Annotated in this window: 101 protein-coding genes, 3 tRNA genes and 2 pseudogenes (1 of these 106 cut by a window edge); 43 read left to right on the forward strand and 63 right to left on the reverse strand. The window is 64.2% G+C overall.

The window, feature by feature from the left end:
* Positions 1 to 66 precede the first annotated feature (66 nt).
* The 4 genes from ACFI9K_RS11815 to ACFI9K_RS11830 all read right to left on the reverse strand — a co-directional run bounded on the left by ACFI9K_RS11815 (position 67) and on the right by ACFI9K_RS11830 (position 9,675).
* Positions 67 to 3,384, reverse strand: coding sequence for an arabinosyltransferase domain-containing protein (locus ACFI9K_RS11815; protein WP_462663672.1), 3,318 nt, complete (start codon positions 3,382 to 3,384; stop codon positions 67 to 69).
* 75 nt (positions 3,385 to 3,459) lie between these two features.
* Positions 3,460 to 6,663, reverse strand: a complete 3,204-nt coding sequence (locus tag ACFI9K_RS11820; protein WP_462663673.1) for an arabinosyltransferase domain-containing protein — start codon at positions 6,661 to 6,663, stop codon at positions 3,460 to 3,462.
* Complete coding sequence (locus ACFI9K_RS11825; protein ID WP_462663674.1) at positions 6,641 to 8,410, reverse strand: glycosyl transferase; 1,770 nt, start codon at positions 8,408 to 8,410, stop codon at positions 6,641 to 6,643. Before ACFI9K_RS11825 ends, ACFI9K_RS11820 begins: the two co-directional genes overlap by 23 nt.
* A 290-nt stretch (positions 8,411 to 8,700) precedes the next feature.
* Positions 8,701 to 9,675, reverse strand: coding sequence for a helix-turn-helix transcriptional regulator (locus tag ACFI9K_RS11830; RefSeq protein WP_462663675.1), 975 nt, complete (start codon positions 9,673 to 9,675; stop codon positions 8,701 to 8,703).
* 163 nt (positions 9,676 to 9,838) lie between these two features.
* Between ACFI9K_RS11830 and ACFI9K_RS11835 the strand changes: the two genes are divergently transcribed.
* Both ACFI9K_RS11835 and ACFI9K_RS11840 read left to right on the forward strand, forming a co-directional pair.
* On the forward strand, positions 9,839 to 10,234 hold the full coding sequence (locus ACFI9K_RS11835) for a YybH family protein (protein WP_462663676.1): 396 nt from the start codon (positions 9,839 to 9,841) through the stop codon (positions 10,232 to 10,234).
* Between the two features lie 7 nt (positions 10,235 to 10,241).
* Positions 10,242 to 11,669 carry an amidase gene (locus ACFI9K_RS11840; RefSeq protein ID WP_462663677.1) on the forward strand — a complete coding sequence of 476 codons (1,428 nt, stop codon included), beginning with the start codon at positions 10,242 to 10,244 and terminating at the stop codon, positions 11,667 to 11,669.
* Positions 11,670 to 12,060: 391 nt separating this feature from the next.
* Here the strand turns inward: ACFI9K_RS11840 and ACFI9K_RS11845 are convergent, their stop codons facing one another.
* The 3 genes from ACFI9K_RS11845 to ACFI9K_RS11855 are packed head-to-tail and all read right to left on the reverse strand — an operon-like array spanning position 12,061 to position 16,234.
* The gene (locus ACFI9K_RS11845; RefSeq protein ID WP_462663678.1) at positions 12,061 to 14,016 is read right to left on the reverse strand and encodes a galactan 5-O-arabinofuranosyltransferase; all 1,956 of its coding nucleotides are present in this window, start codon (positions 14,014 to 14,016) and stop codon (positions 12,061 to 12,063) included.
* A gap of 5 nt (positions 14,017 to 14,021) precedes the next feature.
* Entirely contained in the window at positions 14,022 to 14,786 is a 765-nt protein-coding gene (locus ACFI9K_RS11850; RefSeq protein ID WP_462663679.1) for a decaprenylphospho-beta-D-erythro-pentofuranosid-2-ulose 2-reductase, read from the reverse strand.
* Positions 14,783 to 16,234 (reverse strand): FAD-binding oxidoreductase, encoded by a 1,452-nt coding sequence (locus tag ACFI9K_RS11855; protein WP_032405385.1) that lies wholly within the window; start codon positions 16,232 to 16,234, stop codon positions 14,783 to 14,785. Before ACFI9K_RS11855 ends, ACFI9K_RS11850 begins: the two co-directional genes overlap by 4 nt.
* A gap of 47 nt (positions 16,235 to 16,281) precedes the next feature.
* Here ACFI9K_RS11855 and ACFI9K_RS11860 point away from each other — a divergent pair, with 47 nt between their 5' ends.
* Positions 16,282 to 16,800, forward strand: coding sequence for a GtrA family protein (locus tag ACFI9K_RS11860; protein WP_462663680.1), 519 nt, complete (start codon positions 16,282 to 16,284; stop codon positions 16,798 to 16,800).
* A gap of 81 nt (positions 16,801 to 16,881) precedes the next feature.
* On the opposite strand, the gene ACFI9K_RS11865 is transcribed toward ACFI9K_RS11860, so the two are convergent.
* Positions 16,882 to 17,469 carry a dTDP-4-dehydrorhamnose 3,5-epimerase family protein gene (locus ACFI9K_RS11865; RefSeq protein ID WP_462663681.1) on the reverse strand — a complete coding sequence of 196 codons (588 nt, stop codon included), beginning with the start codon at positions 17,467 to 17,469 and terminating at the stop codon, positions 16,882 to 16,884.
* Entirely contained in the window at positions 17,466 to 18,338 is an 873-nt protein-coding gene (rfbA, locus tag ACFI9K_RS11870) for a glucose-1-phosphate thymidylyltransferase RfbA (RefSeq protein WP_462663682.1), read from the reverse strand. The genes ACFI9K_RS11865 and rfbA overlap by 4 nt, the downstream gene beginning before the upstream one ends.
* 187 nt (positions 18,339 to 18,525) lie before the next feature.
* On the opposite strand from rfbA, the pseudogene ACFI9K_RS11875 reads away from it, so the two are divergent.
* A pseudogene (locus ACFI9K_RS11875) lies at positions 18,526 to 18,987 on the forward strand (maleylpyruvate isomerase N-terminal domain-containing protein); the annotation flags it as partial.
* Positions 18,988 to 19,006: 19 nt separating this feature from the next.
* Here the strand turns inward: ACFI9K_RS11875 and ACFI9K_RS11880 are convergent.
* From ACFI9K_RS11880 to ACFI9K_RS11890, 3 genes are read right to left on the reverse strand one after another with little or no spacing between them, the layout of a single operon-like run.
* Positions 19,007 to 19,378 carry a hypothetical protein gene (locus ACFI9K_RS11880; protein WP_462663683.1) on the reverse strand — a complete coding sequence of 124 codons (372 nt, stop codon included), beginning with the start codon at positions 19,376 to 19,378 and terminating at the stop codon, positions 19,007 to 19,009.
* Complete coding sequence (locus ACFI9K_RS11885; protein WP_462663684.1) at positions 19,375 to 20,586, reverse strand: hypothetical protein; 1,212 nt, start codon at positions 20,584 to 20,586, stop codon at positions 19,375 to 19,377. The genes ACFI9K_RS11880 and ACFI9K_RS11885 overlap by 4 nt, the downstream gene beginning before the upstream one ends.
* Positions 20,583 to 21,368, reverse strand: a complete 786-nt coding sequence (locus tag ACFI9K_RS11890) for a hypothetical protein (RefSeq protein ID WP_462663685.1) — start codon at positions 21,366 to 21,368, stop codon at positions 20,583 to 20,585. Before ACFI9K_RS11890 ends, ACFI9K_RS11885 begins: the two co-directional genes overlap by 4 nt.
* Positions 21,369 to 21,458: 90 nt before the next feature.
* Here ACFI9K_RS11890 and rfbB point away from each other — a divergent pair, with 90 nt between their 5' ends.
* Positions 21,459 to 22,466: a dTDP-glucose 4,6-dehydratase gene (gene rfbB / locus ACFI9K_RS11895; RefSeq protein WP_462663686.1), complete on the forward strand. Its 1,008-nt coding sequence runs from the start codon at positions 21,459 to 21,461 to the stop codon at positions 22,464 to 22,466.
* On the opposite strand, the gene ACFI9K_RS11900 is transcribed toward rfbB, so the two are convergent.
* Together ACFI9K_RS11900 and ACFI9K_RS11905 are read right to left on the reverse strand one after the other, a co-directional pair.
* Positions 22,463 to 23,455, reverse strand: a complete 993-nt coding sequence (locus tag ACFI9K_RS11900; protein WP_462663687.1) for a lysylphosphatidylglycerol synthase transmembrane domain-containing protein — start codon at positions 23,453 to 23,455, stop codon at positions 22,463 to 22,465. The genes rfbB and ACFI9K_RS11900 overlap by 4 nt on opposite strands.
* Positions 23,452 to 24,177 carry a DapH/DapD/GlmU-related protein gene (locus ACFI9K_RS11905; RefSeq protein WP_462663688.1) on the reverse strand — a complete coding sequence of 242 codons (726 nt, stop codon included), beginning with the start codon at positions 24,175 to 24,177 and terminating at the stop codon, positions 23,452 to 23,454. Before ACFI9K_RS11905 ends, ACFI9K_RS11900 begins: the two co-directional genes overlap by 4 nt.
* A 167-nt stretch (positions 24,178 to 24,344) precedes the next feature.
* Here ACFI9K_RS11905 and ACFI9K_RS11910 point away from each other — a divergent pair, with 167 nt between their 5' ends.
* Positions 24,345 to 25,451, forward strand: coding sequence for a DegT/DnrJ/EryC1/StrS family aminotransferase (locus ACFI9K_RS11910; RefSeq protein ID WP_462663689.1), 1,107 nt, complete (start codon positions 24,345 to 24,347; stop codon positions 25,449 to 25,451).
* Positions 25,451 to 26,407 (forward strand): Gfo/Idh/MocA family oxidoreductase, encoded by a 957-nt coding sequence (locus ACFI9K_RS11915; RefSeq protein ID WP_462663690.1) that lies wholly within the window; start codon positions 25,451 to 25,453, stop codon positions 26,405 to 26,407. The genes ACFI9K_RS11910 and ACFI9K_RS11915 overlap by 1 nt, the downstream gene beginning before the upstream one ends.
* Here ACFI9K_RS11915 and ACFI9K_RS11920 read toward each other — a convergent pair.
* Positions 26,401 to 28,569 carry a hypothetical protein gene (locus tag ACFI9K_RS11920; RefSeq protein WP_462663691.1) on the reverse strand — a complete coding sequence of 723 codons (2,169 nt, stop codon included), beginning with the start codon at positions 28,567 to 28,569 and terminating at the stop codon, positions 26,401 to 26,403. The genes ACFI9K_RS11915 and ACFI9K_RS11920 overlap by 7 nt on opposite strands.
* Before the next feature lie 94 nt (positions 28,570 to 28,663).
* On the opposite strand from ACFI9K_RS11920, the gene ACFI9K_RS11925 reads away from it, so the two are divergent.
* The 5 genes from ACFI9K_RS11925 (at position 28,664) to ACFI9K_RS11945 (ending at position 34,785) form a co-directional block, all read left to right on the forward strand.
* Positions 28,664 to 29,464, forward strand: coding sequence for a glycosyltransferase (locus ACFI9K_RS11925; RefSeq protein WP_462663692.1), 801 nt, complete (start codon positions 28,664 to 28,666; stop codon positions 29,462 to 29,464).
* 73 nt (positions 29,465 to 29,537) lie between these two features.
* Positions 29,538 to 31,325, forward strand: coding sequence for an N-acyl-D-amino-acid deacylase family protein (locus ACFI9K_RS11930; protein WP_462663693.1), 1,788 nt, complete (start codon positions 29,538 to 29,540; stop codon positions 31,323 to 31,325).
* Complete coding sequence (locus ACFI9K_RS11935; RefSeq protein ID WP_462663694.1) at positions 31,326 to 31,928, forward strand: TetR/AcrR family transcriptional regulator; 603 nt, start codon at positions 31,326 to 31,328, stop codon at positions 31,926 to 31,928.
* Positions 31,925 to 32,758: an alpha/beta fold hydrolase gene (locus ACFI9K_RS11940; RefSeq protein ID WP_462663695.1), complete on the forward strand. Its 834-nt coding sequence runs from the start codon at positions 31,925 to 31,927 to the stop codon at positions 32,756 to 32,758. Before ACFI9K_RS11935 ends, ACFI9K_RS11940 begins: the two co-directional genes overlap by 4 nt.
* Before the next feature lie 137 nt (positions 32,759 to 32,895).
* Positions 32,896 to 34,785, forward strand: coding sequence for a glycosyltransferase (locus tag ACFI9K_RS11945; protein ID WP_462663696.1), 1,890 nt, complete (start codon positions 32,896 to 32,898; stop codon positions 34,783 to 34,785).
* On the opposite strand, the gene ACFI9K_RS11950 is transcribed toward ACFI9K_RS11945, so the two are convergent.
* The 5 genes from ACFI9K_RS11950 to ACFI9K_RS11970 form a co-directional block, all read right to left on the reverse strand.
* Positions 34,786 to 35,649, reverse strand: coding sequence for a TylF/MycF/NovP-related O-methyltransferase (locus tag ACFI9K_RS11950; protein ID WP_462663697.1), 864 nt, complete (start codon positions 35,647 to 35,649; stop codon positions 34,786 to 34,788).
* Between the two features lie 52 nt (positions 35,650 to 35,701).
* The gene (glfT1, locus tag ACFI9K_RS11955) at positions 35,702 to 36,616 is read right to left on the reverse strand and encodes a galactofuranosyltransferase GlfT1 (protein ID WP_462663698.1); all 915 of its coding nucleotides are present in this window, start codon (positions 36,614 to 36,616) and stop codon (positions 35,702 to 35,704) included.
* The gene (gene wzt, locus ACFI9K_RS11960; protein ID WP_462663874.1) at positions 36,597 to 37,409 is read right to left on the reverse strand and encodes a galactan export ABC transporter ATP-binding subunit Wzt/RfbE; all 813 of its coding nucleotides are present in this window, start codon (positions 37,407 to 37,409) and stop codon (positions 36,597 to 36,599) included. Before wzt ends, glfT1 begins: the two co-directional genes overlap by 20 nt.
* Before the next feature lie 18 nt (positions 37,410 to 37,427).
* A complete protein-coding gene (gene wzm / locus ACFI9K_RS11965; RefSeq protein WP_462663699.1) occupies positions 37,428 to 38,309 on the reverse strand; it encodes a galactan export ABC transporter permease subunit Wzm/RfbD in 882 nt (293 codons plus the stop codon).
* Positions 38,310 to 38,390: 81 nt separating this feature from the next.
* Complete coding sequence (locus ACFI9K_RS11970; protein ID WP_462663700.1) at positions 38,391 to 38,972, reverse strand: bacterial proteasome activator family protein; 582 nt, start codon at positions 38,970 to 38,972, stop codon at positions 38,391 to 38,393.
* Between the two features lie 194 nt (positions 38,973 to 39,166).
* Here ACFI9K_RS11970 and ACFI9K_RS11975 point away from each other — a divergent pair, with 194 nt between their 5' ends.
* Entirely contained in the window at positions 39,167 to 40,372 is a 1,206-nt protein-coding gene (locus ACFI9K_RS11975) for a cysteine desulfurase-like protein (protein WP_462663701.1), read from the forward strand.
* A gap of 104 nt (positions 40,373 to 40,476) precedes the next feature.
* On the opposite strand, the gene ACFI9K_RS11980 is transcribed toward ACFI9K_RS11975, so the two are convergent.
* Positions 40,477 to 41,466 (reverse strand): NAD(P)H-quinone oxidoreductase, encoded by a 990-nt coding sequence (locus ACFI9K_RS11980; RefSeq protein ID WP_462663702.1) that lies wholly within the window; start codon positions 41,464 to 41,466, stop codon positions 40,477 to 40,479.
* Positions 41,467 to 41,641: 175 nt separating this feature from the next.
* On the reverse strand, positions 41,642 to 42,676 hold the full coding sequence (gene mgrA, locus ACFI9K_RS11985) for an L-glyceraldehyde 3-phosphate reductase (protein ID WP_462663703.1): 1,035 nt from the start codon (positions 42,674 to 42,676) through the stop codon (positions 41,642 to 41,644).
* A 146-nt stretch (positions 42,677 to 42,822) separates the two neighbouring features.
* Here mgrA and ACFI9K_RS11990 point away from each other — a divergent pair, with 146 nt between their 5' ends.
* The 3 genes from ACFI9K_RS11990 to ACFI9K_RS12000 all read left to right on the forward strand — a co-directional run bounded on the left by ACFI9K_RS11990 (position 42,823) and on the right by ACFI9K_RS12000 (position 44,338).
* Positions 42,823 to 43,266 carry a MarR family winged helix-turn-helix transcriptional regulator gene (locus ACFI9K_RS11990; protein ID WP_462663704.1) on the forward strand — a complete coding sequence of 148 codons (444 nt, stop codon included), beginning with the start codon at positions 42,823 to 42,825 and terminating at the stop codon, positions 43,264 to 43,266.
* Between the two features lie 45 nt (positions 43,267 to 43,311).
* Positions 43,312 to 43,401 (forward strand) — tRNA-Ser (locus ACFI9K_RS11995).
* Positions 43,402 to 43,525: 124 nt separating this feature from the next.
* Positions 43,526 to 44,338 carry a formate/nitrite transporter family protein gene (locus tag ACFI9K_RS12000; RefSeq protein WP_462663875.1) on the forward strand — a complete coding sequence of 271 codons (813 nt, stop codon included), beginning with the start codon at positions 43,526 to 43,528 and terminating at the stop codon, positions 44,336 to 44,338.
* Between the two features lie 17 nt (positions 44,339 to 44,355).
* Here the strand turns inward: ACFI9K_RS12000 and ACFI9K_RS12005 are convergent, their stop codons facing one another.
* Both ACFI9K_RS12005 and ACFI9K_RS12010 read right to left on the reverse strand, forming a co-directional pair.
* The gene (locus ACFI9K_RS12005) at positions 44,356 to 45,279 is read right to left on the reverse strand and encodes an RluA family pseudouridine synthase (RefSeq protein ID WP_462663705.1); all 924 of its coding nucleotides are present in this window, start codon (positions 45,277 to 45,279) and stop codon (positions 44,356 to 44,358) included.
* Between the two features lie 78 nt (positions 45,280 to 45,357).
* On the reverse strand, positions 45,358 to 45,714 hold the full coding sequence (locus ACFI9K_RS12010) for an excalibur calcium-binding domain-containing protein (protein WP_462663706.1): 357 nt from the start codon (positions 45,712 to 45,714) through the stop codon (positions 45,358 to 45,360).
* Between the two features lie 160 nt (positions 45,715 to 45,874).
* Between ACFI9K_RS12010 and ACFI9K_RS12015 the strand changes: the two genes are divergently transcribed.
* Both ACFI9K_RS12015 and ACFI9K_RS12020 read left to right on the forward strand, forming a co-directional pair.
* Entirely contained in the window at positions 45,875 to 46,078 is a 204-nt protein-coding gene (locus tag ACFI9K_RS12015) for a DUF3072 domain-containing protein (protein ID WP_032381115.1), read from the forward strand.
* Between the two features lie 291 nt (positions 46,079 to 46,369).
* Positions 46,370 to 47,416 (forward strand): alpha/beta hydrolase, encoded by a 1,047-nt coding sequence (locus tag ACFI9K_RS12020; protein ID WP_462663876.1) that lies wholly within the window; start codon positions 46,370 to 46,372, stop codon positions 47,414 to 47,416.
* On the opposite strand, the gene hisC is transcribed toward ACFI9K_RS12020, so the two are convergent.
* Complete coding sequence (hisC, locus tag ACFI9K_RS12025; protein ID WP_462663707.1) at positions 47,405 to 48,469, reverse strand: histidinol-phosphate transaminase; 1,065 nt, start codon at positions 48,467 to 48,469, stop codon at positions 47,405 to 47,407. The genes ACFI9K_RS12020 and hisC overlap by 12 nt on opposite strands.
* Positions 48,470 to 48,553: 84 nt before the next feature.
* Here hisC and ACFI9K_RS12030 point away from each other — a divergent pair, with 84 nt between their 5' ends.
* The 3 genes from ACFI9K_RS12030 (at position 48,554) to ACFI9K_RS12040 (ending at position 49,654) form a co-directional block, all read left to right on the forward strand.
* Complete coding sequence (locus ACFI9K_RS12030) at positions 48,554 to 49,318, forward strand: dienelactone hydrolase family protein (RefSeq protein WP_462663708.1); 765 nt, start codon at positions 48,554 to 48,556, stop codon at positions 49,316 to 49,318.
* Positions 49,319 to 49,441: 123 nt separating this feature from the next.
* Positions 49,442 to 49,531: transfer RNA gene (locus ACFI9K_RS12035), tRNA-Ser, on the forward strand.
* A 50-nt stretch (positions 49,532 to 49,581) separates the two neighbouring features.
* Positions 49,582 to 49,654 (forward strand) — tRNA-Arg (locus tag ACFI9K_RS12040).
* Positions 49,655 to 49,775: 121 nt separating this feature from the next.
* Here the strand turns inward: ACFI9K_RS12040 and ACFI9K_RS12045 are convergent.
* From ACFI9K_RS12045 to ACFI9K_RS12055, 3 genes and pseudogenes are all read right to left on the reverse strand, one after another.
* Positions 49,776 to 50,216 (reverse strand): lipocalin-like domain-containing protein, encoded by a 441-nt coding sequence (locus tag ACFI9K_RS12045; RefSeq protein WP_462663710.1) that lies wholly within the window; start codon positions 50,214 to 50,216, stop codon positions 49,776 to 49,778.
* A gap of 36 nt (positions 50,217 to 50,252) precedes the next feature.
* On the reverse strand, positions 50,253 to 52,601 hold the full coding sequence (locus ACFI9K_RS12050; RefSeq protein WP_462663711.1) for an FdhF/YdeP family oxidoreductase: 2,349 nt from the start codon (positions 52,599 to 52,601) through the stop codon (positions 50,253 to 50,255).
* A gap of 537 nt (positions 52,602 to 53,138) precedes the next feature.
* Positions 53,139 to 53,912: pseudogene (locus ACFI9K_RS12055) on the reverse strand (aldehyde dehydrogenase family protein); the annotation flags it as partial.
* 3 nt (positions 53,913 to 53,915) lie between these two features.
* On the opposite strand from ACFI9K_RS12055, the gene ACFI9K_RS12060 reads away from it, so the two are divergent.
* Positions 53,916 to 55,241, forward strand: a complete 1,326-nt coding sequence (locus ACFI9K_RS12060) for a class I adenylate-forming enzyme family protein (protein ID WP_462663712.1) — start codon at positions 53,916 to 53,918, stop codon at positions 55,239 to 55,241.
* Positions 55,242 to 55,285: 44 nt separating this feature from the next.
* Here ACFI9K_RS12060 and ACFI9K_RS12065 read toward each other — a convergent pair whose 3' ends face one another.
* Positions 55,286 to 55,561, reverse strand: a complete 276-nt coding sequence (locus ACFI9K_RS12065; RefSeq protein WP_462663713.1) for a hypothetical protein — start codon at positions 55,559 to 55,561, stop codon at positions 55,286 to 55,288.
* 180 nt (positions 55,562 to 55,741) lie between these two features.
* Between ACFI9K_RS12065 and ACFI9K_RS12070 the strand changes: the two genes are divergently transcribed.
* Positions 55,742 to 57,118, forward strand: coding sequence for a cytochrome P450 (locus ACFI9K_RS12070; protein WP_462663714.1), 1,377 nt, complete (start codon positions 55,742 to 55,744; stop codon positions 57,116 to 57,118).
* Here ACFI9K_RS12070 and ACFI9K_RS12075 read toward each other — a convergent pair.
* Together ACFI9K_RS12075 and ACFI9K_RS12080 are read right to left on the reverse strand one after the other, a co-directional pair.
* On the reverse strand, positions 57,097 to 58,440 hold the full coding sequence (locus ACFI9K_RS12075; RefSeq protein ID WP_462663715.1) for an MFS transporter: 1,344 nt from the start codon (positions 58,438 to 58,440) through the stop codon (positions 57,097 to 57,099). The two genes, ACFI9K_RS12070 and ACFI9K_RS12075, sit on opposite strands and share 22 nt — an antisense overlap.
* Positions 58,437 to 59,663 carry a M20 metallopeptidase family protein gene (locus tag ACFI9K_RS12080; RefSeq protein WP_462663716.1) on the reverse strand — a complete coding sequence of 409 codons (1,227 nt, stop codon included), beginning with the start codon at positions 59,661 to 59,663 and terminating at the stop codon, positions 58,437 to 58,439. Before ACFI9K_RS12080 ends, ACFI9K_RS12075 begins: the two co-directional genes overlap by 4 nt.
* 130 nt (positions 59,664 to 59,793) lie before the next feature.
* On the opposite strand from ACFI9K_RS12080, the gene ACFI9K_RS12085 reads away from it, so the two are divergent.
* Entirely contained in the window at positions 59,794 to 60,834 is a 1,041-nt protein-coding gene (locus tag ACFI9K_RS12085) for an Lrp/AsnC family transcriptional regulator (protein ID WP_462663717.1), read from the forward strand.
* On the opposite strand, the gene ACFI9K_RS12090 is transcribed toward ACFI9K_RS12085, so the two are convergent.
* On the reverse strand, positions 60,831 to 61,289 hold the full coding sequence (locus ACFI9K_RS12090) for a hypothetical protein (protein WP_462663718.1): 459 nt from the start codon (positions 61,287 to 61,289) through the stop codon (positions 60,831 to 60,833). The genes ACFI9K_RS12085 and ACFI9K_RS12090 overlap by 4 nt on opposite strands.
* A 111-nt stretch (positions 61,290 to 61,400) precedes the next feature.
* On the opposite strand from ACFI9K_RS12090, the gene ACFI9K_RS12095 reads away from it, so the two are divergent.
* The gene (locus tag ACFI9K_RS12095) at positions 61,401 to 62,276 is read left to right on the forward strand and encodes a bifunctional methylenetetrahydrofolate dehydrogenase/methenyltetrahydrofolate cyclohydrolase (protein ID WP_462663719.1); all 876 of its coding nucleotides are present in this window, start codon (positions 61,401 to 61,403) and stop codon (positions 62,274 to 62,276) included.
* Here the strand turns inward: ACFI9K_RS12095 and ACFI9K_RS12100 are convergent.
* The 7 genes from ACFI9K_RS12100 to ACFI9K_RS12130 all read right to left on the reverse strand — a co-directional run bounded on the left by ACFI9K_RS12100 (position 62,246) and on the right by ACFI9K_RS12130 (position 68,326).
* Entirely contained in the window at positions 62,246 to 63,049 is an 804-nt protein-coding gene (locus ACFI9K_RS12100; RefSeq protein ID WP_462663720.1) for an IclR family transcriptional regulator, read from the reverse strand. The genes ACFI9K_RS12095 and ACFI9K_RS12100 overlap by 31 nt on opposite strands.
* Before the next feature lie 79 nt (positions 63,050 to 63,128).
* Entirely contained in the window at positions 63,129 to 63,821 is a 693-nt protein-coding gene (locus tag ACFI9K_RS12105; RefSeq protein WP_462663721.1) for a GntR family transcriptional regulator, read from the reverse strand.
* Positions 63,822 to 63,863: 42 nt separating this feature from the next.
* Complete coding sequence (locus ACFI9K_RS12110; protein WP_462663722.1) at positions 63,864 to 65,015, reverse strand: aromatic ring-hydroxylating oxygenase subunit alpha; 1,152 nt, start codon at positions 65,013 to 65,015, stop codon at positions 63,864 to 63,866.
* 95 nt (positions 65,016 to 65,110) lie between these two features.
* Positions 65,111 to 66,274 (reverse strand): NAD(P)/FAD-dependent oxidoreductase, encoded by a 1,164-nt coding sequence (locus tag ACFI9K_RS12115; protein ID WP_462663723.1) that lies wholly within the window; start codon positions 66,272 to 66,274, stop codon positions 65,111 to 65,113.
* Positions 66,271 to 66,633: a bifunctional 3-phenylpropionate/cinnamic acid dioxygenase ferredoxin subunit gene (locus tag ACFI9K_RS12120; protein WP_222095708.1), complete on the reverse strand. Its 363-nt coding sequence runs from the start codon at positions 66,631 to 66,633 to the stop codon at positions 66,271 to 66,273. Before ACFI9K_RS12120 ends, ACFI9K_RS12115 begins: the two co-directional genes overlap by 4 nt.
* Before the next feature lie 305 nt (positions 66,634 to 66,938).
* Positions 66,939 to 67,244: an MBL fold metallo-hydrolase gene (locus tag ACFI9K_RS12125; protein ID WP_462663724.1), complete on the reverse strand. Its 306-nt coding sequence runs from the start codon at positions 67,242 to 67,244 to the stop codon at positions 66,939 to 66,941.
* Entirely contained in the window at positions 67,241 to 68,326 is a 1,086-nt protein-coding gene (locus tag ACFI9K_RS12130) for an S-(hydroxymethyl)mycothiol dehydrogenase (protein ID WP_462663725.1), read from the reverse strand. Before ACFI9K_RS12130 ends, ACFI9K_RS12125 begins: the two co-directional genes overlap by 4 nt.
* Before the next feature lie 493 nt (positions 68,327 to 68,819).
* On the opposite strand from ACFI9K_RS12130, the gene ACFI9K_RS12135 reads away from it, so the two are divergent.
* The 3 genes from ACFI9K_RS12135 (at position 68,820) to purU (ending at position 73,861) form a co-directional block, all read left to right on the forward strand.
* Positions 68,820 to 70,331, forward strand: coding sequence for a BCCT family transporter (locus ACFI9K_RS12135; protein WP_462663877.1), 1,512 nt, complete (start codon positions 68,820 to 68,822; stop codon positions 70,329 to 70,331).
* 190 nt (positions 70,332 to 70,521) lie between these two features.
* A complete protein-coding gene (locus ACFI9K_RS12140) occupies positions 70,522 to 72,987 on the forward strand; it encodes a GcvT family protein (RefSeq protein WP_462663726.1) in 2,466 nt (821 codons plus the stop codon).
* A 25-nt stretch (positions 72,988 to 73,012) separates the two neighbouring features.
* The gene (gene purU, locus ACFI9K_RS12145) at positions 73,013 to 73,861 is read left to right on the forward strand and encodes a formyltetrahydrofolate deformylase (RefSeq protein ID WP_462663727.1); all 849 of its coding nucleotides are present in this window, start codon (positions 73,013 to 73,015) and stop codon (positions 73,859 to 73,861) included.
* Between the two features lie 178 nt (positions 73,862 to 74,039).
* Here purU and ACFI9K_RS12150 read toward each other — a convergent pair whose 3' ends face one another.
* Genes ACFI9K_RS12150 through glyA form a run of 8 tightly spaced genes read right to left on the reverse strand, consistent with a single transcriptional unit; the run spans position 74,040 to position 83,036 of the window.
* Positions 74,040 to 75,422 (reverse strand): L-serine ammonia-lyase, encoded by a 1,383-nt coding sequence (locus tag ACFI9K_RS12150; protein WP_462663728.1) that lies wholly within the window; start codon positions 75,420 to 75,422, stop codon positions 74,040 to 74,042.
* Complete coding sequence (locus tag ACFI9K_RS12155; protein WP_462663729.1) at positions 75,419 to 75,829, reverse strand: glycine cleavage system protein H; 411 nt, start codon at positions 75,827 to 75,829, stop codon at positions 75,419 to 75,421. The genes ACFI9K_RS12150 and ACFI9K_RS12155 overlap by 4 nt, the downstream gene beginning before the upstream one ends.
* Positions 75,826 to 76,743: a dihydropteroate synthase gene (gene folP / locus ACFI9K_RS12160; RefSeq protein WP_462663730.1), complete on the reverse strand. Its 918-nt coding sequence runs from the start codon at positions 76,741 to 76,743 to the stop codon at positions 75,826 to 75,828. The genes ACFI9K_RS12155 and folP overlap by 4 nt, the downstream gene beginning before the upstream one ends.
* 39 nt (positions 76,744 to 76,782) lie before the next feature.
* Positions 76,783 to 77,358 carry a sarcosine oxidase subunit gamma gene (locus tag ACFI9K_RS12165; RefSeq protein WP_462663731.1) on the reverse strand — a complete coding sequence of 192 codons (576 nt, stop codon included), beginning with the start codon at positions 77,356 to 77,358 and terminating at the stop codon, positions 76,783 to 76,785.
* A complete protein-coding gene (locus tag ACFI9K_RS12170; protein ID WP_462663732.1) occupies positions 77,351 to 80,194 on the reverse strand; it encodes a 2Fe-2S iron-sulfur cluster-binding protein in 2,844 nt (947 codons plus the stop codon). Before ACFI9K_RS12170 ends, ACFI9K_RS12165 begins: the two co-directional genes overlap by 8 nt.
* Complete coding sequence (locus ACFI9K_RS12175; protein ID WP_027494732.1) at positions 80,191 to 80,469, reverse strand: sarcosine oxidase subunit delta; 279 nt, start codon at positions 80,467 to 80,469, stop codon at positions 80,191 to 80,193. Before ACFI9K_RS12175 ends, ACFI9K_RS12170 begins: the two co-directional genes overlap by 4 nt.
* A gap of 51 nt (positions 80,470 to 80,520) precedes the next feature.
* A complete protein-coding gene (locus tag ACFI9K_RS12180; RefSeq protein ID WP_462663733.1) occupies positions 80,521 to 81,759 on the reverse strand; it encodes a sarcosine oxidase subunit beta family protein in 1,239 nt (412 codons plus the stop codon).
* Entirely contained in the window at positions 81,756 to 83,036 is a 1,281-nt protein-coding gene (gene glyA, locus ACFI9K_RS12185; RefSeq protein WP_462663878.1) for a serine hydroxymethyltransferase, read from the reverse strand. The genes ACFI9K_RS12180 and glyA overlap by 4 nt, the downstream gene beginning before the upstream one ends.
* A gap of 166 nt (positions 83,037 to 83,202) precedes the next feature.
* Here glyA and ACFI9K_RS12190 point away from each other — a divergent pair, with 166 nt between their 5' ends.
* Together ACFI9K_RS12190 and ACFI9K_RS12195 are read left to right on the forward strand one after the other, a co-directional pair.
* Positions 83,203 to 83,874, forward strand: a complete 672-nt coding sequence (locus tag ACFI9K_RS12190; protein WP_462663734.1) for a GntR family transcriptional regulator — start codon at positions 83,203 to 83,205, stop codon at positions 83,872 to 83,874.
* Between the two features lie 51 nt (positions 83,875 to 83,925).
* Positions 83,926 to 84,519, forward strand: coding sequence for a hypothetical protein (locus tag ACFI9K_RS12195; RefSeq protein ID WP_462663735.1), 594 nt, complete (start codon positions 83,926 to 83,928; stop codon positions 84,517 to 84,519).
* A gap of 10 nt (positions 84,520 to 84,529) precedes the next feature.
* Here the strand turns inward: ACFI9K_RS12195 and ACFI9K_RS12200 are convergent, their stop codons facing one another.
* Complete coding sequence (locus tag ACFI9K_RS12200) at positions 84,530 to 85,135, reverse strand: TetR/AcrR family transcriptional regulator (protein WP_462663736.1); 606 nt, start codon at positions 85,133 to 85,135, stop codon at positions 84,530 to 84,532.
* Between the two features lie 62 nt (positions 85,136 to 85,197).
* Between ACFI9K_RS12200 and ACFI9K_RS12205 the strand changes: the two genes are divergently transcribed.
* The 3 genes from ACFI9K_RS12205 to ACFI9K_RS12215 all read left to right on the forward strand — a co-directional run bounded on the left by ACFI9K_RS12205 (position 85,198) and on the right by ACFI9K_RS12215 (position 88,330).
* Complete coding sequence (locus ACFI9K_RS12205) at positions 85,198 to 86,733, forward strand: acetyl-CoA acetyltransferase (RefSeq protein WP_462663737.1); 1,536 nt, start codon at positions 85,198 to 85,200, stop codon at positions 86,731 to 86,733.
* Positions 86,717 to 87,526: an enoyl-CoA hydratase/isomerase family protein gene (locus tag ACFI9K_RS12210; protein WP_462663738.1), complete on the forward strand. Its 810-nt coding sequence runs from the start codon at positions 86,717 to 86,719 to the stop codon at positions 87,524 to 87,526. The genes ACFI9K_RS12205 and ACFI9K_RS12210 overlap by 17 nt, the downstream gene beginning before the upstream one ends.
* Before the next feature lie 114 nt (positions 87,527 to 87,640).
* On the forward strand, positions 87,641 to 88,330 hold the full coding sequence (locus ACFI9K_RS12215; protein WP_462663739.1) for a hypothetical protein: 690 nt from the start codon (positions 87,641 to 87,643) through the stop codon (positions 88,328 to 88,330).
* Here ACFI9K_RS12215 and ACFI9K_RS12220 read toward each other — a convergent pair.
* Both ACFI9K_RS12220 and ACFI9K_RS12225 read right to left on the reverse strand, forming a co-directional pair.
* Positions 88,303 to 89,208 carry a serine hydrolase gene (locus ACFI9K_RS12220; protein ID WP_462663740.1) on the reverse strand — a complete coding sequence of 302 codons (906 nt, stop codon included), beginning with the start codon at positions 89,206 to 89,208 and terminating at the stop codon, positions 88,303 to 88,305. The two genes, ACFI9K_RS12215 and ACFI9K_RS12220, sit on opposite strands and share 28 nt — an antisense overlap.
* The gene (locus ACFI9K_RS12225) at positions 89,205 to 90,059 is read right to left on the reverse strand and encodes a LysR family transcriptional regulator (protein WP_462663741.1); all 855 of its coding nucleotides are present in this window, start codon (positions 90,057 to 90,059) and stop codon (positions 89,205 to 89,207) included. The genes ACFI9K_RS12220 and ACFI9K_RS12225 overlap by 4 nt, the downstream gene beginning before the upstream one ends.
* Positions 90,060 to 90,162: 103 nt before the next feature.
* Between ACFI9K_RS12225 and bla the strand changes: the two genes are divergently transcribed.
* Together bla and ACFI9K_RS12235 are read left to right on the forward strand one after the other, a co-directional pair.
* Positions 90,163 to 91,104: a class A beta-lactamase gene (gene bla / locus ACFI9K_RS12230; protein WP_462663742.1), complete on the forward strand. Its 942-nt coding sequence runs from the start codon at positions 90,163 to 90,165 to the stop codon at positions 91,102 to 91,104.
* A 101-nt stretch (positions 91,105 to 91,205) separates the two neighbouring features.
* Positions 91,206 to 92,138 carry an alpha/beta hydrolase gene (locus tag ACFI9K_RS12235; protein ID WP_462663743.1) on the forward strand — a complete coding sequence of 311 codons (933 nt, stop codon included), beginning with the start codon at positions 91,206 to 91,208 and terminating at the stop codon, positions 92,136 to 92,138.
* On the opposite strand, the gene ACFI9K_RS12240 is transcribed toward ACFI9K_RS12235, so the two are convergent.
* The 4 genes from ACFI9K_RS12240 to ACFI9K_RS12255 all read right to left on the reverse strand — a co-directional run bounded on the left by ACFI9K_RS12240 (position 92,135) and on the right by ACFI9K_RS12255 (position 96,160).
* Complete coding sequence (locus ACFI9K_RS12240; RefSeq protein WP_462663744.1) at positions 92,135 to 92,794, reverse strand: GntR family transcriptional regulator; 660 nt, start codon at positions 92,792 to 92,794, stop codon at positions 92,135 to 92,137. The two genes, ACFI9K_RS12235 and ACFI9K_RS12240, sit on opposite strands and share 4 nt — an antisense overlap.
* Before the next feature lie 119 nt (positions 92,795 to 92,913).
* Positions 92,914 to 93,903: a transketolase family protein gene (locus ACFI9K_RS12245; RefSeq protein WP_462663745.1), complete on the reverse strand. Its 990-nt coding sequence runs from the start codon at positions 93,901 to 93,903 to the stop codon at positions 92,914 to 92,916.
* Complete coding sequence (locus tag ACFI9K_RS12250; protein WP_462663879.1) at positions 93,900 to 94,730, reverse strand: transketolase; 831 nt, start codon at positions 94,728 to 94,730, stop codon at positions 93,900 to 93,902. The genes ACFI9K_RS12245 and ACFI9K_RS12250 overlap by 4 nt, the downstream gene beginning before the upstream one ends.
* A gap of 71 nt (positions 94,731 to 94,801) precedes the next feature.
* Positions 94,802 to 96,160: an MFS transporter gene (locus ACFI9K_RS12255; RefSeq protein ID WP_462663746.1), complete on the reverse strand. Its 1,359-nt coding sequence runs from the start codon at positions 96,158 to 96,160 to the stop codon at positions 94,802 to 94,804.
* Positions 96,161 to 96,337: 177 nt separating this feature from the next.
* Between ACFI9K_RS12255 and ACFI9K_RS12260 the strand changes: the two genes are divergently transcribed.
* Genes ACFI9K_RS12260 through ACFI9K_RS12270 form a run of 3 tightly spaced genes read left to right on the forward strand, consistent with a single transcriptional unit; the run spans position 96,338 to position 98,288 of the window.
* On the forward strand, positions 96,338 to 97,216 hold the full coding sequence (locus tag ACFI9K_RS12260) for a sugar phosphate isomerase/epimerase family protein (protein WP_462663747.1): 879 nt from the start codon (positions 96,338 to 96,340) through the stop codon (positions 97,214 to 97,216).
* The gene (locus ACFI9K_RS12265) at positions 97,213 to 97,986 is read left to right on the forward strand and encodes an SDR family NAD(P)-dependent oxidoreductase (protein ID WP_462663748.1); all 774 of its coding nucleotides are present in this window, start codon (positions 97,213 to 97,215) and stop codon (positions 97,984 to 97,986) included. The genes ACFI9K_RS12260 and ACFI9K_RS12265 overlap by 4 nt, the downstream gene beginning before the upstream one ends.
* Positions 97,987 to 98,045: 59 nt before the next feature.
* On the forward strand, positions 98,046 to 98,288 hold the full coding sequence (locus ACFI9K_RS12270) for a WhiB family transcriptional regulator (protein ID WP_462663880.1): 243 nt from the start codon (positions 98,046 to 98,048) through the stop codon (positions 98,286 to 98,288).
* On the opposite strand, the gene ACFI9K_RS12275 is transcribed toward ACFI9K_RS12270, so the two are convergent.
* From ACFI9K_RS12275 to ACFI9K_RS12295, 5 genes are read right to left on the reverse strand one after another with little or no spacing between them, the layout of a single operon-like run.
* On the reverse strand, positions 98,269 to 99,078 hold the full coding sequence (locus ACFI9K_RS12275) for an HpcH/HpaI aldolase/citrate lyase family protein (protein WP_462663749.1): 810 nt from the start codon (positions 99,076 to 99,078) through the stop codon (positions 98,269 to 98,271). The genes ACFI9K_RS12270 and ACFI9K_RS12275 overlap by 20 nt on opposite strands.
* A complete protein-coding gene (locus ACFI9K_RS12280) occupies positions 99,075 to 99,560 on the reverse strand; it encodes a MaoC family dehydratase (RefSeq protein WP_462663750.1) in 486 nt (161 codons plus the stop codon). Before ACFI9K_RS12280 ends, ACFI9K_RS12275 begins: the two co-directional genes overlap by 4 nt.
* Positions 99,557 to 100,723, reverse strand: coding sequence for an acyl-CoA dehydrogenase family protein (locus ACFI9K_RS12285; RefSeq protein WP_462663751.1), 1,167 nt, complete (start codon positions 100,721 to 100,723; stop codon positions 99,557 to 99,559). Before ACFI9K_RS12285 ends, ACFI9K_RS12280 begins: the two co-directional genes overlap by 4 nt.
* Positions 100,720 to 102,717: an acetyl/propionyl/methylcrotonyl-CoA carboxylase subunit alpha gene (locus tag ACFI9K_RS12290; RefSeq protein ID WP_462663752.1), complete on the reverse strand. Its 1,998-nt coding sequence runs from the start codon at positions 102,715 to 102,717 to the stop codon at positions 100,720 to 100,722. The genes ACFI9K_RS12285 and ACFI9K_RS12290 overlap by 4 nt, the downstream gene beginning before the upstream one ends.
* Before the next feature lie 5 nt (positions 102,718 to 102,722).
* Complete coding sequence (locus ACFI9K_RS12295; RefSeq protein ID WP_462663753.1) at positions 102,723 to 104,300, reverse strand: carboxyl transferase domain-containing protein; 1,578 nt, start codon at positions 104,298 to 104,300, stop codon at positions 102,723 to 102,725.
* A 91-nt stretch (positions 104,301 to 104,391) separates the two neighbouring features.
* On the opposite strand from ACFI9K_RS12295, the gene ACFI9K_RS12300 reads away from it, so the two are divergent.
* From ACFI9K_RS12300 to ACFI9K_RS12310, 3 genes are all read left to right on the forward strand, one after another.
* Positions 104,392 to 105,009: an SACE_7040 family transcriptional regulator gene (locus ACFI9K_RS12300; RefSeq protein WP_462663754.1), complete on the forward strand. Its 618-nt coding sequence runs from the start codon at positions 104,392 to 104,394 to the stop codon at positions 105,007 to 105,009.
* A gap of 119 nt (positions 105,010 to 105,128) precedes the next feature.
* Complete coding sequence (gene nicT, locus ACFI9K_RS12305; protein WP_462663755.1) at positions 105,129 to 106,253, forward strand: Nickel transporter NicT; 1,125 nt, start codon at positions 105,129 to 105,131, stop codon at positions 106,251 to 106,253.
* Positions 106,254 to 106,267: 14 nt separating this feature from the next.
* Positions 106,268 to 107,410: an alpha/beta hydrolase family protein gene (locus ACFI9K_RS12310; RefSeq protein WP_462663881.1), complete on the forward strand. Its 1,143-nt coding sequence runs from the start codon at positions 106,268 to 106,270 to the stop codon at positions 107,408 to 107,410.
* Here the strand turns inward: ACFI9K_RS12310 and ACFI9K_RS12315 are convergent.
* From ACFI9K_RS12315 to ACFI9K_RS12330, 4 genes are read right to left on the reverse strand one after another with little or no spacing between them, the layout of a single operon-like run.
* Complete coding sequence (locus ACFI9K_RS12315) at positions 107,407 to 108,222, reverse strand: SDR family oxidoreductase (RefSeq protein WP_222095426.1); 816 nt, start codon at positions 108,220 to 108,222, stop codon at positions 107,407 to 107,409. The two genes, ACFI9K_RS12310 and ACFI9K_RS12315, sit on opposite strands and share 4 nt — an antisense overlap.
* Complete coding sequence (gene mhpA / locus ACFI9K_RS12320; protein ID WP_462663756.1) at positions 108,219 to 109,826, reverse strand: bifunctional 3-(3-hydroxy-phenyl)propionate/3-hydroxycinnamic acid hydroxylase MhpA; 1,608 nt, start codon at positions 109,824 to 109,826, stop codon at positions 108,219 to 108,221. The genes ACFI9K_RS12315 and mhpA overlap by 4 nt, the downstream gene beginning before the upstream one ends.
* The gene (locus ACFI9K_RS12325; protein WP_462663758.1) at positions 109,823 to 110,758 is read right to left on the reverse strand and encodes a fumarylacetoacetate hydrolase family protein; all 936 of its coding nucleotides are present in this window, start codon (positions 110,756 to 110,758) and stop codon (positions 109,823 to 109,825) included. Before ACFI9K_RS12325 ends, mhpA begins: the two co-directional genes overlap by 4 nt.
* The gene (locus ACFI9K_RS12330; protein ID WP_462663759.1) at positions 110,755 to 111,888 is read right to left on the reverse strand and encodes a VOC family protein; all 1,134 of its coding nucleotides are present in this window, start codon (positions 111,886 to 111,888) and stop codon (positions 110,755 to 110,757) included. The genes ACFI9K_RS12325 and ACFI9K_RS12330 overlap by 4 nt, the downstream gene beginning before the upstream one ends.
* Before the next feature lie 123 nt (positions 111,889 to 112,011).
* Here ACFI9K_RS12330 and ACFI9K_RS12335 point away from each other — a divergent pair, with 123 nt between their 5' ends.
* A complete protein-coding gene (locus tag ACFI9K_RS12335; RefSeq protein ID WP_462663760.1) occupies positions 112,012 to 112,665 on the forward strand; it encodes a TetR/AcrR family transcriptional regulator in 654 nt (217 codons plus the stop codon).
* A 32-nt stretch (positions 112,666 to 112,697) separates the two neighbouring features.
* Positions 112,698 to 113,464, forward strand: the 5' portion of a protein-coding gene (locus ACFI9K_RS12340) for an ABC transporter substrate-binding protein (RefSeq protein WP_462663761.1). It continues 295 nt past the right edge of the window; the window shows 767 of its 1,062 coding nt (coding positions 1-767); its start codon is at positions 112,698 to 112,700; its stop codon lies off the right edge, out of view.

The following is a 113,464-nucleotide window of genomic DNA, read 5'->3' on the forward strand; positions in this document are numbered from 1 at the left end:
AGTCAGTCAGAGTGCAACAAAGGGACATTGATCCCAAAGGGGGGCGGGCGAAGCGGGCGGGACCGATCAGTCCTCGAATACTCGCAGTTGACCGTTCTTGTACCAACCCGATCGGGTGGTGTCGGCGGTGTCCACGTCAGCGGGCACAGCGTTCGGGTAGTACTGCTCGTAGCGCTCGAGTGATCCCCAGTCCCTCGCCCAGTCGTTTTTCAGGTAGGTGGGGACGGTGATGGGCTTGGCGAGCAGTTCGGACCATCCCAGGGGGCCGCCGTTCTCGCCCGATTGCCAGGTGTCGGTGGAGCTGACGGCCAGTGGGCGGTCGGGGAGGATGCGGTATCCGGGCACCTCGGCGACGCCGTATCGGTGGTCGAAGGGTCGTTGGCACGGGAACTGCAGTCCGACGGCCCAGTCGAGCAGTACGGGCTGCTCGCTGCCGATCATGGTGTTGAGGTTGTCCATCACCGGGACTCGCGGCGGGGTGAACGCGAGCCACTGGTCGCCGGTGAGGTTGGGGTCGTTGGCGACGATACGGACGGCGTCGGCGTCGGGTGCGATGTCCGACAACGGGATTCGTAGGTTACGCCAGGAGGGCGCGGGTCCGATGTCTCGTGGGAGGAAGGTTCCCTGAGCTTGGACGGTTCCGTCGGGCTGACGCTTGCCGTATTCGAGCAGGAGCGACTGTCCGTAGGTGAGGGCTCCGGTGTCGTCGTACGACCAGATGCGTCCGGCTGCGGAGAAGACGACCAGGGGTGCGTCGTCGCTACGAGCGGGCAGTTGGTACCAGCTCGACGTCGCCTCCGCGGGCTCTTGGATGCCTTCCTGGTACGAGCCGAGTACCGGGGTGGTGGCGGGGTCGAGGCCGAAGGGCAGGGCTGCATTGGAGCCGTTGACGCCCACTGCTCCGGTGCCGCCTGCGGTTCCGGAACTCTGGCCTTCCTCGAAGGCCGGTCCGACGGCCTGTTGGTCGGTGTTACCTTGTCCTGGTTTGACTTCCACGGCGTCGGCACTGAGGTCGCTGGGAATGCCGTTTGCGGTGAAGTTACGCAGGGTGGAGCTCGATCCGCCGAGCGGGCCTGCGGTGGCATCGAATTCGCCCGGCAATGGGCTGAGTATGCCTGCGTTGGGATCGGATTCGACGAGTACGTCGTTGGCAAGCCCGCACGAATTGCCCAGAATCGATTGCACATTCGAGCGTGCGAGCGAGTAGGCGGGGTACTGCGAGACGGCACCCTTGACGAGCGAGAGCACCTCGAACAGCACCATGATTCCGGCGATGACGGTCAGCGGTGCCGCGGCGAACTTTCGGATGCGCTTTCCGCGCTCGGATGTCGGCTTCGGCTGCGGGGGAGCGTATCCCTCGCGCAGGTACTGGAAGGCGGCCACGGCGAGTACCAGTCCGAACAGGATCAGGAACAGGGTGCCCGATTCGTTGCCACCCAACGACACCGTCTTGTCGAACCACGGCACGCCGTAGCTCGAGACGTACCAGTAGCCGTTGATGCCCGAGAACGACAGTGCGAGAACGAACATCAGCCCGGCCGCGAACAGCGATCGGTTGCGCCGCGAACGCAGGGCGCTGGCAGAGACGGCGACGGCGGTCAGGGCCGCGAGTCCACCGGCGATTCCGGCGTAGGAACCGAAGTGGTGAGTCCACTTGGTGGGGTTGAACATCATGAAGAAGATGGTGCCGAGCACGACGCCGAGCAGACGCCAGGCCGGCCCGTTCGCAATACCGGGGATGCGTCGACGACGCAGCAGTACGAACAGTGTGGTGAACAAGCACAGGATCATCGCCAGGAACGCGAAGCGGCGCGCGACGGAGCCGTCCACGGTCTGGACGAACAGGTAGTAGTACCGCAGGAAGTCTTGGTACCAGGCCTCGTTGGGGCCGATGATGGTGCGCACTCGGGTGGATTCGATGACCGTCGCGTACGTCTGGTCGGCGAACACCACGACGAGGACGAGCACACCGGCCGCGGCCAACGGTGCCAGCAGTGCGAGGGTGCCGACCTGGCGGTGGCGTCGGACGACGATCCGCGCAATCGGTCGGGCTCCGGCGAGAAGGGCTGCCACACACATCAATCCGGTGGGAGCCGCGGCGAGGGTGAAGGCTCCGATGAGGCACGCTGCGGCGGCGGGCAGGAGGCGTCCGGTGGCGATGGAGCGTTCTATCGAGCACCAGGTGAGCAGTGCGCCGAGAGCGACGATCGGCTCGGGACGGAGGCCGTTGTTGTAGGGGAGCCAGAAGGCCAGGAACACCAGTCCGCCGGTCCACAGGGCGACGTTGGATTTACGCACGGCACGGCCGAGGCGCGGAACGACCTCACGGCTGATCACCATCCAGCACAGGACTGCGGCGATGAGGGCAGGCAGGCGCATCCACGGGCTCGCGGTCGAGACCTTGGCGAAGACGGCGAGCACGTCGTAGTACCAGCCGAACGGCGCTTCGGGTACGCCGAACCAGCGGAAGTAATTGGCCATGTAGCCGGAGTGGTCCGCGGCGCGGGCCATCGTGAGCAGGTAGCCGTCGTCGGAGGTATTCGCGCCGACGAAGTGCCATCCCAGCAGGACGCCGACGACGGTGACGTCGACTCCGGTGAATTTCCACCAATGGGACGGGAAGAAGCGGCGGTGCGCGCGGCCGTCGGTGCCGTCGAGCCGGCCGAGTGCGCCGATCGCCAAGACGGTGCAGGCGATCGCGAGGATCATGATCAGACCCTTGAGCAACGTCGGCGACGAGGAGAAGCGGGAGTCGACGTCGACGGTGACGGACATGTCGGCCGGGGCCGCGCCGCTCAGATCGCTGAAGATGCCGACGACCTGGGGACGTAGATCGCCGTCGAGCCGGCCTTGCAGCGGCCTGCCGTCGTCGTCGGTCAGTCCGGTGAAGGCGGCGGAGGTGTACTCGTCGTTCGAGGTGATCTCGATGGCTGCGCAGCGAGTGCTCTGGACGTCGGCGCGAGGTGCCGTCGCGACGACGACGTTGCGGTCGAGCACATCGACGTTCGATTCGCCGACGCGCACGAACAAACTGTTCAGTGCAGCGCCTTCACCCTGTGGGGGTGCGGTCGCCAACAACAACCCGCCCGACGCGGGAAGTGCGGCGACAGCAGAGCACGGCAGTGTCGCTGTGAGGCTCACCGGTGCCTGGGACACCAGCGGGGCGTCCACGTCCTCCAGGAGCCCGTTCTGCGGCCACGAGATGGTCGCGTCGGTCTCGGTGACAGGCGCGAACGGGGTGATCAGTGCGAACAGCACACCGAGCACGCCGGCGACCATGGCGATCAGCCGAGGGATTCGTACCTGAGCACGAAGTTCGTCCGAGGCTCCGAGTGGAGCGGGGACGAGAGGACCAGCTGATGAATCTGTCACGACGTCGGGCACGATTGTCGATGTTATGCGAGCGTGACGTAGAGGTCACACAGGCACCGGCCCCGTAACCGTTCCAGAAACGGGGAATCAGTCGGTTTTCATCGGTCCGTCGCTGGACAGTCCGGACCGCGACTGCTGCTCGACGGTGATCCGAGCGGTCGCGGCAGAAGGATCGAGTGGCGTGTATCTCTCGATCGAACCCCAGTCCCGGGCGTAGTCGTCGGCGAGATACGACGGCAGTGTCTGGGCTCCGAGCAGTAGTTCGGTCCAGCCGAGTGGGCCACCGCCGATCGAGTCCTGCCAGGCGTTGGTGGATTCGGCCCCGGTGCGGTCGGGCAGAATTCGGTACTTCGGTACCTCGGCTACGCCGTCGCGATGATCGAAGGGTCGCTGGCACGGGAACGCCAGTCCGACGGCCCAGTCCAGCAACACCGGATCGGTCGATCCGACCAGCGAGTTCAGTGTCTGTGTCCTCGGGACGCGCGGCGGGGTGACGGCAAGCCATTGATCGCCGGTCAGATCGTTGTCCTCGGCGACTATGCGAACGGCGTTCGCCTCGGCCGGTAGGTCGCTCATGGGGACCCGCAGGTTGCGCCACGACGGTGCCGGGCCGATGTCGAGGGGTGTGACGCGGCCCAGTGCCCGGACGTCGCTGCCGTCGCGGCGTCCGTATTCGAGTTCGACGGTTTGGCCCGGGGTGACGATGCCGTCCTTGTCCACCGATCGGATTCGACCGGCGGCAGCGATGGCAATGAGGTCGCCGTCTTCGGGCAGCGAGTACCAACCCGAGGTCAGGGACGCAGGCTCGGTGGCACCGAAGCTACCCAGCACCGGTGTGGTCGCGGAATCGAGGCCGAAGGGCAGAGCGACTGTGCTGCCGTTGATTCCGACGTTCTCGTTGGTGCCGCCGGACGTTCCGGCCGAGTTCGACGACGTCGCCGCTGCGCTCTCCTCGGAGTCCTGCGGCCGGATGGAATTGGCACTGCCCTGTGCGGTGTCCTCGGAGTCTGCGGTCAGATCCTGCGCGACGCCGTCCGGTGTGAATCCGGTGCTGCCACCTGCTCCGAGCGCATCCGCGGCGGGTTCGATCGGTTGCAGCACTGATCCGTTGACGTCGGTCTCCACCTGCACATCACCGGCGAGTCCGCACGAGTTGCCGGCCAGGGCCGAGAAGTTCGAGCGCGCGATGGAGTACGCGGGGTATTGCGCCACAGTACCTTTGACGAACGAGAGCACCTCGAAGGCAACGACACCGCCGGCCACGATGGTCAGCGCGGACGGTGCGAAGCGGCGACGCGTAGTAGTTTCTGCTGTGCGATAAGGCAATCGGAGGTGTTGGTAGCCCGCGTACAGCAGTGTCAGCACCGTCAGGCCGAGCAGGATCGTCGAGAAGCCCTTGCCGGCAATGGACGGCGGCTTGTCGAACCACGGAATGCCGTAACTCGACACGTACCACCAACCGTTGGAGCTGGTGAACGCGACCGCCGTCATGAACAGCACGGCGGCGGTGAACAGCGTTCTGTTACGCGGAGATCGCGCGGTCGCCGCAGTCACGGCCACTGCCGCCAGTGCGGCCAGCGACGCCGCGAGACCGGCGTACACACCGAAGTGGTGGGTCCACTTGGTGGGCGTGAACATCATCAAAGCCAACGCGCCCAAGATGATTCCGAGTATCCGACGCGATGGCCCGGTGGCCGTGCCCGGGATGCGTCCGTTCTTGCGGAGCATCACCGCGATGCACACGACGATGCACAGCAGCATCGCGAACATGCCGAATCTTCGGGCGAGCGAACCGTCGGGTGCGATGGTCATCAGTGCGTCCCAGCGCACGCGTTCCTCGAACCACGGCACGTTCGGTCCGATGGCCGAGCGCACCCGTGTCGCCTCGAGTACCGTGCTCAGCGTCTGATCGGCGAAGATCGCGATCAACACCGCCAGTCCCGACGCGATCAGCGGCGCGAGAACGGCGAGCAGACCCACGTCACGGGCTCGCTTGACCACGATCATCACCAGTGGCCGCAGCCCGGCGAGCAGAGCGGCCACGGCGATCAGGCCGGTGGGTCCGGCGGCGAGCGAGAATGCGGCGATCAGGGTGCCGATCGCGGCGGGGAGCAGCCGTCCGGTAGCGATGGCGCGTTCGATCGAGCACCACGTCAACAATGCGCCGAGGGCGATGATCGGTTCCGGGCGCAGTCCGTTGTCGTAGGGGAGCCAGAACGCGAGAAACACGAATCCGGCGGTCCACAGTGCGACACGGTTGGTGAGAACCGCGCGGCCGAGGCGCGGGATGACCTCGCGGCTGATGACCAGCCAGCACAGCAACGCCGCGATGGTGGCGGGCAGGCGCATCCAGATGCTGGCCGTGCTGACCTTGGCGAGGGCAGCCAGCATGTCGTAGTAGGGCATGCCGAACGGTGCTTCCGGAACGCCGAACCAGCGGAAGTAGTTGGCCATGTAACCGGCGTTCTCGGAGACGCGGGCCATGTTGAGCAGGTAACCGTCGTCGGAGGTGTTCGCGCCGATGAAGTGCCACAGAACGAGCACACCCACCACGACGGCGTCGACGCCGGTCACGGACTTCCAGCGCGAGGGAAGGAATCGGCGGTGGCGTCGCCCATCCATGCCGTCGAGCCGGTGCAGCGCGAACAGGGCGGCGATGACAGCGAGTGCGCCGACGATCATCGCCAGCAATTTGAACGTCGTCGGTGCGGAGGAGTAGCGCGAGTCGATGTCCACGCGCACGTTCAGTCCGTCGACCGGTGCGTCGAGATCCGTGAACACGCCCACGACCTGGGGCCGAACGTCTCCGTCCACGGTGTTCGCCTCGCCGTCGAGGTCGACGACCGTGCGGGTGGCGTTCGAGGACACTGTCAGCGCGCAGTTACCGCTCAGCTCGTCGACGGGTGCCTCGGCGAGAACGCGATCGCGCAGCAGCACCTGCAGTCGGCCGTCGTCGACCCGCACGATCAGTGCTTTCTGCTCGGTCTTCGCAGCTGCGATGGGTGCGGTGGACACCAGCGTGCCGCCGTCGGCGAGCGCAGTGGCTGCGCTGCAGGGAACGGTTGCCTCGAGGTCGACGGGCGAGTAGCTGACCAGCGGGGCGTTCACGCTGCCGAACGAGCTCTGCGGCCACGAGAGCGCAGCGACGTCCTGCTGAACCGGCAACAGGGGAGTCGCGATGGCCAGAACCGCACCGATGATGCCGGTGATGATCGCTACCAGCCGGGCGGTCTCGAGTTTCGGAGCGGTCTCAGGCACACCGGCGATGTTATTGGACGAGCGTGCGCACATCCCACACCCATACGCCACCGGTGTATTCCGGCTGCAGGCCGAGCAGTTCGGTGACGGTGGCGCGCAGTGCAACGGTCCGCTTGCTCGGCGGCAGTACGACGACGTCGGCCTCCCAGAACGTCAGATCTTCGACGGCCTGCGCGCGTTGATCGTCGGTAATCTCCGGGACAGTGCCCTGGTCGTATACCGAACCCAGCAACAGTGCCGTCGGCCGGTCGACGGCTCCGTACTTGGCAACCTTCTCTTCTTGATCGCTCGGTCCGACGAAGTACCCTGCTGCCAGCTTGAAGCCCATGTCGGCGTCCATCTGCCAGCGCAGCGGACGGGCGTCCTCGGGCCGGGGCAGGGGCACGGTGACAACGGAACCGTCGTCGACGAAGTTCTCCCACTCGCCGTCGGCGAAGAATTCCGGCGTCGGAGATTTGTCGACGGCGACCAGCGGCGTCGGGATCAACGGAACGAGTGCGAGCGCGAGTCCGGCGATCCAGAACGCAGGCAGTGGACGCAGCCCGTTCCGGAACGTCCGATCGGTGGCCAGCACGAGCAGCAGGGCCAGCGCCGGTACCGCGCCCAACGCGAAGCGGGTCTCGAGGACGGATTCGACCAGGGGGTACTCGGCGAGCTTCGTCCACGGCAGGGTGATGCCGGTGTCGTTCTTGCCGATCATCAGTGTGGCACCCAGTGACAGCACGCTCATGACGACGGCCGTTGCTACCGCCGCTCTGGCGCAGGCGACGCGCCACATCCACACGGCCGCCACCAGGCACAGCACCAGCAACGGCCACCCGAAGTACGCATTCTCCTCGGTGGCGTTGATGCGGACGTTCTGCCCCGGAGTCGCGACTCCGCCGATCGATTGCGTCGGAAACTGGAACAGGGCCTTCGCGTCGTTGCCCATCGGGCCGTGTTCGAGGAAGGAATACGACTGCGGCCCGAAGAACTGCCACCACAGCGGCAACGCGACGATCGCCAGCGCGATACTCGCGGAGACAGCGAGCCGGGGCACCGCATTGCGGACGGCGGGCCAGAGAGAACGTGGCCGCGACACGTAGTAGACGACGGCGAAGATGGCGAACGACATCGCGAAGATCAGCAGCGGCTCTTCGCCGAGCAGGATCTGCAGCGCGACGATCAGGCCGAGCCCGACGGTGTTCTTGGTGGTTCCGCCGCCGTGGGCGATGCGGGTGACCAGCATCGCGATGACCGGGAGCAGGAACAGCACCACGAAGTTGGGGTGGCCGTTGGCGTGGGAAATCGCGCCGGGAGCGAATCCGCACAGCGCACCGCCGATCGCGGCGGCACCCTTGGAGGCGTTGAGCTGACGCGAGAACAGCCAGTACCAGGCGAACGAGGTTCCGGCGAGGCCGGCGGTGAGGGCGATCGCCCAGGTGACCGTCGGTCCGAAGAGCAACGTGATCGGAGCCAGTGGAATCGAGATGCCGAACATCGCGGTGTTCGCCATCAGATTCACCCCGAGTGGGTAATTCTGCAGGTCACTCGACAGTGGGTTGTCCAGATGCGCGACGGCATGGGCCGCGACGGAGAAGAACCACTCCCACATCGTCTGATCCTGGCCACTGTTGTAGAGGTAGCCGCCGTTCAGATTGCGCCACTGACCCTGCAGGACGTAGACGGCGGCGATCAGAAATCCGACTGCCGCCACGACGTCGCCCCGCCCGACGCCAGAGTGTCGAGCCGGTGCCGTGATCGGCTGCCGCTCGAGAACGCTCTGGTCGTGGGTGGTCATCGCGTCGAGATTACAGAAAGATCACGGTGGGCGAAAACTCGAACGACCTGGGTCACATAGGTGGGTAGTGACGCGCTCGCTGATTGTGGGTCGCCATTTCGTCCGGCTGTAGCGCTGTGCACAAGATCGATACTCCGGCCGACTGGTCTCCGCGTAGATGTAACCCGGTTGGCAGCCGGACGACACCTGATCTGTGCCGACCGGCCACTGGTGGCGGGGATGGCGGCAATGCCCGCCGGCGTCATATCCCGAAGAGCGCGTCCTACCCTCACAGAACGTGTTGCAGTGCTTCACTGTAGGACGGTCAGTCCTTGTGACGCTGCGATTACTGCCGCGTGAGACCTTGTGCCACAACCGATCTTGATGAAGATATGTTCGAGATGCTTGCCGACCGTGCGAGCCGAGCAACCGATCGACGATGCGATGGCACTGTTGGTAGACCCGCGGGTGAGGCCGTCCAGAACCTGCAATTCCGCCGACGTGAGCATGTAGGGAAGCGGTTCGGTCGACTCGCGGACCAGTAGACCGCCGGGTACGGCCTGGGTATGGACGGTGTGCCACCGGCCGCGGTGATCTCTCCACCTGCTGATCTTGCTGACCCCGGACTGGGAGAAGCGCAGTAGCGCGGATACCAGGTCGGAGTCGGCCGTCAGCATTGGGCCCTGGTCTGTACCTGCGACCTCTGCGATGGAACCGTCGAGACGGACCAGCGCTGTTCCGTCGGCGGCCGTGGGCATCGTTGCCAACAGACCTGCGATGGCACGATTTTTGTCGACCAGCGCGCCGAGAACGCCTTGGAGACGGAGAAGGTGGGTGACGGTGGGCCCCGCCAGGGCCACCTCACTGTCAGCGTTCAGGTGCAGACATCCGGTGTATCGGCCGTCGCGTGTGTACAGACGCATCGTCGTACCGTCCGTGTACCCGTTCGGACCGAAGACCTCCTGTATCGAAAATGATCTCCCGTAGTCGAAAGGAAAATCGCGCCAGCGGCGAGGAGTGGGATCTACGTTCTCCATGAATGAGAATGCTTCGTCTCGTGTGACGAACCCTGTGTCGAGATACTCGACGACGCTCGGCGGGTATCCGTCGCTTGCAACCGTCAGGTGGCGACGCTCGACCGGGTCATATGCCGCCACCGAGCAACCCGCCAGCGGGATCCACTCGTTGATCAGTGCCAAAATTTGATGGGCGTCCCGCTCCACATGAGCCGGAATGCTCTCCGCCGCGACCCACGAGACCTCGCTCAAAGTGTGCTCGAAATCCATGGATGGCCTCACCTCGGATCGGTAGCCGGTCCTCGATCAGGTTACGCGTCGCCGGTTGAAACGGAGTTTCAAGACCGAAAGATACGCAACTTGACGTATGTCGGGCGATGCCCATCCGCTCATATGTTTACAGCCTCCACCAGTACGAACGAGAGGCACACAGATGTCGTCAGATCATTTGAGTCAGATCGAAGACCTCAACCGCGGCTTCGGTGAAGCCTTTTCGCGGGGGGATGGCGCCGGGGTCGCCAGCGTGTATGTCGACAACGCGATCCTGCTGCCTCCTGGCGGTCCCACCGTGCACGGCCGAGACGAGATCGCGTCGTTCTGGCAAGGGGTCATCGATGCCGGGGGTGTCGCTATCGAACTCGAAACCGTCGCACTCGACTTCTTCGGAGACGTAGCTCGCGAAATCGGTCGAGGCGATCTGACGATGGCGAGTGCAGACGGGTCCACATCGAAGAGCGGACTGAAATACGTCGTGTTCTGGATGCTGACGTCCAATGGATGGCGTTACGAAACGGACATTTGGAATGCAGAATCCGACGAGCAGGCGTGAGGCGAACATGACAAAGTTGGACGACTATCGACACCTGTCCGCCTCGGATCTCGCGGCTGCTGTGAAAAGTGGAGATCTGCGTGTGGTCGACGTCGCTGAGGCGGCACTCGATCGGTTGGATGCCACCAACCCGACGTTGAATGCTCTCATCTACGTCGATCGAGACCAGGTCATGGCCGACGCGCGCACACTCGATGACGAAGCGCGAACCGGGGACTTTCGAGGCGCGCTACACGGTGTGCCGTACACCATCAAGGACCTGACGGAAATGCGAGGGTTGCCCTTCACGATGGGCTTCCAGCCGTTCGCGGACAGGCTCGGTACCACCGATGCGGCGATAGTGACCCGCATGCGTGAGTCCGGGGGCCTGTTCATCGGCAAGACGAACACCCCGGAAATGGGCTACTACGGCGGATGCGACAACCATCTGTTCGGACCGACCCACAATCCGTTTGCCCACGGACACACTGCCGGTGGTTCCAGCGGTGGGGCCGCGGCTTCGGTGGCCGCCGGTGTAACTCCACTCGCAGAAGGAAGCGATGGAGCTGGATCGGTGCGCATCCCCTCATCGCTCTGCGGCACAGTGGGGCTCAAGCCCACAACGGGCGTTATTCCGCAGACTCTATTCCCTGGCCGCTACAACACCTGGTTGTTCCACGGACCGATCACACGAACGATCGATGACAACGCTTTGATGTTGGACGTTCTCGCCGGTCCCGATGTGTCGGATCCGCTGTCTCTCCCGGAGGCCCGAAGCCCGTTCCTGCAGAGGCACGACAGCGACATCACCGGGATGAAAATTGCCTGGTCGCCGGACCTCGGTACAGGGCAGCATGTGGACCCGGAGGTCTTGCGCCAGTGTGAGCAGGTGCTCGATGTGCTGTCCGACGCCGGTGCGGACATCACACATGCAGGTCCGGATTGGCGGCCGCCCTCACAGGCGATGTGGAATTCGACCTGGGTACCAGGCTTCTCGACCGCGTACGACCTATTCGATTGGCAGTCCATGCGCGGAAAAGTCGACGACAATCTGATCGAGATCATGGCCGACGCCGAACGCACAACCGCTGTCGATGTGGGCCGCGCCGACGCCGAACGAGGCGCGATGTGGAACACCTGGACAGAGTTTCTCACCCGCTTCGACGTCGTTGTGTCACCGACGCTGACCAGCGCAGCGTTTCCGCTCGACCAGTTCGCCCCGAAGTGGCTGGATGGACGCAGCGTCCGGGAGCAAGTGCTCGACTGGCTGCTCACGTACCCGTACAACATGCTCGGCGCACCAGCACTCACTGTGCCAGCCGGGATGACCTCTGACGGAAAGCCCGTCGGATTCCAGATCGCCGGGCGGCACCGAGCCGAGACGACGTTGCTCAGAGTCGGCCGGGTGATCGAAGCGAAACGACCGTGGATCGGGAGCTACGACGCCATACCCTGAACCGGTATCGAGGCAGCTCGCGGATGGTGTCGACCGAGTGTGGTGGTTCCATCACTCACTGCTCCTTTCAAGGTCAAGCCGACGCCGGCAACACGGCCGCGCCTGATGGTGCTCCTGTATCCGGTGGGGTCGGTGAGAATTCTTGTGGAATCGGCCGATGCACCCAGTGGACCGGTCATCGGAAATCTCGGGTGGCACACATCAGCGGTACCAACCGCTGATGTGTGCCACGGCTCGTGCGCATGGTTGGCCTCTTCGTCGACTTCTTCATGCGGTGCGCGGATCACCCGACGTCGATACCGGCTCGCTCGTGGATCGCGGGCACCTGCCTCTACGGCAACGCGCTACTCCACGGCGAAGCTCGATTGCACGCGCAAGGTGAAACACCCTGTCAGGTAGTTCGAACCACCAATGCGAAGGGGCCGATGTCGGTGACGGTGAACCGCGGATCCTCGAACAGTGATTCGGGGAAGGTAACGGTGTAGCGGCGCACATTCGGGTCGTTGGGGTAGACGTCCTCGGCCAGGCGCAGGGTGTAGCCGTCGGCTCCGCGTCGGAACAGGAACGCATCGGGCGCGCGCCACTGGCTGTTGTCGAGCGCGTCGATCAACTGATCGGGTGTCTCGAGCTCGGTCCACTGCTCGATGGCCTGGGCTCGCTGATCGAACTGCGCCAGTGGGTTCGCGTAGTGCGACGTCAATCCCTGGAAGCCGAAGTACGGGTAGTAGCTGAGGAACGACGTGTCGGCGGTCAGGAGGACGGTCTCGTCGCGCGGGCGCTGGGTCTGCTCGGTCAAGGTCTCGTCGACCTCGCGGTAGTACGAGACCGCGCTCGGTGGACGCATGTCGGCGCGGTTACCGTCACCGTCGGTGTCGGAGTACGCGACGGTGATCTCGGTTTGCAGCACCTGTGGGATGTTCTGCGCGAAGGCCATCGCACCGATGATCGCCACGGCGACGGCGGCGATACGGAACTTCGGTGGCTCGTTGATCGCCTGATAGAGCGCGTGGCTACCTTCGAGGAAGCCGAAAACCCCTGCGCTGCCGAGCAATACGATCAAGACCGCTTCGAGTCTGAACGAGAGCAAGGTGGTGCCCGCGGCCGATGCCGCCATGGATAGCAGTGTCCACAGGTAGATCGAGACGACGCCGACGCCCAGTGCTTGTGCTCGACGCGACGACGAGAATCGCACCGCGATCCACACCGTTCCGATGAGGCACAGCGCACCCATCATCGAGAATTCGAACATCGGGAAAGGAAGCGTTGCACCGGCTTCGGGCAGATAGTGCAGTGCGGTACCCGACGTGGACGGTGCGCCGCGCAGGAAGTCGACGAGGTACGGCAGCCACACCGTCGCGGCGATGAGACCCGATATGACGGCGATCGCGGCGACCTTGATCACGATGGGAACCAGTGCGCGCCAGGCTTTGCGCTCGCGGTAGGCCAGAACGCCCGCGAACAGGGCCATCAGTACTACGGTGAACGCGGCCAGACCGAGGTACAGGGTGTAGAACGTCGCGGCCAGTCCGAGGAAGAGGCCGGTACCGAGCACTGCGCCCCACCCGCCTGCGCGCCCCCCACTCGGGATGAATGTCCCATTCTTTCCGTCTGACTGACTGAATGCCACATTCATCCCGGCGGGCCGGTGCAACGCACCCCAAGCCAGCAGCAATGCCGGGGCGAACAGCAGCACGATGACAGCACTGTAGGCCTCGGGGGAGGCGTAGGCGACGACGAGTGCAGTGGTGACGGCGCTGACGGCGACGGCCCAGTCGGCACGGATCAGCGCCTTCCACAGCACGAACGATACGACCGATGTGACAGCAAGCAGCCCGATTGCGTAGGGCTTGAACACTTCCCAGCCGTCCATGCCCAGTACGTTGCCGACGCGTCCACCGAGCCAGAACCAGCCGGCAGGATAAAACGGCGGGATGTCGGCGTACGTCATGTCGCGCAACGACGCCGAATCGGTCAGGCGCGTCAGGTATTCGGTACGAAACTCTTGGTCGACGGAGATGCCGAACAGGTACAGCTTGGTTGCGGCCAAGGGCATACCGAGGGTGACGGTGACGAAGCCGGACAGGCCGACCCACGTCGCAAGCCGAGCGACCCACGGCCACTTCTGGATTCGGTACAGGTAGATCGACGCGGCGAAGAGGGCCGCAGCTACTACCTGGCCCAGGGTTGTTTGAGCGCGAGTGACGTTGGACGAGTTGAACGCCGGCCACTGAACCAGTGAGAAGGCGTACAACCCGACCGTCGCCACCACGACTGCGACGAGCGCACCGAGAGCGATCTCCCCAGCGGCAGAAGCGGTTCTGCGGGCCGGTGCAACCCCGTCAGTCATCGAGATCAGATGGGCAGCTTGCGGAAAATCGGCCGCGGTACGTGTCGCAGCACCATCATCACCAGACGCCACGGTGCGGGAGTCCAGATGAGCGGGGTGCCCTTGCGTGACGCGTTCACCGCGAGTTTCGCGATGACCTCCTTGTCGACGGTCATCGGCGCTTCCTTGACGTGCGCGCTGAACTTGGTGCGCACCATGCCCGGGCGAACGACGGTGACCCGAGGGCCGAACTCGCGCAACGCTTCTCCGAGTCCGAGGTAGAACCCGTCGAGGCCGGCCTTGGTGGAGCCGTAGACGAAGTTGGAGCGACGAACCCGCTCGCCTGCCACCGAGGACATGACGATGATGCGGCCGTACGCCTGCGCCTTCATCTTCTCGCCCAGCAGCACACCGACCGACACCGAAGCGGTGTAGTTGATGTTCGCGGCGAGGACGGCCTTGCGCTGGTCCTGCCAGAGCTGCTCGGCATCGAAGTCGACGGCGAAGGCGACGATGGCGACATCGACGTCACCCTTGGCCCAGGCGGCGTCGATCACCTTCGGGTGCGACGCGGTGTCGAGAGCATCGAAGTCGATGACCTCGACCGACTTTGCGCCCTTCGCGGTCAGTTGCGCGACGGCACTCTCGCGCAGCGGATCGTTGGGCAGCGCAGCGAGGATGACGCGTGCCGGAGAATTCGACAGGTACTCCTCGGTGATTGCGAGTCCGATCTCGCTGGTGCCACCCAGAACGAGAATCGTCTGCGGGTTACCTACGGCGTCTATCGTCACAGCAGTTCCAGCCTTCTGGCCATATCGGAGGCGAAAACGCCTGTGGGGTCGACGGATCGGCGGACCTTGATCCATTCGTCGATCCGGGGATACATCGAGTGGAAGGTTTCGGCGTCGGTGCGAGAATCCTTCGCGGTGTAGAGGCGACCACCGAATTCGAGCACGCGCTTGTCGAGCTCGCGCACCATCTCGTTCAGGCCCGCCTTGATCGGGAAGTCCATCGCCACGTTCCAGCCGGCCATCGGAAAGCTCAGCGGCGCTTTGTTTCCCGGTCCGAACAGCTTGAAGACGTTGAGCGCCGAGTACTGACCGGAACGCTGGATGAACCGAATGATGTCCTTGAACTCCTCGAGCGCCTCGGTGGGAACGAGGAACTGGTACTGCAGGAATCCCTTGGGGCCGTAGCCCCGGTTCCACTCACCGACGAGGTCGAGTGGGTGGTAGAACTGCGTCAGGTTCTGCACCTTGCCGGTGTAGTTTCCGCCCATGCGGTAGTAGGCCTCGCCGATCATGCTCATCGACAGCTTGTTCAGCCCACTGATCGGGAAGATGTCCGGCACCGTCAACAGCTGGGGTGCGTCGAACTTCAACGGATCCTTCTGCAGTTTCGCGGGAAGTTCGTCGAACTTCGCGAGCGAGCCGCGAGTGATCGTCGCGCGCCCGAGCTTGGGCGGCGCACTCATGACGTCGAACCAGGCGCTCGAGTACGTGTAGTTGTCCTCGGTGCCGTCCTGATGAGCGGCGACTGTCTCGTCGAGGCTCTCGGTGCGGATGCCGTCGTTGATGAAGTACGCCGTTTCGGTCGGCGTCATCTCGATGGTTGCGCGCAGGATGATGCCGGTCAGACCGTTGCCGCCGACCGTCGCCCAGAAGAGTTTGGCGTTCTTGCCCGACGGCGTCAGATGCCGGATCTGACCGTCCGCGGTGAGCAGTTCCATCGAGCGGACGTGGTTGCCGAAGCTACCCGCGCTGTGATGGTTCTTGCCGTGGATGTCGCACCCGATGGCACCACCGATGGTGACCTGACGCGTACCCGGCAGCACCGGAACCCACAGACCGAACGGCAGCGCAGCGCGCATCAGCTGGTCGAGACTCACGCCGCCGTCCAGATCGACGATCCGTGTCGCGGTGTCGATGCTGTAGATGCGATTGAGCGCCGTCATGTCGATGACGAGCCCGCCGGAGTTCTGCGCGTTGTCCCCGTACGAACGGCCTAGGCCGCGAGGAATGACGCCACGTCGCAGATAGGACGGCTTGGAGTCGTTCTGCTCGGCGACCTGCTTGACCGCGTTGGCGATGAGCTCGGGGTCGGAGGTGGCGAGCACCTCTCCGGTCGAGCGCGCTGTGCGACCGAATCCGGAGATCGTGCGGGTCTGCGTGGGTAGCGGCGCAGTGTTCCCGGCCTGTGGTTCCAGGGGGAAGAGTGCGTCGTCGGCTGTCGTGGACATCGCTCAAGAGGGTACCCGCATCGCAGCAGCAGCTAATGTCAGTCCTCGTGTCCACCCCTGATCGCTCCATCGAAGACGGCTCCGGGAACGACGACTGGTCGCCCGAGGACGAAGAGCTGCAGCATCACGTTCCGTTACCCGTCGAGCTGCCACTGACCGAGAACATCGCCGACGCGGCCCTCGATCTCAAGACGCAGGTGCTGCGGTTCTTGGCGACGGGGGTGCTGTCGGCAATCGTGGATCAGGGCGTCAACCTGATCCTGCACTTCGTGTTCGGCGTCGGGGTCACCCTCGCCAAGGCCATCGGCTTCGTGCTCGGAACCACCACCGCGTATCTGATCAATCGACGTTGGACGTTCAATGCGGCACCGTCGCGTGCCCGCTTTCTGGCCGTCGTGGCGCTGTACGGAGTCACCTTCGCCGTCCAGGTCGGCATCTACACCTGGCTCTACCAGGCTCTACCCGACGGTTTCTGGTACGCCAACGTGGCCTTCGTCGTCGCGCAGGGCACGGCGACGGTCATCAACTTCCTCGTGCAGCGGTTCGTGATCTTCAAGATCCGGTAGAGCGGATTGGTCAGCTATTCCACTCGCACATGACGAATGCGCGCGCGTTTGCGCCGGATCCCCAGCAGACCTACGGGAGAGTTACACCTGGAAGGTGGGTAGGTTTCCTGCTTCGAGGGCTTCGGCGAGGGTGGGGGCGGCTTTGTCTTTGTCGGAAAGCTCGTAGGTCAGAGGCGATCCGTCGCGTGCGGTGGTGGGCCAGTCGATGCCCAGGGCGGAGTCGAGGGGGTTGATGTCTCGGTCCAGTGCGGGGGTGTATTCGAGGCTGCACAGGTACATGACGGTGGAGTTGTCTTCGAGGGAGAGGATGGCGTGGCCGAGTCCTTCGGAGAGGAACACCGCTTTGCGGTCGATGTCGTCGATGAGCACGCTGTCCCATTGCCCGAACGTCGGGGAGCCGACGCGGAGGTCGACGATGACGTCGAGGAATGCGCCGCGGGCGCAGGTGACGTATTTCGCTTGGCCGGGTGGGTTGGTGGTGAAGTGGATTCCGCGGAGGACTCCGGCGGCGGAGACCGAGCAGTTCGCTTGCTGCAGGTCCAGCGTGCGGCCGGTGGTGTCGGCGAAGAGGCCGGCTTTGAACCATTCGAAGAACACGCCGCGGTCGTCCCCGAATTGGCGTGGGGTGTATTCGTAGGCTCCGGAGATGGTCAGTTCACGGAAGGTCATCGGTGTCCTCGGTCGAGAAGGTCCAGCAGGTAGCGGCCGTAGCCGGATTTGACGAGCGTCTCGGCGCGTGCGCGGAGTTCGTCGTCGGTGATGAATCCTCGTCGCCAGGCGACTTCTTCGGGTGCCCCGATCTTGAGTCCTTGGCGTTGTTCGATGGTGCGTACGTAGTTCGAGGCGTCGAGGAGGGAGTCGAAGGTGCCGGTGTCGAGCCAGGCGGTGCCGCGGGGCAGCACTTCGACCTGGAGTCGGCCGGCGTCGAGGTAGTGGCGGTTGACGTCGGTGATCTCGTATTCGCCGCGGGCGGAGGGGTGCAGGTCGCGGGCGATGGCGATGACGTCGTTGTCGTAGAAGTACAGGCCGGGGACGGCGTAATTCGATTTCGGTGCGGCCGGTTTTTCTTCGAGCGAGATCGCTGTGCGGTTGTCGTCGAATTCGATGACGCCGTAGGCGGTGGGGTCGGAGACCTCGTAGGCGAACACTGCTCCGCCGTCGATGCGCTCGAAGCGGGAGAGTTGGGTGCCCAGGCCGGGGCCGTAGAAGATGTTGTCGCCGAGGACCAGTGCGGCGGAGTCGGTGCCGATGTGCTCGGCACCCAGGACGAAGGCTTGGGCGAGTCCGTTGGGTTCGTGCTGGACTTTGTAGGTCAAGGAGATGCCGAATTGGGAGCCGTCGCCGAGGAGGCGAGTGAATTGGTCGGCGTCCTGGGGTGTGGTGATGACGAGGATCTCGCGGATCCCGGCCAGGATCAGGGTCGAGAGTGGGTAGTAGATCATCGGTTTGTCGTAGACCGGGACCAGCTGTTTGCTCACGCCCATGGTGATCGGATGAAGACGCGAGCCGGTGCCGCCCGCCAGAATGATTCCCCGCATGACCGCGCAGTCTTCCAGACGCTCCGATGACCCGCTCGGTTGTGTGTCACCCATTTTCGCTGCGTGGGCTGCGAGGTGCACCTAGGCTCGCCGCATACCGAGCCCGCCGAGAGAACCGAGGACCACGATCGTGACGAGCCGCACCCAGATCGATACCGGCATCAACTAGGTCACCACGCTTCTCGCTGCAGCTACGGGCGACGCGAGGGCGTCGTCGACGCCGTGTACCGAGTGGACCGTCGCCGACTTGACGGACCACCTGGTGCACACCGCGAGTCAGTTGGTCACGATGGCCCGCGGCGAAGAGATCGATTGGACGGCCTCGCCACAATCGGTCTCCGACCCGATCCCGTTGTGGACCGAGCGCACCGGTGAACTGCTGGCGGTGATCGACGCCGGATCACCGCTACCGCTCGGCATGGTCGCTGCCGAGCTGTCGGTTCATGCGTGGGATCTCGCCACAGCACTCGGGCACGAAACCGATGATTTCGACCAGGCCTTGGCGGAGGAGGGGATGGCGTTCATGTCGGAGAATGTGACCGACGAACGCCGAGCAGGTGCTTTCGACCCGGAGCAACCCGCACCGGACGGAGCCAACGCCTACGAGCGTCTCGCTGCCTTCGCCGGACGCACAGTCGCGCGTTCCTGAGGCCTCCGTCGGCGTCGGCTCATTCCCACGGAATTCGGTACGGCTGAGCCCCGACGTCGACCTCTGTGGTCGATGTGGGCCACGCGGTCGGCCAGTCGATCTGTGGATCGCGCTTCAGCTCGTCGACCTCCGGAGGCAGCGGAGAGGCGTCCACAGCGATGCGTTCCCAGCTGCACTCTCCAGTCTCGACGCGCCTCGCGTAGTGAATCAGTTCGGACGACGCTCGCGGGGACGATGCCAAGCGGGCCAGCAGTTCCTTTGTGACAGTTCGGGTATTCGCTGCGGGTAATTCGGTGTTCACCGCTCGTGTGCGTGCAGCCCGAAGCTCGCCGCAGGATGCCATCAGTCGGTCGTAAGCAGCGCGGGCGTGCGGAGGAAGGGACTCGATCATGCGTCCCGCCATGGTTCGTCGCTGGTGCCGACGGAGAAGTCCTCGTCCGGAGTGTCGAGTACCGGCCGGATATCTGCTGTTCTGCCCGCTTCGACGAACTGCTTGCCGTCGTCGATGACGTCGTTCAGCGGGCCTAACGTGTCGTCGATCTTCTTACCCGCTTGTCCTTCGGGATCACCGAGCGCGTCGAGGAACGCGCCGAAGTCGTCGACCACCTTTTCGATCTTCACAATGAGATCCTTGGTCAGTTCCATTGCTGTCCAGCACATTTCAACGATGCTCTCGACCTGCCATGCGGTGCCGACCACCGGGACCTTCTTGATCATGACCTTCAATGCACCGTGGGCGTTGTCGACCGCGACCTCGGACTCGAGAAGTTCGACGACTTTCCGAACCACTGTCAACGCAGCATCGCGAAGTTGCTCGGCGATGGCTGTACAGACTGCGGAGACCGTTCGTCCGGCAGGCCCTTCCCATCGCATCGCGTTCGTCTGTCGGTCGGCGTAATCGGTGAATGCCTGTGCGGCAGCACCGTTCCAGTAGCTGTCGACGCGGCGTACCCCAGTCGCGAACGACTCCGCGGCAGCTTCCATTGCGTCACCTGCGATCTGGTAAGCCTGGCCGATTCTCCCGATCTCGTTCCAATTGCCGGTGATCGGAACGGTTGCCTCGTTCAGAGGACTCCATCCGGAGAGTTCGAAGATCGTCCTGTCGATCTCTCCGAGCCAACCGGCGGCTTCGGTCAGTGCATCGCGAACATCGTCGACGGCCGGATTCGGTGCGGGATAGTCGATACCGTGAGGTCGGCCGTAGTCGGCGGCCCCGTCGAATTCGTCCACTGACCCTACGGCGGCGCGATCCGAGCTCCCGCGGTCCAAGCCGGGTAGCGGTGGCAGCGACGTGTGGGCGTTGAGCAGGTCGTGGTTTCGCCGATCCTGATCGGCATACAGCCACGCCGCCTTGTTGAGTTCGGCCCCCATCTCGCTGCAGTTGGCAGAGAGGTGAACGTGTCGGGTGCGGGTCATGCCTGCGAAGCCGTCGATATAGGGCTGCAGTCTCTTCAGGATCTGCCCGGTTATGTTCTCGCCGAGCCTCGCGTGGTCGAGCAAATAGTGGTGACTGGCCAGAGTGTCGACGCTGATGCGATCGAGAAGATTTCCGAGGCCGGCAATTTCGGATGGCTCGCCCTCGAAGGTCTCCTCGGTCACCGCGGCTGCCCCGTCTGCGAATCAGGCTTTCGTAGCGTCGAGATCAGGGCGTCCACAGTCGAGTAATCCAGCGAGCCCTCGTTGTTCCGGTCGAGCTGGACCATGAATACTGCGACCGTTGCCGTTGCGAATCCGGGCATCGCAACTACGTCGAACGTGGCCGTGGTTGGGCTGCATGTGGCGCTGGCGTGGATCCCCGAGCCACGAACGGTGTATCGCACGGCAGGCTCTCCGTCGACCTCGATGTCCTGAGGCTCGGAGTATTCGATGTGTGGCGGGGCAGCGGAGTCATCGCCGAAGACCACTTCCGCACCGCGAGCAGCGTCCAGTGCTGCGGCGTGCAAGTCCATTCCGTTGCGGCCGGTCATACCGGCCTCTGCCAGCGACGACCCGTCCACTTCTGGGCAGTAGCCGTAGCCGTAATCGGCGCTGGCACCGTAGACGACCGATTTACCATCATTCGACCAGCCAGCGATACCAGTCGAGAAGTTCCGCCAATCCGCCGGAATCTCGTAGGTCCAGCCGAATTTGGTTGCGATGGGCTGCGGCCGGCCGTCGGGCACCTCGATTTTCGGTGGTGGACGGTTCATCGACGGAAACCCTGGCGGCAGCGGCGGCGGGACCGTCGTCGAACCCGTTGTTTCCGCCGACACCGGCGGCAGTGCCTGCACACCCGCGTACGGTTCCGGCACCTGCGGTGCCAGTTTCGGAATTGCCCACATGATGCCGACCAGCAGCGCTACCGATGCCGCGAGACGAATCAGAATTTTGCCGAGACCCATTGACGTACTCCCCCCGAAGTCGAACAGAAGCTAGCACGTGCGGCAGACAAGAACGGCCCGCAGCAGCCTCCACCGGTAAAGTGCCTGTTCATGAGAATTCTCGTCACGGGTGGGGCCGGGTTCATCGGCGCGAATTTTGTCCATCAGACCCTCGCGCAGCGTCCCGACTCCCAGGTCACCGTTCTCGACAAGCTCACCTACGCAGGCAACAAGGCCTCCCTCGAGTCGGTGGCCGATCGCATCGACTTCGTGCACGGCGATATCGCCGACGCCGATCTCGTGGACCGCCTCGTCCGCGAGACCGACCTGGTCGTCCACTTCGCCGCCGAATCCCACAACGACAACTCCCTGACCGACCCGTGGCCATTCGTCCACACCAACGTCATCGGCACCACCACGTTGCTCAACGCGGTCCGCGAACACGACGTCCGCTACCACCACATCTCCACCGACGAGGTCTACGGCGACCTCGAACTCGACGACCCGGCCAGATTCACCGAATCGACCCCATACAACCCGTCGAGCCCGTACTCGTCCACCAAAGCGTCGAGCGATCTGCTGGTCCGCGCCTGGACCCGTTCGTTCGGCGTCCGCTCCACCATCTCCAACTGCTCCAACAACTACGGCCCGTATCAGCACGTAGAGAAGTTCATCCCCCGTCAGATCACCAACATTCTCAGCGGCTCCCGCCCCAAGCTCTACGGGGCCGGGCAGAACGTACGCGACTGGATCCACGTCGACGACCACAACAATGCCGTCTGGGCCATCATCGACGGCGGCCGCATCGGCGAGACCTACCTCATCGGAGCCGACGGCGAAGCGAACAACCGCACCGTCCTCGAAGCGATCCTCGAAGAGACCGGCCACGAGCCCGACGCATTCGATTTCGTCACCGACCGACCCGGCCACGACCTGCGCTACGCCATCGACTCGACCAAACTGCGTACCGAATTGGGTTGGACACCAAACTATGTCGACTTCCGCGCCGGGTTGAAGGCCACCGTCGACTGGTACCGCGACAACGAGCAGTGGTGGCGACCGCAGAAGGATGCCACCGAGGCCGTCTACGCGACCAAGGAATCCGTTGTGAATCGTTAGTTGGCAGTCGGCTGTTTCTGTGGTGCCGGGACGCGAGAGTGGCTGTGCACCAGCATGTTGCGGAGTGCTCGCGAACCTGATGCCGCGGCGATCACACCCGCCAGCACTTCGCACAAGGTGAAGACGAGTCGGGATGCGAGGGCCAAGCCCAGGGCGACGCCGGCGTCCATGTACGGCGACAGCGCGGCCACCACCACGGCCTCGCGTACACCGATGCCGGATGGCACGACGACAACGAGCACTCCTGCGCACATACCGAGGGCGAGTGCGCCGATGCACTCGACCAACCCGCCGATCCGGAAGCCTGCGGAACTCGAAGCAAGAATCCACAAATGGGTGCCGTAGAGGACCCAGCTCGCGGCACACCAACCGAGCGACAGGGCGATTTTTCGCATGCTCAGCGGGGACTGCAGCGGAGCGCGACGAAGAAGCTTCAGTGCAAGGTTGACCAGCCGGGTCAGAACGGGTGGGTACGCACAGATCAGCGCGATGGGAACCAACACGATGACTGCCACTGCGGCGACAGTGCTCACGTCGAACAACGCGGGAAGGCCTAGCAGTCCGACTACGAGAGCCGATGTCGTACTCAATCCTACGGTGACGAGAACGGCGACGAACCCCGCTGCTCGGGTGACCCCGGCGCGTCTTACCAACTCCGTCTGCAGGACGAACGCCCAGACGCTACCCGGCAGATATTTGCCCAGTTGGCCCACCAAGTAACAGCGGGCGGCGTCGAACGCCGGGATGGGATACTCCAGCGCCCCGAGGGCGTGCTGCCAGGCCCGTACCGCTGCTCCCATGCCGAGAAACACCAGCAGCGAGGAACCGAGAAGAGACCAGACTTTCAGCGAAACGATGGTGTCTCGAACGTCCGACCACTGCGAACGCACGGCCAAGACGATGGCGACGACAATCGCCACGGTCACGACGACCCGAAGCACGTTGCCCGCGATCTTCTTTCCGCGCGAAGCGGCTACCTCGTCTGTCATTTGATCAGCGGCTTCTTGGCCAATCCCCGCCACCATTCCACAGCTGCGGCGCTGACCCCGCCCAGTGCGGCAAGCTCTGGTAGCCGGGCTGCTGCATAGGCGGACGAGACAACGTCGATTTCAGCGTCATCGTGTCCCTTCCTCGCCATACCGACGGAATTCGAGCCTTTCAGTATCGCTGGGTTGCCGAAAACAGTGGCGAACGGCGGGACATCCTTGGTGACGGTCGACCCCATTCCGACCATCACGCCGGCACCGATGACGAGACGCTGGTGGACAGTGCTGTTCATCCCGAGGTTGCACCCGGGGCCCAGCGTGACGTGACCCGCCAAGGCAGTTCCGGCGGCAGCAACGGTGCCGGCCCCGAGTTGGCAGTCGTGTTCGATCGAAATGCGGTTCATGATGAACGATTCTGCGCCGACGATGGTCGGCCGTTCGCTGCCCTTGTGCACAGTCGTCAGTTCTCTGATGACCGTGCCATGTTCGATCAACACTCCGAATCCTGCGCTTCGCTCGGCGTAGGAGGTGAAGTGCTCGAACCCGAGAATCTCCGGAGGTGTGCCGATGACGGTGTGCGCACCGATCCAGCAGTCATCTTCGATCTCTACCGGGCCCACGAGCACTGCGAATGGACCCACAGTGACACGATTCCCCAGACGCACTCCGTCGCCGATCACCGCCGAGTCGTGGATTCGGCAATCTTGCCCGTGTTCGTTCGACACCGGTTGATCGGCCTCCCACGTCTCGGATGGTTTTACTGCTCCGCTGTAGAAAATAACGTTACTCGCGGCAAGGCTTGTGACCGGGACCTTGTGCCAGGCGATAGTGTCAACGGGCAAAGATGCGAATCGGTACGGTTTTCCGTCGCACCCAGATCGGCCCGAGGGGTATGTCAGTGATTGCAATTTCGAGTGTCGTTTTCGGCGAGGATGTCGAGCGTGAAGTGCTCGATACCCTTCGTTCGGGCATTGTGGCGCAGGGTCCCAAGGTCAAGCGCTTCGAGGAGCAGTTCGCAGAGCTCGTCGGTGCCGGCCACGCGGTGGCAGTGAACAATGGCACGACCGCTCTCGGTGCGGCGTTGGAAATTCAGGATCTGCGGCCCGGCGACGAGGTCTTGACCAGTCCATTCACTTTTGTCGCGACGCTGAATGCAATTCTCGATGCGGGTGCGACTGTCCGTTTTGCCGATATCTCTGCTGACGATTTCAATATCGATCCCGCCGATGCGGCGTCACGCATCACCGACCGCACTGCCGTGCTGATGCCGGTGCATCTCTACGGTCAGGCAGCGAACATGGGTGCGCTCGGTGACCTGGCGAAGCAACACGGTCTGGCGATCGTGGAGGACGCGGCTCAAGCGCACGGTGCCACGTTCGACGGCCGTGGCGTCGGCACTTTCGGTCTCGGCTGTTTCTCGTTCTACGCAACGAAGAACTTGACCACCGCCGAGGGCGGCATGATCACCACCGACGACGATGCCGTCGCCGATCGTCTGCGAGTGCTGCGGAACCAGGGAATGCGGGCGCGCTATCAGTACGAGGTTGTCGGCCACAACTACCGGATGACCGATCTACAGGCGAGCCTCGGCTTGCCGCAGTTGGCCGCCTACCGGACACAGGTCGAGCAGCGTCGTCGCAACGCGGACATGCTCACGACCGGGCTGAAGGACGTAACCGGCCTCACGCTGCCCGCCGAGCTCGAACGCCGCGGCCACGTATGGCATCAGTACACCGTTCTGGTCGACGAGGATGCATCTATCGACCGCGACGAGTTGAGCTCGCGCCTCGCCGATGCGGGCGTAGGGAGCGGGATCTACTACCCGAAGACCGCCTACGACTACGACTGCTACCGCGAACACCCGAACGTCCTCATCGAGGACACGCCGGTCGCTACGTCGGTCTCGCGGCGGTGCCTGAGCATTCCGGTGCATGCGAACTTGACCGTCGATGAAGTCGACACCGTCGTGTCGGCTGTTCGTTCGGCGATGGGACAGTGATGAATCCTCGAGTTGCACTGGTCGGGTCGGGTCGCATGGGGTCCTTGCATGCGAGGGTCATCGCCCAGTCGGATCGATGCGATCTGGCGGTGCTCGTCGAGCCACGGGAAGAGCAAGGTCGGGGTGTCGCCGAGCGCTTCGGCTGCGATTGGGCCGCGGAATTCGACGACCTCTCCGGTATCGATGCGGTGGTCATCGCTGCCGCTACCCCTGCTCATTACGACATCGCGTCGAGAATTCTCGAACTGGGCAAGCCCGTGTTGGTCGAGAAGCCCTTGGCCGCCACGTACGAGCAGAGTGCAGAGCTGGTGGGAAAGGCTGCGGCCGCCGATATTCCGTTGATGTGCGGTTTGCTGGAGCGGTTCAACCCGGCGGTGCGTACAGCACGAGAGTTCGCGGGCGATGTATGGCAGGTCAACGGTATTCGACATTCTCCTTTCGTGTCGCGCATCTCGACGGGAGTAGCGACCGATCTCCTCATTCACGACGTCGATCTGGCCATCTCTTTCGTCGGGTCCGAGCCGAAGTCCGTGGCCGGGGAGTTCGGTTACTTCCATCCCGCATCGAAAGAGAACCATGCCGAGGATTGCGCAGATGCGATCTTGCGGTTCGAATCAGGTGCTGTCGCAACCATTTCGGCGAGTCGCATCAGTCAGCGTAAGATTCGGCAGCTGGCGCTGCTCGAATCGGATCGGCTGATCGAAATCGACCTGCTCCGCCGCGACATCACCGTCTATCGCCACATCGACGACGACATGCCGTCCGATCGAGACGGATATCAGCAGCAGACGATCATCGAAATCCCCACCATCAGGTACAGCGAGGAGCCGCTCTCGGCCCAGCTGAATCACTTCTTGGATCTTGTTGCCGGATCAGGAGATGTTGCTGCGGAGCGTGACTCGATTCTGCCGGCGCACCGCGCTGTGGACGAAGCGACGCGGTCGGCAGCTCACTGATCGACCGGTCGGCGTCGTCTTACGCCGACCACGACCGATTGCGCAAGCGCCACCAGGAGACCGCCTGCGGCGAGTGCCACACCGCCGGTGGTGCCCGGCGGCGTGTACTCGATCGTCGCAGTGTTGCCGCCTTCGGGCAGGACCACCTGAAGTAATCCTCCCTCGGTCGCGCGTACCTCGGCGGGGGCACCGTCCACGGTCGCCGTCCAACCGGGCCACGCGAGCAATGCGAACGTCGCAACTCCGGAGCCGTTGTACTGCAGAGTCTCTCGGGTGTCTGTCTCTGCATCGTCGTCAAGGACGGTGACTCCGTCGCCGACGGCGGACAGTCGCCCATCCGGCCACAGTAGTGGCGTGTTGCGCCGCGCGATGGTGACAACGTCGGAGTTGGTGGTCATCCATCGATCGCGTGGAAGCGCGTCGAATGCGTGTAGATCACCGTACGGTCCACTGTTCTGAACGATGATGGTGTCGAGTCTGAGCGCATCCGCCCACGACACATCTGTTCCGGGTGCCGTTGCCATCAACCGGTCCACTGCGTCGGGGCAAGTCACTCCGCCGTAGTAGTTCAGACACAACGCGTCGACGAAGTCCTCGTAACTGATTCCCGCATAGCTGTTCACCGCGTCCACGCCCGAGGCCTGCCACGTATTGCCGAACACCAAGTCGCCCCATTGCGACGTGGGATCGTCGGTGGGGATGGATTTCGTGTCGGCGATCGCGAAGGTGTTGCCGGTGTACCTACTGTCGAGTCGGTCTTCCAAGAATGCGACTTGGCGAGGGAAGCGCCACGGTGTGACGTTGTCGTTGCTGAGGAACCACGCGTTCGTCTGCAGCGCAAGTGTGGCCACGATTCCCGCGACGAGGACGCCGCCGAAGACGCGTGGTGCTCGAAAAGCTGCGGTGACAGCAGCAATCGTCAGCAGACCGCAAACCAACAGTGCCAAGGCATGGATACCGAGGTCGTCCGGAACACTCGACCACGCCAGATAGAACTGCAGTACCAGTAGGACCGCTGTGAGCGAGACTCGTAGTCTGATCCTCTCGCGGTGCAATCCTGCGCTGGCCGCAACGGCGGTGACGACCAACAGGGGCAGTTGACCGTACTCGATCAGCCTGATGGGCCATCGGAACAGCCACAGGTTCGACGGCCCGAGTAGCAGCACCGCGTAGACGCCGGCGAAGACGGCCAGGGATATTGCACTCTTCTTCAAGTTGCCGAGAGTGCGCCACTTGATCCACGGGCTCAACGGAACGAGAAACCACACCAGGTAGCCGATGGGGACGGTCATGAAGCTGGCACCGAACGACTCGACCATCGGCAGATGAGTCGGGCTGCTGACGTTGATCAGATCGCCCAGTCCGGGCCGGAGGGTTCCGTCGTTGGACACTCCGGACTGGTTTCGCACCGACACATCGGTGGTGAAGGCGAGCGGAAGGTAGACGATCAGTGACATCGCCAGGATCGACAGTCCGCTGATGATCAACGAGGCAATTCTGCGAGCCTTGCCGAGAGCGATGACTTCGGCAATGACGGCAATATAGACGACCCCCACCGCGACGGCACCGTACGGATTGCCGGTCGTCATGGCCATGAAGCCAAAGAAGATGGGAACGATGGGATTGACTCGGCCGAGGGCAGCGGACCGCGTGGACCACCAGACATGCGGGATCCACGCGAAGGCGAACAGGCCTGACGCCCAACTGGAGGCATCGAAGTACAGCGTGTAGCCGGCGAACGGCATCGCGAAACCGGCCACGAACGCCATCGACGTTCTTGCTCCGTACTGCTTTGCCAGGAGATAGACGCCGACAGCGAGAATCGCCATGAACTGCATCTTGACCACGGTGATGCCGATGGCCAGATTCGGAACTGCCGCGATCAACGCGGAATCGGCCAACAGCAGCGGATTGTAGGTGCCGTAGAGGGCTTCGGCGGTGACGTTTCCGCCGGCCCAGAGTTCGGGCAGGAGCGTCGGCCACGATCCCGACAGCAGTCGCTCGCCGATGACCCGCCAGCCTGGTGTGAACGCCGCTGCGCTGTCGTCCCAGTAGTAGAACCACCGGTTCGTGAGCATGGGTACCGCCGCAGCCAGTGCGACGGCGAGGGCCAGAACCGCGGGCGGGAGTATCCGCTCCGCCCAGGGGCGATCTAAATTCACGAAACGCCTTCGTCGGTGATGGTCGGTGAGCATCGGACAGTCCGTTGCAGCGTAGTGTTCGGTCCGTTCGCAGTATCCGACAGGCGCTGAAAGGGTGACGGTGTTCTCTGGTCCCGCTCCGAGTTCGCGGCCGGACGCGGTCGAATTGTCGGTGGTCATACCGGCCCACAATTCCGCCCGAGTCATCGAATCCACTGTCGACGCTTTCGTCGAGTATTTGTCCGGACGGCCGGCAGAGATCATCGTGATCGAGAACGGTTCGACCGACTCCACCGCCGAGATCTGCGCTCGCCTTGCGGCCGACTGGACGCATCCCACCGTCGCGCTGTCGGTGTTGACCAGTGCCAAGGGGATGGGTAACGCGCTTCGGCTCGGCGTCGAGCAGTCTCGCGGTGACAGCGTCCTGTTGACCGCCGACGATCTTCCGTTCGGGTTCGACGATCTGAACGCGGCTGCGCAATGGGCCTCCGAAACCGGGACGACACCGTTGGTGGCGATCGGCTCCAAGGCGCACCCCGAGTCTGCGGTGCAACGCGGACTACTTCGCGCAGTGATGACCTTCGGCTTCACGTCGCTCCGCAGAATCGTGCTCGGTACCCGAACGAAGGATCCGCAAGGAACGTTCATCGTCGACGGCACCCTCTTGCGGGCGGTGGCTCCGCAGCTGATCGAACCGGGCTTCCTGTTCACCACCGAGCTGGATTACGCGGTGGAATTGGCCGGTGTCCGTCCCGTGGAGCTGCCGGTCCGCCTGTCCGAGTCGCACCGGAGCGAGCCCAGCCGGGTTTCTTTCGGGGACGTCGTGAAGATGGCCAGGGGCCTGCTGTCGTTGCGAGGGCGGCGTCACGAACTACTCGCGGCGGCCAGAGCCGGCCGTCAGGCCGTCGACGCCTGAGGCGTGCCGATCAGGGCTATTGCGAGTGACCACTCTCTAAGTTAGAGTTTCGTCATTCTATGACGGAGGTCACATGAGCCCCAGCATTCCTTTCGATGTCGTCATCACCGGTGGCACGGTCTACGACGGATCCGGCGGTCCCGGAGTGCGGGCCGATGTGGGCATCGTCGACGGTGTCGTGCGGGCTGTGTCATCCACGCCGCTCGAGGTGGGCGCGACGACCGAGGTGGTCGACGCCACCGGTAAGTGGGTCACGCCGGGCTTCGTGGACGTGCATACGCATTACGACGCGGAGGTGCTCGTCGGTCCGGGGCTGGAAGAGTCCGTCCGGCACGGGGTCACGACGGTTCTCCTGGGCAACTGTTCGTTGTCGACGCTCTACTCGACGCCGGTCGATATTGCGGATCTGTTCAGTCGGGTCGAGGCCCTCCCACGAGATCATGTGCTCAAAGCGGTCGACACGCACAAAACGTGGACAAGTCCCGACGAGTACATCGCGGCGCTCGAGCGCCTACCCCTCGGCCCCAATATCGCTGCTCTGGTAGGGCATTCGGATCTGCGCGCACACGTGATGGGGTTGGATCGCTCGACCGACCGTAGTCAGAAGCCCACTCGTGAGGAGTGGCGTGCCATGTCCGATGCGCTCGAGCAGGCACTCGATGCTGGGATGCTCGGAATGTCGACCATGACGAACCCGTGGGACAAGCTGGACGGAGACAGGTATCGATCCCGTTCGCTGCCGTCCTCGTATGCGAGGTGGAGCGAATTCCGTTCTCTGCACAAGATTCTGCGCCGACGCGGGCGGTTGTTGCAGAGCATTCCGAACCTGAACACCAAGTACGACATGTTGTTCTTCCTCGCCTCGGGCACCGGTATCGGTCGCACTCCGCTGAAGATCTCGCTGCTGGCGGCGGCCGATGCCAAGGCGTCGCCCTGGATTCACCGCGTCTTCGGTCCGCTGGCCCGGATCGTCAACGGGCCGGGCAAGGGGCAGTTCCGTTGGCAGCATCTGCCCACGACGTTCGACGTGTACTCCGACGGCATCGATCTCGTGGTGTTCGAGGAGTTCGGTTCGGGCCGAGCGGCGCTTCATCTACGAGAAGAGTTGGGACGCAACGAGTTGCTCTCCGACGAGGCCTACCGCCGTTGGTTCCGTGCCGATTTCGAGAAGAAGTTCAGCTCACGCGTCTGGCATCGAGATTTTGCCGACGCCGAGATCACCGAATGCCCCGACGCGTCGGTCGTCGGAAAGAACGTCGCGGAGGTCGCGGCCGAGCGCGGTGTGCACGTAGTGGACGCGTTCCTCGATCTGGTGGTCGAGCACGGCCGAAAGCTGCGTTGGCACACCACGGTTGCGAACCATCGCAAGCGTCAGATGGACAAGCTGATCAACCAGCCCGGGGTGACCGTCGGCTTCTCCGATGCCGGTGCTCATCTGCGCAACATGGCGTTCTACAACTTCGGTATCCGGTTGCTGCACCGGGTGCACGACGCGCAGCGCGATCGCACGCCGTTCATGACCGTCGAGAAGGCCGTGCACAAGCTCAGCGGCGAGCTGGCCGACTTCTACGGTGTGGATGCCGGGCATATCCGGGTGGGTGATCGCGCGGACATCGTGGTCATCGATCCAGCGGGCTTGGACGAGGAGGTGCTGGCCTACCGGGAGCAGATCATGCCGGAGTTCGGTGGCCTGAGCCGAATGGTGAACCGCAACGATCGCGCAGTCACCGCGACTCTGGTCGCCGGCCGAGTGGTGTTCTCCGAGGGCACGTTTGCGCCCTGGTTCGGGGTATCGGAGCGGGCCGGTAGTTTCCTGCGGGCGGGCACTCCCACGGCTCCGCGACGCCGAGAGCGGGTGTGAGTGGCGAGTCAGCAGGAGCGTCGTACCGAGACCATCGGGAAGCTGCTCGATTCAACCATCGCATCGCTCTGTGAGAAGGGCTACGCCGCAACCAGTGTCAGTGAGATCGTCAGCCGCGCAGGAGTGTCGTCCGGCGCCATGTTTCGGCACTTCGACACCAGACTCGACCTGATCGTCGCCGCGGCCGACGAGGTTCGCCGCCGTCAGTTCGTGGAGTTTCGCCACGGCCTGTCCGGTTTCGGAAATGCATCGATCGAGCACTGTCTCGAACTGCTCAGGGCGGCGTGTCGCGCCCCGATCAACGGTGCCTGGTACGAGCTGCTCACCGCTGCCCGCAGCGACCTGGAGCTACGAGAGAGGCTGCAGCCGTTCACCGTTCGCTATCACGAGCAGATTTCGGAACTTGCTCGCACGTTACCGATCGCTGGAGTGATAGAGCCACGGCAGCTGGAGACGGTGATCTTCACCGTGGTGCATCTGCTGGACGGTGAGGCGTTGGCAGCGGTAGTGCATCCGCAACCCGAGCAGGAGGCCATGCGGCTGAAGATGATTGCGCACCTGCTGCGCGGCGGCAGCCTCGATGCCCTGATCGAAGCGGGATGACCGGCTGGACGGTGCGGATATCCGGTGCCGAGCTTCCCGTCGTCGAGTACGGGAACCCGGCGGCGAAGTCCACAGTGCTGCTGGTGCACGGCTATCCCGACAATCGTCATGTGTTCGATCCACTGATCGCCGAGCTCGGCGACGCAGTTCGGGTGATCGCGTACGACACTCGAGGCAGCGGAGCGTCCCGGCTGGGGCCTGCGGCAGACGTGGCCATCGAACAACTGGCGCGGGACGCCTTCGCGGTGGTGGAGTCCATCCCCGGTCTGTCGGGGAGGGTGCACGTCTTCGCCCACGACTGGGGATCGGTCCAGATGTGGGAGGCGATGGCCTCACCACGCGCCGCCGCCGTCTTCGCGTCGTACACCTCGGTATCGGGACCGAGTCTCGATCATCTACGGCAGGTGGCGCGGTCGCGACTGGTGCGTCCGCATCGATGGCCGTCGTTGCTGGGGCAGTTGGCCCGGTCCTGGTACGTCTTCGGGTTCCACATTCCCGTTCTGAGTGGTCGCGTACCGGGGTGGTTGGCACGATTACAGGCAGAGGGCGAGCCGACTCCCACAGTGGCCGACCAACAGCGCGGCATCGCGCTGTACCGGGCCAACGTGCTGCGGCGTGTGCTCAGCGGACCCGATCCGCGATGCGTCGTCCCGACCACCGTGGTGGTCCCGACACACGACCCGATGCTGTCGACGAACCTCACCGAGGGTCTCGATCGATGGGTCCCCGACCTGCGCGTCGAGTACGTCGATGCGGGCCACTGGTGGCCGTACACGCACCCGGCCGAGGCCGCTCGCGTGCTGATGGAGAGGGTGGCAAAAGGGGAGTAGGTGGCGGGCAGTGCGGCGAGCGTCGGACGGATCCAGCGTGGGCTGTGCGACCATGGTCAGTGGTCTTCTTCTCGCTACGGCCACACCTGTGATCGCTCGAACTGTCACTACTCGAACTGGATGGGGTATTTCTCGGTATGGACGGCACTGCTCTCGATCGTCTCGGCTCCTCGGACGTGCCGGCTGCCGCCGGCGGTGACGACGCGGCCGAACTGACAGTCCAGAGGCTCCTGTTCGACGGCCCCTCGCCCCTGGTCAGCGCAGACATGTACAGCGAGGTCCGCAAGGGCAATGCCGAGCGCACCCGCACCGGCATTCGGATCGCCAAGCGCAGCGTCGTACACACCAACAGTTACTTCGGACGGTTCCCTGCCAGTTACTGGCAGCGGTGGACCACAGTGACCGAGGTGGTGTTCCAGGCCACCGTCGCGGGCGCGGGACGAGTGGATCTGGTGGCCACCGACTACAAGGGCCACGAGCGAACGATGGCCAGCACCACCGTCGATTCTGCGAACGCGTCGACGCGACTGTCCGTTCCTGTAGCGACCACGCAGTTCCTCGACGGTGGCGCACTGTTCGTTCGCTTCACCACGACGTCCAGCGAGCTGTCGGTGCAGGACGCGGAGTGGACCGTCGCCGCTCCCGAGAAGCTACGACCCACCTCGGTGGTGATCTGCACGTTCAACCGCGCCGACGACTGCGCCAACACCGTCGCGGCCATGGCCGACGATCCGATCGCTCTGCTGGGCGTCGACAACGTCTACGTGGTCGATCAAGGCACCGATCAGGTGCAGACGCGCGAGAAGTTCCAGCGCGTCGCGGCCGAGCTCGGCGACAAGCTGGTCTACATCACCCAGCCCAATCTCGGTGGAGCCGGCGGGTTCACCCGTGGCCTCTACGAGGTGCAGGGCAAGGGCGGCGATCCGGCCAACGTGATCTTCATGGACGACGACGTGCTGTGCGAGCCCGAGGCGATCGTGCGGATGAACTCGTTCGCCAACATGACCGTCGAGCCCGCGATCATCGGTGCCCAGATGCTGTACCTCCTGCACCCCGACCGCGTGCACGTCGGTGCCGAGGTGGCCAACCTGCAGAAGCTCGAGGCCGGAATCCACGTCAAGAACGCGGTATCGGACAAGAGCGCATTCAAGCGCAAGCGACAGCAGGACATCCGCGTCGACGCCGGATACAACGGCTGGTGGTCGTGCCTCATCCCGTCCGAGATCGTCGGACAGGTCGGGTACCCGTTGCCGCTGTTCTTCCAATGGGACGATATCGAGTATGGATACCGTTCGCGTGCAAACGGATTCGCCACCATCACGTTGCCCGGCGCAGCGGTGTGGCACGCCGACTTCGCGTGGAAGGATTGGGACGAGTGGCACCGCTACTTCAACCTGCGCAACGGCATGATCACCGCCGCCCTGCACATCGAACTCGACGGTAAGGCGCTCGCCAAGCAGTTGTTCACCGACCTGCTTCGTTACCTGGTGTCGATGCAGTACGGCATGGCGTACACGCTGATCAAAGCCGTCGAAGACTTCCTGGCCGGCCCGGAGTATCTGCTCGACGGCGGCATGGACGCGGCCGGTGCCATTCGGCGCGAGCGCGCGGCATACGGGGAAACCAAGCGGCACAACGCCAATGACGTTCCAGGTGTGCGTCCGGCCGATATGTTCATCACCCCGGCCGGCCCGACGCCCAACACCAAACTCGAATTCGCCGTGCTCGCCAAGCGCGTCCTCAACCAGTGGCGCGGCACGGTCGATCCAGGCCCCGTTGCCATCTCGGCCGACGACGCGCACTGGTGGCACGTCTCGCTGTTCTCCCACGCGATCGTCACCGACCGCTCGCAAGAAGGCGTCCGAGTTCGTCAGCGCAACAAGGAACATGCGGTGCAGCTGCTCAAGCGCGGAGTGGCGGCACTCAAGCGTCTGCGCACCGAGACACCCACCGTCGCTGCCTCGTACCGCTCCGCCGTCCCGCAGCTCACCAGTCGCGAGAACTGGGCTCGTCTGTACGGGCAGTAGCTATTTCGAGCGAACCTTGGGTGCCGTGCGAATGCGCACGACGACCTGCTCGTTGTCGGCGGTGTAGCCCAGGTAGTCGAATTCGGTGCCGGTGCGTGCGACGAATTCCGTCCACGCTCGGTACTCGTGGTTGCGCCACCCGGGGAAGTTGAAGTACTCGTCGAACACGATGACGGTGCCCACCGCGAGTCGATCGGCCACCAGATCCAGCACTGTGACCGTCGACGAGTACAGGTCGGCGTCGAGGTGCAGGAACGCCAACTTCTCGTGGTGGCCCTTCAGGAATCCCGGCAGCGAATCCTCGAACAGTCCGGGAACGATCTGCGCGCCCGGTACCTCGGGGATGGTGTCCTGCTCGAACAGGCCCTTCGGGAAGCCCGTACGCCAGGTCTCGGGTAGACCGGAGAACACGTCGAATCCGGCTACGACGGTGATGTCCTTACGCGTCGCCAATTCCTCGGCGATGATCTCGAGCGTCGTGCCGCTGGCAACACCGAATTCGAGCGCCATACCGCGGATGGACACCTCGCCGAGCGCGAAACGCAGCGTGGCGTGTGGCCGGAGGAAGGTCGGTGCCTGCGGCATCATCTCTTCGGCGAACTCGGCGCTCTGCGCGGCCGCCTCTACATCGGAGGCGTACGGGATGTCGCGACGCATCCGCATCTCGAGACCTCGAATGAAAGCGTGCAGGTCGTCGATCTCACGACGTTGACGTTCGAGCAGCTCCATCAACTGCGCCTGCTGATCGCCGGTCTGCTCGGCGAGCTGCGCCGTCTGTTGCGCCAGAACCTCGCCGATTGCCCGTTGCAGTTTCTCCCGTGCCGACGACTTGATGCGATCCGCGAGCGAGCGAGGTTCCGTCATGCGCACACGGTAGCGGTTTCACGCCGGTCCGCGCACCCCTTGCCGGACGGCGTCAGGGCCTACGGAAATGTTCCCGCCGTCCGAGTCCACGAAGCCGGAACCACTCCGCCAGACCGCGCGGGTTCCTCGTGGTGATCAGGAAGAACCAAGTGAAGCGAATCCACTCCTGCGGCAACAGCTTTCGCATACCGGGCTGCGACATCAGGTAACCGCGGTTGCGGTACGTGAAGTAGCGCTTGGTTGCATCCTCCGGGTACTGCGTATGCATCCGGCCACCCAGGATCGGCTTGAACTCCTCGGCCCCGTTCGGGTGCACGTAGGCGGCAGTGAGGCACGTTCCGAACTTCAGGCCCGAGCGCTGCAATCGGCGGTGTACTTCCACCTCGTCGCCGCGCACGAACAGCCGCAGATCGGGTACGCCCACCGCATCGATCGTCGACGCCTTGAACAGGGCACCGTTGAACAGCGATGCGATGCCTTCGAGCAGATCGTCCTCGGGATGCGCCGGGTCGATCAACTCCGAGCGAAGGCGACGCCACTCGACGCCCCGGCGCAGCGGGAACGCCAAACGATCCGGATCGTCGATGTCGCAGACGACGGGGGAGACCTCGTCGAGTCCGTGAGTGAGCGCGCAGTCGTAGAGGGTTTCGAGCACCTTCGGGCCCTCGGGTCGGCCGTCGTCGTCGGCGAGAAACACCCAGTCCGCGCCGAGGGACAGGGCATAGAGAATGCCGAGAGCGAATCCGCCTGCGCCGCCCAGGTTGTGCTGCGAGCCGAGGTAGGTCGTCGGCAGGGCCGTCGACTCCACCAGCTCGCGTACAGCAGGCTCGTCGGCGTTGTCGACGACGACCAGATGATCGAGCGGACGCGTCTGAGCACCGATCACGTCCAACGACAGAGCCAACAACTCACGACGCTTGTGCGTCACGATGACCCCGACAATCCGATCAGGCACCGGCTTGCCCATCAGGTCCGTCTTCCCGCTCGATCTCTTTCAAGATCTGTGCGACGTGGTCTCCCGCGTCATCGCCGTCGTATGCCCGTACGACGTCCTCGATGCCGCCCTGCTGCCGGATCTGACCGTGATCGATCCACATCGCGGAGTCGCACAACTGAGCCAAGAATTCGTTGGAGTGGCTGGCGAACACCAGGATTCCCGAGCGCTTCACCAACTGCTGCAGTCGGTGCCGGGCCTTCTTCATGAACTCCGCGTCGACGGCCCCGATGCCCTCGTCGAGCAGCAGAATCTCGGGGTCGATGCTGGTGACGACGCCCATTGCGACGCGCACCCGCATACCCGTCGAGTAGGTGCGCAGCGGCATGTCGAGGTAGTCACCGAGTTCGGTGAAGTCGGCGATCTCGTCCATTTTGGCGAGCATCTGCTTGCGTGTCTGGCCGAGGAACAGGCCGCGGATGATGATGTTCTCGTAGCCGGAGATCTCCGGGTCCATACCGACGCCCAGATCGAACACCGGCGCGACGCGGCCGCGAATGGTGGCACTGCCTCGCGTCGGCTCGTAGATGCCCGAGAGCAGCCGCAGCAGTGTCGATTTGCCCGCGCCGTTGTGACCCACCAGGCCGACGCGATCGCCGTCCTTCAGATTCATCGTGATGTTCTTGAGGGCTTCGACGACGACGACGTCGGAGGAGTTCCGGTCGATGGCACCGCCGGCCTTGCCGAGGAACGCCTTCTTCAGGGAACGCGTCTTCGCGTCGAAGATGGGGAAGTCGACGCAGGCGTCGTGGGTGCTGATGCTGATGGACAACTCGAAAGACCCCTATACCCAGTAGGGCACGCGGGCCCGGTACTTCTTGAGAGCGAGAATGGCCAGCGCCCAGCCGACGACGGTGAATCCGAGCACGATGTACCAGTGGTACGCCTGCTGATCCTCGCCGATCAGGGGGGCGCGGATGATGTCGAGGTAGTGGAACAGCGGGTTGATCTCGACGAGTTTCGCGCGGTTCGCGGCCTCGCCGCCCATCTGCTGCAGACCTGTGGTGGTCCACACGATCGGAGTCATGAAGAACATCAAGGTGACGAAGCTGCCGAGGATCGGGGCGATGTCGCGGTAGCGGGTGGCGATGATGCCGAACAGGATCGACACCCACACGGCGTTGAGCAGAATCAACGCCAACGCTGGGATCGCGAAAATTGCCGTCCAGTGCAGCCCGCCTTCAGGCCAGAAGATCGCGATGATGATCACGTAGATCAGCAGGTTGTGGCCGAGCAGCAAGAGCTGACGCCACACCAACCGGTACACGTGCACGCTCAGGGCGCTCGGCAGCTGCTTGATCAGGCCCTCGTTGGCAACGAAGACGTCTCCACCTTCGAGGATCGCGGCACTGATGAGGTTCCAGACGATCAAGCCGACGGTGACGTGCGGCAGGAACTCGCGCAGATCGATGTTGAGCAGAACCGAATACAGCAAACCCATGGCGATGGCTTGCACGCCGGTGGCGATGGTGATCCAGAACGGACCGATCACCGACCGTCGGTAGCGCTGCTTGATGTCCTGCCAGCCCAGATGCAGCCACAATTCACGCTGAGCGAAACCGGTACGCAGATCACCGAACGCGCGCCGATAAGTCTGTGAGTCCGAAACGGGAGCAGGCATCTGTTCTCCTGCCTCGCTCTCGGGATCCTTCGCTGGTGCCGACACGACGGTCGACACTACCCGCCGAATCTCCCTGGCTCATTCCGCAGGCTGCACTCGCGACGCCGAGGCTCATTCCGCAGGCTTCTACAGGTACTGGCCGGTACCGCTCCCGCCGTGGCCACCGCCGGGCGCGGGCATCACACCGGGAGGCAATGCGCCCTGACGCATCTGCTCCAGCTGTGCTCGCGCAGCCATCTGCTGCGCGAACAGTGCCGTCTGGATGCCGTGGAACAGGCCTTCCAGCCAGCCGACGAGCTGAGCCTGCGCGATGCGCAGTTCGGCGTCGGTGGGGACGACGTCGTCGCCGAAGGGGAGCACCAGACGCTCGAGCTCGTCGCGCAGTTCCGGTGCCAAGCCCTGTTCGAGTTCCTGGATGGACGATTTGTGGATTTCTTTCAGACGCGTCCGGCTGGCGTCGTCGAGCGGTGCGGCACGTACTTCTTCGAGCAATTGCTTGATCATCGTGCCGATGCGCATCACCTTGGCGGGCTGCTCGACCATCTCCGACAGGCCCGACCCGTCGTCCGAATCCTTCTCGGCAGACGATCCGGCGGCGCGGGCGGCGGCGGCGGTGGCTTCCTCGCGGCTCAGCGCGAGCGGTTCTCCGTTGGGGCCGATCACGACGACGTGGTCGTCGGGGGCACTGTTCGACTCGGATTGGGTCATGTATCCATCTTTACCCGTTGCTCGTCGTTGCGCGATCGTCCGGGCCGATTATCCTGGTTCGGTCGTCAGGAACAGTAGTTCGTCGGGAATCAGCAGAAGCAGGGAAGGATCGAGCGTGCGCAGTGGGCAATCTTTCCCTGGCGAATCGGGACGTGGAACACATGCTTCACCGGTCGGCGCTTAGAGTGTCCGGCATGGGTTACGACGTCGCGCGGGTACGAGGGTCCATTCCCTCCCTCGGTGACGGGTGGATTCATCTGGACCCTCAGCTGGGAATGTTGATTCCTGATCGGGTGTCGACGGCGGTGTCCACGGCGTTCCGGCACAGTGCGTCGAACCACTCGGCCGGCAACACCGCCGCGAAGCGAAGTGCTTCTCTGCTCGAATCCGCGCGCGTGGCGATCGCCGATCTGACGGGTGCGTACCCGTCCGGGGTCGTCATCGGACCGGATCGCGCGACGCTGTTGTCGTGGCTCGCCGAGTCGATGAGTTCGCGGCTCGGTCTGGGAACAGGTCTGGTGCTCTCCCGTCTGGACGAGGAAGCGAATGTTGCGCCGTGGCTGCGGGTGGCCAGCCGCACCGGCGCGCACGTGAAATGGGCCGAAGTCGAAATCGATACCTGCGAGCTGCCCACCTGGCAGTTCGACGAACTCATCACCTCCACCACCAGGCTCGTCGCGGTCACTGCGGCGTCGCCGATCGTGGGGAGCGCACCCGATGTCAGGGTTGCCGCCGATTTGGTGCACGAGGTCGGCGGTTTGATCGTGGTCGATGCGGCCGGAGCCGCTCCGTACGCGCATGTCGACATCAAGGAACTCGGAGCCGACGTCGTCGCGATCGACGCTGCCGCGTGGGGTGGCCCGTCCGTCGGCGCGCTGATCTTCCGTGATCCGACGCTGCTGGAACAACTGCCGTCGATGTCGCTCAACCCGTCGGCGAAGGGGCCCGAGCGGCTCGAGGTCAGCAGTCACCAGTACGCGTTGTTGGCCGGCGTGGTGGCCTCGATCGACTACCTGGCCAATCTCGACGACGCCGCAACGGGTACCCGTCGTGAGCGCCTCGAACTCTCGATCGGATCGCTGCAGCACTACCACGACGGGCTTTTCGACTACCTGATGAAGGCGCTGGAATCGCTCGATCACGTCATGGTGCTGGGCAATGCACCCACGCGGGTCCCCACCGTGAGTTTCACGGTCGAGGGTGTGCCCGCGGTGAAGGTGTCCGAGCAACTGGCGCAGGCGGGAATCGGCAGTGTCAGCGGAGTGCACGGCGGCAGCCGTCTGCTCGACGCGCTCGGTGTCAACGACGAGGGTGGTGCCGTCTCCATCGGCCTGGCCCCGTACACCACCCGCTACGAGATCGATCAGCTCGTCAAAGCGCTCACCGCACTCGCCCTCTAGAGCGGCTGCGCCGCTTGTGAGTGAGGTGCTTCCGGGTCGTTCCGCAGGCTCCACTCCGGCCTCGTAGCCCACTACGAAGTTCCACGCACGACCTCAGGCGTACATCACTGCACGCGCAGGATGACCTTTCCGATGGTCTCGGCCTCGTCGAGCATCCGATGACCTTGTGCCGCTTCGGTTATCGGGATCTCGGCGTGTACGACGGCGGTGACTCGTCCCTCGGAGATCATCGGCCACAGGTGCTCGGTCATGTCCGCAACGATGTTCGCCTTGCTCGACGGCCCGGTCTCCGGTCGCCCGCGCAACCCGGCCGCGTGCACCGATCCGCGCTTGGCGAGGAGTTTGCCGAAGTTCAGCTCGCCCTTCACTCCGCCCTGCATCCCGATGGTGACGACGGTGCCGTCCATGGCCAGGGCGTCGAGATTGCGATCGAGGTACTTCGCGCCCATGTTGTCCAGGATCAGGTCTGCTCCGTGATCGTCTGTCCGCGAACGAATTTCGTCGACGAAGTCCTGATTCTTGTAGTCGACTAGAATGTCTGCTCCGAGGTCTGCGCACATGTCCAGCTTGTACTTCGAGCCGGCGGTGACGGCAACAGTGACGCCCATCTGCTTGGCCACTTGGATTGCGTGCGTACCGATTCCGCTACCCCCACCGTGGATGAGCAGTACCTGGCCCGAGCGCATGTGTGCATCCATCACCAGGTTGGACCACACCGTGGATGCGACCTCCGGGAGTGCCGCTGCCACATGGAGATCGAGGCCATCCGGAATCGGAAACAGCTGAGTGGCGGGCACAGCGACCTGCTCCGCATAACCGCCGCCGGCCAGCAATGCGCAGACCTTGTCGCCCACTTTCCAGCCGCTGACACCCTCGCCGAGTTCGGAGATGATTCCCGAGCACTCGAGACCGAGAATGTCGCTGGCACCCGGCGGCGGCGGATAGTTGCCCTGACGCTGCATCAGATCGGCACGGTTGACGGCGGTGGCCGAGACGTCGACGATCACCTGCCCGCGACCCGGACGAGGGTCCGGAACCTCGGTCCATTCCATGACGTCGGGATCGCCGAACTCTTTCAGTGTGATGGCATGCATGTCTCCATAATGCGCCTCCGGCGGCAGGAGTGGAGCCTGTCGGAACGACCCGGACGAGGAGTGGAGCGTGTCGGAACGACCCAGACGAGCAGTGGTGCGCTCCGCCAGGGGACACCCCGGAGTGGAGCCTGCGGAACGACCCGCAGACAGAGTCGCACCACTGCCGTGAGTATCCCTACAGGTCCCAGAGATTGATCCCGAAGTCCTCAGCGTGTCGGTCGATCTGCCCGAGCTCGTCGTCGGTGAAGTCGAGGTTGTCCAGCGCGGCCACGTTGTTCTCCAGCTGTGCGACGCTCGATGCGCCGATCAGCACCGACGTCACCCGCGGGTCGCGCAGCGCCCAACTCAGCGCGAGTTGTGCGAGGGACTGGCCGCGAGTGGCCGCGATGTCGTTCAAGGCCCGGAGGTGCCCGGTGTGCTCGTCGGTGAGCCAATCCGGGTTCAACGACTTGCCCTGTGCTGCTCGCGAATCCGCCGGAATACCGTCGAGGTACCTGTCGGTGAGCATTCCCTGGGCCAAGGGGGAGAACGCAATGACGCCTGCGCCGATCGCGTCGAGGGTGCCGAGTAGCTCGGGCTCGATCCAGCGGTTGACCATCGAGTAGCTGGGCTGGTGGATCAACAGGGGAACACCCGCATCGGCGAGTAGGTCCGCCATCTTCTGCGTGCCCTCGGGCTTGTACGAGCTGATGCCCGCGTACAGGGCCTTGCCCTGCTGTACTGCGCTGATCAACGCTCCAGCGGTTTCTTCGATGGGGGTGTCGTGGTCGGGACGGTGGCTGTAGAAGATGTCGACGTGGTCCAGGCGCATGCGCGTCAACGACTGGTCCAACGAGGACAGCAGGTACTTGCGCGAGCCGCCGAAGCCGTAGGGGCCGGGCCACATGTCCCAGCCCGCCTTGCTGGAAATGATCAACTCGTCGCGATAACCCGCGAAATCCTCCGAGAAGATGCGGCCGAAATTCTTTTCCGCGCTGCCGTACGGCGGGCCGTAGTTGTTGGCCAGATCGAAGTGCGTGATTCCGAGATCGAAGGCACGACGGAGGATCGCGCGCTGGTTCATCAGCGGCACGTCGTCGCCGAAGTTGTGCCACAACCCCAACGAGATTGCCGGGAGCGTCGGTCCACGCGACCCCAGTCGACGGAACTGCATGGACTCGTATCTGTCGGCTGCGGCAACGTACGGGGGGTCGATGTTGGGATCTGTCATAACTCGACCATAAGTCTCCGACGCGAATCGAACATTCAACCAGTGCAAGCTACTGGTGGGTAGATTTCTTGCCTAAGATGTCTCGGGTGACGGCCGAACTAGCCATTGGTTCCGGGGGGGACCCGCAGTGGCTCGACACTGCGGAAATGAGAGCATGGCGCGCCTATGTCGACGGCGGGCAACGATTGATGGGGGTACTGAACAAGGATCTGCAGGACGGCCACGATCTGTCGATGGCGGAGTACCGCATTCTGGTGATGTTGTCGGAGTCGGTCGACGGCTCGATCCGGATGAGCGAGCTGGCCGATGGTGTCCTGTCTTCGAGAAGTCGTCTGACGCATCAGATCAGGCGAATGGAAGTTCAGGACATGGTCACTCGCAGCACCTGTGTCGACGACGGCAGAGGGGTGCTCGCGGTGATCACCGAGGAAGGCCGTCGGCGATTGGCGGAGGCGGCACCCACTCACGTCCGCAGTGTGCGTCGGCACCTCGTCGATCTGCTCACTCCGCGGGAGCTCGATGTGCTCGGCGACATCTTCGAGAAGGTCGACGCCGCGACGCGCACCTCCGCAGTGGCACCACGACGATGAGGGGCGATTGGGAGTCGGGCCGCCCAGCCGTTTAAGATCGCACACGGAAGCGTGGCAGAGCGGCCCAATGCACTCGCCTTGAAAGCGAGAGACGTGTAAAAGCGTCCGGGGGTTCAAATCCCTCCGCTTCCGCCAGATGTTCTTCACACCCGGTCCACCCGCGAGGGTGGGGCGGGTGTTTTCACATCTGAACGATCTGAGCGACGTCGAATGCCGACGCGCTGGTATTCGATTCCGGCTCAATGGGTACTACCTGCTGATGAGCGAAGAAGCGCGGCGCAACGACGGCGACAACGATGGGCCTCTGGAAGAGGAACTGGAGGAGAGTTTCGATGCTGTCGTAACGGAGGGTGCCGAGCGCTTGCACCGCACCGTGCGCACAGTTCTGATCACCGGGTTCTTCGGCGGGCTCGAAGTTGCTCTGGGTGTGATGGCGTATCTCGCGGTATTGGACGAGACCGACAGTCACCTGCTGGCGGGCCTGGCGTTCGGCATCGGCCTGGTGGCAATTTATCTCGCACACGGTGAGCTGTTCACCGAGGACTTCTTGATGCCGATCGCGGCGGTGGTGGCCCGCGACGGAACGCCCTTGCAGTTGGCCAAACTCTGGGTTGGGACACTGCTGGCCAATCTCTTCGGCGGTTGGTTCGTGATGTGGTTGATAGCGCACGCGTTTCCGCAGTGGCTCGAGGTGTTGTCCGAGTCAGCGCATCATTTCGTCGACGCACCGCTGAACCTGCAGTCCATCTGCCTGGCTGTTCTCGGTGGCAGCACGATGACGTTGCTGACCCGTATGCAGCAGGGTACGAACTCCGACGTGGCGCGGATCGTTGCCGCCATGGCAGCAGGTTTCCTACTGGCCGGACTGCAGTTGTTCCACTCGATTCTCGATTCCCTGCTGATCTTCGGGGCCATCCACGCAGGTGCCGACGTGAGTTACCTCGCGTGGATCGAATGGTTCGGATATACGGTGCTGTTCAACATCATCGGAGGCGTCGTATTGGTCACCGCGTTGCGTCTGGTGCGCACTAAAGAGCTCGTGAAGTCCGAACGACAGACCGATCCCGAGTAGCGAAGCGGCGTCGGAAGTCACGGCCCGACAGTCGACACCCAACGCTGCAAGCTCAACCCGGTCTCGAAGCGTCGCGTCGATTTCGAGATCGGATCGGTGAATTCGATTGCACTGGCGAGTAATTGAAGCGGTTCGGTGAAATCGTCGACGGGCCGGTTGGTGGCCGTCGGGTAGAGGTCGTCGCCGACGATCGGCACACCGAGGGAATTCATGTGCAATCGCAGCTGATGGGTGCGCCCGGTCAACGGTGTCAGTCGATAGCGGCCGAGTCCGTCACGATGGTCCAGAAGCTCGACGGTGGTGTGCGCGTTGGGTTCTCCGGGGACCTCGTGAGCCGTGAATTGACCTCTCTCCGAGACGATTCGACTGCGGACGACGGTGGGTAGGGTCAGCGTGGGGTCGTACGATGCGACGGCTTCGTACTCCTTGTGAACCTTTCGATCCTGGAACAGCGTCTGATACGCGCCACGAAGTGCCGGATCGACGACGAACAAGACCAAGCCTGCGGTGACACGGTCCAATCGGTGGGCGGGGACCAGTTGCGGCAGATCGAGTTGCATACGCAATCGGACCAGCGCGGTCTGCAGGATGTGTCCGCCGCGGGGGATGGTCGGTAAGAAGTGCGGCTTGTCGATCACCAGGAGCGCGTCGTCGCGGTGCACAATCGAGATGTCGAACGGCACAACGGTTTCCGTCGGAAGGTCGCGGTGGAACCAGACTGCCTCACCGGCGGTGTACGGCGCGTCCGAGGAGAGGGGGCCGGCCATGTCGACTATCTCGCCGGCGTCGAACATCTCGTCGATCCGGTTCGGGGGAATTCGTAGCTCGGTCGCAGTCAGGAACTCGCGGACGGTGGGCCAGGTGCCGTCCTCGGGCATTCGGATGCGGGCGGGGTCCAGGCCGTGTCGCTTCGCCAGGGGAGGTTGCTGGCGTCGTCTCACCGGGTGAGCGTATCGGCTTGTCGAGATCGCACTTGTGCAGGCATTTCGCGATGATGTGCCCGCACAAGTGCGAATTCGCTACTCGCAGCCGATGCCGTCGTTGTCGCGGTCGAGGTGGGGGCCGTAGCCGTACTCGTCGCGGTAGACGGGAGCGGCACCGGCGTCGCGTGCAGCGTCACAGTTCTTGTACTGGAATCCGCTGGGCCGAGGTGCGGGGGCGGGCGCACCCTGTGGCTGCGGCGCGGGTGCGGCCTGCGGAGCGGGCGGGGGCGCAAAGGCCGGCGGTGGCGGCAGGATGCAGAACTGAGCCGAGCCCGCACCGCACAGGAAGTCGGTGATCGGGTCGGCAGCGGCGAGGGCCGGAGCGGTGACCATGGCCGCTGCTGCGATCGAGCTGCCGATGGCGATTCTGGCCAGTAGGTTCTTCGTCTTCATGTGACTCCAATTCGAGGGGGTGAGTTGGAGCTTCCTTGGCAAATCCTTGAACTGTCAATCAAATTCATTCGCTCGACCGACTGCCTCTCGAGCAGGCCGTCGAGCGGATGTGCAGTGCCGATGCGTTTGGGATTCGGTAGAAGTGCGTACTTACGAACGTATGAGCGAAAACGAGCAGGTCAACCAGAACCCCGAGAAGGATCCCGACGATTGGGTCACCGGCGACGAGCCGATGACCGGGCCGCAGAAGAGCTACCTGAGCACCCTCGCGCAGGAAGCCGGTCAGGAAGTTCCCGACGATCTGAACAAGGCTCAGGCGTCGGAAATGATCGACAAGTTGCAGGGCGAGACCGGCCGCGGCTGAACCGAGCTCGAGGAAGTCCACTCGATGTGACATCGACCCCCGAAAAGGCCACCGAATGTCACATCGAGTGCCTTTCCGGTCCCGGTGCCACCGAGTGCATCGGACCAGGTAGACCGTTATTTTTTCGGTAGATGTAACAAAGGATTACGCAGACTTTTGTACCCGCTCTCCCGCGGCTATTGTGAGCGGACCCACAGCTTCGGCGTGCACGCGTTTCGGTGGGTACGTTGTGTAACGGATGTTGTTTGTGTTGCGCCCGATGAGGTGCGCAGGGGGAGGATGGGCAATCAGATGCACCGTCGTGTGTTGGCAGTAGCGGGAACTGCTCTGGCAGTTTCCCTGCTGGGGTCGGGTCTCGCCGGGGCGCAGCCGCTGCCCGGTACCGGCAGTTCCGATGGTGGCGGCGCAATTCCTGGTCTCGAAGCCCAAACTCTTCCGCTCGCGTCGGCGCGTATCGATCGTGTCGACATGTTGACCGACCGCCGCGCCGCGGTGTGGGTCGACTCGCCTGCCATGGGCCGCGCGATTCAGGTTCAGGTCCTCCTTCCTGCTGCGCAGGCCGTCTCCCGTCCGACGCTGTACATGCTCGACGGTGTGAGTGCGGGCAAGGAATCCGATTACAAGGAAAGCACCTGGACGCAGAAGACGGACATCGTCAATTTCTTCGCGGACAAGCAGGTCAACGTCGTACTTCCCGTCGGCGGGTCGAGCAGCTACTACACGGACTGGAATGTGCCGGATCCGGTGCTCGGCGTGAACAAGTGGGAGACGTTCCTGACGTCGGAACTGCCGCCGCTGATCGATGCGCGTTTTTCCGGTAACGGCACAAACGCAATCGCGGGTGTCTCGATGGGCGCGCAGGCGGCGATGGATCTGATCACGCGTCACCCCAAGCTCTACACCGGCGTCGCCGGCCTGAGCGGTTGCTACGACAATTCGCAGACCAATTTCAAGGACGCGGTGCGCGCCACCGTGGCGACCAACGGCGGAAACGCGTCCAACATGTGGGGCGAGAACTCCAACCCGCTGTGGATGCAGCACGATCCCTCCGCCAACGCCGAGGCACTCCGCGGCAAGGATGTCTACATCTCCGTCGGCACCGGGTTGCCCGGCCCGTACGAACTGGGCCCCGGCGGCAGCGGAGTCGAGAGCGCCCTGATGGGTGGTCCGCTCGAGGCCGCGGCGCTGTACTGCATGACGGTGTTCGATACGCGACTGCGCTCACTCGACATCCCGGCGACCACCGTCTACCGCCCCTACGGAATTCACGGATGGCCGTACTGGCAGGACGACCTGCGTGAATCCTGGCCGACGCTCGAACGCGCGCTAGGCCTGTAGGGCGAACTTCAAGAACGCGTCGTTCTCGTGCGGGTCGCCGATGGTGACCCGCACTCCGTCGTTTCCGTAGGCGCGCAACAGCACGCCCTGCTCGGCGGCAGCAGCGGCGAATGCGCCGGATCGCTCGGCCAACGGTAGCCACACGAAATTCGACTGTGAAGCGTTGACGTCGAAGCCGCCTGCGACCAGCGCGTCGCGCACTCGGTCACGCTCGACGATGAGGGCATCGGTGCGCGCCAACAGCTCCGCCGACGCCTCCAGCGACGCCAGCGCGGCCTGCTGCGCGATGGTGCTGACGGCGAAGGCGATGCGCACCTTGGACAGCGCCGTGATCACCTCCGGATCAGCTACCGCATAGCCCACCCGCAAGCCGGCGAGACCGTACGCCTTGGAGAAGGTGCGCAGCACGATCACGTTGCGTCGTCCACGCGCGAGTTCCACACCGTCGACGTGGTCGCCGTCGGCGGCGGGACGGGTGTACTCGAAGTAGGCCTCGTCCAGCACGACGAGAATGTTCGACGGCACCGCGTCGAGGAACGCCTCGAGCGCGGCACGCTGGACGACCGTTCCGGTCGGGTTGTTGGGGTTGCACACGAAGATCAGACGAGTGCGCTCGGTGATGGCCGCGAGCATCGCGTCGAGGTCGTGCACGTGGTCCGCGGTCAGTGGAACCTGGACCGGCGTCGCACCGGCAACGCGCGTGATGATCGGGTAGGCCTCGAATGAGCGCCATGCGAACAGCACCTCGTCCCCGGGGCCACACGTGATCTGAACGACCTCTTGGCACAGTGCAACCGAACCGTTACCCGCGGCGACGTTCTCGGTCGCAACACCGAGCTTCTTCGCCAACGATTCGACGAGAGCCGTCGCCCGAATGTCCGGGTAGCGGTTGACGCCGCTCACGGCTTCGGCGATGGCGGCATGCACGCTGGGCAGCGGGCCCTGTGTCGTCTCGTTGCTTGCCAGCTTTATGGCCCCCGGAAAGCTACGGCCGGGAATGTAAGCGGGGATGGCGTCGAGGTCGGGGCGGATGTGCGCGGTCACGGCTGCCATTATGCGCCCAGGTTCGGGGTTGACTTCTACGTGTCCGTGTTATTGCTGTGCACGACCGGACCGTTCGTCCTATCTTCGATAAGTATGTCGGGAATCTTCAGCGACACCGCAGTCCTTCGGTCCGCCACCGCGCCCACAGTCGGCGCGGACGACGAGGTGGATACCTCCGCGCACGAATCCCCTCCTCGAGAGAAAGTGCCTCTGACGGCTGTGGAACCCGATGGCACGCCGCGCGGCGGAATCGTCGTGCTTCACGAGGCGCGTGAAGTTCCCCAATCCCTGCTCGACCTCTTGCGCGCGCTGGCGATGGAAGGCTGGCTGGCCGTCGCCCCGAACCTCTTTCACCGGGGTCACGGCGACGACAGGGAGGTCTTCGGCGACGACCTCTTCGCAGACTTCGACGCCACCTCCGACTGGCTGGTTCAGCGCGGCGTCTACCCCGATTGCGTCGGAGTCATCGGATTCGACGACGCGGGTACCGCAGCCCTGATCGTGGCGACCAGCCGTCCCGTCGGAGCGGCCGTGAGTGTCGCCGCAGCGGGCATCGTCGAACCGCTCAATCCCGATGCGGTCGCGTTGGTCGAGGCCGTGCCCAAGCTGCAAGCGCCCTGGCTCGGTCTCTACGGCGAGGACGACCCGCACACCCCACCCGATCACATCGAAGCCCTTCGCGACGCGGCCACGCGTGCCTCAGTGGCCACGAACATCGTCAGCTACTCGGGCACGAAGCATCGGGCCGACCATCCCAGGGAACAGCCGGGCAGCAGCGACCACACCGATCCGGCCGAGGCCGCTCTGGTCGACGCGCAGACGCGAATTTTCGATTGGTTCGACAGCTTCCTGCGTTGACGAGCAACAAGCATCTTTTACGCGAACGCCGTGCGAACCTGAGGCGTCGACCAGCCGTTTTGCCTTCTGGCCTTTGCCGTGTGTAATCTCTTTCCTCGGCGGTCCGAGAGGGCCGGCAGCCTAGGAGGCGTGCCAGAGCGGCCGAATGGGAGTCACTGCTAATGACTTGTCCTTTCACCGGGACCGGAGGTTCAAATCCTCTCGCCTCCGCCACGAACGGTAGATTTTTACCGTTCAGCTAGACCAGTTGGATAACTGAACATGCGCCCGTAGCTCAACGGATAGAGCACTTGACTACGGATCAAGAGGTTAGGGGTTCGAATCCCTTCGGGCGCACAGAAGAGAAAGCCCCGAGCTGCAGCGATGCGGTTCGGGGCTTTTTCGTGTCCTCGAAGTTGGGTGGGTAGTCAGGCGAAGGCCTGTGGGCATGTGCTCCGGTCCCGGGTTTCCCGGGAATCTACGCTCGTGTCCAGGTCAGTTCGCTGTGGAAGCGTCGCCCGTCCGGTGCGGTTCGTGGTGAGGCGACGATGCGCAGGGTGTCCCCGTTTATGTGTACGGTTCGCGGTTGTTCTTCACCTTGCCATCCCGTGAACAAGGAGACCTCGAGGTGGTGGATGACTGTGTCGGTGTTGTCGACGATCGTGAACGGTCCTGCGTAGGCGATGAATTGCCGTGCCATCCCGGCCAACTCTGTGTCTGTCGCGCTTTGAGGTTCGGTCGCGTCGTTGCCCGGCCGCGTCGTGCTGCCCAGGACGGCGGTGACGATTCCGTTGGGGCTGTACGACAGGAAGCCTGCGGCGTCCGGTCCGAATTCGGGCCGGCGTTCCCCATCGGCATACACCTCGATGGCACTGACCAGTGTCCAAGCACCGATCAACCTGGTTCTGTCGATCGTCATGACGTCCTTTCGATGCGGATTACGGGCAAGCGTGCTTCATCTATGCGCTGCAACGATTTTGACCGTGAGATGTTTCATGAGCGGTTGATTGCTCTGTTCGCTGAAGTCGCCGATCGGGCACAGTACGTTGAGCTCGGGCATATATCCGGCGGCGTTGCCTTCGGGGATGTCGTACGCGATTGCGCTGTAGCCGTAAACCTGTCGGGTCGTGCCGTCCTTGGCGAAGCTGGTGACGTCGACGGCACCGAATTCGGCGATGCCCATCCGTTTCATGTCCCGTCGGTTCATGAACACCAGAGTTCTGAGATTCTTCACGCCGCGATAGCGGTCGTTGTCCGAGTACACAGTCGTGTTCCACTGGTCGTGGGAACGCATGGTGCCCAACATCATGTAGCCGGCGGGCGGAAGCACATCACCCAGTGCGGCAGTGGAGAATTCGGCGCGCTCGGACGGGGTGAGGAAGCGTAGCTCCCGGGCGGGCTGAGCAATCCGAAACCCGTTCTTTTCGCGCACTCTGGAGTTGAAGTCTTCGAATCCCGAGATGACCCGTGCCATGACGTCGCGTATCCGGTCGTAGTCGTCGACGTAGTCTTCCCACGCCGTGTTGCTGCTCGGCAGTGTTGCGCGGGCGAGCCCGGCGATGATCGCCGGTTCGGATTTCAGGTGAGGAGACGGTGGCCGTTTCGATCCCTTCGACAGGTGCACGCGGCTCATGGCGTCCTCGACGCTCACGCTCTGTAGGCCGCTGCGTTGTTCGTCGCGTTCGGTGCGTCCGATGCAGGGCAGGATCAACGCGGCTCGCCCGTGCACCAGATGACTGCGGTTGAGCTTGGTACTGACTTGCACGGTCAGTGCGCACTTCTGCAGTGCCTCGAAGGTGTAGGCCGGGTCCGGTGTCGCGAGCGCGAAATTTCCTCCCATGCCGACGAAGACCGACACCGCCTCCTTGTGCATGCCCTCGATGGTGCCGACGGTGTCGAGCCCGTGTGCCCGTGGTGGATCGATGTCGCATGCCTCGGCGAGGGCGTCGAGAAACTGCGGCGTCGGTCGATGGTCGATGCCGCACGTGCGATTTCCCTGGACGTTGCTGTGCCCTCGTACCGGAGACGCACCTGTCCCTGGGCGGCCGATATTGCCTTTGAGCAGTAGGAGGTTGACGATCTCACGGACGGTGTCGACGGCATGCTCTTGCTGGGTGAGTCCGAGACACCAGCTGATGATGGTTTTGCTCGACCGGCGGTAGATGTCGGCGACTTTTCGGATCGTCGCCTCGTCGACACCGGACTGATGGACGATGTCGGCCCATGTCTCACGGCTGCAGCAGTCGCGGTAGGCCTCGAATCCGTCGGTGTTGTTCTCGACGAAGTCCATGTCGATGACACTGGGATCGGTGGAGTGAATCTCGAACAGCACCTTGGCAATTCCGCGTAGCAGCGCGAGATCGCCGCCGATGCGGGGTTGCACGTCGAACGTGCCCGTCTTGGTGGCGTGGAATGTCGCCATCGCGGCGAACTCGTGCGGCACGATGGTGCGCCGTGACGCTGCTTCCACGAGCGGGTTCACGTGGACGATCTGTGCGCCGCGTCGATGCGCCTCGGCGAGAGCAGTCAGCATGCGCGGAGCGTTCGATGCTGCATTGACGCCCATGACGAACAGGGCGTCCGCCTCGTTCCAGTCGTCGATGTCGGCGGTGCCCTTGCCTGTTCCCAGAGCTGCTTGAAGCGCGCGGCCGCTGGCCTCGTGGCACATGTTCGAGCAGTCGGGCAGGTTGTTGGTTCCGAACTCGCGCGCCCAGAGTTGATAGAGAAAGGTCGCTTCGTTGCTGAGTCGGCCGGACGTGTAGAAGGCAGCCCCGTTGGGGTCGGGTAGCTTCCGCATGGCTGTCCCGACCATCTCGAACGCGTCGTGCCAGTCGATGGGGACGTATTTGTCGATTGCGGGGTCGTAGACCATCGGCTCGGTCAACCGCCCCTGGTCTTCGAGCGCGAAGTCGCTCCATCCGGCGAGCTCGGTGACGGTGTGCTGGGCAAAGAAGTGGCGGTCGACGCGCTTGTTCGTCATCTCCCAGGTGACGTGCTTGATGCCGTTTTCGCACAGGTCCAGATGCAGCCCGTTTCTATCGTCCGGCCAGGCGCATCCCGGGCAGTCGAAGCCACCTTGCTCATGGTTCATCGTGAGCATCGCCCGGGTGCCGGCGACGACTTCTTTGCTCGAGAACAGCACCTTCCCGACGCTGCGTGCGGCTCCCCAGCCGGCGGAAGGGTGGTGATCGTCTTTCTGCTTCGGCTTCTTGTCCGATCCGGGTCCGCAACTGAGCGCCGGCACCCCCGGAGCGCCTTGACTGCGAATTGCGGCAACCGGTATAGCGGGGTTCGGGGTGTCCATGGCGCTCCTGCCAGTTGGCACGGTCCGTATCGGCTCGTGCGTGCCTGCTCAGTATCTGCAGCCGAACTCGTCGAGGTCAACAGTCGAATGACTGACCGAGGAAATCGGCTTCGTCCATGACGCACCCGTCTGCGGGCTGCATTCATGGCTTCGGGCCTGTGGCGAGGGCTCGACCGGAGCCCAGAAGTTTCCAGGAGGCCGATCACAATGCAGGACAGAGAAATTACGTTACCCACGTTTTACATGTGTGCAGGTCGAAAGTCTCCTATCGACCTGTTTGCATGCTCGAATCCGACGGATCGCCTACTGCCCAACCGATCGCAGAGATGCCGGTGCATGGCCGTTGTGTCAGACGACGAAAGTTCGACATCGCCGGCGATGTCGACGCATCGACGCGTCGGACGAACATCGTTTCTGCGCGCGCTGTACACCGGGCAACTTCCCATCTGCAGCGAAATAGCTCTCGCGCGCAATTGTTTTCACGAATCGGTCGTTCTCGGGGCTCTGTCGTTTTCAGGGCTCAGTCGTTCTCGGGGCTCAGTCGTTTTCAGGGAAGCCGAGGTTGATGCCGCCGTGGCTGGGGTCGAGCCACCGGCTGGTGACGGCTTTCCCACGGGTGAAGAAGTGCACGCCTTCCATGCCGTGGGCGTGGGTGTCGCCGAAGAGGCTGTTCTTCCAGCCACCGAAGCTGTAGTACGCCATGGGAACCGGGATCGGCACGTTGATGCCGATCATGCCGACCTCGACTTCGTTCTGGAAGCGTCGTGCTGCTCCGCCGTCGTTGGTGAAGATGGCGGTGCCGTTGCCGTAGGGGTTCGCGTTGATTAGTTCGAGTGCCTCGTCGTAGGTGTCGACACGCACCACCGAGAGGACCGGTCCGAAGATTTCGTCGGTGTAGATGGACATGTCGGTGGTGACGTTGTCGATCAGCGTCGGACCCAACCAGAACCCGTCAGCCGGTCGCAATCCCGTCGCTTCGTTCGCCCCGCCATCGGCCTGCACCGTGCGGCCGTCGACGACGATGGTCGCACCGGCGGCTTCTCCGGCGTCGACGTACGAGGCGACCTTGTCGCGGTGCGCCTTGGTCACCAACGGTCCCATGTCGGCGCCGCGGGTTCCGTCGCCGGTGACCAACGGGGTGGTGCGTTCGACGATCTTCGCGACGAGGTCATCGGCGATGTTGCCGACGGCAACCAGTGCGGAGATGGCCATGCATCGCTCACCGGCAGAGCCGAAGCCGGCGTTGACCATGGCGTCGGCAGCGAGGTCGAGATCGAAGTCGCGGCGACCGCCGCCGAGCTCGCCGACGCGGGGGTGAGCGCGGGCGATGTGGTCGCGGTGCTGCTCCCGAATCGGATCGACATCATCACCACCATGTTCGCGACGTGGGTGCTGGGAGCAACGTTGACTCCCGTCAATCCCGCGCTCACCGACGACGAGGTGCGCTATCAACTCGAAGATTCGACTGCCCGGGCGCTCGTCGGTGGCGAACGGGCGCGCTCTGTTGCTCGCCCACAGGGTGTTTCGTTCGTCGACGTGGATGCTCGCGACCGCCGCGACCGGACCCCGCGGACGGAGGTGACGAACCGTGGACCGGGGCCTGTCGACAGTTCGGCACCTGCGTTGATCGTCTACACCTCGGGCACGACGGGTCGCCCGAAAGGCTGTGTGCTGACCCATCGCAACGTCGACCGGATGAGTGCTGCGATCGTGACGGCGTGCGAACTGACCGATGTCGATACGAGCCTGCTGGTGCTCCCGCTCTTCCATTGCAACGGCCTCGTGGTCGGCACGGTTGCTCCTCTACGAGCAGGCGGACGAGTTCACATCGCGCCGCGCTTCTCACCGGACACGTTCTGGGACAACGTGGAGAGCGTTCGACCCACTTACTTCTCCGCTGTGCCCACGATGTACTCACTGCTCGCCGATCGCGGAACGACCGAACGCGATCTCTCGTCCCTCCGATTCGTCATCTGCGGAGCAGCGCCCATGCCTGCCGGCCTGATCGCATCGTTCGAATCGATCTTCCGCGTGCCCGTCGTCGAGGGGTACGGCCTGTCCGAATGCATTGTGGCAGCAACGATCGACCCACCGAACGGGATTCGGAAGCCGGGCACGGTCGGAGTCGCGCTCCCCGGCGTCGAGATCGCGATCGACACACCAGACGGTCCCAGCGCCCTGCCCGGCCGCACCGGCGAAGTGTTGGTGCGCGGGGAGACGGTCATGCAGGGATACCTGGGTTTGCCGGACGTCACCGCCCAGACCATTCGTGAGGGGTTGTTGCACACCGGCGATATCGGAGTACTCGACGAGGACGGATATCTCGTACTGGTGGATCGACTCAAGGACATGATCATTCGCGGCGGCGAGAACATCGCACCGAGCGAAATCGAACACGTCCTGCAATCACATCCCGACGTGCTGGAAGTGGCCGTGATCGGCGAAGCGCATCCGGTCTACGGGGAGGTGCCGGTCGCACACGTCGTTGCGCGAGCCGGTCGCACCATCTCGGTCGACGAGCTCGATGCACACTGCGCGCATAGCTTGGCCAGGTTCAAGCGACCGACGCGGACAGTCGTCCACGACGGCCTGCCGAAGAACTCCGTCGGAAAAATCGTGAAGCAGCAGCTTCGCTCCTAGTCGATGGGTCGGGTCCGTCGCCAGGGCTCCGGGCAGCCCGGGGATCACATGGACGATGCCGCGAAGGTCAGGAACACGACGAACAAACCGACGGCCCCGAGCGCCGCACCGATCACAGCGTCGCGACCGTTGGATGCGTCGCCCTCGACGGAGCGACCGAGACCGATCCAGCCGCTGACCACCGCGACGACTCCGGTCGGGATGGTCACGAAGTCTCCGATGAACGGCACGAACGCACAGACGACGGCGACGATGCCCGCAATCAACGCCAGGTTGCCGGCACCGTCGCGGAACATCGACTGGGAAGGGGACTTTCGCATCACCGAGTCTCCTTCTCGAGGGCGTCGCTACGCAGAACTGTCCGGACCGGTTTCCATCGGTACCCGGTAACGACGCCTCCATAGTAGGGAGTCAAAGCCCTGCGCAGCGGTTCCATCCGGGATTACGCTGGATAGGGCAGCCGCGGGGCGGCCGGAGTGGTCTCGAGGAGTCGTGATGACGTGAGCTCGGTGTTCGCGCAGCGCTCCAGTTATATCCGGCAGGGAATTCGGTTCGAAGGCGGGTTGCTGCCGCTGTCGGCCGAGTTCGGAGTGTCGGGGGCCATCGAACACCAGTTGACCCGTGATCACCTTTTCATCGGCGACGGCACCTCGGATTTCGTCGGCACGTGGAGGGGCAGCCGTGTCCAGTTGTATGCGCTGTCCCGTCGTGCAATCGACGCGATTGTCAATCCCAAGGTCGCGGGCGTCCACATCGATCGAGATACCGCCGCACGCCATTCCTTCGGTCGGTTGAGTCCGGAGGCCATCACGTTCGCGTCGTCGACGCGCGCCGACTTCAAGGAACGCAAGAGAAATCTTGTCGTGGCCACCGGTTCGAGCAATGCACTGGACGTCACCGTGCGTGCGTTGGATCGTCATCTGCCGGTCGACGTCGGAGATATCGGTCTCGATCTGCGTCCGGTCGTCACACTCTGTGTTCGGGAGGCAGTGGCCGAGGCTGTGTGGGGTGAGGCAGTGTTCGCGCCGGTCCGGTACGTCGACCGGCAGGGACGCGAGTGCAGTCTTCCGTTCGCAGAGGCGCTGTACGAGAACTTTCTGCGGTTGCGGAAGTTCGCGAACACCTACGCGATGAGGGTCGAGCCCAGGCTGCAGCACCTGCCGTTGACGCGGGAGCAACGCCTGATGCGCGCGAACACTCGCGCTCTGCAGCAACACATGCTGCAGATGTCGGCCGACCGATCGAACTCCACCATCGCGGGTCACCTCGCGCGGCTGCACAGTGGCTCGGGGTTCTCCACCGGCGTCATCCGCGACGACACCGCGACGTCGTTCGTGGCGGCCGTGGACACCACCCGCACTGCGGTGCTGGCGACGTTGAAACACCTCTTGGCTCCGGCGAACTCGACTTGGAAAGCGCACACCAGCGCGGTTGCTCCGGAATCGGCGACCGCATCCGCTGTGGTGCTGGCGTGTGTGATGGAGGCTCTGCGGGTCGACACGCCGGGATCTGTGTTCAACAGCCGGGTCACCGAGGACTTCGATCTCGAGCTCGGCGGACGTACGCTGCGTCTGCATCGAAACACGCTGATAATGCCGAACATTCATGCCGTTCATGCGTCGAGCGGGCCGACGTTCGATCCTGCACGACTACTGAACGCGCATGGGACCGTGGTCGATTCGGGGAAGGCAATCCCGTTCGGCAAGGGGCCGAGGTCATGCCCTGGTAAGTCGTTCGCGTTGTCGATGATCGCCGTCTTCGTCACCGCATTTCTGCGTGCGTACCCGAACGCGCTCCTCGACCCGACGCAGTACGACAACCGCTACCCGATCCATACGTCCTCCGAACACGGCCTCTACGTCTCACTTCGCAGCTGACCGGTCACCGGTTCGGTCGCCGTGAGGTCTCGCTTTCCTGTTTCGGGGATGGTGATCAGGGCAGTGATGGACACGGCCAGCAGTGCGAGTGTGTACCACTGGAACAGCTCCGGTGATCCGCGATCGGCGAAGAAAGTCTGCACGTACGCGGCGGTCCCACCGAAGGCTGCGACGGCGATCGAGTACGGCACGCCCACGCCGGCTGCTCGCATACCCGTGGGAAACAGCTCGGCCATCATCGCGGGCATCACGGCGAGGATCGCACCGATGGCGCACAGGGCGACCGACATAGCGAGGAACAACGACAGAGCGCTCGAGCCGACGAGTGCTTCCAACGGGAACAGCAACGCTGCGATACCGATGGTTCCTATGTACAGCACCGGCTTTCGGCCGATCCGATCCGAAAGCGCACCCCACATCGGTAGAGAGGCGACCAACACTATGTTGGCACCGACGCCCGCCCACAGAGCGCCCGACGGATCGATTCCGCGGACCGCAATCGCGTAGGCCGGTGCCGATACGGCCCAGACGTAATAGAAGACAGTGCCGCCGACGCTGAAGAACAGCACCTGCAGAATCTGTCGGCGATGGGTCGAGAACTGCTGACGCATCGAAACTTCGGCGTGCGGATCACCGGACTTCTCGAATACCTCGGTTTCGGCCATCCGGGAGCGCATCCACAGGACGAACAAGCCGAGTATTCCGCCCAGCAGGAACGGCAGTCGCCAGCCCCAGTCCGTCATCTGCGCGCTGCTCAAAGTGGTCGTCAACAGAGCACCCATCAGCGTTCCCGCCACGACCCCGGACGTGTTGGACACGTAGATGACACTCGACCACAGACCTCGCCTGGACGGGGGAGCGTACTCGATGATGTACGTCTGCGCCGACGGCAATTCGCCACCGTGCGCCACTCCCTGCGCCAGCCTGGCCACCACCAGAACGACGGCAGCGGCCGCGCCGATCGTCTGATGCGTCGGAGTGAGACCGATGACGAGGCTACCCACCGACGCCAACGCCACCGCCAGCGTCATGGACAGTTTGCGGCCGCGTCGATCGGACAACCAGCCGAACAGCAGCCCGCCGAACGGCCTCGCGACGAAGCCGACGGCGAAGACGCCGAACGAGGCCAGAAGATCCGACACCGCGGAGCCGGTGTGAAAGAACTGCGGCGCGAAGAAGGCTGCAAAGATCGCGTAGACGGTCCAGTCGAAGTACTCGATGCCGTTGCCTGCACCCACTCCCACAATGGCTTTCAACTTCTCCCGACGTTCGCGTCGTCGGGTTGGATCGGACGTGAACGAGGTGGTTGCACTGTCGGTCATCGGGCGTCGCTTTCGGGTGAAGGGGTGTGATCGAGTCGAGCGAGGGCCAGGCCGGCATAGACGGTCGCGGCGTCGGCGAGCACGGAGTCGTCGAACTCGGCTCGTGGCGAATGGTTCATGGGTGCGGCTGCAGGATCGTTGTCGGGCATACACGCGCCGAGCCCGATGAAGGCCCCGGGCACTTCCTGCAATACGTAAGAGAAGTCCTCCGAGCCCGACAGGGGATGTGCCGCAGTCTCGTAGCGCTCCTCGCCGAGTAACTCCGCGATGGTCGACGCTCCGAAACTCGTCTCGTCGATATCGTTGACGGTCATCGGAAATTCAGCGGACACATCGACGTCGACGTCGACGCGATGAGCGGCTGCGACACCCTCCAGAACGCGCCGCAGCGCGGTCGGCACTGCGTCGTACGTGCGCGGCGAGTAGCAGCGCACCGTGGCTTCGAAGGTTGCATCGTCGGGAATGATGTTGTGCCGCATTCCGGCTCGTACATGTGCGACCGTGACGACCACGGGGTCGAAGACATCGAACGTTCGGGTGACCATCGTTTGCATCGAGGTGATCATCTCGGCCATCGCGGTGACCGGGTCTCGGGCGGTGGAGGGCGAGGACCCGTGGCCGCCTGCGCCGCGGACGGTGACAGAGAGCTTGTACGACGCGGCGAGCAGTGTGCCGGGTCGAGAGAAGAATGCGCCGTTGCGTTGCTGCGAGGAGAAGACGTGCAATCCGTAGGCGGCGTCGGCCCGCCGGCCCGATGCGTCGAGCACGCCCTCGTCGATCATCGTGGCGGCACCGTCCCAACCTTCCTCTCCGGGTTGGAACATCAACACGACGTCGCCTGCGAGGTGGTCGCGATGCCGCGACAGCAACTGCGCCGCGCCGACCAGTGCGGCGGTGTGCAGGTCGTGACCGCATCCGTGCATAGCGCCGTTCTGCGCGGCGAAGTCGAGTCCGGTCTGCTCGACGACCGGCAATGCATCCATGTCCGCGCGAAGGAGCACGGTGGGCGCGGCAGTTCCGGTGATGGCGGTGCCGCGCAGGACTGCGGTCACGGAGGTGGTGGCGGTGCCGGCGTGAATCTCGAGTGGAAGCCCGGCCAGGGCGTCGAGCACCATGTTCTGCGTGCGGGGCAGGTCCAGGCCGACCTCGGGTATGCGGTGAAGTGAGCGTCTGAGCTGCACCAGATCGCCTGCCATGGCGTTGGCGTCGTCGAGAAGGTTCATTGCGCACCTTTGCGTGTCGGCGATCGTGTTGTGGTCACACTGTGTCGGTGGTCATAGTGTGGAGTCGACCGATCGAAGGAAGGCGATCTTCGTTGGATTCGATCATCGGACACGCGGAAGGAGGTGTTGTGTGCAAGAAATGCTGACCGAATACGAGCTTTCGCTCATTCACGCACTCCAGGTGACACCGCGAGCGACGTGGTCGGACCTCGCGCCCATTCTCGGAACCACAGCGGCGACGCTGGCTCGCAGGTGGCAGTCGATCACCGAGCGAGGACTGGCCTGGATCACCGCGTATCCCGCGCCGCTGACCGGTGGTGGTTCGATCACCGCGATCATCGAGGTGACCTGCGGTCGAGCTGATTCGGCCGATCTCGTCGACGCGTTGGTTCGAGACCCGCGGGTCGTGTCGATCGAGCATGCCGCGCGGGGTAGGGATCTGGTGTTGACGGTGCAGACGTCGACGCTCGACGAGTTGTCGGGCCTGGTGTTGGACGAGTTACCCGGTTTCGCCGGCGTGCAGTCGACCCAGACGCACACCTGTACCGCGCTGCATGTGGAGGGCAGTCGCTGGCGGCTCGATTCCTTGGACGGCACGCAGTTGGCAGCAATTGCAGCGCTCGGTGATGTGCCGGACAGGCCGGGTTCCGCCAGGCCGGAGAGCCTGACCGACGACGTAGCGCGTTCACTCGTCGGTGAGTTGACCGGAAACGGTCGGGCGTCGGCACCGGAGATCGCGTCGGCGTTGGGTCGGCCCGCGTCGTCCGTCCGTCGTCAGTTGGCGGCGCTGCTGCGATCGCGAGCGGTGGTGCTGCGCTGCGAGGTTGCCCAGGAGGCGACGCGGTGGCCGATCACCGTCACGTGGTGGTGTCGACTGCCGGTGCAGGCGCATCACGAGGTTGTGGAGATCCTTCGTGCGCGCCCGGAATTGCGACTGTGCATGTCGCTCACCGGTCCGGCGAACTTTCTCGTCAGCATGTGGGTGTCGTCTCTGCCGGACATTCTGCGAGTACAGGAGTGGCTCGAACAGCGAGCTCCGAATCTGAACATCGTCGAATCGTCGGTGACGTTGCGCTCCCGGAAGCGGATGGGCTGGGAACTACGAGCGGACGGACGCGCGACGGGGTTCGTCACCTCGCTGGGAGGCTCGTCCTGGACGCTACCGGGCTAAGAGCGAATCGAAGTTCGGCGCACGCGATGGTTGTGCCACGCCTGCGCTGCCAGGGGCACCCCGATGAAGACGAAGCAGATGATCGTCAACGAGATCGGCCACGGAATCGGCAGGTTGTTGGCGAACAACAATGCTCCGGCCAACGCCGCGGACAGGCCACCGCTCTCCAGTAGGTCGACCTTGCGCGGCCGGACCTGCGGGAGTCCCATCCACGGGATGCGTCGACCCGCGTTCTCTCGTGACACTCGTCGCGCCGCCGCGATGGACAGCGCGGTTCCGGCTGCGAAAATGCACACCCCGGCAGCGACGGCCCACCCCTGACCCCCGTCGATCCACATCGACGCCAGGTACAGAGCCGCGCCGCCTGCGTAGACGCACCACACTTTCCATGCAGGCGCGGACTCGCGTTCGTCGTGCTGCACGCTGATCGGCCGCATCGGTTGCAGGGACTCCATGTTTCGACCCTCCCACACCGTCGCTCTTGACCGACCGACTCGCTGCGCCGTAGCCTGACCGACAGTTGATATATCAGACTGGATGGACCGGCCGAACCGAGGAATCGAAGTATGACCACAGCGCTCAGAATCGACGGAACGGCGGTCAGCGCGATCGTCAAGGACGATCTGCGACACCGCGTCGAACTGCTCGCGCAGCGCGGGCTTCAACCCGGTCTCGGCACCATTCTGGTGGGCGACGATCCGGGTAGCCGTTCCTACGTCGCGGCGAAGCACCGAGACTGTGCGGAGGTGGGACTGCATTCGATTCAGGTGCGGCTACCCGCATCCGCGAGCCAGCACGAGATCGAAGATGCCGTGCACGCACTCAACGACGACCCCCGGTGCACCGGCTTCATCGTCCAATTACCGCTTCCCCCGCACATCGATACTCACCGGGTGATCGAACTGATCGATCCACGCAAGGACGCCGACGGGTTGCATCCGACCAATCTGGGCCGACTGGTTCTCGGTATGGACGGGCCGTTGCCGTGCACGCCCCGCGGGATACTGGAACTGCTTCGACACCACGATGTTCCGATCACCGGCGCACGCTTCTGCATCATCGGATGCGGGATCACGGTGGGGCGTCCACTGGGCTTGATGCTGACGCGTCGCAGCGAGCACGCGACGGTGACGATGTGTCACGAAGCAACCGTGGACACTGCCGCGCACACTCGGGCCGCCGACGTGGTCATCGCGGCTGCGGGCGTTGCGCATCTGGTGCAACCGGATTGGATCAGCGTCGGGGCGACGGTGCTGTCGGTAGGAATCACCCGCACCGTCGAGGGCATTCTCGGTGACGTGCATCCCGGCGTCGAGCAGATCGCGGGGCGGCTCAGCGGAGCGACGGGCGGAGTCGGTCCGATGACGCGAGCGATGCTGCTGACGAACGTGGTGGAGTGTGCGGAAGCCGCTCAGGCGGAGGGAATGAACGACTCGCGGTAGCCCATCTTCTCGCTGATCTCGGCGGTAGCGGCAAGCACGTCGGGGACGATGGCCCGCATTCTCGTTTCGTCGAAGCGGTACACCGGACCGGAGACGGACAGTGCCGCCGTCGTCTTGCCGGTGTAGTCGAGAACCGGGGCTGCGATGGCATTGAGTCCGGTCTCGTACTCCTCGACGACCACTGCGTACCCGAGGGACACCGCGGCGTCGAGTTCGGCCGTCAGTCCGGCTCTGGTGGTGAGTGTGTGCTCGGTGTATCGGTGGAGGTCGAGAGAATCGACGACTGCCTTACGGGTGTCGGCGTCCAGCGCGGCGAGCAACACCTTGCCGCTGGCGGTGGCGTGCAGGGGAGTTTGTTCCCCGATCCAGTTGTGGGTGCCGACCGAACTGGGACCGCGAGCCTGATCCAGGTGTACCGCCGTATTCGCCCGCAGCACAGCGATATTGACTGTCTCGCCGAGTTTTCCTGCCAGGCGCTCACACACCGCGTGGCCGTATTCGGTGATTTCCAGTCGCTCGGGGACGGCAGCGGCGAGTCGCAGGACTCCGAGGCTGAGCCGGTACTTGCCGCGATTGTGCGTCTGCATCACCATGTCGTGCTCTTCGAGCGACGCCAGCAGTCTCGACACCGTGGACTTGTGCACACCGATCTCGGTGGCGATGGCGCTGACACCGGCCTCTCCGAGGCGTGCCACCACCTCGAGCACCCGAAATGCGCGGTCGACGGATTGGACGCCACCCTCGGGGGCACGGGTCGAATCGTCGCTGGCCACCCCCGCGACTATACGTAACAGGCAGTTGCCCGTGGTCATGCCCCTCGGGGCGCAGCCCGGGGATCGAGCAGCGGGGAATCTAGATGACGGCGCGAACCGCGTCGTCGAACTCCGTCACATGGGCTCGGGCGATCGCAGCCGCGTCCTCGGCGTCCCCGGCCGCGATGGCCCGGAGCAGTGCGGTGTGGGTGCCCACGTGATCGGCCAGCGGGGGCAGTCGATCCATGAACAACCAGAAGATGCGCGTCGCCAGATTGTTGTAGCGAATCAATGCATCCTCGAGAACCGGGTTCGCCGCCAGCCGGTACACGGTGCGGTGTACCTCCGCGTCCCAGGTGATCAGGTCGTGTTGGCTCGGCGGTGCCGCCTCGAACTTCTCGGTGCGATCGGCCATACCCAACAGAACTTGACGTTGGGTCGCTGTTGCTGCGGTGGCGGCCTTGGCTGCTGCCAGCGGTTCGAGCCGCTGGCGGATCTCGGAGATGTCGCCCAGGTCGGCGACGTCGATTGCCGTGGCGAACGTTCCGCGGCGAGCGTGCGAGATGACCAGCCGCTCGTACTCGAGTCGCTTGAGAGCTTCCCGGACCGGCGTGCGGCCGACGCCCAGTTCGGCGGACAACGCCGACTCGACGACGGCCTCGCCCGGCTTGATGGTCAGCATGATCAACTTGTCGCGAATAGCCGAGTAGGCGACGTCCGCCATGGTCGCCCCCGGTTCGCCCGGCAACCCCGACGCTCCGGGGGTGCCCGGCGATGCGACCTCGACACTCATGGTTACCGATCCTATCGGCACCCGGTGCGGGGCTGGATCGGGTCAGGCCTCGATACGGTTCTTCAACCAATCGTGGAAGATGCCGATGTGGTGTTCGCTGCCCACCAGTACTCCGCCGTCGCGATACTTTCGCGAACTCATGGCCGGCTGGCAGCGTTCACACGCCTCGAAGTCCTGCACGTTCACGCGGTGGAACAGTTCCACCGATTTCTGCAGGTCCCGACCCGATGCGACTACGCCGGGCAGATACAGCCAATCGCATTCCACCAGAGTGTGATCGGCGGCAATGGGATACATGCGGTGAATGATGACGTGATCCGGAACGAGGTTGACGAACACCTGCGGCCGGACGGTGATGGCGTAATACCGACGATCCTGCTCGGGTGCGATACCGGGAATGGCGTCGTGCCCCGCGGTGCCGTCGAGGGTGAATCCTTGCACCGATTCGCCGAATTCGGCACCGTGGCCGACGTAGTACTGCGCGGCGTAACCGTCGGCGAACTCGGGTAGAACCTCGGTGAGCTCGGGGTGGATGGTGGCGCAGTGGTAGCACTCCATGAAGTTCTCGATGATGAGCTTCCAGTTGGCCTTGACGTCGTAGCTCACGCGCCTGCCGAGGCCCAGGTCTTCGATCTTGTAGCGGTCGATCGACTCGACGTCGCCGAGTCGATCGCGGATGTCCTGCACCACAGTGGTGTCGAAGGAGGCCGGGTTGTCGCTGAGATTGACCCAGACGTAGCCGAGCCATTCCTCGACCGATACCGACGACAGGCCGTAGCGAACCCGGTCGATGTCGGGCATCTTGGTGAGATTCGGTGCTGCGATGAGTTTTCCGTCGAGGTCGTAGGTCCAGGCGTGGTACGGGCACTGGAACGATCGCTTGACTTCGCCCTTGTCCTCCATGCAGATTCGAGCACCGCGGTGCGCGCACACATTGAGGTAGGCCTTGATGGCCCCTGTTCGGGTACGCGTCACGATGACGCTCTCGCGGCCGATCTGCACGGTGCGGAAGGAACCGGGCTTGTCCAGATCCGCGGCACGGACCGCGCAGATCCACAGCTCCTCGAAGATCTTCTCCTGCTCGAGCTCGAAGATGGCCGGATCGGTGTAGTAGCGACCGGGGAGGGTGGAGATCAAACTCTCGGGCAGCGGAAGAGAGGTGGTGGGCGGCGTGGTGTCGGGAATGGTGGTCACTTCGGTCCTCCGTACGTGGCCGATCTTGTGGATCGGTGACGAGACGTCAACTGGGATAATGGGATACGACGAGTGGAACAGCTGCCTGAGTGTGTTCAGACCGCGCGGGCGGGAGCCGAGAGCTGACGACGCCAGCGGGTGAACAGGCGAACTTGGTTGACTCCGAGTACGCCGATCGGGAGCCCACCGGATCGGTAGACGGCGAGGAAACTCCCGAGATCGGGAGAACCTTCTTCGATGGTGCATTCGCTGTCCGGACCGGCGGTACCGGCGAACTGAATACGTGATCCGTACTGGTCGGACCAGAAATACGGAGGCTTGACGTGTTGGCCGCCGTAACTACCCGAGAGCAGGGTGGCCACTGCGACCGTGGGGCGTTCGGATGCCCCGGCCCAGTGCTCGACGCGCCGGTGGGTTCCGGTCGAATCGAGCCATGCGGCGCAGTCGCCCACGGCAACCACTCCGGGTACGGCGGTTGCGCCGCCGCCGTCGCACAGGATGCCGTTGCCGACAGCGAGTCCGCTCCCGCTCAGCCAGTCGATGTTCGGGATTCCGCCGATGCCGACGACCACCACGTCGGCGTCGAGAACGCGGCCGTCCGCGAGCCGAACGCCTGTCACTCGGTCGGTGCCGGTCAGTCCGTCGACGGCGGTTCCGCAGATCAACGTGGTGCCGTTGTCGCGGTGCAGATTGCCCACCGCGCTACCGAGTCGTGCACCGAGTGGTCCGGCGAGTGGTGTCGGGGCGGCTTCGACGACGGTGACGTCGAGCCCCAGTTTCCTTGCGGTGGAGGCTACTTCGGCCCCGATGAAGCCTGCGCCGATGACGACGAGACGCGCGCCGGGCGCGAGGTCTGCGCGCAGCCGGTCGGCGTCGTCGATGGTGCGCAATACGTGCACACCGGCGAGGTGATCGGTTCCGGGTAGCGATCGAGCACGCGAGCCGGTGGCGAGGACGACGCCGTCGGAGGTCAGTTCCGTACCGTCGTCGAGGGTGACGGTACGACGCGATGGATCGAGCGCTGTGGCGGCACGGCCCAGAATCCAGGTGGCGTCGAGGTTTTCGTCGTCGGGCTCGAGCGCGAGGGTGCTCACGTCCACGTCGCCGGCGAGGTACTCCTTCGACAGAGGAGGGCGGTCGTACGGTCGATGACTCTCGGCACCGACGATGGTGACCGCGCCGTCGAACCCGGCCGCCCGCAGCGCACGTGCAGAGCACAATCCAGCCAACGACGCCCCGACGATGGTGACGCTCTTCATGAATGTCCCTCGGCGGCCAGCTTGCTGCGAACATCGGGCGGAAGATTGGGGGCCGCGGTGCTCAGCTCGACGTAGATGACGCCGTCCTCGACGACGACGGTGTGCGTGCGAACCGGCAACTTCGCGGGCGGAGCGTCGACGGCACCGGTGCGGAGATCGAAGGTGGACGCGTGGAGCGGACATTCGACCGCACACCCTTCCAACCATCCGTCCGCGAGCGACGCGTCCTGATGCGTACAGGTGTCATCGATCGCGAACAGCTCACCGTCCTCGGTGTGGAACACCGCCACGGGAGGGGTTGTGTCGACGCGTAGAGCTTCGCCGCCCGGGAGGTCGGCCAAGGGACACACCTTGAGCATTCGGATCCTTTCTGTATCGCTATACGGAACAAGTTCTAAATCCCGCAACAACAGTGTGAACATCGACACAAGGGGGTGTCAATAGGAAACGGCACTTTTCACTCCTGCGAAACACGATGTAACTCGAACCGGACAAAGTGCGCGTATTGCCGCGTGATCAGGTGTTTAGCGCGTGAAAAGACTTACTCTTCGGTACCGAGCGGGCACCGCACCGACGCTGCGTCGAATGCTCGTAGGCGCGTGCGCAGCGTCGATGCGTCACTACCGATCGATAGTGAACGGCCTTCTTGGTATATCAGCGCCCGTCAGTTGCCGCGGGCGATCCATTCTTCGAGGTGGGGTGCTTCGTCGCCGATGCGGGTTGCGTCGCCGTGGCCGGTATTGACCGCGGTGTCGGCGGGCAGGGCGAAGAGGCGGTCGCGGATGGATCCGATGATGGTCGGGAAGTCCGAGTAGGAGCGGCCCGTCGCTCCCGGTCCACCGGAGAACAGGGTGTCGACCTCGTCGTCGTCGCCGATCAGCCAGATGTTGTTGTCCACATCCCAGGTGCCGCCGTCGAGGCTGAACACCCCGGAGGTGACGACGTTCTCGACCCGGAAGGTCCCGCTCACACGATCACCACCGAACGCAGCACGGTGCCCTGATGCATCTTGTCGAACGCGGCTTCGACGTCGTCGAGACCGATGCGTTCGGTGACGAACTTCTCGAGCGGCAACCGTCCCTGCTGATACAGATCCACCAACTGCGGGAAGTCACGTTCGGGCAGGCAATCGCCGTACCACGACGACTTCAACGATCCACCGCGGGAGAAGAAATCGATCAACGGCATCTCGAGGGTCATCTCCGGGGTCGGCACACCGACGAGGACGACCGTCCCGGCCAGGTCGCGGGCGTAGAACGCCTGCTTCCAGGTTTCCGGGCGACCGACGGCATCGATGACCACATCCGCCCCGAACCCACCGGTCAACTCCTGGATGGCCTCGACAGCATCGACCTGGGAGGAGTCGACGGTGTGGGTCGCCCCGAGGTCGAGAGCCCAGTCGAGTTTCTTCTTGTCGCGGTCCACGGCGATGATCGTCGACGCCCCGGCCAGGCGCGCCCCGGCGATCGCGGCGTCACCGACACCGCCGCAGCCGATCACCGCCACCGAATCACCGCGCGAGACATGGCCGGTGTTCATCGCCGCCCCGAGCCCGGCCATCACCCCGCAGCCGAGCAATCCGACGACCGCGGGATCAGCGGACGGGTCGACCTTGGTGCATTGGCCTTCGTGGACGAGGGTTTTCTCCGCGAACGCCCCGATCCCCAACGCCGGGGTCAGTTCGGTGCCGTCGGCGAGAGTCATCTTCTGCGCGGCGTTGTGGGTGTCGAAGCAGTACCAGGGGGTGCCCTTCTTGCAGGCCCGGCATTCCCCGCACACTGCCCGCCAGTTCAGCACCACGAAATCGCCGACCTCGACATGTTCGACGCGATCGCCGACGGTTTCGACGATGCCGGCTGCTTCGTGGCCGAGCAGGAACGGGAACTCGTCGTTGATGCCGCCCTCGCGGTAATGCAGATCGGTATGACACACCCCGCATGCCGCAATTTTCACGATCACCTCGTTCGGGCCCGGATCGGGGATGGTGATCGTCTCGATCGAGACGGGCTCACCCTTGCTCTTGGCGACAACGGCGCGGACCTGCTGCGGCATGGTTCGTACTCCTGAGATAGGTGAAGGGGCGGCGTGCGGCACCGCCAGGGAATTTGGAATCGCATTAATATATCAGTTACCGGGCAGTATGGAATGTTAAATGCGAGTATCGGTTTCTGGCGTTTTCCGACGAACCTACCGACGTAAGCGCTGGTGAAGCTCGTTTTGCGGTGATAGCCGCACAGCCGGGCGATCCGAAATGGGCCGTCATCTCTTGACATCGCCCCTGGGTCGGCTCAGTCTTGTTCCGGTTCGAGCAATCCAAGTTGCGCAGAGAGCAACGCGTCGCGCATCTCCACTACCATCCACGCTGCGTGCACGGGCGACACACCTATTCGGCGAGAGCCGGAGGGAGAACGATGTGACAACGAACAGCAAGCCCCGGAGCGACAAGACCCGGGTCGCGTCCTCCGAGAAACATGAACCCCATCATTACGGTCCCCTCGAGGTCTACCACCACGGAGAGGAGGGCGAGCCGCGCACGGACAAGGTGGTGTTCGGTGTCACCGCCGCGATCGTGATTGCGATCCTCGTCTGGGGTGTTCTCGGCACCGAGAACATGAAGTCCGTCAATGCGTCGGTTCTCGACTGGGTAGTGACGAACATCGGCTGGCTCTTCATCTTCTCGGCTACCGGGTTCGTGATCTTCGCGATCTGGCTCGCGCTCAGTCGATACGGAAAGATCCCGCTCGGCAAGGACGGCGAAAAGCCGGAGTTCAACACCGTCAGCTGGATCGCGATGATGTTCAGCGCCGGCATGGGAATCGGCTTGATCTTCTGGGGAGTGGCCGAGCCGCTGACCCACTTCGTCACCCCGCCGCCAGGAATCACCGATTCGACTGTGGGAACAGCACTGTCGACAGCAATCTTCCATTGGGGATTGCACCCGTGGTCGATGTACGCGGTGGTCGGACTGTCCATCGCCTACGGCACGTACCGGATGGGCCGCAAGCAGCTCATCAGTTCCTCGTTCATTCCGCTGATCGGCCGTCACGCCGAGGGGCCAATCGGCAAGGTCATCGACATCTTGGCGATCTTCGCCACGATGTTCGGCACCGCGGCATCCCTCGGCCTCGGTGCACTCCAGATCGGTTCGGGTATCGAGGTTCTCGGCTGGGTCGACCAAGCGGGAACGCTTCTGCTCGTGGCCGTCGTCGCCATTCTGACGCTGGCGTTCGTGGCCTCGGCAGTATCGGGAATCTCCAAGGGCATTCAGTGGCTCTCCAACATCAACATGGTGCTGGCCCTGCTGCTCGCGGTGTTCGTGTTCGTCCTGGGACCCACGGTCCTGATCTTGAACCTGTTGCCCACCACCCTCGGTGACTACGCCGCTCACATCGCCGGCATGTCCGCGCGTTCGGCGGCATCCGGTGGACCCGAGACCGAGTCCTGGCTCTCGTCCTGGACGATCTTCTACTGGGCCTGGTGGATCTCGTGGACCCCCTTCGTCGGAATGTTCCTCGCTCGCATCAGTCGTGGCCGCACCATCCGCCAGTTCGTCATCGGTGTCATTCTCATCCCGACGTCGGTGAGCCTGGTCTGGTTCTCCATCTTCGGTGGAGCGGCAATCGGCGAGCAGCAGAAGGGAACCGAGGACCTGGTGGCCCTCGGTAAACCGGAATCGCAGCTGTTCGCGGTTCTCGACCACTTCCCGTTGGCGGGAATCTCGTCGGTGCTGGTGATGGTATTGGTCGGCATCTTCTTCGTCAGTGGTGCCGACGCCGCCTCGATCGTGATGGGCACCCTGTCGCAGCGCGGCACCTTGGATCCGTCCCGTGGGGTCGTCGCCTTCTGGGGTGTGGTCACCGGCGGCATCGCCATCCTGATGCTGTGGACGGGAGGCTCGGACGCTCTGAACGGATTGCAGACGATGACGATCATCGTGGCGGCTCCGTTCGTGCTGGTGATGATCGGTACGTGCGTCTCGCTGTACAAGGACGTGACGAACGATCCGTTCATCGTCAAGAATCCGAAGGCTCCGGCCAAGGTCAAGGCCGGAAAGTGAAGTTCGACAAGTGAAGTGAGTCGATGGTGCGGGACGCGTCCACACGTGTTCCGCACCATCGGCATTTCGGGGGTTGACCGCATCCGCCCCTGCCCATACTCTTGATATATCAATCTATGGTTAGTTGTCGTGCAGGCCGTCGGATGTCTGGCCGAGCTCCATCTCTCCACCCCGATACGGAAGGACCACCATGGGTTCACCGAGAGTAGTCATCATCGGCGCCGGCATCGTCGGTACCAACGTGGCCGACGAGCTCACCGCACGCGGTTGGGATCGCATCACCGTGCTGGATCAGGGGCCGCTGCCTCTCACGGGTGGATCCACCTCGCACGCACCGGGTCTGGTGTTCCAGACCAATGCCTCCAAGACGATGACCGAACTCGCCCGATACACGGTCGAGAAGTTCATGGGCCTCGAGGTGGACGGCCAATGGTGCTTCAACCAGCTCGGCGGCCTCGAGGTGGCAACCACCGAGGAGCGGCTGGCCGATCTGCATCGTAAGCAGGGTTGGGCCACGTCGTGGGGCATCGAAGGATCGGTCATCGACCCGTCCGAATGCGCCAAACTGCATCCGCTGATCGACCGATCGCGTGTTCTCGGCGGTCTGTACGTCGAGACGGACGGACTCGCCAAGGCGTCGCGCGCTGTGGTGGCACTGACCCGCCGCGCCGAGTCCCGCGGAGCAGTCTTCCGCGGTTCCACCAAGGTCATCGGTATCGAACAGACGGGTGGCCGGGTCACCGGTGTGGCAACCGATCAGGGTGTCATCGAGGCAGACATCGTGGTGTCCTGCGCCGGCTTCTGGGGCCCCGATGTGGGCGAACTGGTCGGCATGAAGGTGCCGCTGCTGCCACTGGCGCACCAGTACGCCAAGACCGACCAGATCCCGGAACTGGTGGGACGCAACACCGAAGCAGCCGAGGCCGGCATGCCGATTCTTCGTCACCAGGACCAGGACCTGTACTTCCGCGAGCACGTCGACCGTCTCGGTATCGGAAGCTACGCGCACCGACCGATGCCCGTCGACACCAAGACCCTGCCCGGCGGCAACGGCGTGTCCGACGACGCCATGCCGTCAATGCTGGACTTCACCCAGGAGGATTTCGCCCCGTCGTGGGAGCAGTCCAAGCTGCTGTTGCCCTGCCTCGAGACCGCGAAGATCGACCACGCCTTCAACGGAGTCTTCTCGTTCACACCTGACGGCGGACCGCTGCTCGGCGAATCTCCGGACGTCAAGGGCTTCTGGATCGCCGAAGCCGTCTGGGTCACGCACTCGGCCGGCGTCGGCCGGGCCATCGCGCAGTTGCTGGTCGACGGGCGTTCCGAGGTGGAACTGCACGGATGCGACGTCAACCGTTTCGAGGACTTCCAGCTCGATCCCGCGTACGTCAGCGAAACCTCGCAGCAGAACTTCGTCGAGATCTACGACGTGCTGCATCCTTCCCAGCCGCGGTTGTCCCCGCGCGACGTGCGAGTGAGCCCCTTCAATGCACGGCAGCAGCAACTCGGTGCCGTGTTCCTCGAAGGCGGCGGGTGGGAACGCCCCCACTGGTACGAGGCCAATGCCGATCTGGTGCACCAACTTCCCGCCGAATGGCAGCCGCCCCAGCGCGACGAGTGGGCATCGATGTTCCACTCGCCCATCGCCGCGGCCGAGGCGTGGAAGACTCGTACGTCCGTCGCGATGTACGACATGACCCCGCTCAAGCGACTGCGGGTACGCGGACCCGGTGCGCTGGCACTGCTGGAAGGTTTGACGTCGGGCAAGATGGACAAGTCCGTCGGGGCCGTCACGTACACCCTCGCGCTCGATGACAAGGGCGGCGTCCGAAGCGACCTCACCGTCGCACGGTTGTCCGCCGACGAGTTCCAGGTCGGTGCCAACGGCAACCTCGACTTCGACTACCTGCGCCGTGAAGCACCGAGTGACGGCAGCGTCACCGTCGACGACATCACCGGCTCCACGTGCTGCATCGGTCTGTGGGGTCCGCATGCCCGCGAGGTCGTCGAGAAGCTGACCCAGGACGACTTCTCCAACGAGAACTTCAAGTACTTCCGCTGCAAGCAGGTTCGGATCGGCGGAGTGCCCGTCACCGCGATGCGGCTGTCCTACGTGGGCGAGCTCGGGTGGGAGCTGTACACCACCGCCGATTACGGCCAGCGACTGTGGGACATGTTGTGGCAGGCCGGTTCCGAGTTCGGCATCGTCGCCGGTGGCCGCGCTGCGTTCAACAGCCTGCGCATGGAGAAGGGCTACCGATCGTGGGGCTCGGACATGACCACCGAGCACAATCCCTACGAGGCAGGCCTCGGCTTCGCGGTGCGCCCGGCCAAGGGTGAATTCCGCGGTCGCGACGCCGTGCTCGAGATGTCCGACGACACCGTCTCCAAGAAGCTGGTCTGTCTGAAGATCGACGACGGCACATCGGTGGTGCTCGGCCACGAGCCCGTCCTGGTGGACGGTCAGCCCGCCGGCTACGTCACCAGCGCCTCTTTCGGGCACACCGTCGGTGCGCCGATCGCCTACGCCTGGGTTCCTGCCACGAGCGCAGAACCCGGTGCAGCAGTAGAGATTCGATACTTCGATCGGCTCGTGTCCGCCACCGTCGTGGCCGAGCCCCTCGTCGACCCCGAGATGGCCAAGATCCGCAGCTGACGACCTACCAGTACCAGGAGATTCGATGACCGAGAACTTCACCCTCACGCTCAGCTGCGGCCAGCGGCCGGGGATCGTCCGGGCCGTCAGTGCATTTCTGTTCGACAACGACTGCGACATCGCCGAACACCAACAGTTCGACGACTCGACGGACGGGTCGTTCTTCCTCCGCACCTCGTTCGTGGCCGGTGGCAGCACCGACATCGAGAAGCTGACCGAAAGCTTCCGCGAGGTGGCCGACCGATTCTCGATGATGTACACCTTCAACGGGTGCAGTCAGCCGCGCGTGCTCGTCATGGTCTCCAAGATGGGTCACTGCCTCAACGACCTCATCTTCCGTTGGCGCTCGCAGAACCTCGGCGGAGAACTGGTGGCCGTGGTGAGCAACCACGAGGTGCTGCGGCCGATGGCCGAGGCAGCCGGGCTGCCGTTCGTCCACGTTCCCGTCACCCCGAGCACCAAGGCCGAAGCCGAGCAGCGACTGCTCGACCTCGTCGCCGAATACGAGGTGGACCTGGTGGTGCTGGCCCGCTACATGCAGGTGCTCTCGGACGAGACGTGTCGAGCGTTGCACGGCAAAGCGATCAACATCCACCACTCGTTCCTGCCCGGCTTCAAGGGCGCGAAGCCCTACCACCAGGCCTTCGACCGGGGCGTCAAGCAGGTCGGAGCGACAGCGCACTACGTCACCCCCGACCTCGACGAGGGCCCGATCATCGAGCAGCAGGTCATTCGGATCGACCACACCCACGATCCGTCTCGTCTGGCCACCGTCGGACAGGACGCCGAGGCACTCGCACTCTCGCGAGCTGTCCGCTGGCACTGCGAGAACCGAGTGCTGCTGCACGGACACCGCACGGTGATCTTCAGCTGAACTCACAGACGAAGGGCCCGTACCGAATCGGTACGGGCCCTTCGTTGTTGCGGTGGCCTAGGAGTCGGGACCTCACACCCTTTCTGCCGAGTGCGCGCGTGTTCTCTGTGCGGAGAACATGCGCGCACCTTTCAGAAGGGGTGTGAGGTCTAGCGCTCCAGCCCTAACATTCGACGCTCTAACATTCGACGAAGTTGACCGGCACGTTGATTGCGAGGCCGCCGCTCGAGGTCTCCTTGTACTTCGAATGCATATCGGCCCCGGTGGAGCGCATCGTCTCGATCACCTGATCCAGGCTGACGCGATGAGTACCGTTACCGCGCAATGCCATCCGAGCGGCGTTGATCGCCTTGCCGGCCGAGATGGCGTTGCGTTCGATGCACGGAATCTGTACCAGCCCGCCGATGGGGTCGCACGTGAGACCGAGGCTGTGTTCCATCGCGATCTCGGCGGCGTTCTCCACCTGTTCGGGGGTGCCGCCCAGTACCTCGGCCAGACCGGCTGCGGCCATCGACGCCGCCGAACCCACCTCGCCCTGGCAGCCCACTTCGGCACCGGAGATCGACGCCATCTCCTTGTAGAGCGACCCGATCGCGCCTGCGGTGAGCAGGAAGCGCACCGTGCTGCCGTCGGGATCGGCGATGCCTGCAGCGGTGTAGCGAGTGGCGTAATGCAGCACGGCCGGGATGATGCCGGCCGCGCCGTTGGTGGGTGCTGTGACGATGCGTCCGCCGGACGCGTTCTCCTCGTTGACGGCGAGGGCGACGAGATTGACCCAGTCCTCGGCGAATTCGCTCGAGCGGTTCGGATCCTCGGCGTCGAGGCGGAGGAACCAGTCCCGTGCTCGACGCCGCACTCCCAGCGTGCCGGGGAGGTAGCCGTCGCGCGAAATGCCACGATTCTCGCATTCGACCATGACGTCACGGATGTGCAGCAGGCCGTCGCGAATCTCGCCCTGCGTCCGACGTTCGAGTTCGACCTCGGTCATGACGTCGCTGATACTGCAGCGTCGACGCTCGCAGAGCTGCAGTAGTTCCTTGGCAGACCCGAATCCGTTCGCGGAGGCGAGGGGCGCTACGGCCTCGACGCTTTCGGCTTCGGTCACCACGAAGCCTCCACCGACGGAGAAGTAGATTTCACTGTGCAGTTCGGTCGAATCTGCGGTGCGGGCAGTCAGCTTCATTCCGTTGGGATGGAACGGCAGAACCGTCAACGGACGCAGCACGATGTCGCCGACCGCCAGATCGATCTCTCGGACACCGCCGAAAAGGATGCGCCCGGTTGCCGCCATCGAAGCTTGCCGCTCTTCCATGACCTCGGTCGTAATGCTTTCGGGTGCATGGCCTTCCAGCCCGAGTAGCACGGCAGTCATGGTGCCGTGGCCCGCTCCGGTCGCGGCCAGCGAGCCGTACAGGTCCACGGTGACGTCTCGAACGTCCTCGAATGCCGACATGGTGCGCAGATCGTCGACGAATCGAGCGGCGGCGCGCATCGGGCCGACGGTGTGCGAACTCGACGGGCCGACGCCGACGGAGAAGAGGTCGAACACACTGATGGTCATGCGGACGTCCGAACTGCGCCGGTGGGCTCGCGCACGGTGAGGTCGCCGAACGACGCGGCCGCGGGAGTCAGCACGGCGAACAGCCAACCGGCACCCAGCGGATCGGCCGAGATGACCGACGGGTTTTCGCGCACAGCGGAATTGACGATCGTGACCATGCCGCTTGCCGGGGCGAACACCGTGACCGAGCCGGCGGAGGTGTGGATCGTCCCGCACGCCTCACCGGCGGTCAGCACGGTACGTACCGAAGGCAGGTCGACGCCGAGAATGTCGGACGCGCCGGGCAGTGCTTCCGACGTCACGCCCACGCGGCTCGGAGTCTGTGCGGGTGATCCGAACGGGTCGACGGCCATCCAGCCGTGGTCGGCGCTGAAGAGCCGGCGGGCGGAGGAGAGGGATGCGGTCATGAGGTGGCCTCGGCATTCGTCATGGATTGACCTGGATGTGAGTGCAGTTCGTCGAGCGATCGCACTGCCCGCATCACGGCCAGTGCGTCGATGGTGGCGGCGACATCGTGAACCCGCAGGAGGGATGCCCCGTTCTGGGCCGCGATGATCGCGGCGGCGAGCGATCCGGCGAGTCGTCCGTCGACCTCTCTGCCGGTGATGGCACCGATCATTCCCTTCCGCGACAGACCCGCCATGATCGGTCGCCCGGCCGCGGTGAGCGCCCGAAGACCCTGCAGCAGTTGTAGATTGTGTTCGAGAGTCTTCCCGAATCCGAAGCCGGGATCGACCATGATGCGGTATGCCGGGATTCCGGCTCGGATGCATTCGGCGGCCCGGTCGTCGAGAAACTGGCGCACCTCGGCGGCGACGTCGCCGTAGTGAGGGCGGTGCTGCATCGTCGCCGGTTCGCCTTGCATGTGCGTCAGGCACACGGCGACGTCCAGGTCGGCTGCTGCGGCGAGGGCACCCGGAAGGCGAAGAGCGCGAACATCGTTGATGACGCTCGCCCCGGCGCGCACCGCCTCTCTCATCACCTCGGGACGAGAGGTGTCGACCGACAGCGGTGTCGAGGTGAGCTTGGACAGCGCCTCGATCACCGGGACCACTCGGGCGATTTCCTCGTCGACCGTGGGAGGGATTGCCCCCGGCCGGGTCGACTCACCGCCGATATCGAGCAACTCGGATCCCTCGTCGACCATCGACAGTGCATGTGCCACAGCGCGATCCGAGTCCAGGAACATGCCGCCGTCGGAAAACGAATCCGGAGTCACGTTCACGATCCCGCAGACGACGGGATGTGCAGTCGTCAACCGGGTCAGCAGTCGGTCGCGCGCGTCGGCGGCCCGTGTTGCTGTGGATACGGTCGTGAGCACAGTGATCACCTCTTCTCTCGCGCAGTGCAACGGAAACGATCAGGCGTCGGTGTATTCCTCGGCCGCGTCGGTCAGCCAGGCCGCGAGATACCGTGCGAACGACGAGCGCACGAGGATGCGGTAGTCCGTTCCGGTGTCGTCACAGGCGATGAGGATCATCCCTGCCATCGCGAGCATCGTCTGTACCGTCGACCCGGCCGGAAAGACGCGGGGGTGCAGATCGATCGAGCATCCCTTCGCCAACACCTCGCGAGCTCGGGAACCGCTCAACCGCAGACTGGTTCGCTGCGCGGACACGTCCGTCGCTGCACCACGGTGCTCACGTACGGCCGAGCCGAGACGGTGTTCGAGCTCGACCGGATCGATGCCCGCTCCGATCACCAGCCACTCCTCGGGACCGAGCCAGATCGCCGTGGTGTTCGTGCCCTCGGCGACGCGGCCCGGTCCGGGGAGTTCGGTGCCGAGCTCGGTCGAGGCAGCGGCACCGCCCGGTCCGTTCGGGTCCACCCACAGGTCTATTCCAGCGAGGAAGGGTTCCTCCACGATGCGGACGGCAGGCGAGTCCGGCAGAGCTGTCTGCGCGAGCGGGCTTCTGGAGGCGAGTCGGTCAGCCATCACGGCGGTTACCTTCCGGGTCGACGAGTACGGAGCCGGTGACTTCCACGGCGACGAGGGTGTCGCCCACCGGGACGTGCAGGATGTCGCCGAGTCGGTCACGACCGGCTTCGAGCAGGGCCAACCCGAACGGCCGGCCCAGTTCTGCGCTGGCGTAACTCGACGTGACGTGGCCGAGCATCGGTACCGGCAGTTCGGGCAGGACACCGGTGTCGGAGTGTTCGATGATCTGCGAACCCTCCGGAAGGACGGTTTCGCGATCGACGGGCAGGAGTCCGACGAACTGCTTGCGCAACGGGTTCCGATTCTCGGCCCGGTCGAACGACCGCTTTCCGATGAAGTCGAGCTTCTTCTTCGATACCGCCCAGCTCATTCCGAGATCCTGCGGGGTGACGGTGCCGTCGGTGTCCTGACCGACGATCGGGTAACCCTTCTCGGCCCGAAGCACGTGCATGGTTTCGGTGCCGTAGGGGGTGATGCGGTACTTCTCACCCGCCGCGATCAGCTGCGACCACAGTGCGTGGGCGTGCCAGGAATCGATGTTCACCTCGAAGGCGAGTTCACCGGAGAAACTGATGCGCGCTACGCGCACCGGTACACCGTCGATCGAGGCATCTCGCCAGGCCATGAACGGGAACGCCTCGTTGGAGACGTCGATCTCGGGAAAGATCTCGCCGACGAGGTCGCGAGAGCGCGGCCCGACGACGGGGAAGGTGGCCCACTGCTCGGTCACCGACGTCAGCCGAACCGCGAGGTGCGGCCACTCGGTCTGCAGCCATTCTTCCATCCAGTCGAGCATTCCGGCCGCGCCACCGGTGGTGGTGAACACCTGGAATCGGTCGTCCGCCAACCGCATCACGGTGCCGTCGTCGATCACCATGCCGTCGGCACCGCACATCACGCCGTACCGCACCATGCCGACCTTCAGGTTGCTCATCATGTTCGTGTAGAACATGTCCAGCACCGCACCGGCGTCGGGACCCTGCACGTCGATCTTGCCCAGGGTCGAACCGTCGAGCATGCCGACTCCCGCACGCACGGCAGCACATTCGCGCAGCACGGCGTCGTGCATCTCTTCGCCGGGCAGTGGGTAGTAGCGTGGCCGCTTCCACTGTCCGACGTCCTCGAAGACCGCACCGCGGGCGACGTGCCAATCATGGACTGCGGTAACCCGTTCCGGGTCGAAGGCCATACCGCGATTGCGGCCGGCCAACGCCGCGAACGCCACCGGGGTGTACGGCGGGCGGAACGTGGTGGTGCCCAGGTTCTCCACCGGCTTGTCGAGCAGTTCGGCCACGATGCCCGAGGACACCACACCGGAGGTCTTGCCCTGATCGTGCGCGGTGCCGATCGTGGTGTAGCGCTTGATGTGCTCCATCGACGACATGCCCGCCCCGACAGCCCGGACCAGGTCGGCCACCGTCGCGTCGCGCTGCACGTCGACGAACTGGCTGTCGGCCCCGAAGTCGTCGCGTACCCGCCACAGCACCAGCGACGGGCTGCTGGGTACGGAATCGACCTCGGGTGCAGGGGTTTCCGAAACGGAGAAGCCCAGACGGTTCAGCGCGCCGGCCGCTGCCGAGCTGCCGCCACCGATGCAGCCGGCCAGGTCGAACACTCCCGAGGCCGACCCGGCGACACTGATGCCCTCGACGTCGTCTGCGGGAACGAATGCGCCGAGTGTGCCGTCGTAGCGCAGCTTTCCGCGGGCCTGGCTGAACAGGTGGACGGCGGGGTTCCAACCGCCGCTGACGAGCAGTACGTCGCACGCCACCGTGTCGGTGGCACCGTCGGCCCCGGTGACCAGTGCGTGGGTGACGCGGGTGTCGCCGCGGGTGCCGGAGACGACGCTTCCGGTGCGCACCTCGATACCGCGCTCGCGGCACAGGCCGAGCCAATGTTCCGGTGCCTCGGAGCGGGCCTCGACGATGCTCGCGATGCGGACCCCGGCGTCGTGCAGATCGACGGCGGCCTTGTACGCGCTGTCGTTGGTGGTGAAGACGACGGCCTCGGTTCCCACCGTCACGCCGTAGCGATGCAGGAATGTTCGTGCGCTGTCCGCCAACATGATTCCAGGGCGATCGTTGTCGGTGAACACGACGGGACGTTCGTGAGCGCCGGTGGCCACCAGTATGTGCCGCGATCGAATACGCCAGACGCGCTGACGGCTCAGTGCTGCAGGCGCTTCCAGACCCAGATGATCGGTGCGGCGCTCGAGCGCGAGGACGAAGCCGTCGTCGTAGGAACCGAACGCGGTGGTGCGGCGCAGCACCCTCGCATCGGGGAAGGTCGACAACTCGGTCACCGCGTCGGCCACCCAGTCCAACGCGGGCTTGCCGTCGATGACGTCGTCGGAGCCGAGGAGGGAGCCACCGAACTCGCACTGATCGTCGACGACGACCACACGAGCGCCGCTGCGGGCCGCGACCAATGCGGCCGTCAGACCGGCCGGGCCTGCGCCGACGACCAACAGGTCGGCGTGGGCGTGCATGGCGTCGTACTTGGCGGAGTCGGAGATCTCGGCGAGACGCCCCTGCCCGGGGATACCACGGGCGACCAGGCCGTCGTACAGTTCGATCGTCGTGGCGAGCAGCATCGGCTCGGGGAACGGCTCCTCGATCTGTACGAGTCCGCCGGTGTCCTCGGCCCACGCTGCGGTGAATCCTCGCGGCCTACCGAGCTTGATGCTGGTGGTGACCTGATGAATCCCGTTGGCGAGCAATGCAGATGCCAGCGTGTCGCCCGGGTGACCCTGCAGGGCCGAGCCGCCGAATGTGAATTCGAAGGTGCTCGTGCGGTCGATGCGGCCGCCGGATGCGGTGCGGAATGCGGTCATGGGTTCACCGGCTTCGGGTCGTCGAGGCGATAGACACTGTGGATTCGGTAGGTGGCGGTGTCTCGTACGGCGTTGAACCAACGCCGGCACCCTGCGCTGTGGCTCCACCGTTCGGCGAAGAGCCCCTTGGGGTTGTCGCGGAAGAACACGAAGTGCGCCCACTGTTCGTCGGTGAGGGCCGAGGGGTCCTCGGGGTAGGCGATGTGCGCCTGGCCGCCGTAGTGGAACTCGGTCTCTTCTCGACTCCCGCACCACGGGCATTCGATCAATTGCATTGCCACTCCAAGATTTCTCGTTCGGGTGCTGCGTGTGTCGGGGCGGAGAAACTAGTGCGCGACGCCTGCGGCACCGTGCTCGTCCACCAGCGCGCCGGTGACGAATCGGTCCAGGCTGAACGGTGCGATGTACTCGTGTACCTCGTCGTTGGCGATGGTGTCGGCCAGGCACCAACCGGCACCGGGGGTCGCCTTGAATCCGCCTGTGCCCCAACCGCAATTGAGGAACGCGTTGTCGAACGGCGTGCGCCCGACGATGGGGGAGGCGTCGGGACAGACGTCGACGATGCCGGCCCAGGTGCGCAGCAGATGCGCGCGAGCGAACACGGGGAACAGCTCGACTGCAGCGGCCATCTGTCGTTCGATGATGTGGAACGCACCGCGCTGGCCGTAACCGTTGTAGGAGTCGACGCCTGCACCCATCACCAGTTCGCCCTTGTGGGCCTGAGAGACGTAGACGTGCACGGCATTCGACATGACCACCGTGGGATGCACCGGCTCGAGCAACTCCGAGACGAGGGCCTGCAACGGATGGCTCTGCAGCGGAGTCTTGATGCCGAGCATGTCCGTCAGCGTCGAGGTGTGGCCGGCCGCGCACAGTGCCACCTGGCCGGTAGCGATGTCGCCGCGGGTGGTCTTGACGCCGGTGACGCGGTTGCCGTCGGTGGTGAAACCGGTGACCTCGCAGTTCTGGATGATGTCGATACCGGCAGCGTCGGCGCGTCGGGCAAATCCCCAGGCGACGTAGTCGTGCTTGGCGATGCCGGCGCGCGGCTGATACGTCGCGCCGAGCACCGGGTAGCGAATGTCGCTGGAGATGTTGACGATCGGGCACAGCTTCTTGACCTCGTCGGGGTCCACCCACTGAGCGTCGATGCCGTTGAGTCGGTTGGCTTCGACGCGTCGTACGCTGTCGCGCACGTCCTGCAGGCTGTGCGCGAGGTTGAGGACTCCGCGCTGGCTGAACAGGATGGGGTAGTCGAGGTCGTCGGCGAGCCCTTCCCACAGCTTCAGGGAGTGCTCGTAGATGCGTGCGCTCTCGTCCCACAGGTAGTTCGAGCGGATGAGGGTGGTGTTGCGCGCCATGTTGCCGCCGGCGAGCCACCCCTTCTCCAGCACAGCCACATTGGTGATGCCGTGGTTCTTGGCGAGGTAGTGCGCTGTGGCCAGGCCGTGTCCGCCGCCGCCGATGATCACGACGTCGTAGGACTTCTTCGGCTCGGGGTTGCGCCACAGAAAGTCCGGGTGGTCGGGCAGATGTGCGCCCGGTGGGGTTGCGGGGGCGGTCATCGGTAGCCTTCCGTCAGGTCGGGGTAGAGGGGGAACTGCGCGGCGACGGCTTCGACCCGGGTGCGCAGTGCATCGAGTCCGCGGTCGTCGGTGTCGGGACGCAACGCGTGGGCGATGACGTCGGAGACCTCGGCGAACGCCGTGGCGTCGAGGCCGCGGGACGCCAGAGCCGGGGTGCCGATCCGGACTCCGGAGCTCACCATGGGCGGCCGGGGATCGAACGGAACCGCGTTGCGATTCACCGTGATTCCGACGTGATGGAGTCGGTCCTCGGCCTGCTTGCCGTCGAGTTCGGACTTGCGGAGGTCCACGAGAACGAGGTGGACGTCGGTGCCGCCCGAGACCACGTCGATGCCCGCGGCTGCGGCGTCGTCGGTCAGCAGTCGATCGGCCAGGATCTTCGCGCCTTCGAGGGTGCGCTCCTGCCGTTCCCGGAAGTCCTCTTCGGCAGCGAGTTTGAAGGACACTGCCTTGGCTGCGATGACGTGCTCGAGCGGTCCGCCCTGCTGACCGGGAAAGACCGACGAGTTGAATTTCTTCGCCAGAGCGGCGTCGTTGGTGATGATCACACCGCCGCGTGGGCCGCCGAGCGTCTTGTGCGTGGTGGAGGTGACCACATGTGCGTGCGGTACCGGCGACGGGTGCAGTCCGGCGGCGATCAGGCCTGCGAAGTGCGCCATGTCCACCATCAGGTAGGCACCGACGTCGTCTGCGATGCGGCGGAATTCGGCGAAGTCGAGGTGACGCGGGTAGGCGGACCAGCCGGCCATGATCAGTTTGGGGCGGTGCTCGTGGGCGAGGCGCTCGACCTCCTCCATGTCGACGAGATGGTCGTGCTCGCCGACGTGATAGGCCGAGACGTCGTACAGCTTGCCCGAGAAGTTGAGCTTCATGCCATGGGTGAGGTGTCCGCCGTGGGCGAGTGCGAGTCCGAGGATGGAATCACCGGGCTGCAGCAGTGCCGCCATCGCAGCGGCGTTGGCCTGCGCCCCGGAGTGCGGCTGCACGTTGGCGAACGACGACCCGAACAGGGCATTGAGCCGGTCGATCGCGAGTTGCTCGATGACGTCGACGTTTTCGCATCCGCCGTAGTAGCGCCGGCCGGGGTAGCCCTCGGCGTACTTGTTGGTCAGTACCGAGCCCTGCGCCTGCATGACGGCCAGTGGCGCGAAGTTCTCGCTGGCGATCATTTCCAGGGTGTTCTGCTGGCGGCCGAGCTCGGCACTGATCGCGCGGTGCACCTCGGGGTCGAGATCGGCGAGGACACGGTTCGTCACGCCTCTCGGGTGCGGTGCCGTCGCCGTCGGTGCGAAGTCCTGCGTCAAGATGGCCGCCCTTCTGGAAGATCAATGGTCTGGAACTGATATATCAAGATGCCAATAGAGTAAGATCACAAAGCAGGGCCGTCAAGGGCGGGGCAGCGACCGGGAGTGAGTACAGAAGATGACAATCGGAATGCAACCGGTGATCGATGCAACGCAGTCCGTCGGGACCAATGCCGATCGAGCCTACGAAATAATGCGTGAGCAGCTGATCATGCTGGAAATCCGGCCGGGCGAGCCCATCAACGACGACCGCCTGGCCGAGCAGTTGGGGCTGGGCCGCACGCCTATTCGTGAGGGTCTCAAACGACTCGAACGGGAGCGACTCGTCGTGGCCTATCCCCGACGCGGAACCTTCGCGACCGCCGTCGACATGACCGACCTGGCCAACATCTCCGAGATCCGTAAGCAGCTCGAGCCCGCGGCTTCGGCGCGAGCGGCCCGCACGGCCACCCGAGCAGCGCGAGACCGGTTGGCCGAGCTCGCGGATTCGATCGCGAGCATCGACGACACCGACGATTCACGTGAGGTACTCCGCAAAGATGTTGCGGTGCATCGGGAGATCTATCGGGCATCGGGGAACCCCCACCTCGAAGATATTCTGGTCAGCCTGGACGCGCACGCCACGCGCATCTGGTGCCTGTTTCTCGACCGACTGCCGAACGTGGCCGGCCACGTTCGCGAGCACGTCGTCTTGCTGCAGGCCATCATCGACGGCGACGCGGACACCGCTGCCGAACTGACTCTCGAGCACGTCACCGGCTTCGAGAACGCGATCAGGGAACTGTTGTAGCGGCAGAAATCGTTCGGAGTTCGCCGACCTTCGCGTGTGACACTGATCGCCATGAAGCGGTTTATACGCTGTGTTCTCGTGTTGTCCGTGGTCACGCCACTGACGGTGGTTCTGATGTTCGCTCGACCGGGGGCCGCACACGCGTGTAGCTGTGCCTACTTTCAGGGTGGCTCGGAGTTGGATCGGCAACTCGCGGACTTTGCCCGCGGAGAGAATGCGGTCTTCATCGGTACGCCGGTCGCCGAGCGGCGAGATGATCTCACGCTGTACTACGACTTCGACGTCCGTGAAATCTTTCGAGGTGAGGTCGGCGAAACAACGACCATCTCCACTGCACGTGAGAGCGCTGCGTGTGGCACCACCTTCGATCTGAAGGAGGAGTACCTGGTGTTCGCGACGACCTACGGCACTCAGGATGCGCCATGGGCGGTCGATTCGTGCTCGGCGACAACCTATTCCGACGACGTGAAGACCGTTGCCGCAACGACGAAACAGTTCGGGCAGCCACAGCAGGTGGCCGTCGACGACGGTATTGCGGTCGTTCCGGTGGTCTCGATCGGGGTCGGTGTGATCGCTGCGGCAGCCGGCGGTGCAGCGGGGTGGAGTCTGTACAGAAGGCGATCGGGATATGCCGCGGACGAGTAACGAGACCTCGTCAGAGTGCACCGACCCCGCCCAGGACAGCGTCGACGAGATTTTCGGCGTAGACGCGGTCGGTCTCGGCTCGATCGGAATCGTCTCGATGCGAGAAGATGACGTGGCTGAATACCGCTCCGGTCACCAGTTCGAGAATCCGCGTCGTATCGGCCGACTCGGGTAGTTCGCCCCTGCTCTGAGCGCGGTGCACGATGAGACGCGCCGCGACCAAGCGGCTCTTGTTGAGTGACTCCATCATTCGACCCAACAGATCGGGGTACACCCGTGCGTCGAGGGCGACCCGCAGACTGACCAACCCGGCTGTTCCTCGGTAACCCTGCAGCAGCTGCACCGCCAGTTCGACCAGATCCGCTCGCAGCGTTCCGAGGTCAATCGGCGTGGCGAGCGGACTGCGAGCTTCCAGCGCATCGACGACCAGAGCGCCCTTCGATTCCCACCGTCGGTAGAGCGCGGCCCTGCCGACGGACGCGCGGCGGGCAACGGCGTCGAGGGTGAAGCCGGACCAACCCCTTTCCCAATAGACCTCGAGCACTGCGTCGTACACGCGGTCCTCCAGATCGGGATCGCGCGGCCGGCCCCGTCGGTTCCTGGCTTCCTCGGTCACCCACAAATTGTTGCATCTGCCCGGCATTGCGGACAATCTGTGTCTGTAATAGGTTTCCGGTCATGAGTTCTGCACGCCACGAGGCGTCGACGGTGGATCCGACGCGTGTTCCGGTGATCGTGGCTATCGGAGAAGCCAGTGGCCGCGGCGAACCCGTCGGCGTCGAACCGATCGACTTGGTTGCGCTCGCGACGACGTCCGCCCTCGAGAATTCGCGCACGTCGGAGCCATGGATTGGCCGGGCGGACAGCATCGCGTTCTGCCATATCGCGAGCTGGGCGTACGCGAGCCCCGCCGCAGCGCTCGCCCGTCGGTTCGACGCCACACCCGTAGATCTGTTCGATGCTCCGATCGGTGGGCAATGGCCTGCGCGCCTTCTCGACCGCGCTGCCGAGCGCATCGCGTTCGGGGAGTCGACGGTGGCGGTGATCGCGGGCGGTGAGGCTCAGGCCACGATGAGTGCGCTGGTCAAGGCCGGACGAGACCCGGTGCGGGACGGGGGATGGAGCGCAGACCCGGGAGGTCCGCCCAGCTTCGATCTCGATCAACTCGGAAGCGCCGCAATGCAACAGGCCGGACTGATTTCACCGGTGCGGATCTACCCTTTGTTCGAGAGCCGATTCAGATTCGAGTCCGGCCTGGATCCGGTTGCACGGCAGGCCGAGTGCAGCGAACTGTATGCCGCGTTCTCCACTGTCGCCGAGAAGAATCCGTACTCGTGGAACGGCCGCGCGCGGACGGCTGAAGATATCGGCACGCCGTCGCCGAAGAACCGCATCGTCTGCGAGCCGTATCCGCTGTCGATGAACGCCATGCCTTTCGTCGACCAGGCGGCGTGCATCGTGGTGACGAGTCTGGCCGAAGCCCGTGAACGCGGCGTTCCCGAGAGCGACATCGTGTACGTCTGGGGTGGTGCGGGTGCCGAAGACACCGTGGACATCCTCGAGCGCAACAGCTTCGGACATTCTGCGGCGATGGAACACGCACTCGATCGAGCGCTGGATGCAGCGGAGATCGGGGTCGATCAACTGGACGTGTTGGACGTCTACAGCTGCTTCCCGATCGTGCCGACCCTGGCCGCTCGCCACCTCGGAACGCCGACGTCCTTGCTTCCCAGCGTGACCGGCGGGCACTCCTCTTTCGGTGGACCACTCAGTAGCCACTCGCTGCATTCGATCACCGCATCGGTTCGGGAGATCCGCGGTGGTAAGAGTCATTCGCTGGTGCATGCCAACGGCGGCTACCTGACCTATCACCACTCCGTGCTGTTGAGTGGCGATCAGCATCCGCTCGGCTACATCGGAAACCCCGAACCCGCGGTGCTGCAATCCGATTCGCCTTCTACGGCACCGGTCCAGGACGGTGACCTCGTGGTGGAGACCGTCTCGGTCGAGCATTCACGCCAGCAGGAGCCGAACCAGGCTTTCCTCGTCGCACGGGACGAGCACGGACGACGCGTCGCCGCACAGACAGCACCCGGGGACGTCGCCAGTGCCCATGCGCTGTCCCTCTATCGCAGCGAACCTGCACGCGAAATCATCGGCACCACAGTCACTGTCGATATCATCGAAGGGAACATTCGTGTCCGAAGCAGCTAGCCCCGAACCTGTCGTATCGACGAGGCGCGAAGGCCACGTACTGGTCGTCACGATCAACCGGCCGAAAGCCGCCAACAGCATCGACGCCCGAGTGCACACGCTGCTCGGACAGGCGTGGGAGTCGGCCGAGGCCGACCGCGACATCCGGGCGATCGTCTTGACCGGTGCTGGTTCGGCAACATTTTGTGGCGGTGCCGATCTGAAGGCCCTCGGCACCGGAGGTCCGGCCGCGGTGACCCCGCCCGAGACCGAACAGTGGGGCTTCGCCGGGATCGTCCAACACCCGATTTCGGTTCCGATCATCGCGGCCGTGAATGGGTCGGCGATGGGAGGCGGAACCGAGATCGCTCTGGTGTCGGACATGGTCGTCGCGTCGGAAACGGCAGTATTCGGCTTGCCCGAGATTCGCCGGGGGTTGATAGCCGGTGCAGGGGGAGCCTTCAGACTCATGGCCGCGGTACCGGAACACATTGCGTTGGAAATGATCCTGACCGGGCAGCCGATCTCCGCGCAGGAGGCTGCGAGGTGGGGACTGGTCAACAGGGTGGTCCCGTCCACCGACGTCCTCGACACCGCACTCGGTCTCGCTCGGCTCTGCGCGGAGGGTGCCCCGCTCGCGGTGCGGGCATCGAAGCGACTGGCCCGACGCATCACCGACGGCACCATTGCGCACGAGGACAGGTCGTGGCAACAGAACCGTGAGGAATTGGACCGACTCACCACGACGAAAGACGTGGTCGAAGGCATCACCGCATTCCTGCAGAAACGCGACCCCACGTGGACCGCGCAGTGAGCGTTCGATGCCGATGAACACTGTTACCGAAGCGTGACCTGCTTAGCGCAAGTAACGGAGTCGAGCCCGAGGCGATAGACCGGGCACGATATTCGTCGCGAGTGGGGAGTCGTCATGAGAGTGCGATCGTTCGGATCTGCAATGTTGGCGGTGGTTGCCATCGCCACCCTGACGGCATGCGGCGGCAACGACACCGGTCCCGCGCCCCAGGCGGCACCCCCGTCGACCCCTGCGGCCGTTGCCCCACCAGCGGCTCCGGTCGAGAACGCGCCCTCGGAAAGTCCGGTGGCCGTGGAGCCGGACGATGGATCGGGGCCGAGCGAGGCGTCGGTGGCGACGCCGACCGCTGTACTGCCCCCTGCTCAGCCCAGCGTGGACGAGCCGCCCGTTCAGGATCCGGTGCAGCCGGAGATTCCTCCTGTATCGAACCCGGGTGACGACGACCTCGCGTCGACGATCATGGGGGATTGGCAGCGGCACGCGAGCATTCTTCATCTCGATCCCGACCCGGCGAGCAGCACGTTCTCCACCGGATCGAGTTGCTGCGACGTCGAAACCTGGACGGCCACCTACACCCCGATCGGTGACGACAAAGAGGACGGCGTGGTCGTCACGCTGGTGGAGCGCACGTTCCTGGCCGGTGACGGACTGGGCGGAGTGCTGTACGCGGGCAAGCGATTCGAGGCCTCACCGAGTATCGGATACAACGACACCCGAGTGTTGATGACCTACGATCTGGGCGACGCTCCCGGAGTGAACACGTGGTGCCGATCCGGTCACGGCGTTCCCGAATGCGGTGCCTGACGTACCGCGGTCACCGCGATCCTGGCCGCATGGCCGATGGCCTGATCGACCAGCGGGAGGTACAGGTCCATTCGCGCCGCCCTGGTGAACACCGACACCGCGACGGGCTTCTCGCCGGGAAAGGTCACCACGGCAACCTCGTTGCGAATGGGGCCGATGGTGCCCGTCTTGCCTGCGACCTGCACATCCGGGTACGGAATCCCGCTGCGAATTCGATGCGGCCATATCTGCTGAGCAAGAACCTCCTTCATGTACCGGCATTGCGTAGGTGACGCCGCGGTGCCCAGCCAGATCGAGCGCAGAACGGTATTGCTGTCACGGGGTGTGGTGCACGAGGTGTACGCCGGATCGAAGCCCGCGCTGTCGATCACCGTGTAATTGCTCGCCGGTAAGCCCAGCGCTTCGTCAGCGCTCAATCGGCCTGTGTCCCGCACGATCTGCTCACCCAGAGTCTTCGTACCACCGACGATCCGAGTCTGTTCCAGCCCGAGGTCGTCGATCACTCGGGAGAGCGCATCCAGGCCCAGGGCGCCGAGAAGCGCATCGGCAGCGGCATTGTCGGAGACGGTGATCATCGACCGTGCGATGTCGCGCCAGCTCATGCTCACCGGATCCGCGTAGGTCGCGATGCCCGTTGGTCCGGGGCTGCACTGGGCCGGAACGAGTCGTATCGAATCGGTGGCTGTCAGTGATCCCGCGTCGAATGCCCGTGCCGCCGCGACCAAAGCCACGATTTTCCATACCGACGCGGCGACGACGGGATCGTCTCCCTCGTGTTCGACGACTGTGCCGGTGCCGTCGATCCTTTCGGCGCGTACCCAACCGCGGCAGCCCGCGTCGGCGAACACTGCGCGCAGTTGCTCCTCGGTCGAATTCACTGCCGGGCCTGCAACAGGATTCGATCGACGAGATCGACCAGATAGTCCGATTCGTCCGTGCGGCGCACGATCCGCACTCGCAGGGCCACGTCGTCGGAAACGAGGTCGAGATGCTCGGTGCCGGGTAGGACCGGGCTCGCGGCCGGCACGAGAGCGAAACAGCGACCCGATGCAACACTGATCGAGATGTCGCGAAAGCTGTTCGCAATGAACACCTCTGGATCGAGGGCATGGCGACGGAACACGTCGAGCAACAGATCGTGCGCGGGTGGATTCGCAGTTCGCGGCGTGGTGGCGAAGGCGAGGTCGGACAGCATGGTCAGTCGTGGCCGCTCGGCTCGAGCCGACCGGTGACCTGCAGGCACACTGACACGTCGGGGCAATGCGATGACCGGACCGGCCACCAGTCGATCGAGAACCACCGGGTGATCTATCACTGCAACGTCGAGTTCGTGGGCGCGCACGCTGTCCAGCAAAGACACTGCGCCGCCGGTCACCACCCGCGCCCGGACTCCGACGGACGCGGCGATGCGTGCGGCCACTGCATCGTCGAGTTGGGGGACGATGCCGATGCGGACCGTTCTGGACTCGGTGAGTGACTCCGCTGTGCTGCTCAAGCGGCGGGCGTCGTCGACGATCAACCGGGCCCGCGGCAACAGTGCAGCACCGTGTTCGGTGACGGCGGCACCATCGGGTGTCCGCTCCACGAGCGTGAGACCCAGGTGCTTCTCCAAAGCCTTGATCGCCCGAGACACGGGTGGTTGCGTCACGCCGAGAGTGGCCGCTGCGCGGCCGAAGTGGCGTTCTTCGGCGACGGCGACGAAATACTCGAGATGGCGAACAAGATCCACCGGCCTATTGAAACACGGTCACCTGCCGCGATACCGAAGAGGAATGATGCGGCAGCGCCTCGGGACTTGGCCCGGGGGTGACGGGATGTGATCGGGTGAGACCATGCGTACCTCGACATCCACCCGACTGATCACCGTGATCGCAGCGGCGGCGCTGACCGCAGGCGTGTCCTGTTCCTCGACAACAACTACCGAACCCCCGCGGTCCGACACCAGTAGTTCCCAGTCCCTGAGCGGTGCCACGAGCGAACAGCCCAGTGCCGACCAGGCATATGCGGATCTCGAGGGCAGAGAGCGGGCACGGCTGGGCGTCAGTGCCGTCGATCTGGCGTCCGGTGCTACCGAAAGCAACCGTGGTGATGAGCGTTTCGCGTTCTGCTCGACGTTCAAGGTGTACGCCGCCGGTGCCGTCCTCGCAGCCGTCGACGCGGGCAGGTTGCAGCTCACCGACACCAGGACGATCACCGCGGAAGACAAGGTGCCCGAGTCCGCCGTCGACTGGCAGCCAGGCTCGGTCGTTACCCTCGCTGACCTGGCCTCGGCCGCACTGACCAAGAGTGACAACACATCCGGCAACCTGCTCATTCGCGAGGCAGGTGGTACCGCGGCACTCACCGACTTCGCGCGGTCGCTGGGGGATACCGAATTCAGACTCGATCGCACCGAGCCGGAACTGAACACGGCCATCCCGGATGATCCGCGGGACACCACGACACCCAACTCCATGGCGGCCGGCTATCGAACCCTGCTCGACGGCGATGTGCTGACGGCGGCGTCGCGAGAACAATTGTTGGACTGGATGGCCGGCACCGAGACGTCCACGGCCCGCTTCCGTGCGGGAATCCCGTCGCAATGGACCTCGGCGGACAAGACCGGAACCGGCAGCTACGGCGTCTCAAACGATGCGGGACTGCTGCTCGGACCCGATGGACAGCGGATCTTGTTGGTCGTCCTCAGTGCCACTGCGTCGGGTGCAGAGGACTCACCGGCCATGAACGCCCTCGTCGCCGACGCGACGCGGACGGTAGTGGATCAGCTGAGCTGATCTCAGCTCTCGGGCTGCCGGACGGCGTCGACCAGGGGCACGAGTTGCGGCTCGCCGCGTCTGCAATCGAACGTCGATGTGTCGGGATCTATCGTGGGAATATGCGTATCGACGACCTCGATCCCGAATTGATGCGGTTGGTTTCCGATGTGCCGGCGCTGGATTTTCGGGACATTCCCGCGGCGCGGGCTGCGGCGGACGGTCCTCTGGAGCCACCACCCTCGGGTGTGCAGGTCCGGAACACGACCGCGACGTTCGCGGGGCACTCCGTCGGAGTTCGGCTCACCGTCCCACATCCCGCGGCAGATCATGCGATGCCCGTCGTCGTAGAAATGCACGGTGGCGGGTTCGCGTTGGGTTCGGCGGCCTCGAACGACGCACGCAATGCAGAGCTCGCTGTGGCTCTGCATTGCGTCGTCATCGCGGTCGACTACCGACTGGCCCCTGAGTTCCCCTATCCCGCAGCCGTTCACGACTGCATCACCGCTGTGCGCTGGGCGATGGACGCGGCCGCCGGCATCGGCGGTGACCCGCTGCGGATCGGTCTGCTGGGAACGAGCGCGGGAGCGTGTCTGGCCGCGTGTACCGCGTTGGAACTTCGTGACAGCGGTGACCCGAGCTTGGTGATGCAGGCACTGATCGAGCCTGCGCTCGACGACAGGCCGGACACACCGTCGATGCAACAGGGTGTCGACGCGGTGTTCTGGAACGCCGGGAACGCCATCTTGAGTTGGCAGCACTACCTCGGGGACCGAGCTCCGGACGAGAACACCTCTCCGGCTCGACGACAGGACCTGTCGGGGTTGCCGCCGACCTATCTCACGGTCAACGAATTGGATCCGCTACGTGATCAGGGCATGGAATACGCCCGCAGTCTTCTGGCGGCCGGGAACAGAGTCGAATTCCATTGCTGGCCGGGCGCATTCCACGGCTTCACCATGTTCGATACGGCGTTGTCTCGTCGCACTCGTGCCGTGGATCTGGCTGCGATGGACCGTGTGCTCAATCCTCCCGCGGCAGTCGAGTTGGACTAAGCGACCAGATTGCTGACAGCCCAGGCCATGTGTGCACGCACCGCAGCGGTGGCGGTGTCGGGGATCCCGGCCTCGATCGCGTCGACCATCTCGTGGTGGCGGTCGGCATTCATGTTGCCGACCGCGCGGTCGCGTCCGGCGTACATGATGGACATGCGAATGGAACCTTCGAGGCTGGTCCACGAGTGCAGCAGGGTCTCGTTGTCGGCCGATCGACACAGCAGCCGATGAAAGTCGAGATCTGCCTCGATGCGGTCGTCGAGTGTCTCGTCCTTCGGTGCTTTGCTCATCAAATCCAATGCCGCGCGTAACTCGGCGACGATACGAGGCCGCTCGGGGTGGCGAGCGACCTCGGCGGCGGCCAAACCTTCGAGCGCGCCGCGCACCGAGAAGATGTCCTGAATTTCCTTGGTGTCGAGGTGACGAACATGCAGGCGGCCACGCGCGCCGGTGACGACGAGGCCTTCCTGCTGCAGCTGTCGCAGTGCCTCGCGCAGGGTTCCTCGACTGATCTGCAGTCGCTCGGAGAGCTCGGTCTCGACCAACGAGCTGCGCGGCCGAAGCTCACCGCTGGTGATGGCGGAACGTAGGGCAGTGACCGCCTGCTGACGCAGATTGGTCTTCTGCAGTCCGAGAAGTGCGCCGGGTTGCCCCATGGCGGGGGCTCCTTTCGTCGATGACGTCCCACTGCAGACAGTCGACTGATAGCTGTCGACAGTGAGTCTACGGTGCTGCGTCCCGTCGCACCGTGGCGACTTCTCGGACCGCACGTCCGTCAGAGTTCGGCCATGATGCGAGATTCGATGCTCGACGTCGACAGGCCATAGCGATCGTGCAGTGTGGGCAACGCACCTGCAGCGAGGAACTCGTCGGGCAACGAGATGGCACCTACCTTCTTGCCGAGTCCACGCTCCACGATCGCCGAGGCGACGGTCTCGAACAGTCCGCCGATCCTCGTGTGGTTCTCGCAGGTGAACGCCAATCGTGGCGTATCCAGTTGCGCCAGAACGGTATCGGCGTCGAACGGCTTGATGGTCGGGGTGTGGACCACTGCGACGTCGATGTTGTGCTTCTCCAGGTTCTTCGCTGCCTGCAACGCGCGCATCGTCATCAGTCCACTCGACACCAGCACCACATCGTTGCCCGGACGGATGACCTTGGCCTTGCCGAGCTCGAAGGTGTAATCGTATTCGTCGAGCACGGTCGCCACCTTGCCGCGAAGCAGGCGCAGGTACGTCGGCCCGTCGGAGGCAGCGAGTTGGGGCACTGCCGCACTGATGTCCACCGAGTCGCAGGGATCGACGATCGTCAGGTTCGGCATTCCGCGAAAAATAGCGATGTCCTCGGTCGCCTGATGGCTCGGCCCGTATCCCGTGGTGAGGCCGGGCAGGCCGCCGATGATGTTGACGTTCAGATTGGGCTCGGCGATATCGAGGCACAGGAAGTCGTATGCCCGACGGGCAGCGAACACCGAGTACGTCGATGCGAACGGGATCAGTCCGGTCTCGGCCATGCCGGCGGAGGCTCCGAGAAGCAACTGCTCGGCCATGCCCATCTGGAAGAAGCGATCCGGAAACGCCTGGGCGAAGATGTGCATGTCGGTGTACTTGGCGAGATCGGCGCTGAGGCCGACGATCTTGTCGTTGTTCTGCGCGGCCTGGACCAGGGCGTGACCGAAGGGGGCGTCGGCGGTGCGTTGGCCGGGATCGACGAACGAGGCGATCATGGCCGATGTCTTCAGCTTCGGGGGCGTGGTGGTGGTCATGCCTGAACCTCGTTTTCCTGCAGGTAGGTCGGGTCGGTGAAACGTTCGGTCAACTGATCGCGGCAGATGCTCCACTCGCTCTCGTCGATGCGCATGAAATGTGCCTTCTCCCTGTTCTCGAGCAAGGGAACACCGAATCCGATCTTGGTGTCGCAGATGACGATCGACGGTGTCCCGACGGGCTCGGCTGCGGCGCAAGCGGAATCGAAGGCTTCCGAGAGAGCAGCGGGATCGTTACCGTTCACGCGGTAGACGTTCCAGCCCATCGCGGCCCACTTCTCGTGGACGGGCTCGATTCCGAGTACGCCTGCTGTCGGGCCGTCCGCCTGAAGTGCGTTCATGTCGACCATCGCGATGAGGTTGCCGAGTCGATGGTGATGGGCTCCCATCGCGGCCTCCCACGTCGAACCCTCGTCGAGTTCGCCGTCGGAGAGAAAGTTGAACACTCGGGACGCGGAGTTCTGGTGGCGGAGTCCGAGGGCCATCCCCACTGCGACGGTCAGTCCGTGGCCGAGCGATCCGCCGGAGATTTCCATACCCGGTGTGTAGGTGGCCATTCCGGACATCGGGAGTCGGGACTCATCCGAGCCGTACGTCTCGAGCTCGTCGACCGGCACGATGTTCGCTGCGGCCAGGGCGGCGTAGAGGCCGATGGCGTAGTGGCCGGTGGAGAGCAGGAAGCGATCACGTTCGGACCATTCCGGGTCGTCGGCCCGGTACTTCAATCGGTCGGCGTAGACAGCGGCGAAGATGTCGGCAGCTCCGAGGGCCTGCCCTACGTAGCCCTGTCCCTGAGCCTCGCCCATATCGATGACGTGGTGTCGCATGGCGTATGCGAACTCGGCTGCGCGTTGGATCTTGGCCGTCGAGTCATCAAGTGTTGCTTCGGTTATCGTGCTCACAGTAGTTCCTTTGCGCGGGTGGTGGCCGGAAAATCCGCCGGGGTGTCGAGTTCTGCCTGTGCTGCGAGGCGGCGCTCGGTGGGGCCCCAGGTTTCCTTGGTGGCGAGAGCGGAGCCGAGCCCGATCAGGGCGTAGGCGATGAACAGTAGGGCCGGCCCGAGCCATCCGAGCCAGACGAACAGCAGCGTGGTGATGAACGGTGTGAAGCCCGAGACCATTGCCGAGATCTGGTACGCGAGTGAGGCTCCCGACGCGCGACGGGAAGCGTCGAACAGTTCGGGGAACCAGGCGCCCTGTGAGCCGGCAAGTGCGTTCTGGCATACGGCGTAGGCGAGAACGATGGTGGCGACGACGAACAGGAACAGGCCGGTGTTGACGAGGAGGAACATCGGTATCGCGAACACGGCACCGAAGGTGCAGACCGCGATGTATAGGGGCCGTCGCCCGATCCGGTCGGTGAGAGCGGCCCAGCCGGTGGTGGCGAAGATCCCGATGAACGAGGCGATGCACAGAGCGGTGATGGTCTCGGAGGTGCTCGCCAGTTCTTGGGTGTGCAGGTAGGAGATCATGTAGGTGACGGACACTGCGTATCCTGCGGTTTCGGCGATGCGAAGGCCGATGCCACGCAGGATGTTTCGCCAATCGTGCTTGATTGCTTCCTTGATCGGCGACTTGGAGACACCGGCCTCTTTCACGTCGTCGAACACCGGCGACTCGGGGACCTTGGATCGGATGATCAGGCCGACTGCGACCAGCACGATGCTGAAGAGGAAGGGAACTCGCCACGCCCAGTCTCCGCCGAGGTGGACGCTTCCGAGGAATACGAGGTTGGCCAGTAGTAGTCCCACCGGGAAGCCGGCCTGCACGATGCCGGTGAACTTGCCCTTCTTGCGCCACGGCGCGTGCTCGTAACTCATCAGGATCGCGCCACCCCATTCGGCACCGAAGGCGAGACCCTGAATGATGCGTACCACCACGAGCAGGATCGGCGCGACGATGCCGGCCTGGGCGTATGTGGGTAGCAAGCCGATCGCGAAGGTGGCGAGGCCCATCAGGATCAGGGAGCCCACGAGTACCGGTTTGCGGCCCACTCGATCTCCGAGATGGCCTCCGACGATTCCGCCGAGAGGGCGGGCCGCGAACCCGACGCCGAGCGTGGCGAACGCGGCGAGCGTGCCGGTCACCGAGTTGGAGCCGGGGAAGAATGCGGTTCCGAAGTACAGGGCGGCGGCGGTGCCGAAGCCGATGAAGTCGTACGTTTCGATGACGGCACCGACCGATGATCCGACGGCGACGCGCTTGGCGTCCTTCGTGCCGTGAACCGGTCCGCGCATCTGCAGAGCATCTGTGCTCATGGGGACTCTCCTGCTGGGGTGTTGGTTTCAAACTCGTCCAAGTGACCGTCGACTGTCAACAGCATTGAGTGTGACCCAATGCACTGTCACTGTCAACAGTCGACCGGCGACGGTTGACTGTTGAGCAGCATCGTGCCTACTGTGGTCCGCATCACGACGACAGGACGGAGGGCGCTGATGTTCGATTCACGCCTGGGTTGCTCGACGATCTCGTTTCGACACCTGCCACTGCGCCATGCGCTCGGCGTCATTGCCGAGCTCGGTTTCACGGAAATCGACCTGGGTTCGCTTCCGGGGGTGTGCGACCACGTGCCCCTCGAACTGGACGAACACGGCGTTCGCGACGTGACCGACGCAGTGCGGGCCGCGGGACTCACTGTCCGTTCGATCAACTGCGACGTCGGAGACTTGAACGATCCGACCACCGACCTGACGGCATCGAGTCATCTCGGCCACTTGCTGGACCTGGCCGCCGCGGTGGGGGCGCGTGCTCTCGTACTACCCAACGGTGCCATCGGACATTCACCCATCGAGTCCCTCGAGGCCGATCTCGACCGGGTCGCAGCCAACCTTTCGTACGCATCCATGCGAGCGCGGACACGCGAGGTGTCCGTATGGACCGAGTCGTTGCACGTACTCAGGCTGTGCTGCACTACCGGTCGTGCCGCCGCTCTGGCGGACCGGATCGATCCGGACATCGGCATCGTCATGGACTTCAGTCACATCGTTGCCTCCGGCGGCGACCCGGTGCGGTTCGCGACATCGACGGGACACCGCATTGCCCACATCCATATTCGCGATGCGACCCGCGGCAACGTCCGACTCGGTGGATCCGACGCAATAGACGAGCCGGGCAACATCAACATCAGCGTCGGCCGAGGTGACGTCGATTTCCGCAGCGGCATCGATGCACTACGGACCGCGGGATTCGATGGCCATTACGCCCTCGAACTCGAGACCAGAGACACCACCGACGAACAACGTCCGACGGCAACGGCTGCCGCCGGCCGCCTCATCACCGAACTTCTCCACCACACCGACCAGGAGGCATCATGACAACCACCATCCGGACCGCAGTGATCACCGGAGCCACGTCCGACAAGGGAATCGGCCGCGCCACCGCCGAGCGATACGCCGAGGACGGCTGGGGCGTCGTCATTCTCGATCTCGACGGCGAGAAGTCGGAGAAGGTAGCTGCCGAGATCGCGGCGCAGTACAACATCGCTGCATTCGGCCATGCGATCGACGTCGCAGACGAAGACAGCGTCGACAAGGCTTATGCGGCAACCAAAAAGGAGGTCGACGCAGGTAGCCTGCCGCCGGTCGGTGCCCTCGCGAATATCGCCGGCATCACGTCTCCGGTGCCGTTTCTCGAGACCACGCTCGAGCTGTGGAACAAGGTGTTCGCGGTCAACGCCACCGGAACCTACCTTGTGACCAAGGCGTTCTTGCCGGACATGATCGAGCAGCGATGGGGCCGCATCATCACCATGTCTTCTGTCTCGGCGCAGCGCGGCGGCGGCGTCTTCGGCAAGGTTCCGTATTCCTCCGCCAAAGCAGCTCTGCTCGGCTTCACCAAATCCCTGGCTCGCGAGTTGGAAGACACCGGCGTCACGATCAACGCAGTCACCCCCGGAGCCGTGGACACCAACATTCGAGTCGGCAGCACCGATGAGCAGGAAAAGGCAATCGCTCAGGGTATTCCTCTCGGTCGCACCGCTACCACCAGGGAAGTAGCCTCCGTCATCACGTTCCTGTCGTCCGAGGACGCCGCGTACCTCACCGGCACCACCATCGACATCAACGGTGGAAGCCACATGCACTGACCGAACGAGGGCAGCGGAGAAGAGGTACGAGCGAAGTGGACGTCACGTTGCCGACACCGGTGACCGAACTCTGGGAATGGCAACTGAAGGCGCGGTGCAGAACGATGCCGATCTCCATGTTCTACCCGGAGGCCGGTTTACGTGGTCCGACCCTTCGACACATCGAGGCCGAAGCGAAGGCCGTCTGCCGGCAGTGTCCGGTGATCGAACACTGCCGGTCGCACGCCGAGCGATGCGATGAGCCGTACGGTATCTGGGGCGGATTGACCGAACGCGAAAGAACTACGCGGGCCTGCGGTTGACGATGCGTCGAGCATGGGCCAGCACTGGGGCGTCCACCATCTGGCCGCGGAAGGCAAAGACCCCCCGGTTGTGTTCGACGGCTTCGAGTACGGCTGTGGCCCATTCGATCTCGTCGGGCGTGGGGGCGTAGGCGTCGCGGATGACGGGGATGTGGCTGGGGTGGATGGCCACCTTGCCGTCGAAGCCCACGGCCACGGCGTCGTCGGCCTCGGCGCGAACCCCGTCGAGATCGGGAATGTCGAGGTACACGGAATCGAGCGCGAACACCCCGCGTGCCTTGGCGGCGAGCAAGGTCTGCGATCGAACATGGTGGGCGACATCGCGGTAGCAGCCGTCGCTCAGCCGACTCGAATTCCCGCCCATGGCGGCCACCAGATCCTCGGCACCCCACATGGCACCGATGGCGTTGTCGGCCGCGAGAGCGTCGAACACCGTCATCGCGCCGAGGGGGGACTCGATCAGTGCCACGACATTGAGTGGTGCCAGAGCGCTGATCTGGTCGGCGGACTCACATTTGGGCAGCATGACGGTCGTGTATTCGGTCTGCTGCACAGCGTCGAGGTCGGCGGCCTGGTCTTCGGTACCGTGCGCATTGATGCGGACGATGGTGCGCGATGGGTCCAGGGCGGTCGACACGACGGACTCGCGAGCACCGGCCTTGTCCGCGGCACCGACCGCGTCTTCGAGGTCGAGGATGACCACATCTGCTCGTGCTGCGGCCTTTTCGTAGCGCTCGGGACGGTCTGCCGGGCAGAACAGCCACGCCGGTCCCGGCGGGACCCAACTCACGACGGGTCCTCCGAAGGGCGCATCCGGACCAGCGTCTTGCGGACAGCGATCGCAACGACGTCACCGTGCTGATTGCGGCCCGTGTGCGTGAACGTCACGATGCCCTCGCCGGGGCGAGACTTGGATTCACGCTTGTCCGAGATCACCGTCTCCGCATACAGGGTGTCGCCGTGGAACAGTGGCTTGGGAAAGGTGACCTCGGAGAAGCCCAGATTGGCCACGATGGTGCCCTGGGTCAGCTGCGCGACCGACAACCCGACGAGGGTGGACACGGTGAACATCGAGTTCACCAGACGCTGCCCGAAAGCTGTTGTCTCACTGTAAGCGGCGTCGAGATGCAGAGCCTGGGTGTTCATCGTCTGCGTGGTGAACAGCGTGTTGTCGGCCTCGGTGATGGTTCGACCGGGTCGGTGTTCGTACACGGTCCCAAGCTCCATCTCCTCGAACCACAGGCCGCGCTGGCGAATGTGCTTGTCCGTCATAGTCCCAGGCTCCGTGCGATCAGCATCAGCTGAACTTCGGTGGTGCCCTCGCCGATTTCGAGGATCTTGCTGTCGCGGTAGTGCCGGGCAACGACGTATTCGTTCATGAAGCCGTAGCCGCCGTGGATCTGTGTCGCGTCGCGGGCGTTGTCCATCGCCGCCTCGGAGGCGACGAGCTTGGCGATGGACGCCGCTTTCTTGAATGGCTTGCCGGCCAACATCAATGCCGCTGCGTCGTAGTACGCCGTCCGCGCGGTGTGGGCGCGGGCTTCCATGCGGGCGATCTTGAACGAGATCGCCTGATTGCGGCCGATCGGTGCACCGAAGGCCTCACGCTCTTTGGCGTACTTGACGCTCTCGTCGACGCAACCCTGCGCGGCACCGACCGACACGGCAGCGATCGCGATGCGACCCTCGTCGAGGATGTGCAGAAAGTTCGCATACCCGCGGCCCTCCTGCCCGAGCAGATTCTCCTGTGGCACGCGCACATCGGTGAAGCTGAGCGGGTGCGTGTCCGACGCATTCCACCCGACCTTGTTGTACGCGGCCTCGGCGACGAACCCGGGGGTGTCGGTGGGCACCAGAATTGAGGAGATCTGCTTGCGTCCGGTGGTCTCGTCGACGCCGGTCACGGCGGTGACGGTGACGAGTTCGGTGATGTCGGTGCCCGAGTTGGTGATGAACTGCTTGCTGCCGTTGATGATCCAGTCGTTGCCGTCGCGCTTGGCGGTGGTCTTGGTGCCGCCCGCGTCACTTCCGGCACCGGGTTCGGTCAGACCGAACGCAGCCAGAGCCTTACCGGCAGTGAGCTTGGGCAGCCACTGCTGCTTCTGCGCATCATTACCGAAGCGGTAGACGGGCATGGCACCGAGCGACACACCGGCCTCGAGTGTCATGGCCACGCTCTGATCGACTTTGCCGAGTTCTTCGAGCGCCAGGCACAGCGCGAAGTAGTCACCGCCCATACCGCCGAACTCCTCGGGGAACGGCAGGCCGAACAGTCCCATCTCGGCCATTCCGGCCACGACCTCGTACGGAAACGAGTGTTCGGCATCGTGTTTGGCCGAGACCGGTGCGACTACCGTGCGGGTGAAGTCGGCAACGGACTTCACCAGTTGCTGATACTCGTCGGGCAGATTCGACGACGACAGATGATCGGTCATGGCTGGTCCTGTTCTGTGTCTATGGGAACGATTCGGGCGAGGATCTGGTCCACGCGGACCTGATCCCCCACGGCAACAGTAAGTTCGACGGTGCCGTCGATGGGTGTGGTGAGGGTGTGTTCCATCTTCATCGCCTCGACGACGACGATGGCAGAGCCTGCCGTGACAGCACTTCCGGTGGTGGTTCCGATCGCGATGATCGAACCCGGCATCGGTGAGAGGATTTCGGCGTTGCCGGAGTGCGCTTCGTTCTCGCGAACACTGGGCTCGGCAATCCGATCGACTCGCCACGTGCCGCGCGAGCTGGAAATCCAGGTGGACGAATCGCTTCGGGCGAACGTCATCGTCTCGCGTCGATCATCGAGCACCAGATTCACGGAATCCTCGGCGGCGGTTGCCCGGAGGGAGCGCGGCACTCCGTCGTCGACGACGACCGTCGCAGCATCGAGTGTCCCGGTGATGGACACGTGAGCTGTGCGACCGCCGGATGCCAGACGGCAGTGGAACGGCGCGTGCGCTCCCACTCGCCATCCCGACGGCGAACCCCAGATGTCCTGTCCGGCCGAGTGCCACACATCGAGCCAGGCGATGGCTGCCGCGGCGATCAGCGACTCGTCGGTTGCCTCGGCGGCTACGAAATCCTCTACCCGGCGGTCCAGCAGTCCGGTATCGAGGTTGCCGGCTCGAACATCGTTGTCGGCGAGCAGGAATCGTGCGAACTCGATGTTGGTGACGACTCCGAGGACCGCGGTGTCGGCCAGTGCGCGGTCCAAGCTACGCAGAGCCGTGCTGCGATCGGGGCCGTAGGCGATCACCTTCGAGAGCATCGGGTCGTAATTGCTGCCCACCTCGGTTCCGACGGCGAGGCCGGAGTCGACGCGGACGCCCGGTCCGGTGGGTTCACGGAGTCCGACGACGGTGCCGCCGGTGGGGAGGAATCCACGGCCGGGGTCCTCGGCATAGACGCGGGCCTCGATGGCGTGGCCGGTCAGCTGGATGTCGTCTTGGCTCAGAGTGAGCGCTTCACCGGCGGCGACGCGCACCTGCCACTCGACGAGATCGAGTCCGGTGACCATCTCGGTGACCGGGTGCTCCACCTGTAGCCGGGTGTTCATCTCCATGAAGAAGAACTCGTCCGGGCTGTCTGCGGAGACGATGAATTCGACCGTGCCCGCCCCGGAGTAGTCGACGCTGCGGGCGGTGTTGCACGCGGCCTCGCCGATGCGTGACCGGGTTGCTTCGTCCAGCAAGGGCGACGGCGCCTCTTCGATGACCTTCTGATGGCGTCGCTGCAGGCTGCATTCGCGTTCGCCGAGATGGATGACGTTGCCGTGACCGTCGGCGAGGATCTGCACCTCGATGTGCCGCGGCCGCAACACGAATCGCTCGAGAAAGAGGGTGTCGTCACCGAACGAGGACGCTGCCTCTCGGCGAGCGCTGGCCAATGCCGCGGGAAGATCCTCGGCGCGCTCCACCAGGCGCATGCCCTTACCGCCGCCGCCTGCGGACGGCTTGACCAAGACGGGGAAGCCGACGTCGGGCGCGCCGGCGATGAGGTCGTCGTCGGTCAGACCCGGTCGGGAGATGCCGGGTACGACGGGGACGCCGAAGGCGCTGACGGCAGCCTTCGCGGCGATCTTGTCGCCCATCACTTCGATGGCTTTGGCCGGTGGCCCGAGGAACGCGATTCCGGCTGCAGCACAGGCGGTTGCGAATTCCGAGTTCTCGGACAGGAAGCCGTAGCCGGGATGAATTCCCTGTGCCCCGGTGGCTTTCGCGGCCGCGATCACCTTGCCGATGTCGAGGTAGCTCTCCCGTGCGCTGGCGGGGCCGAGTCGTACGGCAGTATCGGCTTCGTGGACGTGCCGCGCGTCGGCGTCCGCATCGCTGTAGACGGCGACGGTGCGAATCCCCATGCGACGCAGCGTGCGTGCCACTCGGACGGCGATCTCGCCGCGGTTGGCGATCAGAATGGTGTCGATCATCGTGGTCATGCCTTTCACATCCTGAAAACGCCGTAGGAGACCGGTTCGAGCGGTGCATTGGCACACGCCGAGAGGGCCAGTCCGAGTACCTGCCGGGTGTCGGCAGGGTCGATGATGCCGTCGTCCCAGAGCCGGGCCGTCGAGTAGTAGGGGTTGCCCTGGCTTTCGTACTGGTCACGAATCGGCGCTTTGAACGCCTCCTGGTCTTCCTCGCCCCACGGTTTACCCGACGCGTCCAGTTGGTCACCTCGCACTGTGGCGAGCACCGATGCGGCCTGCTCACCGCCCATCACCGAGATGCGCGCGTTGGGCCACATGAACAGGAAGCGGGGCGAATAGGCTCGGCCGCACATGGAGTAGTTGCCGGCACCGTACGAGCCGCCGATGACGACCGTGATCTTGGGGACGCGGGCGCAGGCCACTGCCGTCACCATCTTCGCACCGTGTTTGGCGATACCGCCTGCCTCGTAGTCGCGGCCGACCATGAAGCCGGTGATGTTCTGCAGGAACACGAGTGGGATGCTGCGCTTGTCGCACAGTTCGATGAAATGTGCGCCCTTCATGGCAGATTCGGCGAACAGGACGCCGTTGTTGGCGATGATTCCGACGGGATGGCCGTGGAGGTGGGCGAATCCGGTGACGAGGGTCTTGCCGTATTCGGCTTTGAACTCGTCGAACTCGCCTGCGTCGACCACTCGGGAGATCACCTCGCGCACGTCGTACGGGGTGCGCGGATCGGTGGGGACCACGTCGTAGATCTCGCTCTGATCGGCGACGGGCTCACGGGTGGTGATCACGTCCCATGGCCGCGGGGTGCGGGGTCCGAGGGTGGAGACGATGCGGCGCACGCGTTGCAGTGCGTCTCGATCGTCGTCGGCGAGATGGTCGGTGACGCCGGAGATCTTCGAGTGCAGATCGCCGCCGCCGAGTTCTTCGGCGGTGACGACCTCGCCGGTCGCGGCCTTCACCAGTGGCGGGCCGCCGAGGAAGATCGTGCCCTGGTTCTTGACGATGATCGCTTCGTCGCTCATTGCCGGCACGTAGGCACCGCCCGCGGTGCAGGAGCCCATGACAGCAGCGATCTGCGCAATTCCTTTGGCGCTCATGGTCGCCTGATTGAAGAAGATGCGTCCGAAGTGGTCGCGATCAGGAAACACCTCGTCCTGACGCGGCAGGAATGCGCCGCCGGAGTCGACGAGGTAGATGCACGGGAGGGTGTTCTGCAGGGCGATTTCCTGAGCGCGCAGATGCTTCTTCACCGTCATCGGATAGTAGGTGCCACCCTTGACGGTCGCGTCGTTGGCGATGATCACGCACTCGCGTCCGGAGACTCGGCCGATGCCGGCGATGACACCGGCACCGGGGCACTCGTCGTCGTACAGACCGTTGGCGGCCAGCGGGGCGATCTCGAGGAAGGGACTGCCGGGGTCCAGGAGCTCGTCGACGCGATCGCGGGGGAGCAGTTTGCCGCGGGCGATGTGCCGTTCCCGAGACTTCTCGTTGCCGCCGAGGGCTGCGGCGGCGAGCCGTTCGGAGAGTTCGCTGGTGAGAAGCTGATGATCTGCGCGGTTGGCAGCGGTATCGATCGCCATGAGGTGCACGCCTTCGAGGGTTGGACGTCGGTGTCGCAAGAGTTCAGTTAATGGTTGATAACTGACATGATAGTAAACTACGATTAACTGAGTGTCTAGAGGCGAGGGGGTGCAGAAGTTGGATAAGCCGACGACGGTGCGCGAGCAACGCAAGGCCGAGCGCCGCCAGCAGTTGCTCGACGCCGCGGCATCGCTGTTCGCCGATCGCGGATTCACCTCCGTGCGGCTCGAGGATCTGGGTGCGGCAGTGGGCATCAGTGGTCCCGCTGTCTACCGCCACTTCCCGAACAAGGAGGCGGTGCTCGTCGAATTGATGGTCGGAATCTCGGAGTATCTGCTCGACGGCGGCCGCACGGTGGTCGGCCGGGCAGACATGAACGCCGAGACCGTCTGCGCCCTGGTCGACTTCCATCTCGACTTCGCCTTCGAGACACCGGCATTCATTCGCATTCAGGATCGCGACCTGCAGAGCCTCCCCGAGGGAGCGCGACGCAAGGTGCGCCGCATGCAGCGCGAGTACGTCGAATTGTGGGTGCAGGTGCTGTGTGCCGTCGACTCGGAGTTGAACGAATCCGATGCGCGCACCACCGCGCACGCGGTCTTCGGACTCATCAACTCCACGCCCTACAGCGCGGGACGCAGTCCGTCACGAAACGCTCGACCGGTGTTGCGGGCGATGGCATTGGCGGCACTGGGCGTATCGCACTGAGCTGAGCGCCCACAATTCGTCCGTATAAGCGGGATCCCGCCTTCAGATACGAATAGTGGGCGCTGAGGTCACCTCTGTTCGAGTCGGCATACCCGCCCGAATCGGCGACAATGATCGACATGACGACCCAACTTTCGCGTGCCGAGCTCGGCAGACGGCAGAGTCGATTCACTCGCGACGAGGTTCCGCGACTGCTGGCGATGGCCGGTTTCATCGCCGCGCTGCACGTGATCGGCTGGGGATTGTTCACCCACTACGACTCCATTCCGAGTATTCACGGCCTCACCGGAACCGACGGCACCCTCGTCTACGCCGGAGCGGGCGTGCTCGCGTACACGCTCGGGCTGCGGCACGCGTTCGACGCCGATCACATCGCCGCCATCGACGACACCACCCGTTTCCTCCTGCAGAAGGGCAAGCGGCCGTTGGCCGTCGGGCTGTTCTTCTCGCTCGGGCACTCGACCGTCGTGTTCGTGTTCGTCGCAGCGATCGCCTTCGTTGCCTCGCAGGCGACTGCGTTTCAGGACGCCTTCGCCGGCGTCGGCGGCATTATCGGCACGGCCGTCTCGGGTGCTTTCCTGTATCTCATCGCCGCGCTGAACATCGCGGTTCTCGCCGGCATCGTCGGGGTCTGGCGGCGCGCGAGACGGGGTGAGTTCACCGAGGCGGGGCTCGACGAGCTGCTGGCCAAGCGCGGCCTGATGAATCGGTTGTTCCGGGGCCGCTACGACAAGATGATCAACCACTCGTGGCAGATGTATCCGCTCGGCCTGTTGTTCGGGCTCGGTTTCGATACCGCCACTCAGGTCGGTCTGCTCGCGATCGCCGGCACTACCGCTATCGCCGGCGGGCTCCCGCCGATGGCGATCATCGCGCTGCCGGTGCTGTTCGCCGCGGGCATGACCACGATGGACACCATCGACGGCATTTTCATGTCCAAGGCATACGGCTGGGCGTTCGTCACGCCCGTCCGCAAGATCTACTACAACATGACGATGACGGGTCTGTCGGTGTTCGTCGCGCTGGTGATCGGCACGGTGCAGCTGTTGACCCTGCTCGCCGAGCAGTTCGAGCTGACCGGTGGCCTGTGGGACGCGCTGGCCGTCGTAGATCTGGGCCTCGCCGGCCAACTCGTCGTCGGCACGTTCTTCGTTGTCTGGATCGGCGCCGTCGTGTATTACAAGGTGGCGCGCATCGACGAACGCGGTGCACCCGGACACTCGAATGCAACGGAGACCCAGTGATCGCTCGTCGTCGGATCGGTGCCCTCACAGTCGTCGCAGCGCTCGCCGTCGGTAGCGTGAGTTCGACGCTGCTCGCGGCTCCGGCCGCCGCGGCACCGACCATCACGCAGGAGATCGGCGACGTCGTCTCCAGTCGGGCTCTTGCGCAGGAGTTCTGGATCCCCGGCTCGTCCTCGGCCGAGGTGCTCACCTACGTCACCACCGACACGTTCGGCGAGAAAGCGCTCAGCACCGGCACCGTTTTCCTCCCCCAGGGCACGCCGCCCGCGGGCGGTTGGCCCGTGATCTCGTGGGCCCACGGCACCTCCGGACTGGGTGACTCGTGTGCACCGTCCGTCGCGGGACCGGCGTTGGCCGAACGAGATCTGCCGTACCTGGGCAATTGGCTCGCGCAGGGATACGCAGTGGTGGCAAGTGATTACGCCGGCCTCGGCACTCCCGGATTGCAGGCATATCTGGACGGGCGGACCACGGCGCACAACGTCGTGGACATGGTCAAAGCCGGCCGTAACTACAGCGATCGACTGTCACGCTCCTGGGTGACCGTCGGACAATCGCAGGGCGGCGGCGCAGCGATCTACACCGCGCGCTACGCCACCGAATTCGGCGGCGCGGACTTGGACTATCGAGGTGCCGTGGGTACGGGGACCCCGGCGTACATCGAGAAGCTCGTCTCGATCGGCGGTCCGGGTATGCCGCCGGTCGCACTGCCTGCCGGTCTGACCGCGTACGTCGCGTATATCGTTGCCGGTGTTCGTTATTCGCATCCGGAGCTGGGCCTGGACGCAATCCTGACTCCCGTCGGAAAGAAGTACGCGACTCTGGCCGAGACCGCGTGTGTCGCAGACCTCGAGGAGCAACTCGACGGCGTGAAGATCGGTGATTTCTTCACCGCGCCGTTGACGAGCCTGCCCAACTTCACAGCAGTGCTCGACGATTACATGGCGATGCCGGAAAGCGGTTTCGACAAGCCGTTCTTTATGGGTAACGGGCTGCGGGACACCGACGTTCCGTTCCCCACCACCGCCGCGTACGTCGCCAGGCTCACCGTGAACGGTCAACCCGTGACGTTCCGGACGTACGACGCCGATCACAGCGGTGCGCTCGTGCAATCGCAGGCCGACACGATCCCGTTCGTCGCTGGGCTGTTCCGCTAGGACACAGGCCGCTTGCTGGGCAGTCCGTACGCCCGGGCGGTGAATTTCTCGAGCACCGTGCGCGGTAGCAATCGTTGGGCGAGAAACACAGCAGGCGCGTTGCTGCCGACAGCGTAGATCGGAAGGGTTTTCTTGTCCTCGACGGCCCTCAACACGGTCTTCGCGACAGTTTCGGCCGAAATGCCCTCGGCCTCTTTCGCGTCGAGCCGTGCGATCACCGTGGTGAAATCGCGCAGATACGGCGAATGCGGCCCACAGTATTTGGTCCGGCGAGCCGACAGCCCGGTCGCGATCGAGCCGGGTTCGACTGTGGTGATGTCGATTCCGTACGGTTCGAGCTCCAACCGCGCCGCGGTGGCGAACCCCTTGATCGCAGCCTTGGTTGCGGCGTACGAGGATCGGTACGCCAAGGGGAAGCTGGCGAGCATCGACCCGATGTTGATTATTCTGCCGCGTCCACGCTCACGCATGGCCGGTAGTACGGCCTGGGTCAGCTCGATCGCGCCGAAGACGTTGAGCTGGAACAGCCGGGTGATCGCTTCGATGGGGAGCTCTTCGATCGGCCCGCATTGGCTTTCGCCGGCGTTGTTGATCAGGACATCGACCTCCACGTCGGCCAGTCCGTCGACGAACGCGTGAATGGACGCCGGATCCGTCAGGTCGAGATCGCGGTAGTCGACACCTGGAATGGGGGCGACTACGGCCGAGCTGTTGCGACTCGTCCCGATGACGGTGAAACCTCGGGCGATGAGTATTTCGGCGATGGCCTCGCCGATTCCCGACGTCGCTCCGGTGACGATTGCAGTATTCATCTACGCCTCTTCGTTGCAGTGTTTCTGATCTTCGGAGCGGTGACCGGAGCCGTAGCTGTCGGTCGGTCGGCACGCCGGAGCGTCGTGCTCGGTACTCGGGTGTGCAGGGCCGGCACCGACTTGCCCGACGCCATGACGGTGCGGTCCGGTCGCACGATCGCGGCGACCGCTCGACCGCGCCGCAGCCACCGGCCGAGGTCGGAGGAGGCTGCGACCTCGACGACGACGGCACCGCGGCGATCGACCTCGCGCCGCTGCTCGACGGTCAACGGGGTGATGGAGAGGAACATGAACTGTCCCGGCCCGACACTGTCGAGTCGAGTTCCAGTGTCCAGAACACTGTTCGGACACAGTGCGCCGACGATCGAACCGGCCTGAGCGATGGGTCGCTGGACGAAATCGGTACGAGTGAGCGGGGGAGTGGCACTGTCGGACACCTTCGATCCGACCAGCGGGAGACGGCCGAGAGCCGGCGCGATGTTGGTGCGCATGATGCCGGTCAGCCGACTGCCGCCGGTCATTGCCCAGCCCATTGCCACGGCCATCCGAATCATGGCTTTGGCGTGAGTCTTTCGCTCGATTTCATAGCTGTCGAGCGCGGTATCGGAGACATGGCCGTCGAGCGCGCCCACGATCTTCCACACGAGATTGCGGGCGTCGCGCAAGCCCGCGCCCATCCCCTGCCCGATGAACGGTGGAGTCAGATGCGCTGCATCGCCGAGGACGAACACACGTCTGTCTCTCCAGCGACCGGCAACCTGAGCTCGAAACGTGTACTCGGCGCTGCGAATCAAGTCCAGGGTGGGGTCACCGGCAGAGTGCAACCACGGTGAGATCAGGGGCCGGACCGCCTCGAGGTCCTCGAACTGGTCGAGAGTCTCGTCGTCGAGCATGCGAAACTCCCAGCGGTAGCGAGTGGAGCCTATCCGCATGTACGTGGCGGATCGTTCCGAGTCGCATACCTGATGGACGCCGTCCCACTGATCGAGGTCTGCGTCGGTGGCGATATCGATCACCAACCACCGTTGCGCGAAACCGAGGTCCTCCATCTTCGATCCGATGGATCGGCGCACGATGCTGTTGGCACCGTCGCACCCCAATACGTAGTCCGCGGTCACCCAGTGTGGGGTGCCGTTCTCGGTCGATGTAAACGACACCCGCACCGAATCTTTCAGGTTCTGCACGTCGGTGATCTCGCAGCCGCCGCGCATCTCGATCGTGTCGTATCGGGCGATGTGTGTGCGCATGAGGCGCTCGAGGTCCGGCTGATCGAACATGTTCGCCTGAGGATAGCCGTGCGGTCTGTCGTCGGGATCACGCTCGAACTCGGCCAGGGTCCGTAAGTCCTTGGTGCACAGTCGCAGCCCGCGCCCCGGACGTGAGATGGCAGCGAAATCCTCGGCCACACCGATGTCGTGGAGGATTCGATACACCTCGTCGTCGAGATGCACTGCGCGCGGCTGCGGATAGACGTCGGCCCAGCGATCGAGTACCAGGCAGGAGACGCCGTACTGCGCGAGCAGTAGCGCGGCTGTCATGCCCGACGGTCCGGCTCCGACGATCACCACCGGATGGTGGGTGCCGTCGGACCCGCGTTCGGTCATCGGTAGGAGACCCGGGTGCGCTGCACTCCCAGGTCGAGGACACCGTCGGGAGTAGAGCACGTCAGTTCCAGAACGTCACCGTCCTGCAGGAAGTCGGGATTCTTGGCCTGCTTCTTGAAGAACACCTTCCACTTGAGCGCCGGTGGAATCAAGGAGCCGATCATCTCGACCGGCTTGGCCGGTGCTTTCAACGCCGTACCACCGGGGGTGCCGGTGAGCAACAGATCGCCTGCGTCCAACCGCTGAAACTTGCTCAGCGCCTTCAAGGATTCGACCGGCCGGTAGATCATGTCTGCGACCGTGCTGTCCTGTCGCACAGTACCGTTGACGCGCAGCGTCAGAGTCAGCTCGCCGAACCGGTCGAACTCTCCTGCCTCGAGAAGCAGCAGACGTGGGCCCACCGGGGTGAAGGTGGGATACGACTTACCCTCGTAGAACTGTGTTTTGGGCAGCTGGACATCGCGTGCAGAGACGTCGTTGGTGATGACGAGTCCGGCAACGTACTCGGCCACGTTGGTGGCGTCTATCTTGGTGCCGACTGTCAGCGTCTTGCCGAACACCAGACCGATCTCGATCTCGTAGTCGAGGAGGTTCACATGCGACGGCTTGACGATGTCGTCGGTCGGCCCGCTGATGGAACCCGACGTCTTTCGGAAGAACGTCAGCGGCACCGTGTCGGGGTTCATGCCCGAATCCTTGACGTGCGACACGAAATTGGTCATGTTCGCCACGACGCGGCACGGTGCGGTGACCGGCGATACGAGCGAGAGTGTCTCCACTGCAACGACATCGGTACCCGCCTGTGCTGCCTCCACGGCAGCGCGATCGGCGAGAAGCTCGGCAGTGGTGGTGGCCGACGTGTCGACGCGCGACGCTCCGGCGGCGGTCTCGACCCACCAGGCGTCGGCGGTGCGTAGTACAGCGATGCTCATGAGGAAGCCACTTTCATCAGGCCGCGAAGGCGTTCGGTGTCGAATTCGTTGTCGTTGCGGAGCGAGGAGAAGATCGATTTGAGCTCGTGCAGAGACGCTTTGCCGGGGGCGATACCGAGAAAGTCCTTGGACGCGGGCGGGCCCCACTGTGCGAGGCCCGACGCCGTCATCGGTGCCCAGCCGGGTTCGAGGGAGCTGTCGAACATGTCGCCGTCGCTGAAATGCTCCACCAGGAAACCGTCGGGATCTCGCCAATAGTCGAAGATCTGGCTGCCCTGGATGTGTCGGCCGATACCCCAGGAATGCTTGTACCCGCGCTGGGTGAGGAATTCGCCACCGGCGGCTATGGCGTCGATGTCGGTCACCTGATAGGCGGAGTGCACGTACCGATTCGACGGGCCGAGGGTCATGGCCAGCGTGTGATGATCGGACGGGATGCTGCCGCGATCGCAGCGGATGAAGCTCATCACGGGTCCGCGGTCGCGCTGGCCGTCGTAGTAGAGGAAGTCGCTGACTATCAGTCCCAGGTGATGCAGGTACCAGTTCAGGTTTTCCAGGTAGTCCACCCGCTGCAGCACCACGTGTCCGAGTCGTTGGACTCGAGCCGGTTGATGCGGCGGACGTTGAGTGGCGTTCACCCGGTTGCGGGGATCGCCGAAGTTGTAAGTGTGCGCATCCTGGCCCGGCAGTTCCGGGTGTTCGGTGTATCCGGAGACGACCTGAACGGGCTGGCCGCCCGGATCGGTCAGCGTGACGGCGATACCGCCGAGGGTGTCGGGCAGTCGGTGGACGTGTTGCCCGGTGGCCTCGGCGAGTCGTACGACATCGGCGTCCTCGGCGGCGGCGAACGCTGCACCGACGAAACGCGTTCGCTTACCGCGTCGGATGATCACGCACGGTGAGCCGATGTGAGTGCCTCGAAGGTGGATCTCCTCCGACGTGCGGAGCGAGACGGTGAATCCGAATGCGACGGCGAACGCCTCGGCCTTGGCCAGGTCGGGCTTGCGGAACTCGAGCCAGGCGATGTCGCGCACCTTGATGATCGGGTCGGTGGCTTTTCCGGGATGTTCGCCTGGTAGCGCGCCCTGATCCACATGCATGTTCTTGTGGCCGTCGACGTCGTGTCCCATCAGCCCTCCTCGTTGTTGACACTATCGTCACCTATGACTACTAAGTCAGTCAAGGGTATTGACAAATTCGTCAGCGGTGAGGAAAGGTCAGCAGGCAGACCAGCGTAGACAGGGGTGGGGAACATGGTGGAGACCCAGAATCGCCTGGAGCGGCGGAAGGCGCGCACTCGTGGCGCGCTGATCACCGCCGCGCAAGGCTTCATCGCGCGCGGCGAGCTCAATGCTCCGATTGCGGAAATCACCCAGGCAGCCGACGTGGGGATGGGTTCCTTCTACAACCACTTCGTCAGCCGCGAGCAGCTGTTCCAGTCGGCGGTCGACGGCGCTCTGGAATTGCTCGGACGCTACCTGGATTCGCTGACCGAGGCAGATGCAGATCCCTCCGAGGCGTTCACTCGATCGTTCCGTATTGCCGGCCGACTCTTCCGACTGCAACCGGAATTGAGCCGGGTGCTCATTCATTCCGGCCCGGAGTTGATCACCTCGCAGCACGGTCTGGGTCCACGCGCAGCGAGAGACATCATGGCCGGTATCGGTACCGGATATTTCCGAGTCGAGGACATCCAGCTGGCCCTGGCTCTGGTGGCCGGGGCGCTGCTCGGTCTGGGTCAGCTCTTGCTCGAACAACCCGATCGCGACGACGCGGAGGCCGTGGATCGGATGGCATACACGGTTCTGCTCGCGCTGGGTGTGTCCGACGGCGACGCCCAGGATCTGTGCTCGCGGCCGCTGCCGCCGATGAGTGACGTCCCCAGCGTTGGGGACGAACTGGACTAGTACCTACTGGAGTTAGGCTAGGCTGCCCAGTCATGCCTCGTCTTTCTTCGTTCGACAACCGCTCGACCTGTCCCCTGAGAGGGGTCGGCTTCGCGCGCCGTCGCCGGTACGCGCTCGCCGGCGCACTGTCCTTGGCCTTGGTCGCCCTGGTCGGTTGCTCGAGCGCCACCACGGAACCGTCGGATCCGGCCGAGGCTGCGAGCACCAGAACGGTGCAGGACTACTTCGGTCAGGTCGAGGTTCCCGCCGAGCCGACACGAGTTGTCGCCGCCGACCCGATATCTCTGGCACTGATGCTTTCGCTCGACGCGAAGCCGGTCGCGGCGTCGTTCAATCCGCTGGCACTGCCCGCCCACGTCGACCAACGCGCCGCCGATATCGAGAATATTGCCGGCGAGGGTGGTGGATTCGATCCGAACGTCGAAGCAATCCTGGCTCAGGATCCGGACCTGATCGTCGTGGTCGCCGGCTACGACGGCGAAGGCGAGAAGGCCTGGAACAAGGAGATCTACGACAAGCTCGAGGCCAGTGGAGTACCGACCTTCGGGTTCGCGTACAACGACGGGGTGTCGCTCGAGGATGTGTCCAACGGCGTTACCGCCGTGGGAGAGGCGTTGGGGAACCAGGCGAAGGCATCGGATTCGATCCAGGGCCTGGGCGATCGAATGGCCGCGTTGAAACAGCGCGTCGCCGATGCAGGGCTCGCCGACAAGCCCGTCTCGGCCGTGCGTCTGAGTGAGCGAGGCGAGTATTCGATTCGGGTCGGAACCGGAGAGAGCATCGCCTTCCGTGGGTTGGG

The sequence above is a fragment of the Rhodococcus sp. PSi06 genome (assembly GCF_054960675.1).

Excerpts from the sequence above, each read along its gene's own strand:
- ACFI9K_RS12000 (WP_462663875.1), top strand. The coding sequence starts at position 43,526 with ATGAGCGAAGAAGCGCGGCGCAACGACGGCGACAACGATGGGCCTCTG.
- ACFI9K_RS11940 (WP_462663695.1), top strand. The coding sequence starts at position 31,925 with ATGACCGGCTGGACGGTGCGGATATCCGGTGCCGAGCTTCCCGTCGTC.
- ACFI9K_RS12115 (WP_462663723.1), bottom strand. The coding sequence starts at position 66,274 with ATGAAGAGCGTCACCATCGTCGGGGCGTCGTTGGCTGGATTGTGCTCT.
- ACFI9K_RS12180 (WP_462663733.1), bottom strand. The coding sequence starts at position 81,759 with ATGACCGCCCCCGCAACCCCACCGGGCGCACATCTGCCCGACCACCCG.
- ACFI9K_RS12215 (WP_462663739.1), top strand. The coding sequence starts at position 87,641 with ATGAGAGTGCGATCGTTCGGATCTGCAATGTTGGCGGTGGTTGCCATC.
- ACFI9K_RS12155 (WP_462663729.1), bottom strand. The coding sequence starts at position 75,829 with ATGACCGCATCCCTCTCCTCCGCCCGCCGGCTCTTCAGCGCCGACCAC.
- ACFI9K_RS12325 (WP_462663758.1), bottom strand. The coding sequence starts at position 110,758 with ATGAGCATCGCTGTACTACGCACCGCCGACGCCTGGTGGGTCGAGACC.
- ACFI9K_RS12280 (WP_462663750.1), bottom strand. The coding sequence starts at position 99,560 with ATGACGGACAAGCACATTCGCCAGCGCGGCCTGTGGTTCGAGGAGATG.
- ACFI9K_RS12265 (WP_462663748.1), top strand. The coding sequence starts at position 97,213 with ATGACAACCACCATCCGGACCGCAGTGATCACCGGAGCCACGTCCGAC.
- ACFI9K_RS11845 (WP_462663678.1), bottom strand. The coding sequence starts at position 14,016 with ATGACTGACGGGGTTGCACCGGCCCGCAGAACCGCTTCTGCCGCTGGG.
- ACFI9K_RS12105 (WP_462663721.1), bottom strand. The coding sequence starts at position 63,821 with ATGAGTGTCGAGGTCGCATCGCCGGGCACCCCCGGAGCGTCGGGGTTG.
- ACFI9K_RS12150 (WP_462663728.1), bottom strand. The coding sequence starts at position 75,422 with ATGACCATCAGTGTGTTCGACCTCTTCTCCGTCGGCGTCGGCCCGTCG.
- ACFI9K_RS11945 (WP_462663696.1), top strand. The coding sequence starts at position 32,896 with ATGGACGGCACTGCTCTCGATCGTCTCGGCTCCTCGGACGTGCCGGCT.
- ACFI9K_RS12065 (WP_462663713.1), bottom strand. The coding sequence starts at position 55,561 with ATGCGAAAGTCCCCTTCCCAGTCGATGTTCCGCGACGGTGCCGGCAAC.
- ACFI9K_RS12130 (WP_462663725.1), bottom strand. The coding sequence starts at position 68,326 with ATGCCGCAGCAGGTCCGCGCCGTTGTCGCCAAGAGCAAGGGTGAGCCC.
- rfbA (WP_462663682.1), bottom strand. The coding sequence starts at position 18,338 with ATGCGGGGAATCATTCTGGCGGGCGGCACCGGCTCGCGTCTTCATCCG.
- ACFI9K_RS12285 (WP_462663751.1), bottom strand. The coding sequence starts at position 100,723 with ATGACCGATCATCTGTCGTCGTCGAATCTGCCCGACGAGTATCAGCAA.
- ACFI9K_RS12175 (WP_027494732.1), bottom strand. The coding sequence starts at position 80,469 with ATGCAATTGATCGAATGCCCGTGGTGCGGGAGTCGAGAAGAGACCGAG.
- glfT1 (WP_462663698.1), bottom strand. The coding sequence starts at position 36,616 with ATGGGCAAGCCGGTGCCTGATCGGATTGTCGGGGTCATCGTGACGCAC.
- ACFI9K_RS12240 (WP_462663744.1), bottom strand. The coding sequence starts at position 92,794 with ATGGGGCAACCCGGCGCACTTCTCGGACTGCAGAAGACCAATCTGCGT.
- ACFI9K_RS11865 (WP_462663681.1), bottom strand. The coding sequence starts at position 17,469 with ATGACCTTCCGTGAACTGACCATCTCCGGAGCCTACGAATACACCCCA.
- ACFI9K_RS11900 (WP_462663687.1), bottom strand. The coding sequence starts at position 23,455 with ATGACAGACGAGGTAGCCGCTTCGCGCGGAAAGAAGATCGCGGGCAAC.
- ACFI9K_RS12120 (WP_222095708.1), bottom strand. The coding sequence starts at position 66,633 with ATGCTCAAGGTGTGTCCCTTGGCCGACCTCCCGGGCGGCGAAGCTCTA.
- ACFI9K_RS12020 (WP_462663876.1), top strand. The coding sequence starts at position 46,370 with ATGCACCGTCGTGTGTTGGCAGTAGCGGGAACTGCTCTGGCAGTTTCC.
- hisC (WP_462663707.1), bottom strand. The coding sequence starts at position 48,469 with ATGGCAGCCGTGACCGCGCACATCCGCCCCGACCTCGACGCCATCCCC.
- ACFI9K_RS12140 (WP_462663726.1), top strand. The coding sequence starts at position 70,522 with ATGGGTTCACCGAGAGTAGTCATCATCGGCGCCGGCATCGTCGGTACC.
- ACFI9K_RS12045 (WP_462663710.1), bottom strand. The coding sequence starts at position 50,216 with ATGACGATCGACAGAACCAGGTTGATCGGTGCTTGGACACTGGTCAGT.
- ACFI9K_RS11990 (WP_462663704.1), top strand. The coding sequence starts at position 42,823 with ATGAGAGCATGGCGCGCCTATGTCGACGGCGGGCAACGATTGATGGGG.
- ACFI9K_RS12165 (WP_462663731.1), bottom strand. The coding sequence starts at position 77,358 with ATGGCTGACCGACTCGCCTCCAGAAGCCCGCTCGCGCAGACAGCTCTG.
- ACFI9K_RS12190 (WP_462663734.1), top strand. The coding sequence starts at position 83,203 with ATGACAATCGGAATGCAACCGGTGATCGATGCAACGCAGTCCGTCGGG.
- ACFI9K_RS12290 (WP_462663752.1), bottom strand. The coding sequence starts at position 102,717 with ATGACCACGATGATCGACACCATTCTGATCGCCAACCGCGGCGAGATC.
- ACFI9K_RS12195 (WP_462663735.1), top strand. The coding sequence starts at position 83,926 with ATGAAGCGGTTTATACGCTGTGTTCTCGTGTTGTCCGTGGTCACGCCA.
- ACFI9K_RS11980 (WP_462663702.1), bottom strand. The coding sequence starts at position 41,466 with ATGCATGCCATCACACTGAAAGAGTTCGGCGATCCCGACGTCATGGAA.
- ACFI9K_RS12050 (WP_462663711.1), bottom strand. The coding sequence starts at position 52,601 with ATGGACACCCCGAACCCCGCTATACCGGTTGCCGCAATTCGCAGTCAA.
- ACFI9K_RS11890 (WP_462663685.1), bottom strand. The coding sequence starts at position 21,368 with ATGGGTCTCGGCAAAATTCTGATTCGTCTCGCGGCATCGGTAGCGCTG.
- ACFI9K_RS11820 (WP_462663673.1), bottom strand. The coding sequence starts at position 6,663 with ATGTGCGCACGCTCGTCCAATAACATCGCCGGTGTGCCTGAGACCGCT.
- ACFI9K_RS11840 (WP_462663677.1), top strand. The coding sequence starts at position 10,242 with ATGACAAAGTTGGACGACTATCGACACCTGTCCGCCTCGGATCTCGCG.
- ACFI9K_RS12330 (WP_462663759.1), bottom strand. The coding sequence starts at position 111,888 with ATGGGACACGACGTCGACGGCCACAAGAACATGCATGTGGATCAGGGC.
- ACFI9K_RS12030 (WP_462663708.1), top strand. The coding sequence starts at position 48,554 with ATGTCGGGAATCTTCAGCGACACCGCAGTCCTTCGGTCCGCCACCGCG.
- bla (WP_462663742.1), top strand. The coding sequence starts at position 90,163 with ATGCGTACCTCGACATCCACCCGACTGATCACCGTGATCGCAGCGGCG.
- rfbB (WP_462663686.1), top strand. The coding sequence starts at position 21,459 with ATGAGAATTCTCGTCACGGGTGGGGCCGGGTTCATCGGCGCGAATTTT.
- ACFI9K_RS12090 (WP_462663718.1), bottom strand. The coding sequence starts at position 61,289 with ATGGAGTCCCTGCAACCGATGCGGCCGATCAGCGTGCAGCACGACGAA.
- ACFI9K_RS12075 (WP_462663715.1), bottom strand. The coding sequence starts at position 58,440 with ATGACCGACAGTGCAACCACCTCGTTCACGTCCGATCCAACCCGACGA.
- ACFI9K_RS12010 (WP_462663706.1), bottom strand. The coding sequence starts at position 45,714 with ATGAAGACGAAGAACCTACTGGCCAGAATCGCCATCGGCAGCTCGATC.
- ACFI9K_RS11915 (WP_462663690.1), top strand. The coding sequence starts at position 25,451 with ATGAATCCTCGAGTTGCACTGGTCGGGTCGGGTCGCATGGGGTCCTTG.
- ACFI9K_RS12260 (WP_462663747.1), top strand. The coding sequence starts at position 96,338 with ATGTTCGATTCACGCCTGGGTTGCTCGACGATCTCGTTTCGACACCTG.
- ACFI9K_RS11830 (WP_462663675.1), bottom strand. The coding sequence starts at position 9,675 with ATGGATTTCGAGCACACTTTGAGCGAGGTCTCGTGGGTCGCGGCGGAG.
- ACFI9K_RS11835 (WP_462663676.1), top strand. The coding sequence starts at position 9,839 with ATGTCGTCAGATCATTTGAGTCAGATCGAAGACCTCAACCGCGGCTTC.
- ACFI9K_RS12235 (WP_462663743.1), top strand. The coding sequence starts at position 91,206 with ATGCGTATCGACGACCTCGATCCCGAATTGATGCGGTTGGTTTCCGAT.
- ACFI9K_RS12015 (WP_032381115.1), top strand. The coding sequence starts at position 45,875 with ATGAGCGAAAACGAGCAGGTCAACCAGAACCCCGAGAAGGATCCCGAC.
- ACFI9K_RS12080 (WP_462663716.1), bottom strand. The coding sequence starts at position 59,663 with ATGAACCTTCTCGACGACGCCAACGCCATGGCAGGCGATCTGGTGCAG.
- ACFI9K_RS12335 (WP_462663760.1), top strand. The coding sequence starts at position 112,012 with ATGGTGGAGACCCAGAATCGCCTGGAGCGGCGGAAGGCGCGCACTCGT.
- ACFI9K_RS11855 (WP_032405385.1), bottom strand. The coding sequence starts at position 16,234 with ATGTCCACGACAGCCGACGACGCACTCTTCCCCCTGGAACCACAGGCC.
- ACFI9K_RS12315 (WP_222095426.1), bottom strand. The coding sequence starts at position 108,222 with ATGAATACTGCAATCGTCACCGGAGCGACGTCGGGAATCGGCGAGGCC.
- nicT (WP_462663755.1), top strand. The coding sequence starts at position 105,129 with ATGACGACCCAACTTTCGCGTGCCGAGCTCGGCAGACGGCAGAGTCGA.
- ACFI9K_RS11910 (WP_462663689.1), top strand. The coding sequence starts at position 24,345 with ATGTCAGTGATTGCAATTTCGAGTGTCGTTTTCGGCGAGGATGTCGAG.
- ACFI9K_RS12170 (WP_462663732.1), bottom strand. The coding sequence starts at position 80,194 with ATGACCGCATTCCGCACCGCATCCGGCGGCCGCATCGACCGCACGAGC.
- mgrA (WP_462663703.1), bottom strand. The coding sequence starts at position 42,676 with ATGACAGATCCCAACATCGACCCCCCGTACGTTGCCGCAGCCGACAGA.
- ACFI9K_RS12205 (WP_462663737.1), top strand. The coding sequence starts at position 85,198 with ATGAGTTCTGCACGCCACGAGGCGTCGACGGTGGATCCGACGCGTGTT.
- ACFI9K_RS12255 (WP_462663746.1), bottom strand. The coding sequence starts at position 96,160 with ATGAGCACAGATGCTCTGCAGATGCGCGGACCGGTTCACGGCACGAAG.
- ACFI9K_RS11930 (WP_462663693.1), top strand. The coding sequence starts at position 29,538 with ATGAGCCCCAGCATTCCTTTCGATGTCGTCATCACCGGTGGCACGGTC.
- ACFI9K_RS11880 (WP_462663683.1), bottom strand. The coding sequence starts at position 19,378 with ATGATCGAGTCCCTTCCTCCGCACGCCCGCGCTGCTTACGACCGACTG.
- ACFI9K_RS11970 (WP_462663700.1), bottom strand. The coding sequence starts at position 38,972 with ATGACCCAATCCGAGTCGAACAGTGCCCCCGACGACCACGTCGTCGTG.
- ACFI9K_RS12295 (WP_462663753.1), bottom strand. The coding sequence starts at position 104,300 with ATGGCGATCGATACCGCTGCCAACCGCGCAGATCATCAGCTTCTCACC.
- ACFI9K_RS11950 (WP_462663697.1), bottom strand. The coding sequence starts at position 35,649 with ATGACGGAACCTCGCTCGCTCGCGGATCGCATCAAGTCGTCGGCACGG.
- ACFI9K_RS11825 (WP_462663674.1), bottom strand. The coding sequence starts at position 8,410 with ATGACCACCCACGACCAGAGCGTTCTCGAGCGGCAGCCGATCACGGCA.
- purU (WP_462663727.1), top strand. The coding sequence starts at position 73,013 with ATGACCGAGAACTTCACCCTCACGCTCAGCTGCGGCCAGCGGCCGGGG.
- ACFI9K_RS11975 (WP_462663701.1), top strand. The coding sequence starts at position 39,167 with ATGGGTTACGACGTCGCGCGGGTACGAGGGTCCATTCCCTCCCTCGGT.
- ACFI9K_RS12245 (WP_462663745.1), bottom strand. The coding sequence starts at position 93,903 with ATGACCACCACCACGCCCCCGAAGCTGAAGACATCGGCCATGATCGCC.
- ACFI9K_RS12250 (WP_462663879.1), bottom strand. The coding sequence starts at position 94,730 with ATGCGACACCACGTCATCGATATGGGCGAGGCTCAGGGACAGGGCTAC.
- ACFI9K_RS12095 (WP_462663719.1), top strand. The coding sequence starts at position 61,401 with ATGACCACAGCGCTCAGAATCGACGGAACGGCGGTCAGCGCGATCGTC.
- mhpA (WP_462663756.1), bottom strand. The coding sequence starts at position 109,826 with ATGACCGAACGCGGGTCCGACGGCACCCACCATCCGGTGGTGATCGTC.